At 63.9% G+C, this 113,455-nt stretch carries 101 protein-coding genes, 1 pseudogene and 1 riboswitch (1 of these 103 cut by a window edge); of the genes and pseudogenes, 59 read left to right on the top strand and 43 right to left on the bottom strand.

Annotated features, from left to right (window positions below; translation table 11 throughout):
- On the top strand, positions 1 to 262 hold the end of the coding sequence (locus CKO11_RS04250; RefSeq protein ID WP_223633323.1) for a hypothetical protein. 392 nt of this gene lie to the left of the window's left edge; 262 of the gene's 654 nt are visible here — the last part of the coding sequence; the start codon falls outside the window, past its left edge; it ends in the stop codon at positions 260 to 262.
- A 6-nt stretch (positions 263 to 268) separates the two neighbouring features.
- Here the strand turns inward: CKO11_RS04250 and CKO11_RS04245 are convergent, their stop codons facing one another.
- Positions 269 to 934 (bottom strand): TetR family transcriptional regulator, encoded by a 666-nt coding sequence (locus CKO11_RS04245; protein WP_223633321.1) that lies wholly within the window; start codon positions 932 to 934, stop codon positions 269 to 271.
- Positions 935 to 1,127: 193 nt separating this feature from the next.
- On the opposite strand from CKO11_RS04245, the gene CKO11_RS04240 reads away from it, so the two are divergent.
- The 8 genes from CKO11_RS04240 (at position 1,128) to CKO11_RS04205 (ending at position 14,167) form a co-directional block, all read left to right on the top strand.
- The gene (locus tag CKO11_RS04240) at positions 1,128 to 2,336 is read left to right on the top strand and encodes an efflux RND transporter periplasmic adaptor subunit (protein WP_223633319.1); all 1,209 of its coding nucleotides are present in this window, start codon (positions 1,128 to 1,130) and stop codon (positions 2,334 to 2,336) included.
- Positions 2,336 to 5,455, top strand: a complete 3,120-nt coding sequence (locus CKO11_RS04235) for an efflux RND transporter permease subunit (protein WP_223633317.1) — start codon at positions 2,336 to 2,338, stop codon at positions 5,453 to 5,455. Before CKO11_RS04240 ends, CKO11_RS04235 begins: the two co-directional genes overlap by 1 nt.
- A 161-nt stretch (positions 5,456 to 5,616) precedes the next feature.
- A complete protein-coding gene (locus CKO11_RS04230; RefSeq protein WP_223633314.1) occupies positions 5,617 to 6,843 on the top strand; it encodes a glutathionylspermidine synthase family protein in 1,227 nt (408 codons plus the stop codon).
- A gap of 27 nt (positions 6,844 to 6,870) precedes the next feature.
- Positions 6,871 to 7,461 carry a DUF1190 domain-containing protein gene (locus CKO11_RS04225; protein ID WP_223633312.1) on the top strand — a complete coding sequence of 197 codons (591 nt, stop codon included), beginning with the start codon at positions 6,871 to 6,873 and terminating at the stop codon, positions 7,459 to 7,461.
- Positions 7,462 to 7,549: 88 nt separating this feature from the next.
- Positions 7,550 to 8,659: a Hint domain-containing protein gene (locus CKO11_RS04220; protein WP_223633309.1), complete on the top strand. Its 1,110-nt coding sequence runs from the start codon at positions 7,550 to 7,552 to the stop codon at positions 8,657 to 8,659.
- A 106-nt stretch (positions 8,660 to 8,765) separates the two neighbouring features.
- Positions 8,766 to 13,019 carry a PAS domain-containing protein gene (locus CKO11_RS04215; protein ID WP_223633306.1) on the top strand — a complete coding sequence of 1,418 codons (4,254 nt, stop codon included), beginning with the start codon at positions 8,766 to 8,768 and terminating at the stop codon, positions 13,017 to 13,019.
- Between the two features lie 157 nt (positions 13,020 to 13,176).
- Positions 13,177 to 13,593, top strand: a complete 417-nt coding sequence (locus CKO11_RS04210) for a hypothetical protein (RefSeq protein WP_223633304.1) — start codon at positions 13,177 to 13,179, stop codon at positions 13,591 to 13,593.
- On the top strand, positions 13,577 to 14,167 hold the full coding sequence (locus CKO11_RS04205) for a hypothetical protein (protein WP_223633302.1): 591 nt from the start codon (positions 13,577 to 13,579) through the stop codon (positions 14,165 to 14,167). The genes CKO11_RS04210 and CKO11_RS04205 overlap by 17 nt, the downstream gene beginning before the upstream one ends.
- 10 nt (positions 14,168 to 14,177) lie before the next feature.
- Here the strand turns inward: CKO11_RS04205 and CKO11_RS04200 are convergent, their stop codons facing one another.
- From CKO11_RS04200 to CKO11_RS04165, 8 genes are all read right to left on the bottom strand, one after another.
- Entirely contained in the window at positions 14,178 to 15,686 is a 1,509-nt protein-coding gene (locus CKO11_RS04200) for an SH3 domain-containing protein (protein ID WP_223633300.1), read from the bottom strand.
- 130 nt (positions 15,687 to 15,816) lie between these two features.
- Positions 15,817 to 20,448: a PAS domain-containing protein gene (locus CKO11_RS04195; protein ID WP_223633298.1), complete on the bottom strand. Its 4,632-nt coding sequence runs from the start codon at positions 20,446 to 20,448 to the stop codon at positions 15,817 to 15,819.
- A 172-nt stretch (positions 20,449 to 20,620) separates the two neighbouring features.
- Positions 20,621 to 20,956 (bottom strand): dihydroneopterin aldolase, encoded by a 336-nt coding sequence (locus CKO11_RS04190; RefSeq protein ID WP_223633296.1) that lies wholly within the window; start codon positions 20,954 to 20,956, stop codon positions 20,621 to 20,623.
- Positions 20,949 to 21,719 carry an SDR family oxidoreductase gene (locus CKO11_RS04185; protein WP_223633294.1) on the bottom strand — a complete coding sequence of 257 codons (771 nt, stop codon included), beginning with the start codon at positions 21,717 to 21,719 and terminating at the stop codon, positions 20,949 to 20,951. The genes CKO11_RS04190 and CKO11_RS04185 overlap by 8 nt, the downstream gene beginning before the upstream one ends.
- A 91-nt stretch (positions 21,720 to 21,810) precedes the next feature.
- Positions 21,811 to 22,917 carry a TRAP transporter substrate-binding protein gene (locus tag CKO11_RS04180; protein ID WP_223633291.1) on the bottom strand — a complete coding sequence of 369 codons (1,107 nt, stop codon included), beginning with the start codon at positions 22,915 to 22,917 and terminating at the stop codon, positions 21,811 to 21,813.
- 149 nt (positions 22,918 to 23,066) lie between these two features.
- Positions 23,067 to 23,696, bottom strand: a complete 630-nt coding sequence (locus CKO11_RS04175; protein WP_223633289.1) for a DUF1638 domain-containing protein — start codon at positions 23,694 to 23,696, stop codon at positions 23,067 to 23,069.
- A 9-nt stretch (positions 23,697 to 23,705) separates the two neighbouring features.
- Positions 23,706 to 23,876: a hypothetical protein gene (locus CKO11_RS04170; protein ID WP_223633288.1), complete on the bottom strand. Its 171-nt coding sequence runs from the start codon at positions 23,874 to 23,876 to the stop codon at positions 23,706 to 23,708.
- 133 nt (positions 23,877 to 24,009) lie between these two features.
- Positions 24,010 to 24,708 carry a corrinoid protein gene (locus CKO11_RS04165; RefSeq protein ID WP_223633285.1) on the bottom strand — a complete coding sequence of 233 codons (699 nt, stop codon included), beginning with the start codon at positions 24,706 to 24,708 and terminating at the stop codon, positions 24,010 to 24,012.
- Positions 24,709 to 24,931: 223 nt separating this feature from the next.
- Here CKO11_RS04165 and CKO11_RS04160 point away from each other — a divergent pair, with 223 nt between their 5' ends.
- Positions 24,932 to 26,029, top strand: a complete 1,098-nt coding sequence (locus tag CKO11_RS04160) for a PA0069 family radical SAM protein (RefSeq protein ID WP_223633282.1) — start codon at positions 24,932 to 24,934, stop codon at positions 26,027 to 26,029.
- A gap of 116 nt (positions 26,030 to 26,145) precedes the next feature.
- Here the strand turns inward: CKO11_RS04160 and bmt are convergent, their stop codons facing one another.
- The 3 genes from bmt to CKO11_RS04145 all read right to left on the bottom strand — a co-directional run bounded on the left by bmt (position 26,146) and on the right by CKO11_RS04145 (position 29,786).
- Positions 26,146 to 27,159: a betaine--homocysteine S-methyltransferase gene (bmt, locus tag CKO11_RS04155; RefSeq protein WP_223633279.1), complete on the bottom strand. Its 1,014-nt coding sequence runs from the start codon at positions 27,157 to 27,159 to the stop codon at positions 26,146 to 26,148.
- A 70-nt stretch (positions 27,160 to 27,229) separates the two neighbouring features.
- Positions 27,230 to 29,260, bottom strand: a complete 2,031-nt coding sequence (locus tag CKO11_RS04150) for a phosphatidylglycerol lysyltransferase domain-containing protein (RefSeq protein ID WP_223633275.1) — start codon at positions 29,258 to 29,260, stop codon at positions 27,230 to 27,232.
- 211 nt (positions 29,261 to 29,471) lie between these two features.
- Positions 29,472 to 29,786 (bottom strand): DUF1476 domain-containing protein, encoded by a 315-nt coding sequence (locus CKO11_RS04145; protein ID WP_223633272.1) that lies wholly within the window; start codon positions 29,784 to 29,786, stop codon positions 29,472 to 29,474.
- 257 nt (positions 29,787 to 30,043) lie between these two features.
- Between CKO11_RS04145 and purC the strand changes: the two genes are divergently transcribed.
- From purC to CKO11_RS04115, 6 genes are all read left to right on the top strand, one after another.
- Complete coding sequence (gene purC / locus CKO11_RS04140; RefSeq protein ID WP_223633268.1) at positions 30,044 to 30,805, top strand: phosphoribosylaminoimidazolesuccinocarboxamide synthase; 762 nt, start codon at positions 30,044 to 30,046, stop codon at positions 30,803 to 30,805.
- Between the two features lie 11 nt (positions 30,806 to 30,816).
- The gene (gene purS, locus CKO11_RS04135; RefSeq protein ID WP_223633266.1) at positions 30,817 to 31,056 is read left to right on the top strand and encodes a phosphoribosylformylglycinamidine synthase subunit PurS; all 240 of its coding nucleotides are present in this window, start codon (positions 30,817 to 30,819) and stop codon (positions 31,054 to 31,056) included.
- A 76-nt stretch (positions 31,057 to 31,132) separates the two neighbouring features.
- Entirely contained in the window at positions 31,133 to 31,801 is a 669-nt protein-coding gene (gene purQ / locus CKO11_RS04130) for a phosphoribosylformylglycinamidine synthase subunit PurQ (RefSeq protein ID WP_223633264.1), read from the top strand.
- Between the two features lie 45 nt (positions 31,802 to 31,846).
- Complete coding sequence (locus CKO11_RS04125; protein ID WP_411741988.1) at positions 31,847 to 33,643, top strand: ATP-binding protein; 1,797 nt, start codon at positions 31,847 to 31,849, stop codon at positions 33,641 to 33,643.
- A 15-nt stretch (positions 33,644 to 33,658) separates the two neighbouring features.
- Entirely contained in the window at positions 33,659 to 34,978 is a 1,320-nt protein-coding gene (locus CKO11_RS04120; RefSeq protein WP_223633565.1) for a sigma-54-dependent transcriptional regulator, read from the top strand.
- A gap of 559 nt (positions 34,979 to 35,537) precedes the next feature.
- On the top strand, positions 35,538 to 38,531 hold the full coding sequence (locus CKO11_RS04115; RefSeq protein ID WP_223633262.1) for a ribonuclease E/G: 2,994 nt from the start codon (positions 35,538 to 35,540) through the stop codon (positions 38,529 to 38,531).
- Between the two features lie 94 nt (positions 38,532 to 38,625).
- Here the strand turns inward: CKO11_RS04115 and CKO11_RS04110 are convergent, their stop codons facing one another.
- The 3 genes from CKO11_RS04110 to CKO11_RS04100 form a co-directional block, all read right to left on the bottom strand.
- Positions 38,626 to 39,177 carry a shikimate kinase gene (locus CKO11_RS04110; RefSeq protein ID WP_223633259.1) on the bottom strand — a complete coding sequence of 184 codons (552 nt, stop codon included), beginning with the start codon at positions 39,175 to 39,177 and terminating at the stop codon, positions 38,626 to 38,628.
- A gap of 4 nt (positions 39,178 to 39,181) precedes the next feature.
- Complete coding sequence (gene prfB / locus CKO11_RS04105; RefSeq protein ID WP_223633256.1) at positions 39,182 to 40,309, bottom strand: peptide chain release factor 2; 1,128 nt, start codon at positions 40,307 to 40,309, stop codon at positions 39,182 to 39,184.
- 156 nt (positions 40,310 to 40,465) lie between these two features.
- On the bottom strand, positions 40,466 to 41,350 hold the full coding sequence (locus CKO11_RS04100) for a fructose bisphosphate aldolase (RefSeq protein ID WP_223633253.1): 885 nt from the start codon (positions 41,348 to 41,350) through the stop codon (positions 40,466 to 40,468).
- 300 nt (positions 41,351 to 41,650) lie between these two features.
- Here CKO11_RS04100 and CKO11_RS04095 point away from each other — a divergent pair, with 300 nt between their 5' ends.
- Positions 41,651 to 42,127, top strand: a complete 477-nt coding sequence (locus tag CKO11_RS04095; protein ID WP_223633251.1) for a hypothetical protein — start codon at positions 41,651 to 41,653, stop codon at positions 42,125 to 42,127.
- A gap of 3 nt (positions 42,128 to 42,130) precedes the next feature.
- Here the strand turns inward: CKO11_RS04095 and CKO11_RS04090 are convergent, their stop codons facing one another.
- The 4 genes from CKO11_RS04090 to cobU form a co-directional block, all read right to left on the bottom strand.
- Positions 42,131 to 44,497, bottom strand: a complete 2,367-nt coding sequence (locus CKO11_RS04090; RefSeq protein ID WP_223633248.1) for a methyl-accepting chemotaxis protein — start codon at positions 44,495 to 44,497, stop codon at positions 42,131 to 42,133.
- 174 nt (positions 44,498 to 44,671) lie between these two features.
- Positions 44,672 to 45,457, bottom strand: a complete 786-nt coding sequence (cobS, locus tag CKO11_RS04085; RefSeq protein WP_223633245.1) for an adenosylcobinamide-GDP ribazoletransferase — start codon at positions 45,455 to 45,457, stop codon at positions 44,672 to 44,674.
- Positions 45,457 to 46,464: a nicotinate-nucleotide--dimethylbenzimidazole phosphoribosyltransferase gene (gene cobT, locus CKO11_RS04080; RefSeq protein ID WP_223633242.1), complete on the bottom strand. Its 1,008-nt coding sequence runs from the start codon at positions 46,462 to 46,464 to the stop codon at positions 45,457 to 45,459. The genes cobS and cobT overlap by 1 nt, the downstream gene beginning before the upstream one ends.
- Positions 46,465 to 46,470: 6 nt before the next feature.
- A complete protein-coding gene (gene cobU / locus CKO11_RS04075) occupies positions 46,471 to 46,974 on the bottom strand; it encodes a bifunctional adenosylcobinamide kinase/adenosylcobinamide-phosphate guanylyltransferase (protein ID WP_223633239.1) in 504 nt (167 codons plus the stop codon).
- Positions 46,975 to 47,048: 74 nt separating this feature from the next.
- Between cobU and CKO11_RS04070 the strand changes: the two genes are divergently transcribed.
- Genes CKO11_RS04070 through bluB form a run of 5 tightly spaced genes read left to right on the top strand, consistent with a single transcriptional unit; the run spans position 47,049 to position 50,958 of the window.
- On the top strand, positions 47,049 to 47,624 hold the full coding sequence (locus CKO11_RS04070; protein ID WP_223633236.1) for a histidine phosphatase family protein: 576 nt from the start codon (positions 47,049 to 47,051) through the stop codon (positions 47,622 to 47,624).
- Entirely contained in the window at positions 47,621 to 48,418 is a 798-nt protein-coding gene (locus CKO11_RS04065; RefSeq protein WP_223633233.1) for a propanediol utilization protein, read from the top strand. Before CKO11_RS04070 ends, CKO11_RS04065 begins: the two co-directional genes overlap by 4 nt.
- Complete coding sequence (gene cbiB / locus CKO11_RS04060) at positions 48,415 to 49,359, top strand: adenosylcobinamide-phosphate synthase CbiB (protein ID WP_223633230.1); 945 nt, start codon at positions 48,415 to 48,417, stop codon at positions 49,357 to 49,359. The genes CKO11_RS04065 and cbiB overlap by 4 nt, the downstream gene beginning before the upstream one ends.
- A complete protein-coding gene (cobD, locus tag CKO11_RS04055) occupies positions 49,356 to 50,345 on the top strand; it encodes a threonine-phosphate decarboxylase CobD (protein ID WP_223633228.1) in 990 nt (329 codons plus the stop codon). The genes cbiB and cobD overlap by 4 nt, the downstream gene beginning before the upstream one ends.
- Positions 50,335 to 50,958 carry a 5,6-dimethylbenzimidazole synthase gene (gene bluB / locus CKO11_RS04050; protein ID WP_223633226.1) on the top strand — a complete coding sequence of 208 codons (624 nt, stop codon included), beginning with the start codon at positions 50,335 to 50,337 and terminating at the stop codon, positions 50,956 to 50,958. The genes cobD and bluB overlap by 11 nt, the downstream gene beginning before the upstream one ends.
- 50 nt (positions 50,959 to 51,008) lie before the next feature.
- Here bluB and CKO11_RS04045 read toward each other — a convergent pair whose 3' ends face one another.
- A complete protein-coding gene (locus CKO11_RS04045; protein WP_223633224.1) occupies positions 51,009 to 52,454 on the bottom strand; it encodes a cobyric acid synthase in 1,446 nt (481 codons plus the stop codon).
- Between the two features lie 13 nt (positions 52,455 to 52,467).
- Positions 52,468 to 53,109, bottom strand: a complete 642-nt coding sequence (gene cobO, locus CKO11_RS04040) for a cob(I)yrinic acid a,c-diamide adenosyltransferase (RefSeq protein WP_223633222.1) — start codon at positions 53,107 to 53,109, stop codon at positions 52,468 to 52,470.
- A gap of 39 nt (positions 53,110 to 53,148) precedes the next feature.
- Positions 53,149 to 53,370, top strand: a riboswitch (cobalamin riboswitch).
- A gap of 77 nt (positions 53,371 to 53,447) precedes the next feature.
- On the opposite strand from cobO, the gene CKO11_RS04035 reads away from it, so the two are divergent.
- The 6 genes from CKO11_RS04035 to cobJ are packed head-to-tail and all read left to right on the top strand — an operon-like array spanning position 53,448 to position 60,234.
- Positions 53,448 to 53,816, top strand: a complete 369-nt coding sequence (locus tag CKO11_RS04035; RefSeq protein ID WP_223633220.1) for a DUF1636 family protein — start codon at positions 53,448 to 53,450, stop codon at positions 53,814 to 53,816.
- A 3-nt stretch (positions 53,817 to 53,819) separates the two neighbouring features.
- Positions 53,820 to 54,866 carry a cobalamin biosynthesis protein CobW gene (cobW, locus tag CKO11_RS04030; protein ID WP_223633218.1) on the top strand — a complete coding sequence of 349 codons (1,047 nt, stop codon included), beginning with the start codon at positions 53,820 to 53,822 and terminating at the stop codon, positions 54,864 to 54,866.
- Entirely contained in the window at positions 54,866 to 58,102 is a 3,237-nt protein-coding gene (cobN, locus tag CKO11_RS04025) for a cobaltochelatase subunit CobN (protein ID WP_223633214.1), read from the top strand. Before cobW ends, cobN begins: the two co-directional genes overlap by 1 nt.
- Positions 58,103 to 58,129: 27 nt before the next feature.
- Positions 58,130 to 58,759 (top strand): precorrin-8X methylmutase, encoded by a 630-nt coding sequence (locus CKO11_RS04020; RefSeq protein WP_223633211.1) that lies wholly within the window; start codon positions 58,130 to 58,132, stop codon positions 58,757 to 58,759.
- Positions 58,760 to 58,762: 3 nt separating this feature from the next.
- Positions 58,763 to 59,500 carry a precorrin-2 C(20)-methyltransferase gene (locus CKO11_RS04015; RefSeq protein WP_223633208.1) on the top strand — a complete coding sequence of 246 codons (738 nt, stop codon included), beginning with the start codon at positions 58,763 to 58,765 and terminating at the stop codon, positions 59,498 to 59,500.
- Positions 59,497 to 60,234, top strand: a complete 738-nt coding sequence (gene cobJ / locus CKO11_RS04010; RefSeq protein WP_223633205.1) for a precorrin-3B C(17)-methyltransferase — start codon at positions 59,497 to 59,499, stop codon at positions 60,232 to 60,234. The genes CKO11_RS04015 and cobJ overlap by 4 nt, the downstream gene beginning before the upstream one ends.
- Here cobJ and CKO11_RS04005 read toward each other — a convergent pair.
- Positions 60,207 to 60,962, bottom strand: coding sequence for a cobalt-precorrin-6A reductase (locus CKO11_RS04005; protein ID WP_223633203.1), 756 nt, complete (start codon positions 60,960 to 60,962; stop codon positions 60,207 to 60,209). The genes cobJ and CKO11_RS04005 overlap by 28 nt on opposite strands.
- Between CKO11_RS04005 and cbiE the strand changes: the two genes are divergently transcribed.
- Genes cbiE through CKO11_RS03970 form a run of 7 tightly spaced genes read left to right on the top strand, consistent with a single transcriptional unit; the run spans position 60,961 to position 68,590 of the window.
- On the top strand, positions 60,961 to 62,151 hold the full coding sequence (cbiE, locus tag CKO11_RS04000) for a precorrin-6y C5,15-methyltransferase (decarboxylating) subunit CbiE (RefSeq protein ID WP_223633201.1): 1,191 nt from the start codon (positions 60,961 to 60,963) through the stop codon (positions 62,149 to 62,151). The genes CKO11_RS04005 and cbiE overlap by 2 nt on opposite strands.
- Positions 62,148 to 62,474, top strand: coding sequence for a cobalamin biosynthesis protein (locus tag CKO11_RS03995; RefSeq protein ID WP_223633199.1), 327 nt, complete (start codon positions 62,148 to 62,150; stop codon positions 62,472 to 62,474). The genes cbiE and CKO11_RS03995 overlap by 4 nt, the downstream gene beginning before the upstream one ends.
- 13 nt (positions 62,475 to 62,487) lie before the next feature.
- Entirely contained in the window at positions 62,488 to 63,273 is a 786-nt protein-coding gene (cobM, locus tag CKO11_RS03990) for a precorrin-4 C(11)-methyltransferase (protein WP_223633197.1), read from the top strand.
- Entirely contained in the window at positions 63,270 to 64,007 is a 738-nt protein-coding gene (cobA, locus tag CKO11_RS03985) for a uroporphyrinogen-III C-methyltransferase (protein WP_223633195.1), read from the top strand. The genes cobM and cobA overlap by 4 nt, the downstream gene beginning before the upstream one ends.
- A 1-nt stretch (position 64,008) precedes the next feature.
- Complete coding sequence (gene cobF / locus CKO11_RS03980; RefSeq protein ID WP_223633193.1) at positions 64,009 to 64,767, top strand: precorrin-6A synthase (deacetylating); 759 nt, start codon at positions 64,009 to 64,011, stop codon at positions 64,765 to 64,767.
- Positions 64,768 to 64,823: 56 nt separating this feature from the next.
- Positions 64,824 to 67,262 carry an FAD-dependent tricarballylate dehydrogenase TcuA gene (gene tcuA / locus CKO11_RS03975; RefSeq protein ID WP_317851793.1) on the top strand — a complete coding sequence of 813 codons (2,439 nt, stop codon included), beginning with the start codon at positions 64,824 to 64,826 and terminating at the stop codon, positions 67,260 to 67,262.
- An 8-nt stretch (positions 67,263 to 67,270) separates the two neighbouring features.
- Entirely contained in the window at positions 67,271 to 68,590 is a 1,320-nt protein-coding gene (locus tag CKO11_RS03970; protein ID WP_223633190.1) for a cobyrinate a,c-diamide synthase, read from the top strand.
- 28 nt (positions 68,591 to 68,618) lie between these two features.
- Here CKO11_RS03970 and CKO11_RS03965 read toward each other — a convergent pair whose 3' ends face one another.
- Positions 68,619 to 69,857: a urate hydroxylase PuuD gene (locus tag CKO11_RS03965; RefSeq protein WP_223633187.1), complete on the bottom strand. Its 1,239-nt coding sequence runs from the start codon at positions 69,855 to 69,857 to the stop codon at positions 68,619 to 68,621.
- Positions 69,858 to 69,974: 117 nt separating this feature from the next.
- On the opposite strand from CKO11_RS03965, the gene CKO11_RS03960 reads away from it, so the two are divergent.
- The gene (locus tag CKO11_RS03960) at positions 69,975 to 70,493 is read left to right on the top strand and encodes an ureidoglycolate lyase (protein ID WP_223633184.1); all 519 of its coding nucleotides are present in this window, start codon (positions 69,975 to 69,977) and stop codon (positions 70,491 to 70,493) included.
- Positions 70,494 to 70,556: 63 nt separating this feature from the next.
- Here the strand turns inward: CKO11_RS03960 and feoB are convergent, their stop codons facing one another.
- Together feoB and CKO11_RS03950 are read right to left on the bottom strand one after the other, a co-directional pair.
- Positions 70,557 to 72,437 (bottom strand): ferrous iron transporter B, encoded by a 1,881-nt coding sequence (feoB, locus tag CKO11_RS03955; RefSeq protein WP_223633181.1) that lies wholly within the window; start codon positions 72,435 to 72,437, stop codon positions 70,557 to 70,559.
- A gap of 6 nt (positions 72,438 to 72,443) precedes the next feature.
- The gene (locus tag CKO11_RS03950; RefSeq protein ID WP_223633179.1) at positions 72,444 to 72,743 is read right to left on the bottom strand and encodes a ferrous iron transport protein A; all 300 of its coding nucleotides are present in this window, start codon (positions 72,741 to 72,743) and stop codon (positions 72,444 to 72,446) included.
- 312 nt (positions 72,744 to 73,055) lie between these two features.
- On the opposite strand from CKO11_RS03950, the gene tgt reads away from it, so the two are divergent.
- Positions 73,056 to 74,183: a tRNA guanosine(34) transglycosylase Tgt gene (gene tgt / locus CKO11_RS03945; RefSeq protein ID WP_223633176.1), complete on the top strand. Its 1,128-nt coding sequence runs from the start codon at positions 73,056 to 73,058 to the stop codon at positions 74,181 to 74,183.
- 7 nt (positions 74,184 to 74,190) lie between these two features.
- Here the strand turns inward: tgt and trhA are convergent, their stop codons facing one another.
- From trhA to CKO11_RS03930, 3 genes are all read right to left on the bottom strand, one after another.
- Positions 74,191 to 74,835: a PAQR family membrane homeostasis protein TrhA gene (trhA, locus tag CKO11_RS03940; RefSeq protein WP_223633173.1), complete on the bottom strand. Its 645-nt coding sequence runs from the start codon at positions 74,833 to 74,835 to the stop codon at positions 74,191 to 74,193.
- A gap of 100 nt (positions 74,836 to 74,935) precedes the next feature.
- Positions 74,936 to 75,442, bottom strand: a complete 507-nt coding sequence (locus CKO11_RS03935) for a hypothetical protein (protein WP_223633171.1) — start codon at positions 75,440 to 75,442, stop codon at positions 74,936 to 74,938.
- Positions 75,442 to 76,059, bottom strand: coding sequence for a thiamine phosphate synthase (locus CKO11_RS03930; RefSeq protein WP_223633169.1), 618 nt, complete (start codon positions 76,057 to 76,059; stop codon positions 75,442 to 75,444). Before CKO11_RS03930 ends, CKO11_RS03935 begins: the two co-directional genes overlap by 1 nt.
- Positions 76,060 to 76,142: 83 nt before the next feature.
- Here CKO11_RS03930 and CKO11_RS03925 point away from each other — a divergent pair, with 83 nt between their 5' ends.
- From CKO11_RS03925 to CKO11_RS03910, 4 genes are all read left to right on the top strand, one after another.
- Positions 76,143 to 76,877 (top strand): RNA methyltransferase, encoded by a 735-nt coding sequence (locus tag CKO11_RS03925; protein WP_223633167.1) that lies wholly within the window; start codon positions 76,143 to 76,145, stop codon positions 76,875 to 76,877.
- Positions 76,878 to 76,913: 36 nt separating this feature from the next.
- On the top strand, positions 76,914 to 77,624 hold the full coding sequence (locus CKO11_RS03920) for a hypothetical protein (protein WP_223633165.1): 711 nt from the start codon (positions 76,914 to 76,916) through the stop codon (positions 77,622 to 77,624).
- A gap of 79 nt (positions 77,625 to 77,703) precedes the next feature.
- Positions 77,704 to 78,945, top strand: coding sequence for a COX15/CtaA family protein (locus CKO11_RS03915; RefSeq protein ID WP_223633163.1), 1,242 nt, complete (start codon positions 77,704 to 77,706; stop codon positions 78,943 to 78,945).
- A complete protein-coding gene (locus CKO11_RS03910) occupies positions 78,945 to 80,414 on the top strand; it encodes a carboxypeptidase M32 (RefSeq protein ID WP_223633161.1) in 1,470 nt (489 codons plus the stop codon). Before CKO11_RS03915 ends, CKO11_RS03910 begins: the two co-directional genes overlap by 1 nt.
- A gap of 94 nt (positions 80,415 to 80,508) precedes the next feature.
- Here CKO11_RS03910 and CKO11_RS03905 read toward each other — a convergent pair whose 3' ends face one another.
- The 9 genes from CKO11_RS03905 to CKO11_RS03865 form a co-directional block, all read right to left on the bottom strand.
- Positions 80,509 to 81,756 (bottom strand): hypothetical protein, encoded by a 1,248-nt coding sequence (locus CKO11_RS03905; protein ID WP_223633159.1) that lies wholly within the window; start codon positions 81,754 to 81,756, stop codon positions 80,509 to 80,511.
- Between the two features lie 65 nt (positions 81,757 to 81,821).
- Positions 81,822 to 82,517, bottom strand: a complete 696-nt coding sequence (locus CKO11_RS03900) for a M48 family metalloprotease (RefSeq protein WP_223633155.1) — start codon at positions 82,515 to 82,517, stop codon at positions 81,822 to 81,824.
- A 30-nt stretch (positions 82,518 to 82,547) separates the two neighbouring features.
- Positions 82,548 to 83,195 (bottom strand): DedA family protein, encoded by a 648-nt coding sequence (locus tag CKO11_RS03895; RefSeq protein ID WP_223633152.1) that lies wholly within the window; start codon positions 83,193 to 83,195, stop codon positions 82,548 to 82,550.
- Complete coding sequence (locus CKO11_RS03890; protein ID WP_223633149.1) at positions 83,192 to 83,569, bottom strand: hypothetical protein; 378 nt, start codon at positions 83,567 to 83,569, stop codon at positions 83,192 to 83,194. The genes CKO11_RS03895 and CKO11_RS03890 overlap by 4 nt, the downstream gene beginning before the upstream one ends.
- On the bottom strand, positions 83,566 to 84,747 hold the full coding sequence (locus tag CKO11_RS03885; protein WP_223633146.1) for a vWA domain-containing protein: 1,182 nt from the start codon (positions 84,745 to 84,747) through the stop codon (positions 83,566 to 83,568). Before CKO11_RS03885 ends, CKO11_RS03890 begins: the two co-directional genes overlap by 4 nt.
- 45 nt (positions 84,748 to 84,792) lie before the next feature.
- Positions 84,793 to 86,277: a DUF2927 domain-containing protein gene (locus CKO11_RS03880; protein WP_223633142.1), complete on the bottom strand. Its 1,485-nt coding sequence runs from the start codon at positions 86,275 to 86,277 to the stop codon at positions 84,793 to 84,795.
- A gap of 421 nt (positions 86,278 to 86,698) precedes the next feature.
- A complete protein-coding gene (locus CKO11_RS03875; protein WP_223633139.1) occupies positions 86,699 to 87,670 on the bottom strand; it encodes a methyltetrahydrofolate cobalamin methyltransferase in 972 nt (323 codons plus the stop codon).
- A gap of 2 nt (positions 87,671 to 87,672) precedes the next feature.
- Complete coding sequence (locus tag CKO11_RS03870; RefSeq protein WP_223633136.1) at positions 87,673 to 88,563, bottom strand: methylenetetrahydrofolate reductase; 891 nt, start codon at positions 88,561 to 88,563, stop codon at positions 87,673 to 87,675.
- 11 nt (positions 88,564 to 88,574) lie between these two features.
- A complete protein-coding gene (locus CKO11_RS03865) occupies positions 88,575 to 88,898 on the bottom strand; it encodes a virulence factor (protein WP_223633133.1) in 324 nt (107 codons plus the stop codon).
- Between the two features lie 460 nt (positions 88,899 to 89,358).
- Here CKO11_RS03865 and CKO11_RS03860 point away from each other — a divergent pair, with 460 nt between their 5' ends.
- The 3 genes from CKO11_RS03860 to CKO11_RS03850 all read left to right on the top strand — a co-directional run bounded on the left by CKO11_RS03860 (position 89,359) and on the right by CKO11_RS03850 (position 92,316).
- Positions 89,359 to 90,489, top strand: coding sequence for a Ppx/GppA phosphatase family protein (locus tag CKO11_RS03860; RefSeq protein ID WP_223633130.1), 1,131 nt, complete (start codon positions 89,359 to 89,361; stop codon positions 90,487 to 90,489).
- Positions 90,486 to 91,241 carry an RlmE family RNA methyltransferase gene (locus tag CKO11_RS03855; protein WP_223633127.1) on the top strand — a complete coding sequence of 252 codons (756 nt, stop codon included), beginning with the start codon at positions 90,486 to 90,488 and terminating at the stop codon, positions 91,239 to 91,241. Before CKO11_RS03860 ends, CKO11_RS03855 begins: the two co-directional genes overlap by 4 nt.
- A 97-nt stretch (positions 91,242 to 91,338) precedes the next feature.
- Positions 91,339 to 92,316 carry a GAF domain-containing protein gene (locus CKO11_RS03850; RefSeq protein WP_223633124.1) on the top strand — a complete coding sequence of 326 codons (978 nt, stop codon included), beginning with the start codon at positions 91,339 to 91,341 and terminating at the stop codon, positions 92,314 to 92,316.
- A 48-nt stretch (positions 92,317 to 92,364) separates the two neighbouring features.
- Here the strand turns inward: CKO11_RS03850 and CKO11_RS03845 are convergent, their stop codons facing one another.
- Entirely contained in the window at positions 92,365 to 92,790 is a 426-nt protein-coding gene (locus tag CKO11_RS03845) for a DUF1284 domain-containing protein (protein ID WP_223633120.1), read from the bottom strand.
- A 351-nt stretch (positions 92,791 to 93,141) separates the two neighbouring features.
- Between CKO11_RS03845 and adh the strand changes: the two genes are divergently transcribed.
- Both adh and CKO11_RS03835 read left to right on the top strand, forming a co-directional pair.
- Positions 93,142 to 94,668, top strand: coding sequence for an aldehyde dehydrogenase (gene adh / locus CKO11_RS03840; protein WP_223633117.1), 1,527 nt, complete (start codon positions 93,142 to 93,144; stop codon positions 94,666 to 94,668).
- Between the two features lie 255 nt (positions 94,669 to 94,923).
- The gene (locus tag CKO11_RS03835; RefSeq protein ID WP_223633115.1) at positions 94,924 to 97,086 is read left to right on the top strand and encodes a methyl-accepting chemotaxis protein; all 2,163 of its coding nucleotides are present in this window, start codon (positions 94,924 to 94,926) and stop codon (positions 97,084 to 97,086) included.
- 74 nt (positions 97,087 to 97,160) lie between these two features.
- Here the strand turns inward: CKO11_RS03835 and CKO11_RS03830 are convergent, their stop codons facing one another.
- The 3 genes from CKO11_RS03830 to miaA form a co-directional block, all read right to left on the bottom strand.
- A complete protein-coding gene (locus CKO11_RS03830; protein ID WP_223633113.1) occupies positions 97,161 to 97,700 on the bottom strand; it encodes a TIGR00645 family protein in 540 nt (179 codons plus the stop codon).
- 89 nt (positions 97,701 to 97,789) lie between these two features.
- Positions 97,790 to 98,734 carry an AraC family transcriptional regulator gene (locus CKO11_RS03825; protein ID WP_223633111.1) on the bottom strand — a complete coding sequence of 315 codons (945 nt, stop codon included), beginning with the start codon at positions 98,732 to 98,734 and terminating at the stop codon, positions 97,790 to 97,792.
- 90 nt (positions 98,735 to 98,824) lie between these two features.
- On the bottom strand, positions 98,825 to 99,715 hold the full coding sequence (gene miaA / locus CKO11_RS03820) for a tRNA (adenosine(37)-N6)-dimethylallyltransferase MiaA (RefSeq protein WP_223633109.1): 891 nt from the start codon (positions 99,713 to 99,715) through the stop codon (positions 98,825 to 98,827).
- 98 nt (positions 99,716 to 99,813) lie between these two features.
- Between miaA and pyrH the strand changes: the two genes are divergently transcribed.
- The 13 genes from pyrH to lpxB all read left to right on the top strand — a co-directional run bounded on the left by pyrH (position 99,814) and on the right by lpxB (position 112,195).
- The gene (pyrH, locus tag CKO11_RS03815; RefSeq protein ID WP_223633107.1) at positions 99,814 to 100,548 is read left to right on the top strand and encodes a UMP kinase; all 735 of its coding nucleotides are present in this window, start codon (positions 99,814 to 99,816) and stop codon (positions 100,546 to 100,548) included.
- 109 nt (positions 100,549 to 100,657) lie between these two features.
- Entirely contained in the window at positions 100,658 to 101,221 is a 564-nt protein-coding gene (gene frr, locus CKO11_RS03810) for a ribosome recycling factor (RefSeq protein WP_223633104.1), read from the top strand.
- A 107-nt stretch (positions 101,222 to 101,328) separates the two neighbouring features.
- Entirely contained in the window at positions 101,329 to 102,003 is a 675-nt protein-coding gene (gene uppS / locus CKO11_RS03805; RefSeq protein WP_223633562.1) for a polyprenyl diphosphate synthase, read from the top strand.
- The gene (locus CKO11_RS03800; protein ID WP_223633102.1) at positions 102,000 to 102,791 is read left to right on the top strand and encodes a phosphatidate cytidylyltransferase; all 792 of its coding nucleotides are present in this window, start codon (positions 102,000 to 102,002) and stop codon (positions 102,789 to 102,791) included. Before uppS ends, CKO11_RS03800 begins: the two co-directional genes overlap by 4 nt.
- A gap of 3 nt (positions 102,792 to 102,794) precedes the next feature.
- Complete coding sequence (dxr, locus tag CKO11_RS03795) at positions 102,795 to 103,967, top strand: 1-deoxy-D-xylulose-5-phosphate reductoisomerase (protein ID WP_223633100.1); 1,173 nt, start codon at positions 102,795 to 102,797, stop codon at positions 103,965 to 103,967.
- Positions 103,968 to 103,970: 3 nt separating this feature from the next.
- Complete coding sequence (gene rseP, locus CKO11_RS03790; protein WP_223633097.1) at positions 103,971 to 105,308, top strand: RIP metalloprotease RseP; 1,338 nt, start codon at positions 103,971 to 103,973, stop codon at positions 105,306 to 105,308.
- 136 nt (positions 105,309 to 105,444) lie between these two features.
- Positions 105,445 to 105,618 carry a hypothetical protein gene (locus CKO11_RS03785; protein WP_223633095.1) on the top strand — a complete coding sequence of 58 codons (174 nt, stop codon included), beginning with the start codon at positions 105,445 to 105,447 and terminating at the stop codon, positions 105,616 to 105,618.
- A 98-nt stretch (positions 105,619 to 105,716) separates the two neighbouring features.
- Positions 105,717 to 108,119, top strand: coding sequence for an outer membrane protein assembly factor BamA (bamA, locus tag CKO11_RS03780; protein WP_223633093.1), 2,403 nt, complete (start codon positions 105,717 to 105,719; stop codon positions 108,117 to 108,119).
- Between the two features lie 9 nt (positions 108,120 to 108,128).
- Entirely contained in the window at positions 108,129 to 108,896 is a 768-nt protein-coding gene (locus CKO11_RS03775; protein ID WP_223633091.1) for an OmpH family outer membrane protein, read from the top strand.
- A gap of 83 nt (positions 108,897 to 108,979) precedes the next feature.
- Positions 108,980 to 109,441 carry a 3-hydroxyacyl-ACP dehydratase FabZ gene (fabZ, locus tag CKO11_RS03770; protein ID WP_223633087.1) on the top strand — a complete coding sequence of 154 codons (462 nt, stop codon included), beginning with the start codon at positions 108,980 to 108,982 and terminating at the stop codon, positions 109,439 to 109,441.
- A gap of 2 nt (positions 109,442 to 109,443) precedes the next feature.
- Positions 109,444 to 110,238, top strand: coding sequence for an acyl-ACP--UDP-N-acetylglucosamine O-acyltransferase (lpxA, locus tag CKO11_RS03765; protein ID WP_223633084.1), 795 nt, complete (start codon positions 109,444 to 109,446; stop codon positions 110,236 to 110,238).
- Complete coding sequence (locus CKO11_RS03760; RefSeq protein WP_223633082.1) at positions 110,235 to 111,050, top strand: LpxI family protein; 816 nt, start codon at positions 110,235 to 110,237, stop codon at positions 111,048 to 111,050. The genes lpxA and CKO11_RS03760 overlap by 4 nt, the downstream gene beginning before the upstream one ends.
- Positions 111,047 to 112,195 (top strand): lipid-A-disaccharide synthase, encoded by a 1,149-nt coding sequence (lpxB, locus tag CKO11_RS03755; protein ID WP_223633080.1) that lies wholly within the window; start codon positions 111,047 to 111,049, stop codon positions 112,193 to 112,195. The genes CKO11_RS03760 and lpxB overlap by 4 nt, the downstream gene beginning before the upstream one ends.
- Here lpxB and CKO11_RS03750 read toward each other — a convergent pair.
- On the bottom strand, positions 112,192 to 112,929 hold the full coding sequence (locus CKO11_RS03750) for a LamB/YcsF family protein (RefSeq protein WP_223633078.1): 738 nt from the start codon (positions 112,927 to 112,929) through the stop codon (positions 112,192 to 112,194). The two genes, lpxB and CKO11_RS03750, sit on opposite strands and share 4 nt — an antisense overlap.
- A pseudogene (locus CKO11_RS03745) lies at positions 112,930 to 113,455 on the bottom strand (biotin-dependent carboxyltransferase family protein); the annotation flags it as partial.

Below are 113,455 nucleotides of genomic sequence, written 5' to 3'. Positions count from 1 at the left end.
TGGTGCGATGGCGGTGGTTCTGGCGTGGGCCGGGGCAGAGGTTGCGGCGGGGCGGTTGCGCCATGATCCTTGCGACAACATCTGTGCGCAGCACCAGACCGAACGCGGCGGCTGGCAAGAGGATTTCTTTGCCTGCGCCGGGCCGGATGCGCCGATGGGTGTGTCGGGCGGCTATTATGACAGCGCGGATACGCTGAAGCTGTCGCTGTCGCGTTTTGCGATCTTGGGAAGCTGGCGCAAGCACTGCCCCGGTGGAAGCTGAGCGCAGCTAGTCTGCCGTCTGGACGGGCGAAAAGGGGGCGGCAAGCGGCGCAGGAAGCGGGGCGCGCAGGGGCGTGCGCAACGCGGCCATGAAGCGTTGCAGCATCCGCCCCCCCATCAGCGACAGGCTGAACGAGCGGCCCGCGCGTTGCCATTCGCCGATCAGCCCGTTGATCAGCACCATTTGTGACAGGGCGGCCTCTTCGGCGCTGATGTCGGGGGCCAGCCGTCCTTCCTCTTGGGCGCGCAGCATCAGCTTGCGCAACAGCCCCTGAATTTCGCAGTTGATGGTTTCGCGCCACGGCGCGGTTTCGTCATTGGGCAGGCCCGACAGCATGATCAGATGCAATCGCCGTTGGCGTTCATTGGTTTCGATCAGAGCCAGAAATTCGACCCCGGTCGCTTCCAAAATATCCAGCGGATCTTCGCCATCGGGGGCGTTGATCGCCGCTTCCAGCCGCGCCAGTTGCGGCGGCTTATAACGATCATAGATCGCTTTAAGAACGTCGGTCTTGTCTTTGAAATGCCAGTAAATCGCGCCGCGTGTGGCACCAGCTTCGCGGGCGATTTGTTCCAGCGTGGTCTGGGCGATCCCGCGCGCACAGAACAATGCCTCTGCCGCGTCGATGATTTTCAGCCGCGTTTGTTCTGCATCTGCCTTGCTGCGTCTCACCTTGTCTCCTCTTGGGCCTTTTGCTGAGGGTGCGCCCGCTGCCAAGTTCTTGCCCCCAAAGAGGGCCATATGCCCGTTTTTTCCTCAGGCGATGGTCTGGATACCACGGTGACGGAAATTTGCATGTCACACTATTTACAAACAAACGTGTATGTATGTAAACGGAGCCAAATCGGATTGCAAAGGAAATCCCATGTCATTTCGCTTCGTTTTGGGGCTGGCGGCACTTTTGGTGCCGATGGCCGCGTTCGCGCAACAAGGGGGTCATGGCCCGGCCCCGGTCACGGTCCTGACCGCCGAGGCGCAGGATTTAACGCTGGATGCCCGTTTGCCGGGGCGGATCAAGGCCTCGACCGAGGCCGAGGTGCGCCCGCAGGTCTCGGGCATCTTGCGCGAACGGCTGTTTGACGAGGGGGCTTCGGTCACCCGTGGCCAGCCGCTTTATAAAATCGAAGATGACAGCTACCGCGCCGCCGTGGCGGCGGCCAAGGCGGCCGTGGCACAGGCCGAAGCCGCGCGCGATCTGGCGGTGCTTGAGGAAAAACGCGCGGTTGAGCTTTTCACCAATCGCGCAGGTTCGGAACAAAACCGCGATACCGCTGTCGCGAACCGTCAATCCGCCGATGCGGCACTGCAAGCGGCGCAGGCCCAATTGATGAGCGCCAATATTGAAATGGAGCGCACCACGATCCGCGCGCCGATTTCGGGCGTGATCGGCCTGACGCAAGCCACCACCGGCGCGCTGGTCGCGGCGCAGCAAGCCACGGCGCTGACCACGATCCGCGCGCTTGATCCGGTTTATGTCGATGTCACGCAATCGGCGACCGACATTTTGCGCATGACCTCCACCCCCGAAGGCCGCGCCATGCGCGCGACGGGCGAGGCGACGCTGATCCTGCCCGACGGGTCGATCTTTCCGCAAAAGGGCCGTCTTGAGGCCGCCGAGCCGCGCGTGGAACCCACCACCGGCATGGTGACGCTGCGCATGACCTTCCCGAACCCCGATCACGTTTTGCTGCCCGGCATGTATGTAGAGGTGGACCTGCCGCAAGCGCTGGCCAAGGGCGCGTTCAAGCTGCCGCAAGATGTGGTGATGCGTGACCGGTCGGGCAGCGCCTATGTCTGGACCGTGGAGGATGGCCATGTCGCCCAGCATACGGTCGAAGTGGCCGCCGCCTCGGGCCATGACTGGATCATCACCGAGGGCATCGAAGATGGCGCGCAGGTGATCAGCTCGGGCTTCCAAAAAACCGGGCCCGGCGCGCCGGTGCAAGTGGTGCCCGCAGGCGCGGCGTCAGGGGCCCCGGCGGGGGCCCCGGCGGGGGCGCCGGGTGGTGCCGCGCCGCAAGGGGCGCCCGCGGGCGCGGCTGACGGGGCCGCCCCGGAAGCGGAGGCGCAGTGATGTCGCGCTTTTTCATCGACCGGCCCATTTTCGCTTGGGTCATCGCCCTTGTCATCATGGGGATCGGCGCGCTGTCGATCCTGCGGCTGCCGGTGTCGCAATATCCTTCCATCGCCTCGCCGGCGGTGGTGATCTCGGCTACCTATCCGGGGGCCTCGGCGGAAACCGTCACCGATACCGTGGTGCAGGTGGTTGAAAAGCAGATGACCGGCCTTGATGGGCTGCGCTACATCCGCTCTGACACCACCTCGACCGGGCGCGCCACGATCACGCTGACCTTTGAGCTGGGCACCGACCCGGACATTGCGCAGGTGCAGGTGCAAAACAAGCTTGCCCAAGCCGAGGCCAGCCTGCCGCAAGCGGTGACGCGCCAAGGCGTGACGGTGGCGAAATCCACCACCGGCTTCTTGATGGTTCTGTCGCTGATTTCGCCCGACGGTTCGCGCTCGGGGGTGGAGCTGTCGGACTATATGGCCTCTTCGATGGTCGAGAGCTTTTCGCGCATCAAGGGCGTGGGCTCGGTGCGGGTCTTCGGCTCTGAACATGCGATGCGCATCTGGCTCGATCCGCGCAAGCTGAAAGCCTATGATATGGCCCCGGCGGCGGTGATTGCCGCCGTGCAGGGGCAAAACGCGCAAATTTCGGCGGGCTCTTTCGGGGCCTTGCCCGCGCCCGAAGGCCAATTGCTCAACGCCACGATCACCGCGCAATCGCTGTTGCAAACCCCGGCGGATTTCGAGCGCATCGTGTTGCGCGCCGATACCGATGGCGGGCTGGTCTTGCTGCGCGATGTGGCGCGGGTCGAACTGGGCGCGGAAACCTATGCGATTAACGCCGCCTATAACGGGGCCCCTTCGGCGGGGATGGCGATCCAGCTTGCCTCGGGTGCGAATGCGCTGGATACGGCCAAGCTGGTCAAGGCGCGGATGGCGGAGCTGGCGCCGTTTCTGCCCTCTGGCATGGATTACGTGATCCCCTATGACACCACGCCGTTTGTGACGCTTTCGATCGAAGAGGTGATCAAGACCCTGTTCGAGGCCATCGTGCTGGTCGTGCTGGTGATGCTGCTCTTTTTGCATAACCTGCGCGCCACGCTGATCCCGACGCTGGCGGTGCCGGTGGTGCTGTTGGGCACCTTTGGGGTGATGGCGGCCTTTGGCTTTTCGATCAACACACTGACCATGCTGGCGATGGTGCTGGCAATCGGGCTTTTGGTTGATGACGCCATCGTGGTGGTTGAAAACGTCGAGCGGATCATGGGCGAGGAACATATCTCCCCCAAGGAAGCGACCCGCAAATCGATGGATGAAATCTCGGGCGCGCTCGTCGGCATTGCCATGGTGCTCTCTGCCGTGTTTGTGCCGATGGCATTCTTTGGCGGATCGACCGGCGAGATTTACAAGCAATTCTCGGTCACCATCGTTTCGGCCATGACGCTGTCGGTCGTGGTTGCGTTGATCTTCACGCCTGCGCTGTGCGCCACGCTGCTCAAACCCCATTCCGAGGCCAAGGGCGGCTTTGCGAACTGGTTTGGCGATCGGTTCGAGCGCCGCTTTACCCGCGTCACCGGCGGCTATGGCGGGATCGTGAAATGGGTCGTGTCGAACCCGGTCAAAGGGTTGGTCGTCTATGCCGTGCTGGTGGCGGGGATGATCGTGCTTTATGAACGCACTCCGACCTCGTTCTTGCCGGACGAAGATCAGGGCGTGTTGATGACGCTGGTGCAAACGCCCTCGGGCACCACCGCCGCGCAAACCACCAAGGTGGTGCGTCAGGTGGAGGCCTATTATCGCAATGCCGAGGCTGAAAACGTCGAATCCGTTTTCTCGGTCGTGGGCTTCTCCTTCGCGGGGCAGGGCCAGAACATGGCGATGATGTTCATCAAGCTCAAAGACTGGTCTGAGCGTGTTGGCCCGCAAAACGGGGCCGAGGCGATTGCGGGCCGGGCCTTTGGGCCGCTGATGGGTGGCATCAAGGAAGCAATCGTGATTCCGATCGTGCCGCCGCCGGTGCTGGAGCTTGGCAACTCGAACGGGTTCACCGCCTTCTTGCAGGCCCGCACCGGGCAAACGCATGAGGAATTGCTGGCCGCGCGCAACCAGCTTTTGGGCATGGCCTCGCAAAGCGAGCTGTTGCAAGGCGTGCGCCCCAACGGGGTGGAAGATGCCGCGCAATTCCGGCTGGATATCGATTGGGCCAAGGCCGGGGCTGTGGGGTTGACCGCTGCCGATGTGGGCGATTTCCTCAACACGATCTGGTCGTCGTCCTATGTGAACGACTTCCTGAATGAAGGCCGGGTGAAACGGGTCTATGTGCAGGGCGAGCCGTGGGCGCGGTCTAGCCCCGCCGATTTCGCCTTGTGGCGCGTGCCGAATGCGAATGGCGATTTCGTTTCGCTGTCGACCTTCGCGGAACAGAAATGGGTCTTTGGCCCGCAGCAAATCGTGCGTTACGACGCGCTGCCGGCAATGGAAATCCAAGGCTCGCCTGCGGCGGGGGTGTCTTCGGGCGCCGCGCTGGAGGAAATGGAGCGGCTGGCGTCGCAGCTTCCGCCGGGCTTTTCCTTGCAATGGTCGGGCCTGTCGCTTGAGGAAAAAGAGGCAGGCAATGGCGCGATGTTGCTTTATGCGCTGTCGCTGGCGACCGTGTTCTTGTGCTTGGCCGCGCTTTACGAAAGCTGGGTGATCCCGATTGCGGTGATCGTCGCGATGCCGGTGGGGATCATCGGCGGGCTGATCGGGGCGCATCTTGGCGGGCAGGCGAATGGCGTTTACTTCCAAGTGGGGCTTCTGACCGTGGTCGGCCTGACCGGCAAGAACGGCATCATGATCGTGGAATTCGCCCGCGAGCGGATGCGCTCGCTCGGCGAAAACGGCCTCAAGGCGGCGGTTGAGGCGGCAAAGCTGCGGTTCCGCCCGATCTTGATGACCTCGCTTGCCTTCAGCTTGGGGGTGGTGCCGCTGATCCTGTCCACCGGCGCGGGTGCGGGGGCGCGTGAAGCCATCGGCTACACCACCTTCTTTGGCACCGTGACCGGGACCGGGCTTGCGATCTTCTTCGTGCCGCTGTTCTTCCGGCTGGTGGATGCGCTGTTCAGCCGCCGCACCAAGACAGCCTGACCAAGCCGACACTTGCACTGATGATCCGGGCCGGGGGAAACCTCGGCCCGATCCATAACCGGCCCCTTGGGGCCGTTTCGCGGTTCACAACCGCGCCCATGCACCCCATATAGGGCGAAGACCGCGCGGCCCCGCGCCGCGTGCCGCAGAAAGGGAAGCGCATGCAAAGGATCGATCTGCCCGAACGCCCTGATTGGCGCGCCAAGGCCGAAGAGCAAGGCTTTACCTTCGCCGATATGCATGGCGAACCCTATTGGGAGGAAAGCTCTGCCTATTGCTTCACCCTGCGCGAGATCGAAGACCAGATCGAAGACCCGGCCACCAATTTGCATGAGATGTGCCTGCAAGCGGTCGATCATGTGCTCAAAAGCGAAGAGCTGCTGGATAAGCTGGCCATCCCCGAAGCGCATCGTGATTACATTGCCGAAAGCTGGCGCGACGGCTGGCCCGCGCTTTATGGCCGGTTCGATTTCGCCTATGATGGCGAAGGTCCTGCCAAGCTTCTGGAATATAACGCCGATACGCCGACCTCGCTTTATGAGACCGCCGCGTTTCAATGGCAGTGGCTGGAAGATCAGATCGCGGCGGGCGTGCTGCAAGAGGGCGATGACCAGTTCAATGGCCTGCATGAGGCTTTGGTCGCGCGTTTTGCCGATCTGTTTGAACCGGCAACCGAGCTGCATTTCACCGCGATTTCTGGCGCGCCCGAGGATTACGCCACGGTTGAAGCCTTGGGCTGGGCCGCGCGCGAAGCGGGGATGGGCGCACATTACACCGATCTGGAAAAGATCGCGCTGAGCGACGAGGGCCAGTTTCTGGATGACCAAGACCGGGTGATCGGCACGTTGTTCAAGCTGTATCCTTGGGAAGACCTGCTGCGCGACGAATTTGCCGCGCATCTGCGTAGCGCGCAGTGTTTGATGATCGAACCGCCATGGAAAGCGATCTTGTCGAACAAAGGCATTTTACCGGTGCTCTGGGAGATGTTCGAGGGGCATCAAAACCTGCTGCCCGCCTTTTTCGAAGAGGATATCGCCCCCGCACTGGAAGGTAGTGGCCAATTGGCGCCCAAGGTCGCGGTGCGGTTTGCGCGCGCCGCCAAGGCGTTTGAGGCGGGGCATGTGACCAAGCCGATCTTTTCGCGCGAAGGCGCCTCGATCGCCATTCATCCCGCCGATGGGGCACCCGAAATCGCCCCCGATACCAGCTATGACCAGCATCCCAAGATCGTGCAGGCCTATCAGCCATTGCCGGTGATGGGCGGGTTTCGCCCGGTCTTGGGGGCGTGGATCGTGGGCGAGACCTGCACCGCGCTTGGTATCCGCGAAGACCGCAGCCGGATCACGCAGGATCTGTCTCGCTTCAAACCCCATTTCATCCGCGACTGACCCACCTGCGACTACTCGGAGAAACCCATGTCCAAACGTTCCACCTCTGTCGCCCTGTTCTTGGTTGGCGCCACGGCCTTTGCCTTGGCGGGGTGCCGCGAAGAAACCGTCGATGCGCAGGCTTTCCCCGATTTGCAAAGCTGTCTGGATGCCACCGGATCGGGCAGCCTTTTTTCCGAAGACGATTGCCGTAAGGGGTTTGAGGAAGCGCAAGCGCTCAATGCCGAGACCGCGCCGCGCTATGACAGCCTAGAGGTGTGCGAAGCGCAATATGGCGAAGGCAATTGCGGCAGCGAGCAACAGGTGACCGGCGGCGGCATGGGCAGCATCTTCATGCCGCTTTTGGCGGGCTATCTGATGGGCAATATGCTGGGCGGCGGGCGCGGCTTTGGCGCGCAGCCTTTGCACCGCACCGCCGATGGCCGGTTCACCAACCCGGCCGGCACGGCGAGCTATGCCAACAACACCGGCAAGGGCAAGGTGGGGGCAGGGGCCTTTGCCAAGGCGCCCACCACCATCGGCAAGCCGCCGCTGACCAAGGCGACGGCGGCGCAGCGCGGTGGGTTTGGATCATCTGCCACGCGCAGCACAAGTGGCGTGCGCAGCATGGGCGGGTGATGCCGCACCCGCGCAAAACGCCTTTGGTAAGGGGGTCTTAACTGAGTCAAAGGTAAAGATCGGCGTCTCTCTTTGAATGCCGGTCCGCATGCCCCTGACGATCTATGCCATCAACGAACAATTTGCCGGGGCCACCGGTAGTAATATCGGCTCGGGGCCGGGGACATCGACCTTTGACTACCCGCCAAACTCCAGCAAGGATTTGGTGATCACCTCGCAACCCGGCGACCCGACGCCCTATATTTTCTCGCCCGGCGATACCTATACGCTGACCTTCGCGGGCAATGGCGGCACCACGATCGAGGATGCGACGGTGATCCGGTCGGATTACATCGATCTGGGCGGCGACACCGGCTATGCGGTGGTGTTTGAGGGGCTCGATACCAATGGCGATATGGTGCAGATCGTCTGGACCCCTGATTTCGATCTTGAAAGCTGGTATTGGGGCAATTTCGACGCGGGCAACCCGCCGGGGTTTTATACCACGGACCAATCTGCCACCACCTATCAGGCGCCCTGTTTCGATCTGCGCAGCCGGATCGATACGCCCGAGGGGCCGCGACCCATCGCCACGCTGCGCCCGGGCGATCTGGTTGTGACGCGCGACAATGGCCCCCAGCCGCTGCGCTGGATCGGGCGGTTTGATGTGGCGGGGCGGGGCCGCTCGACCCCGATCTGGTTCGCGCCGGGCGTTCTGGGCAACACCCGCGCGCTGATGCTGAGCCGTCAGCATCGGGTGCTTTTGACCGAGCCGGGGCCGAACGGGCCCGAACGGCTGGTGCCGGCGGCGGCGCTTTTGAACGGGGCGACGGTGCGGCTCGCGCCGTGTGAACAGATCGGCTATGTGCATTTGCTGCTTGCGCGGCATGAGATCATTTCGGCCGAGGGCGCGGCCTGTGAAACCTTGCTTTTGAAGCCGAAAACCGCGCGCTATGCCGCGCAACAGCACGTGCCGGGCCTGCCGCCCGATCTGGCGGGGCTGGCGCAGGTGCCGTGCCGCCCGCTGTTGACGATGCGCGAAGGCGCACAGATGTGGGCGCGGATTTGCCAAAGCGGCGGGCGGAAGCGGGCGATGTTTGGCAAACCGGGCCGGTCGCGGGCGCGCCCCTTTGTGTTTCAGCCCTGCACCTCGGGGCCGGGGGCCAATTGCCGCGCGGTCGAAGGCATGGTGCCGGACACCCAGCCGCCGGGGCAATGACGCGCGGGAAAAGCGCGCAATTTGAAACACCTGCGAAGCCTTAAGGGCAAAATTAGCACCTGTGCCAGATCAAGGACCTGTCTCAAGATTAGGCGAGAACGGTTTGATGGACTTTGGCGCGGAACTTTATGCTCACTTGGTGCGGGGGCAAACGGCCCCGGCGTGGCTGTTTTCGCCGCAAGGGGAGATTTTGGCAGAAAGCGCGGCCGCAGCCCGTTTGACGGCGCGCGATCCCGCAGCCCGCGCACCCGGTCTGTGGGGGGATTTGTTCGCGGCCCGCGCCGTCGCGCCGAAGGGCGCGAACCCTGTGTCCCCCGATTGGGGCGATGTGGTGCAGGGGCTTGGGCAAGCCGCGCAGGCCCCGCTTGCGGTGCAGGTCTTGCCGCGCGCGCCCGGCACGGGCCAGCCGCTTGATCTGACCTTGCACCGCCCTGCCGGGGTGCAGGGGCCGATCCTCGCCTTGCCGCCGGTCAGCACGCCCGCCGCACCGCCACCACTGCCCGCACCGACCGACGCCCTCTCCACCGCAGAGATCGCCCCGGGCCTATTGCAGCTATCGGCGACCGATGCGGGGTTTGCGCAATGGTTGTTTGAGCCCGAAACCGGGGTGATGCGCGCCACCGGGGCCTATTTCGAATTGTTGGGCTTTGCCCCCGGCGAGGCGCATCTGAGCAGCGCATGGGTGCGGGACCGGCTGCACCCCGAAGACCGCCCGAAGACCATCGCGCAGATGGAAGCCTTGCTGACGGGGCAGCGTGCGCTTTTCAAGATCGACTATCGGCTGCGCTGTAAGCAAGGCGATTACAAGTGGTTTCAGGCGGTTGCGCGGCGCGCTGCGAGCGCGGACGGGCGCGTGCAGATTGCGGGCAGCCTGTCCGAAATCACCCAGCGCAAACGCAATGAAGACCGTCTTAAACACGCGCTTGCCGAGGCCAGCCAAGCCCGCCGCGACGCTGAAAAGAGCGAGCGTCTTTTGCATCTGGCGATCGATTTCGCCGGGGTCGCGCCTTGGTATGTTGATCCGGCGACGGGGGCGTTTAGCCGCTCTGACCAATTCGGCACGATCACCGGCTATACCGGCGATGAGGTCAGCAAGGATATCGGCGAGATGTTTTCGCTGATCCACCCGGATGATCAGGCGCTGGCGCAGACGGAAATGGCCGCGCTGTTCACCGGTCAAAAGCCGATGGGGCGCGCCGATATCCGGTTGCGCCATAAGCAGGGGCATTGGGTCTGGTGCACCGTTGTGGGGGTGCCGATCGGGAAAACCGCCGAAGGACGGCCCGAACTGGTTTGTGGGGCCACCTTCGACATCACCGAGCGGCGCGCGCATGAGGAAGACCTTGCCCGCGCGGTGCGCGACGCCCAAAAGGCCCGCGAAGAGGCGCAAGAAGCTGCCGATATCTTGCGGCACTCGACCCAGAACAGCAATGTTGTGCCGTGGTATGTTTACCCCGATCACAAACGCGGCAAGATCGCGGCGCATCTGTCGCGCATTCTGGGCTATAGCCCCGAGATGGTGATCGACCGGCCCACATTGCGCAGCCTGATGCACCCCGATGACCTGCCCGGTGCGGCTGCGGATTTGCGTGCGCTCGAAAGCGGGGCGATTTCGGAATACAAGCACAGCTTCCGGCTACGCCGCGCCGATGGCAGTTGGTGCTGGTTCACCGGCATGGCGCGCCGGATCGAGCGGGTCGGCACAGAGCGTCCGCTTTTGCTCTGTGGCAGCCTGACCGATATCCACCACCTTAAGGCCAATGAAGAACGCCTTGAACAGGCCGCACAGGCCCTGCACGAAGCCCATGATCGCTTTGTCACGATGGCCGAAAACGCCCCCGGTGCGATTTTCGAATGCCGCGTGACGGAAGACGCGCCGACGATGCACTATCGCTATTTCAGCGCCCAATTGCCCGAGATGACCGGCGTCAGCGCCGCCGAGATCGAGGCCGATGGCGCGGCGGTCTTTTCGCATGTGCCGCCAGAGGACCGCGAAACTTTCAAGCAGGCGCTGAAAGAGGCGATCGCGACCCGGGGCCCGCTGAGCTTTCGTCCCCGGGTGAACCATCCCACCCGCGGGCCGCGCGATCTTTTGGTGTTCGCCAAGCCGTCATGGCACGCCGATGGCTCGCTCGATTGGTATGGCAATGTCGTCGATGTAACCGAGCAAGCCAGCGCCGAGCGGCAGGCCGCCGAGGCCGCCGCCGCCTTGCGCCGGGCCAATGATCGCTTCTTGAAAATGGCCGAGCGCGCGCCGGTTGCGATTTACGAATGCCGCATGTCGGCCGAGGGGCGGATCACGTTCAATTTCCTCAGCGCGGCCTTGCTGGATTTGATGGGGGTGGAGCGTGCCTCGGTTCTGGCCGAGGGGCGCAACCTGTTCGCCCGGATCCCGCCCGAGGATTCCGAGCGCCATCTGGCCGAATTGCAACGCTGTGGCCGTGACGGCGCGCCGTTTGAATTGCGCTATCGGATCATGCATCCGAAAAAGGGTCTGCGCTGGGTCGATGCCTTGGCGGTGCCGCATGCGCAGCCCGATGGCGCGGTGGTCTGGTATGGCAGCGCCGTCGATGTGACCGAACGCATGGCAATAGAAACCCGGGCCGCCCAAGCGGTCGAGGATTTGAAACAGGCGCATGAGCGGCTCAACCTCGTGGCCGATATTTCAACCGTGGCGATCTTTGAATATCGCATGTTCCCCGATGGCCGGTCGGATTTCCCCTATTCGAGTGCGCGGTTCCACGAATTGACGGGCTATAGCCGCGCCGAGATTGACCGGTTGCGCGATGGTATCTTTCAGCGCGTTCATCCCGAGGACCTGCCGGGGCTGCAAAAGGCGCTGGCCACCTCGGCACGCACTGGGGCGCCGTTGCGCAAACGGTTCCGGCTCGATCATCCTAGCCGAGGCATGATCTGGGTCGAAACCTCGGCCAAGGCGCCACGCTCAGATGCCGGGGTATTGTTGTGGTCGGCGGCCCTGTCTGATGTGTCGGCGGATGTCACGCGCGAGATGGAATTGCGCCGCGCGCATCGGCTGGCCGAGGATATGCGCGCCGAAAACGAACATCAGGCCTTGCATGACGGGCTGACCGGCCTGCCCAACCGGCGCTATTACGACAAGACCCTTGCCGCGCGTCTGGCGCGCGCACAAGAGCGGGGTCCGACTGATTGCACGCTGATCCGGGTCGATCTTGACCACTTCAAATATGTCAATGACACGCTGGGCCATGAGGCGGGCGATATGGTGCTGGTGCGGGTGGCAGAGGTGCTGCGCGCCAATCTGCGCGGGGCGGATTTCGCTGCGCGGATCGGGGGCGATGAATTCTCGATCCTGTTGGCGCAAGGCACCACCGAGGCCGAGGCCTGCGCCTTGGTCGAACGGGTGCGCGACGGCCTTGCCGCGCCCTTGATCCATGACGGTCGTCAATGCCGGTTCGGGGCCTCTTTCGGGATTGCCTATACGCAAGACCTTGCGGGGATGGGGCCCGATATCCAGATGTTTGCCGATGCGGCGCTTTATCGGGCCAAGGAAAGCGGGCGCAACCGCATGGAGCTTTTCACCCCGCAACTGCATGCCGCGATTCAAAATGATCGCCGCTTGGCGGTGGAAATCCACGAGGGGTTGGACCAAGACCAGTTTGAACCGTTCTTCCAGCCGCAGGTTTGCGCGCGCACAGGCGAATTGATTGGCGTCGAAACGCTTTTGCGCTGGAACCACCCGCAAGAAGGGGTGCTGGCCCCCGATGCCTTTATGCATGTGGCCGAACAATTGCGGCTGGTGTCGGAAATCGACCGGATCATGATGCAAAAGGCGCGCGATGCGCTGGGCCGGTGGCGCGCACAGGGTTTCGTTCTGCCCAAGATCAGCTTCAATGTGTCTTCGGGGCGGATGCATGATCCCGATGTGGTGCTTTTGGCGCGCGAGATGGTGTCGCCCGACACGCGCGTGACCTTTGAATTGCTGGAATCGATCCTGATCGAAAAGGAAAACGACGCGTTCCGCTTCCATCTTGACCTGATCCGCGAGGCCGGGGTGGATATCGAGATCGATGATTTCGGGTCGGGGCATGCCTCGATCATCGGGCTGATGGAAATTGCGCCCTCTGCGCTCAAGATCGACAAAAGGATCGTCTTGCCGGTGGCGCGCGATGACCGGGCGCGCGCGCTGGTGGGCGCGATTGTCGAGATTGCCGAGACTTTGGGGATCGAAACCGTGGCCGAAGGGGTGGAGACCGAAGATCAAGCGACGATCTTGCGCGATATCGGTTGCAATGTCTTGCAGGGCTATCTTTTCGCCAAGCCGCTAAGCGAAAGCGCCTTGGTCGATTTCATGCGCCCGCTGGCGCGTCGCAGCGCTTGACCGCTTGGCCCAACGCCTGCCTGCGCGGCACGCAGCCCTGCGCCGGGCTTGGGCAAATTGCGGGCGTGTGGCGCGCATTGATCGTGGCGCGGCAAGGGGTGGCTTGTGTTGTGCCGCGCCGCCCGCCATCATGGCGCATCGTGAACCGGAGCTTGCCATGATGACCCGCCCCCATCCCTTTACGCCGGCCCTTGGGTGCGTGCTGACGCTGGCTGTGCTTGGCCTTGCCGCGCCCCGCCCCGTGGCCGCAGATGAAGCGCTTTATTACCTGCTTTCCGCGCAAGATATCGGCTGTTTGCAAGCCCATGCGGAGGAATACGCGCCAAAGGGCGGCCAGACCCGCTTTATCACCTTGGCCGAATGCGGCGGGGCGCAGGCGACGGGGGGCAGCTTGCTGGATCAAGTGCTCAATTCTGCGCCCGATATTACGGCAAGCGATGCCAGTGCCGAGGCGCCCGATACCGTTGTGGCGCTGACTGCGGCGGATTTTGACTGTCTGGCCCGGCTTGAACTGCCGCAAGAGGCGGCGCTGGTCGCCTTTTACCCGGAAAGCTGCGATGTCGAGCCCCGCTGACCCCGCGCCCGCGGCAGAGGAGAAAAAGCCCCGCGCCCGGATCACGCTGGATGATCTGACCAAGTTTTTGGGGGTCATCGCGCTGGTGCTGGGGGGCGGCAAGTATTTCTACGACAAGGCGGAAGCTGCCGCGCATGAAGCGCAATCGCGCTCTATCGCCTATATCGAGGCTTGGGGGGCAGAGCCGCTTTTGGGCGCGCGCGAAACGCTTTACGATTTCTGGGCGGGGCAGCCCGATCTGATCTCGGTCTTTGGCACCGAAGCGTTGTCGCGCCGCCAATATGCGATGATGCTGCAAGCGAGCCTGTTTCGCACCAATGCCGATGCGCCGATCCGCGCGCCGCTTCTGGTGCTGGATAATTTCTACAGCCAGATGAGCTTTTGTGCCCGCGCTGGGCTGTGTGACCGGGCGATCTTGGACGCTTATTTTTGCCATGTGACGCGCAAGAATGTCGTGGCCTATACGCCGTTTTACGACCGTATTCGCGCGGCCACGGGCGATCGTGGCATTGGGCGGGACATGCAGGGTTTCGCGCAAGATTGCCCGCCCGAAAGCCCGCCGCCGCAGGGTTAAGGCGCAAGCGTTAGGGCGCATTCCCGGTCAAGACATGGGTGTGGATCGGGCGGGCCGAGGTATCCGTGCCCAGCATCGAGGCAAAGCGCGCGCTGATCCAGCCGGTTTGGCCGGCATGGGTGATTTGATACCAGACCCCTTGATTGCCGGTCGTCACACGGCAATCTTGCACGGCGATCTGGCTGCCTGCGGGCAGTTCACCCAGCCTTTCTGCGTCCAGCCCCGGCGCGGCGCGCAGGCTGACCGCGCGTTTGATCGGCAGCGTATCGGGAAAGGGGCGGGGCGGCGCGCGGTCTTCGGGGTGATGGTCCGCCATCCAATCCTCCCAGCCTTGCGCCAACCTGCCGTCGGGGCAGCCCAAGGCTTCGGCCAAAAGCGCGGTTGTCACTGGGGGCAGGTCGGCCAAAGCGGGGCTATTGGCCCCGGCTTCAAACCATTGCCCCGCCACCTTGCGTGCCGGTTTGGGCATGCTGTCGTAATCGGGGGCATTGACCTGAAGCGCCTGCATCCGCACTGCGCCATCCGCGCCAATGCCCGCAAAGCAATGGCTGCCATTGCCCAATTGGGCCATCAAGACGGCACCGGGGCCGGGCAAGGCCTCGGCCAGCGTCATCGCGTTGAACCTGTCTTGGCCCATGTAACCGGGATGGGACCAGAAATCATAGCTGATCTCATCCACCAGCCCGGGTTGGGCCCATTCGGCGCTGTTGCACAGGCTGCCCAGCGTATCGAGATCCAGCGCGGCGGCTTGCACCGGGGCGGCGAGCGCACCGCGCCCCACCGGCACAAAGCCCAGATCGAGCGCGCGCGGCTCTGCGCCCAGCAAAAAGAACGACCCCGCAGTCCGGTGTTGCAGCGCCTCGTAAAGAAGCGTCAGCGGGTTGCGCCCGTCGCGTAACAACCCAAGGTAGGATTGCATGATATCATAGGTCAGCCCCATGATCTGGCCGACCTCGGCCTGACTACGCTGGGTTTTCTCGGGCAAGATGCCCATGTGAAACCCGACCAGACCGCCGCTGGCAATCATCCGGGGTTCCCCGTCGCTGCGCGCACCTGCCAGCGCAAAGGCCAGCGCGCAGGCCGATAGGCAGCGCTCGCCCTCCAGCACGACCACCGCCTTAAGCCGCAGCGCATCTTCATAGGCGTTGTTGCCCAGGGCCGCGCCCAATTCGATCCCGGCCAGAAAATTGCCGCCCGGGCTGTTCATCACCAGCACATAGGGGTAACGCCCGGTGTCTTCGAACAACTGCGCATAAAGCGCGTCGAACCGCGCCGCATCGCCCGCTTCGATCGGGCCCTCCATGCGGATCACATTATGCGCCGAGAAAAAGGGCTCGTCAGGGTTTTCAATCGCCAAAGGATGGGCGCGCGGGTCCCCGTCATAAAGCCTGACCAATTCGGCCAGTTGCGGCTGCACCTCATTGGCCAAGGTGAAGGTCGCGGCCTGCGCGGGCGGGTCCTGCGTGGCCACAAGAAGCGGCAGGGCAAACAGGGCAGGGGCGGCGGCGCGCAAGATCATCAAGCGGGTCTTTCAAGAGGCGCGCCGAAGCGGCGGGCTGGCGGGGACATGGCCCAGCCTAGCCCGGTCTGACGCCGCTGCCCAGAAGCCACATGCGGCGCGGCGCGGATTTGGTGCGATTGCCCGCCGATCAGGCCCTTTTGCGCGGCTTGTGCTGCAATGCGAGAAAGTCCTCCGCGGAAAGCGGGACAGAGAACAGATAGCCTTGCAAGATGTCGCAGCCCAGATCGCGCAGGATTGTCGCCTGTGCCTCGGTCTCCACCCCTTCGGCCACGGTGCCGATGCCCAAGGTCTCGGCAATTTCGACAATGGCGCGCACAAGGTTGGCGGCGCGGCTGTCGCGCGCGACGGGGGCCACGATGCGCTGATCGATCTTGAGCGCGGCGGGCGCAATTTGCATCAGCCCGATGATCGAGGCATGGCCGGAGCCGAAATCATCGATCTCGATCTCGATGCCTGCCTCGCGGATCGCATCCAGATGGAAGCGGAAGGCATCGCTTTCTTCCTCGACAAGGATCGATTCCAACAGTTCAAAGGTGACCGCAGTTTCGCCTTGGGCCAATTGGCGGGCCGATTGCACCACATCGGGGTCATGCATGCGCCCGGCCGAGACGTTGAAGCTGATCTTCGGCATATGCAGGCCGTTTTGGCGCCAGAATTCCAGCGCATCGCTCGATTTTTCCATCATCACCCGGTCGATTTCGGGGACAAGGCGCAATTGCTCGGCCACATGCATGAACGCATCGGGCGCCAAAATACCGCGCCGCGGGTGTTGCCAGCGCAAAAGCGTTTCCACCCCGGTCAGCGTGCCGTCATGCGCATCGACCTGTGCTTGGAAGAAGGGCACGAATTCGGACCGTTCCAGCCCCTCTTGCAATTCGGCGGCGGTCTGCCGGTCCTGTTGCAGGTTGAGATGCAATTCTGGGGTAAAGAATTCCAGCCGGTTGCGCCCGCCTTCCTTGGCGCGATACAGCGCGGCATCGGCAAAAAGCTGAATCTCGGTGCCCATCTGCGCGATATCTTCGGCCATGGCGATCCCGAAAGAGGCACCAAATCGGCATTGCCGCCCCTCGTAAAGCAGGGGCTCTGCGAGGTGGGCTTGTATCCGTTCGACGATCTCTTGCGCGGTCTCGCGCGTTGAGCCCGCTGCCAGCAGGATCGAAAACTCATCGCCGCCGATCCGGGCGGCAAAATCGGCCATCCGCAGCGTATCGCGCAGCACGTCGGACACCCGCACCAAGACCAGATCGCCAGCCTCATGGCCCAGCGTATCATTGACATATTTGAAGTGGTCCAGATCGATGCGGATCAGCAGGCAATCGGGGGCGCCGCCCGCGGCCGCTTCGGCAATTCGACGCGCCAGCACTTGATCGTAATAGCGCCGGTTGGGCAATGTCGTGAGCCCGTCATGGAGCGCCTGACGTTCGTTTTCGGCGCGCATATCCTCGGCCAGACGGTGCGCGCGGCGCAATTCGCCCTCGCGGCGCACATCGGCGGTCACATCGTGAATCGCCCCGGTCCAGACCACCGAACCATCGGCAAGTTTTTTGGGCGTGGCAGAATTGGCGAGCCACAATTCGCCGCGCGTGGGATGGTTGACGCGGAAGCGCTGGCTCCAGAATTCCAGTTCCGGGTCGCGCTCATTGTCAGCGGCCAAGAAATTCGCTCGATCCTCGGGGTGAATATGGGCAAAAATCTCTTCGGCCGAGCCGCCCTCGGAAAAGACGCCATAGCCCACGCCCATCAGATCTTCAAAGAATGGGCTCGCATAGGGGACCGAGGTGGTGCCATCGGCGGCCAGCTTGAATTCATAAAGCCCCACCGGCGCGATATTGGCGATCCAGGCCAGACGCTCATGCGCCAGCCGCACCGTTTCGGCGGCGGCGGCTTCGCGTTTCTTGGCGGCGATCCGCTCGGTTACATCGGTGACATTGCCATACCATGTGATGCCCCCGCCCTCGGGCCTGACGGGGCTGGAGACGACATGCACCCAACGCTCGCCAAATTCCGGGTGATGCAGCCGGAACTGGACCTCGTAGCGCGACATTTGGTTCGCGGAGCGCTCAATTTCGGTCAGCACCATCGGCAGGTCTTCGGGGTCGACATGGTCAAAGATTTTGGTCGCGTTTTCTTCCAGCGCCTTGCGCGGCACGCCTGCAATCTCGACCAGACGGCCCGAAAAGAACATCAGCCGGTCTTCGCCCTCGGGCGGGCGGTGCCATTCGAAAAGCGCACCGGGGGTGTTCTCGGCCATGGTGATAAGGCGCTCATGGGCGCTGCGCACCGCCTCGGCGGCCTCGTGGGCGCGCTGTTCGGTTTCGATCCGCTCGGTGATGTCCAAAGTGTTGCCATACCAGGTGATCGTACCATCGAGCTGGCCGAAGGGCTGGGCCGAGACATGGATCCAACGTGTGCCTTTGGTCGGGTGCAAGACGCGGTGCTGGGTTTCAAACCGCGTCAGCGTTTCGATGGATTGGTGCACGGCCTCTTGCACCGGGGCGATATCTTCGGGCGGGAAATGGGTGAAAACGGCGCTGCCATCGGCCTCAAGCGCGGCACGGGTGACACCCATCAATTCCGGCAAGGCACCCGAGAAGAACTCGAAATGGAACGCGCCATCGGGGGTGCGTTGCCACTCGAAAATGGCGCCCGGCGCGTTTTCTGCCAGCGTCATCATCCGCTCGTGGGCGCGGCGCACGGCCTCCGCCCCTTCGGCGGCCTGCTTTTCGATTTCCACCTGATAGGTCACATCAAGCAGGGTGCCGGACCAAACCGTGGATTCGTCCATCTGTCCGAACGGCATTGAGGAAACCGCCAGCCAGCGCCGCCCCTCGGTCGGATCATCGACGGGAAAGCGTGTATCATAGGCTTTGCCCGTATCGCGCGAGTGCACGATTTCCGGCATCATCTGCGCCTGCACCTCCGGGGGCACATGGGTAAAGACACTGGCCCCATCCGCTTCAAGCTGGGCACGCGAGACCGCCATCATCTTGGGCAATTTGGCGCTGAAATAGGGCATGTCGATTTTGCCCGCGCGATCCATGCGGAATTCGAACAAGGCGCCGGGCGAGTTATCGGCGAGCGTATCAAGCCGCGCGCGCGCCGCCTCGGCCTGCGCGGCGGCATCGGCCAAGCGGGCTTCGTTGGATTTTACTGTATCGATATTGATGATCGCGCCCGCCAACAGATAGGGCAGGCCCTTGTCCGACCGGTCCACCCGGCGCGCGACGGCACGATACCAGTGATAGCTGCCATCGGCATGGCGGCGGCGGTGTTCATGCACATAAAGGTCGCTTTGCCCGGCCTTGAGCGCTTCGGCCTGTGCGACGGCCTCTTCCAGATCATCGGGATGAATCAGGCTGCGCCAGCCCGCATCGGTCGAGGCAAAGGCCCCGGGTTCATAGCCAAAGAGCGCATAGGTTTCATCGGGGGTCCAGCCCTCGTTCAGCTCGGGGCAGATCGAGAAGTGGCCGATCTCGGCGCAAAGCCCCGAGGTGCGCAAAAGCTCGGCGCGTTCTTGTGCCATTTCGCTGGCCTGCTCGGCATGGGCCAGCGCTTCGGACAATTGCCGCTCGTTTTCCTTCAGGTGATCGATGCAGGTCTGCGCGCCCGACACTTGAAACGGCAGCCCTTGATCCGACCGGTCGATCTTACGCGCGACGCAGCGATACCAGTGATAGGACCCGTCTTTGTGCCGCAGCCGCGCGGTATTGTCGAAGACTTCGGCCCGGTCAAAGATCAGATCTTCCATCAAGCCGGTGGCTTCGGCCAGATCGTCGGGGTGATAAAGGTTGCGCCATCCGGTATCGTCGGGCGAAAATTCGCCCGGTTCGTACCCCATGGCCTGATAGCCTTCGTCGTTCATCCAGGCTTCGCCGCGTTCGGCGCAAACCACCCAAACCCCGAAGCCGCCGCAGGCCATGGCGGTTTTCATCAACTCGGCCGAGGTCGCCGCTGCGTTGCGGGCCGCCTGCGCTTCGTTAAAGGCTTGCAGCACCCAAGCCTCGCTCTCCTTGCGCTCCGAAATATCGGAAAAGGAGCCGCACATCATATCCGGCAGCCCCTCGTCAGAGCGGTCGATGCGCCGCCCGCGCGAGGTGATCCAGGCCCAGCTGCCATCGGCGCGGCGCAGGCGGATGTCATGGTTGAAACTGTCGATCTCGCCGCGTTTCATCGCCGCGAATTCGGCGCTGGCAGCCTGCCGATCATCGGGGTGAATGAGATCGCGCAGCGAGTCGATATCGATCGCAAACCCGTCGGGATAGCCCAGCATGCGCGCCAGATGCGGCCCAATCCCGCCGATATTGGGACCGGGGTACAGGTGCCATGCGACGATGTTGGAGCTTTCGGCCGAAATCCGCAGCGTATCCGCCTGTTCTTGCACCGCGCGCAGCTTGGATTCGGTGGCCAGCCGCGCCTTGGAGGCCAGTTCCAAGGCGCCTTCAAGCCGCGAAATCTTGGCTTGGGCTTGTGTGTCGTTGACCGGTTCGGCCATCTGCACCACGCAGATGTCGGGCGCGGTTTCAGGGTCGAGCGCCCAAAGACTGATATCCAGCGGACGCGGCGGCCCCGTCAGCGCCTCAAGCTCGACGCGAAACCGGTTCGCCGCTGTGCCGAGATTGGCCAGTTTTGGCAACAACCGCGCACAAAGCGCCTCGGGCAAAAGCGTTTCAAGCCGCACGCCATAGGTGTCTGGGCGGGTGCCAAAGACCCGGTTGAAAATGGCATTGCCCCACAACAGCTCGCCCGTCGGGCTTGTCATACAGGCTGCCCCGGGAAATCCGGCCAAAACGGTCTCGACGGTTTTTGTTGCCCCCGGCATGCACTATCCCAATACTCATACGCCTTCGCGAAAAGAGCATCGGGGGCAAACGTTAAGGTCGCGCTTCACTATGTCGCGGGAGGGCAGATTTATTCCAATTCAGGGTTAAAACTTACCCGCGCAGCACCACGCCGACCGCTTTTGCATCGGGGTAGACATCGGGCTTTTTCGACCAGATCGCAGCATGGGCGACGCCCTCAAGGCTATGCACGAAGGTATGGATGCGGCTGACCAATTCCTCTTGTGTGTCGATCCGGGTGCCGTTGAAGGCGCGGACAAATTCCGCGACCGGGTCATAATCAAAGAACTTGCCCGCCGCCCAATCGGTGCCGGTCACGGTGATCTCGGCGGAGATCAGCACCCGTTGCGGGCGCGCGCGCTCAAAATCATGGATGCCCAAATACATAGTGATTTCAAGCTCTTCGAGGCGGATGATCATTTCAGCCATGGACATGCCCCTGTTTGACCAAAAACGCCACATCACGCGGCAATTGCCACAGCGCCTGCCCGCCATCCACCGCGATCACCTCGCCGGTGGTGCCTTTGGCGTGCCACAGATAAAGCGCACTGCGCACCAGATCTTCGGGCTGCACCTGAATCTTCAACGGGTTTATGCGGCTTGATTTTTCAAAATTCTCTTGGGTTTGCTTCCCCGAAATCAGGGTGATCGAGGGGGCAATGCCATTGACGCGCGGCTGACCGGCAAAGCGCATCGCCAGCATTTCAGTGGCCGCCTGCAGCGCGGCCTTGGACAGCGTATAGGAAAAGAAATCCGGGTTCAGCGCCAACACTTTGTTGTCGAGCATGTTGATCACCAGCCCGTCTTCGCCGCCCATATCCTGCGCGGCCAGCCGTGCCGCCAGCGCCACCGGGGCTTTCAGGTTTACCGCGAAATGCGCATCCATCGTCGCGTCTTGGAGCGTGAAGACATCGTCATTCATAAAATTCGAGGCGTTGTTTAACACGACATTGACCCGGCCCAGCCAATCCGCCGCTGCGTCAAACACCGCCTGCACATCGGCGGGGTTTTCCAGATCGCCCTGCACAAGGCGGCAAATCTCGCCCTTTGTGTTGAGCGCCTTTGCCAAAGCCTCGGCCTCGTCGGCAGAGGACCGATAATGCAGCATGATGCGAAAGCCCGCATCGGCAAAACCGCGCGCCATGGCCGCGCCGATCCGTTTGGCGCCGCCGGTGATCAAGATACCGGGCATATGTCCCCCTTTGTTTGCCCTTATCTAGGGGGCGGGGCGGGGCAGGAAAAGGCCCCCGGAACGCGGGGGCCTTGGTCTTTGGGGCATGAGCTTACAATTTGCCGTTGCGCTGTTGGATCATCATGTAAGTGTCGAAATTATATTCCGACAATTGCATCCACAAATAGGCATCCTTGCGGAAGGCCCATTGGCTGTCCTTGATCTTCTTGAAGGCCGCGTTCGAGGCATCCAGCTCGGCATAGACCTCGTTGGCGGCATTGAAGCAGCCGTCCAGAACCTCTTGGCTGAAGGGGCGCAATTGCGCGCCATTGGCCATGAGCGATTTCAGCGCGGTCGGGTTCTTCCAGTCGTAGCTTGCCATCGCATCCTGGTTCGCGGCCTCGCAGGCCGTGGCCAGGGCGATCTTGTAATGTTCGGGCAGCGCCGCATGGGCGTCAGTGTTGAACATCGCATGCAGGCAGGCACCGCCTTCCCACCAGCCGGGGTAGTAATAATAGGGCGCGACTTTGTAAAAGCCGAGCTTTTCATCATCATAGGGGCCGACCCATTCGGTCGCGTCGATCGTGCCTTTTTCGAGCGAGGGGTAAATATCGCCGCCCGCGATTTGCTGCGGCACGCCGCCCAGCCGTTCCAACACCCGGCCGCCAAAGCCGCCGATCCGCATCTTCACCCCTTTGATATCCTCTAGGGTGTTGATTTCCTTACGGAACCAGCCGCCCATCTGGGCGCCGGTATTGCCGCAAGGCAGCGCCGAGATGTTATAATCGGCATAAAACTCGTTCAGCAGATCATTGCCGCCGCCATAGTAGAACCAGGCATTTTGCATCCGCATGTTGAGCCCAAAGGGCACGGCGGTGGCCAAGGCGAAGGTCGGGTCTTTGCCCCAATAGTAATAGGAGCAAGTATGGCACGCCTCGACCGTGCCGTTTGAAACCGCATCCATCGCTTGCAGGCCCGGCACAATCTCGCCGCCCGCAAAGACCTGAATGTTGAACTTGCCGTCGGTCATGCCGCGCAGGTAATCCGTCATCGTCACGGCGGCGCCATAGATCGTGTCGAGCGATTTCGGAAAGGACGAGGTCATCCGCCAGGTGACCTTGGGATTTTCCTGCGCGATAGCAGGGGCGGCAAGCGTGGTTCCAGCGGCGGCGGCAACGGTGCCAAGCGCGCCCTTCCGCATGAAGGTGCGACGATCCATATAAGATTTCCTCCCAGTCGTCTTGATGTCGACGTTTTCCCGGGGTCCGGCGAACCGGCCTCCTCCCCCAGGCTGCAAGCAGGTTAGCCGACCAAGGCGCGCTGTAAACAAATTCTTCCGCTGCGGTGCAGCATCAGGCGGTGCCGGACCTAAAGGCGGGCCAGTTCCACCGCCAGATCCCCGTAGCCGGTCAGGCGGCGTTCATAGGCCAGCCCCAACTTTTGCGCCGCCGCGCGCGCTTTTTCGTCAAGCGCGGGATCGTCGGTCTGGGCCAGAAATACCAGCTTTTCATAATTGCCAAACATCATCGGGATCAGTTCGGGATGGCGGTCAAAGCCCATCGGACGCCAGACAAAAGCCTCGAACTGGCGCACCAGAAAATCCGTCAGATAGAAGGCGGTGGCTTCCGTGTCGGCATGGGCGGCAAAGGTGTCATTGCCCTCGAAAAACGCATAGCAATGCGGGCCGGGCACCATGTCGACGCCCAATTCGGCGCATTTGGCCTGCAACTGCCCCCCGGTGCCGCAATCGGCATAGACCACGTAAATCGTCGCATAGGCGGCGCGGTGTTTTTCGACCGCCGCCGCAACGGCTGCGGTGATCCGCTCGGGGTAAAGATGCAGATTGGCAGGCAGGCAGGTCAGGTCCAGATGATCCCAGCGATTGGCCGCCTTCAGCGCCAAAATCTCGCGCGCCAAAGCCCCGCAGGCAATCAGCAGAACACGCCCGCGTCCCTCGGGCGGCAGGCCCGCAACGGTCAGGCTCTGGTCGGAAATCATCTGATAGGCTTACTCGACCCGCTCAAAAAGGCGCATCAGCGCGGCCCCGATCAAGGCGGCCAGACCCATCAGCATCAGCGGCACCCCCGCATGCAGCGCCACGGCGATCGTGACCGCTGCGGCCAAGACAACAGCAAGCAGCATGAACAGGAAATGGGGCAGGGGCATCGGTTGCATCATTACGTCTCTCCTCTTCCCGAATATGGGGCCGGTTGGCGCAAAGGAAAAGGCCCCAAGCACAGCTTGAGGCCCTTCGGGTTCACATTTCGTTGCGCCAAACCGGAAAATGCCCGGCTTTTCCGCAAAATTCGGCTTAGGCGCCCATCTGGTTGTGCTTGCGCGCGACCATTTCCTTGGCGATTTCCACCGAAACGGCAGCATCGCGGCAGTAGGCATCGGCGCCGATGGCCTTGCCGAATTCCTCGTTCAGCGGGGCCCCGCCGACCAGCACCAGATAGTCGTCGCGGATGCCTTTTTCTTTCATCGTGTCGATCACCACCTTCATGTAGGGCATGGTGGTGGTCAGCAGCGCCGACATGCCAAGGATATCGGCCTGCTCGCGTTCAATCGCTTCGAGGTAGTTTTCAACCGGGTTGTTGATCCCGATGTCCACCACTTCGAACCCCGCGCCTTCCATCATCATCGCGACAAGGTTCTTGCCGATGTCGTGGATGTCGCCCTTGACGGTGCCGATGACCATTTTGCCCATGCGCGGCGCGCCGGTTTCCACCAGCATCGGCTTCAGGATCGCCATGCCACCCTTCATCGCATTCGCCGCCAAAAGCACTTCGGGCACGAACAGGATACCGTCGCGGAAGTCGTTGCCGACAATCGTCATACCCGCAACCAGCGCCTTGGTCAGGATGTCATAGGGCGTCCAGCCGCGTTCCACGAGAATGTTGACGGCCTCTTCGATCTCTTCCTTGAGCCCATCGTAAAGGTCGTCGTGCATTTGCTGCACAAGCTCGTCGTCGTCGAGTTCCGAAAGGATGATATCGTCTTCATCGGCCATGGGCATTCTCCTGAGCGTGGGTCATTTCGTGATGCGGTGAAAGGGACAGGGTTACTTTGTGATTTGCGACATGCGGCGTTCTGTCCCCGACGCGATTTGCGTGCTGCGGGCAAATGCCGTGCCAAGGTCGCGGCGTGAAGTCGGGGCTTTGCACGGCCCGGTTGTGAGCGCGAATCTCTTGCGAAATGTTCTCTTTTAGTTCTAGTTTTTGCGCATGACCCCGATGCCGAGCTTGCCCCTTGATTTGCCGCCCCCCGATCCGCGCCAGCGGCTGCGGGCCCGGGGCGCCGCGGCCAATCCGGTGGGCCGGTTTGAGCCCTATGCGCGGCTGGTGGAGCCCGATGGCTGGGACCAAACCGAAGAAGAAAAGCTTGTGCGCACAGAGCTTTGCGTGGAGCGGCCCAAGTCTATCATCACCCGCAACAGCTCGCCCGATGTGCCCTTTGACCGGTCTGTGAACCCCTATCGGGGCTGCGAACATGGCTGTATCTACTGCTATGCACGGCCCACACATGGCTATCTGGGTCTGTCGGCGGGGCTTGATTTCGAAACCAAGATCATTGCCCGGCCCGAGGCGCCCGCGCTTTTGGCGCGTGACTTGTCTAAACGCGGCTATGTCTGCGCGCCGATTGCCATTGGCACCGCGACCGACCCCTATCAGCCGGTCGAGGCCGAACAGGGGATCATGCGCGGGCTGTTGCAGGTGCTGAGCGATTTCAACCATCCGCTGTGCCTGACCACGCGCGGTGCCGGGGTGTTGCGCGATCTTGATCTGTTGGGCGATATGGCAAAGCGCAATCTGGTGCATCTGGGCGTGTCGCTGACCACTTTGGATGACGAGCTTGCCCGCAAGATGGAGCCGCGCGCGCCAAGCCCGCAAACCCGGTTGCGGATGATCCGGGCCGCCACGCGCGCGGGCATTCCGGTGCGGGTGATGGCCGCGCCGATCATACCGGGGCTGACCGATCACGCGCTGGAAGCCGTGCTGACCGAGGCGCGCCGGGCCGGGGCGCGCGCTGCCGAAATGATCCCCTTGCGGTTGCCCCATGAGGTGGCGCCGCTGTTTGCCGATTGGTTGGCCCGTCATTATCCGCTGCGCGCCGAAAAGGTGCTGGGGGCGATTGCCGCGTTTCGGGGGGGCAAGCTGAACGACCCACGCTTTGAAACCCGCATGGAAGGCGAGGGGACCGAGGCAGAGCTGTTGGCGCGCCGGTTTGAAGTTTCGTGCCGCAGGTTGAGCCTTGCGCCCGATTTGCCGCCGCTGGACTGTGCGCGCTTTGCCGTGCCGCCAAGACCGGGCGAGCAGTTGGAGCTGTTTTGAGCGGGCGCGCATGTGCGGCATAGAAATCCCTTGGTGGCGCAGCCGGGCAAGGCCGGAAGATGCAAGGCAATCTTCCGGGCACAAAGGCAGGCTGGCAAGTGTTTCTTTTTGCGGGCTTAGCCGCGGCGGCGGCCACGGCGTTCGCGGGTCGGACCGGCGTCATCGCCGGTGCCATCGGTGTCCGACGAGAACCCGCCAAGTTTTTCGGTCACATCTTCAAGGCTCGGGCGCGGGCCACGTTCGCGGGTCGACAGCGCCTCATGCATCGCCTTGAGGTGTTCAGGCATGGTGCCACAGCACCCGCCGATGATCGTTGCGCCCGCATCGCGCGCAAGGCAGGCGTAATCGCCCATCAGCGCGGGCGTGCCATCGTAATGGATGTGCCCATCGTGATATTTCGGGATGCCCGCATTGCCCTTGGCGATGATCGGGCGTTCGGTGCCAGAAGACACAAAGCCCATCACCGTGCGCATCAGATCGGCAGCGCCAACGCCGCAGTTCGCCCCAAAGGCCAGCGGCGGGTTGGGCAGTTTTTCGACCAAGGCGGCCAATTGCGCCGAGGTGACGCCCATCATCGTGCGGCCCGCGGTGTCAAAGCTCATGGTGCCGCACCAATCCATGCCAGCAAGCTTTGCGGCCTCGGCGGCGGCGGCAAATTCTTCGGGGGCAGAGATGGTTTCCACCCAAAGCACATCGGCACCGCCTTCTTTCAGCCCCTCGGCCTGTTCGTGGAACATTTCCACGGCCAGTTCATGGGTCAGCGTGCCCATCGGCGCGAAAATATCGCCCGTCGGCCCCATCGAGCCGCAAACGGCAACCGGGCGGCCCGCTTTATCGGCGACGTCACGGCCAATTTCGGCGGCGGTGCGGTTGAGTTCGCGCACCCGGCCTTGGGCGTTGTGCAGTTTCAGGCGGCTGGCGTTGCCGCCAAAAGAGTTGGTCAGAAACAGGTCCGAGCCCGCATCGACGGCAAGGCTATAAAGCTTGGCGATCCGGTCGGGGTGATCGACGTTCCACAACTCCGGCGGCTCGCCCGATTCCAGCCCCATGTTGAACAGGTTGGTCCCTGTCGCACCGTCGGCCAGCAGCCAGTCGCGGGTTTGCAGCAGACGGGTAAGGGTGTTGGTCATCGGGCCTCTCCTGTTCGGGTCGGCTACTCCCTGCCAGAAGCCGGTCCAAAGTGCAAATTCCTTTCGCTCATCATCTTGTTGAGGCAGGGCGCAGGTTGCGCAGCATCGCAATGACGGGGGCAACCGCCGTTTTTCGCGGCACAAGCGCGGCTTTTGGGGGCACAAGCGCGGCGGGGCGATGGATCGCGCGGGCGATATCGGCCGCCGCAAGCGCCAGAGTCGGCGAGGAAGGCGCGGCGATATAACGTTGGCTGAGTTGCGGCGCGAAGCTCATTTTGAACTGCCGCAGACCGGCGGCTCCGGCGCCCTTTTCGGCACGCCGCCAGATATGGACCGCAGGCCCGGTGATGTCTTCGGCGCGCGGCGGCAGCGCGGCAAGCGACAGCCGCGTGACCCCGGCCTCTTTAGCGGCGCTCAGCGCCCCCGCGATCAGCGCCTGCATCGTGCCATCGGGCGCGGCTGTGCCGGGGCGCATCAGATCCAGCACCCATTCTGTGCGATTGGCGTGAAAGCTGGCAAAGCCCACAAGCGTGCCTTTCACATAGGCCAGCATGACCTGTTGATGCGCGACATAGTCGGGGGTGAACCGGCCCATCGAAAAGCCCCGCTCGCCACCGCGCGCTGTGCGCCATTGATCGGCAATCGCGGTCATTTCGGCAAGCGGCAACGGACCTTCGGCGGGGGTGATGATGACCCCGGCTTTGGCGGCCTTGCGCAGCTTGCGCCGCAAACCGGCGCGCGCGGGGGTGTCGAGGCTGTAGCTTTGCGGCGCGAGCCAGACTTCGGTGGCGACCGGCGCCACGGCCCAGCCTGCGCGGCGCGCCAGTGCGGCGCTGCGCGGCGAGATTTTGTAAAGGCTGGCGCGGCGCCCTTCGGCGCGGGCGGCTTCGCGCAGCGCATGCAGCATATTGGCCGTGGGTGCGGTGCCAAACGGGGGTGCGGTGCCAAACGGGTCCAAAAGCGCCACCAGCGTTTGCCCGGCGCGGCCCGTCATCCAGCCCCCCGGCGCGCGGTCACAGCGCAAAACGCCCAGATCGCCTTGGCGCATCAGCCCCAGTTCGGCTTGCCGGTCTTGGGCGACCAGATGCGCGATCTGCGGGCAGTCCAGCGGGGCGGTGACGATTTGCGGTGCATCGCCCGCACGGGCCGGACGCAGCGCGACAACGGCCATCGCCGCCAGCGCCGGAAGCCCGAAATAGGCGATCCGCCACGCCAGAATCGCAGCCAGCAATTCGGGTTCGGGTGTCGCAGGCAAAAGCGCCACCAACGTGATTTCAAACGGGCCGACGCCGCCGGGTGTGCCCGAGACAAAGCCTGCCCCCAGCGCCAGCAAAAAGGCCGGGAACAGCGTCAACAGGCCCAATTCGGTGCCCGGCGGCAAAAGCGCCCAAAGCGCCAGCGCCGCAAAGGCGGTGTCAATCAGTGCAAGGCCAAGGATCTGCGCCATCACGGCGGGCGCGGGCAGGCGCAGCGTCAAGCGGCCCAGTTTTATGCCCGGCAGGATCAACGCGGCCAGCGCCAGCCCGCCGCCAAGTGCCAGCCCCAGCGCGGCAAAGCCCTGCACCGTGGCCAGCGACAGCCCCGGCAGGCTGACCGGCGCGATCAACAGCACATGCGCGGTCAGCACCGCCCAAGAAATCAGGAAGGTCGCGGCGACGGTGGCGGTAATCTTGGTGGCCCGCGCCAAAGAGGTGTCGGGCAGCATCCGCCAGCGCACCAGCGCGCCCGACACCAGCCCAAAACCGATGGTTTGCGACAGCGCGATTGAGGTCCAGCCCGCGCGGCGCGCAGGGCGGGCGGCCGTGCCAGTGCCCAGCAGGCGATGAATGATCGCATCATATTGGGCCAGCGCGGCAAAGCTGATGCAGGTGGCGACAAGCGCCAGCGCCCACTGGGCGGCGTCGACGCGCCCGAGCGCCGCCATCACCGCCGCGCCATCGAGCATCGCCAGCCGATCGCGCAGCGCCCACACAAAGGCGCCCACAAGGGCGATGCCCAGAACCTGCCGCCCCGCAGCCGCGCCAAACCGCAGCGGGCGGGCCGCCGTTTCTTGCACGCTTTGCTCGGCCACGGCCGCTTGGCCCTTGCGATGATCGGACATCCGAACCCCTCTTTCTTGCGCGTATCCCCGGGGGTCGGGTTTGCGCCGCGAAGGGAAAGAAAGGTTTAAAATTGAGACATCAATTTGTAACGTGGTATGTGGAAATTAACCCCGCCTGAGGTCCTCAGAACGCCGCCCTGCAAGGCGTTGAAACAAAGAAAAAACCGACGCGCTCGGGCGTCGGTTTTCAAAATTCGGCTTGCGGGCGGGATCAGCCGATTTCGGTGATCTGCTTCATCGCTTCGCGCAAAGCCTCGCCCAGTCTGGCGCGGATCTTGGCCTCATCGGCGACGCCCGCAAGGTCTCCGACCAGCTTGCGCACGACATCCTCTTGCCCGGCCTCTTCGAAATCGGCCGCGATCAGCGCGCTGACATAGGCTTCTTCGGCCTCGCCGGTCTTGCCCAAAAGCTCCGCCGCCCAATGGCCCATGATCTTCACCGAGCGCGCCTCCACCTTGAAGCGCAGGTCCGCATCATGAGCGAATTTGGCCTCGAAGGCGTGTTCGCGATCGTCGAAAGTGGTCATCTGGTCCCCCCAAATCGGTTGTTGTCCCAGATATGGTTTTTTTGGCTGCACGCTGCAAGACCTCATAAAGCCGCGCCGGGGTGATTGCGCTAGCAGGCCTAAAGGGGGGCGAAAGCGCCCGCAATCGGCCCAAGCAGGGCGGTTGCACACCGATCTTCTTGCGGCGCGGGGCGGCTTGGCCTATAGGGGCCGAAAGGGGTGCCCTCGGGGCAAGGCCCCGCATCGGGTCAACGCACCCGCCCAATATCGGAGAGCCCATGGCACCGCGTCGCAAGAAAATCTACGAAGGCAAGGCAAAGATCCTTTACGAAGGCCCCGAGCCCGGCACCTTGGTGCAGTATTTCAAAGATGATGCGACCGCGTTCAACGCGCAGAAAAAGGCGACGATTGAGGGCAAGGGCGTGCTCAACAACCGGTTGTCCGAATTCTTCATGAACGGGCTGACGAATGTGGGGATTCCGAACCACTTCATCCGCCGCTTGAACATGCGCGAACAGCTTATTCGCCAAGTGGAGATTGTTCCGCTAGAGGTGATCGTGCGCAATTTCGCAGCCGGGTCGATTGCAAAGCGCTTGGGCCTTGAAGAAGGCACGCCGCTGCCGCGCCCGATCGTCGAATACAGCTACAAAAACGATGAACTTGGCGATCCGCTCGTCCCCGAGGAATATATCATCGCCTTTGGCTGGGCGAACCAGCAAGATCTGGATGATATCGTGTCGCTTGCGCTGCGGGTGAACGATTTCTTGTCGGGCGTGTTCTTTGGCGTCGGCATCAAGCTGATCGATTTCAAGATCGAGATCGGGCGCGTTTGGGATGGCGATTTCATGCGCCTGATCATTGCCGATGAAATCAGCCCCGATAGCTGCCGCTTGTGGGATGTGAAGACGAACCAGAAGCTTGATAAGGACGTGTTCCGGCGCGACCTTGGCAACCTGACCGATGCCTATACCGAAGTCGCGCGGCGGCTGGGGGTTCTGCCCGCCAATGCCACGCCGATGAAGCCCACCTTGATCAACTGAAGAGGCGTAAGATGAAAGCGCGCGTGCATGTGATGCTGAAAGATGGGGTGCTTGACCCGCAAGGCGAAGCGGTGCGCCACGCGCTTGGCCATTTGGGCTTTTCGGGCGTCGAGGGTGTGCGTCAAGGCAAGGTGATCGAGCTGGATCTGGCCGCGACCGATGCCGCCGCCGCCGAGGCCGAGGTCAAGGCGATGTGCGAAAAGCTGCTCGCCAATACGGTGATCGAGAAATACACAGTCGAGATCGCCTGATCGGACGGTTGGCCGGGGGCCGTGCCCCCGGAGCCCGGATTGTTTGCACCAAGAAGAACGCAGGAGCCCTTTCGCTATGAAAGCCGCCGTCATCACCTTTCCGGGGTCGAACTGCGACCGTGATCTTGCCGATGCCTTTGAGAAGGCGGGGGCCGAGGTCGTGCGGATCTGGCACAAGGACACCGAGATCCCGGCGGGCACTGATGTGGTGGGCGTGCCGGGGGGCTTTTCCTTTGGCGACTATCTGCGCTGCGGCGCGATTGCCTCGCGCTCGCCGATTGGGCAGGCAGTGGTCGATTTCGCTGCCAAGGGCGGCCATGTGATCGGCATTTGCAACGGTTTTCAGGTGCTGACCGAAATGGGCTTGCTGCCGGGCGCGCTGATGCGCAATGCCTCGCTCAAATTCGTGTGCCGCCCGCAAAAGCTGGCGGTGGCGACGACCAACAGTATCTTCACCGAGGGCTACGCCGCGGGCGCCGAAGTGACCTATCCGATTGCTCACCATGATGGCAATTACGTGATCGATGCCGAGGGGCTGAAACGCCTTGAGGGCGAAGACCGTGTCGCGTTTCGGTATATCGACAACCCGAACGGCTCCACCGCCGATATTGCGGGCGTGCTCAGCGAAAACCGCCGTGTATTGGGCCTGATGCCGCACCCCGAACGGGTGGTGGAAGACCGCCAAGGCGGCACCGACGGGGCGGCGCTTTTCCGCGCGCTTTCGGGGATGCTCGCCCAAGCGTGATCGCGCCTGCTTGTTGGGGGGGGCGGCTTGGCCTAATCTGCGCCCATGCCCGAGACCCGTTTGCGCTCTGAACTTACCACCCGCGCCGAGACCCGGCGGCGTTTTCGCCGCGCGGCTTATCGTGCGATTGCGGTGCTGGCGCTGGCGGCGACGATGGCGGGGATTTGGCTGACCAATATCTGGCTGACCGAGCGCTTTACCGAAACCACGCGGATGCGCACCGAACTGCGGCTGGCACTTTATTCGGGCAATATCTTGTCGGAATTGCAACGCACCGCGGTGGTGCCGCTTTTGTTGGCGCGTGACCCGGAGCTGTCTACCTCGCTGACATCGGGAGATTTTTCCACCACTTCGGCGCTGTTGATCGCGGCGCGCGACGAGGTGGGCGTGGCTTCGATCCGGCTGCTGGATTTGCAAGGCCGCGTGGTCGCCGCGACAGACCGCAATGTGCTGGGCACCACCTTCAACGATGCGCCGTTTTTCGTCGATGCGCAGCGCTCGCGCGATACGGTTTTTACCGCTGTCAAAGGGGTTACCGGGGCGTCGGAATTCGTCTATTCGCGCGCCATCATCTCCGAAGGCAAGCTGGTGGGGGTGATCGTTGTGGGCGCGGATCTGGCCCGCTATGAACGCGCCTGGGCGGGGATTTCCGATGCCGTGGCGGTGTTGGACAGTTCGGGCCAGATCGTCTTGGCGACCGAGCCGCGCTGGCGTGGCGTGACGATGGACGAGGCGTTGGCCGCGCGCTCGGCCCCTTCGGCGATTGAGCGCGCCTTGCAGGCCACGGCGGATTGGGCGAATGAGCCGCCCGATGCTTGGGTCGCGGGGCAAGCGGTGATGCGCACCGAGGCGCGGCTGCCGTTTCGCGGTTGGCGGATGGTGGCGTTCACGCCCTATACGTCGGTGCGCGACCGGGTGAATGCGGTTATTGCGCTGGAAATCATGGGCTTTGCCGTGCTTTTGGCGCTTGGCTTTTACTTCGTGTCACGCCGCGCCAAGGTGCAATCGGCGCTTTATCGGCGCGAGTCTGCGGAACTGCGCGCGCTCAACGCGCGGCTCAAACGCGAGATTGCCGAGCGGGAGCGGGTGCAAAAAGACCTGACCTTGGCCGAACAGACACTGGAACAAAGCTCCAAACTCGCCGTGATGGGGGAAATGTCGGCGGCGGTCAGCCACGAACTTAACCAGCCGCTGGCGGCGATGAAAACCTATCTGGCGGGTGCGCGGCTTTTGTTGCAGCGCGAACGCGTGACCGAGGCCTTGTCGTCGTTCCAGCGCATCGATGATTTGATCGAGCGGATGGGCGCGATCACACGGCAGTTGAAATCCTACGCCCGCAAGGGCGGCGACGCTTTTGAGCCGGTCGATCTGCGCGCCGCGCTGTCGTCGGCGCTGACGATGATGGAACCGCAATTGAAAGCGCGCACCGTCAAGATCACCCGTTCCCTGCCGCGTGGGCAGGTGATGGTGATGGCGGACCGGATCCGGCTTGAACAGGTGATCATCAACCTGTTGCGCAATGCGCTGGATGCGACCAAGGGGCAGCGCACGCCGCGCATTGCCATTGCCTTGGAGGCCGATGAGATGGCGGTTTTGACCGTGGCCGATAATGGCCCCGGCATCACCGATCTGGACAAGCTTTTCGAGCCATTCTGGACAACCAAGAAACCGGGCGAGGGGACGGGGCTGGGCCTTGCGATTTCTTCGTCCATCGTGGGGGATTTCGGCGGTCGGCTGACCGCACGCAATGCCGAGGAGGGGGGCGCGGTGTTCGAAGTGCGGCTGCCGCGCCTGACAGCAGGGATGAGGGCGCCCGGCAAGGGGCGCAGGGCAGCGGAGTAACAAGATATGCGCATGATGAAAGTGGCGATCGTCGATGACGAGGAAGACATCCGGCAATCGATCAGCCAATGGCTGGCGCTTTCGGGCTTTGACACCGAAAGTTTCGCCTGTGCGGAAGATGCGCTTAAGGTGATCGGGGCGGATTGGCCGGGTGTGGTCATCACCGATATTCGTATGCCCGGCATGGATGGGATGGCCTTTCTCAAACGGCTGATGGGGCTTGATAGCGGGTTGCCGGTGATCATGATCACCGGCCATGGCGATGTGCCGATGGCGGTGGAGGCGATGCGCCTTGGCGCGATGGATTTCATGGAAAAGCCGTTCAACCCCGACCGGATGACCGAATTGGCCAAACGCGCCACGCAGGCGCGGCGGATGACGCTGGATGCGCGCGCCTTGCGCCGTGATCTGGGCGAAGGCACGAAGGTGATGGGCAAGCTCATCGGCACCTCGCCGCAGATGGAGCGGCTGCGCGAAGATGTGCTCGATATCGCGCAATCTGATGGCCATGTGCTGATTGACGGCGAAACCGGCACCGGCAAGACGCTGGTGGCGCATGCGCTGCATGCGGCGGGCACGCGCGCGGGCAAGAAATTCGTCACCATCTCTTGCGCGGCCTATACCGAAGAGGCGCTTGGCGAGCGGCTTTTTGGCCCGGTGGCCGAGGGCGGCGGGCTGCCGTTGGTCGAAGAGGTGCGCGGCGGCACGTTGGTGCTGGAAGATATCGAGGCGCTGAGCCCCGGTTTGCAGGCGCGGCTTTTGACCTTTCTCAATGACCAAGGCAATCCGGCGGAAACCCGGATCGTGGCGATCTGCAATGCCCATGGCGAGGGGCAGATGCTTGAAGACCTTTTGCGCCCCGATCTTTATTTCCGCTTGGCCGCGCATAAGCTGACCCTTCCGCCGCTGCGTGCGCGCGGCGAAGATGTGCTGACGCTGTTCACCCGCATGAGCGAGCAATTCGCCGATGATTACGGCTGTGAGGCGCCCGAGGTCAGCGCGCAGGAAGCCGCGCAATTGCTGCAAGCGCCGTGGCCCGGCAATGTGCGCCAGTTGATCAATGTGGCCGAACGCGCGGTGCTTCAGGCGCGGCGCGGGCAGGGCTCGATTGCCTCGCTGTTGATGGCCGAAAGCGACGATCTGGGCGCTGCGATGACGACCGAGGGCAAACCGCTGAAGGAATATGTCGAAAGCTTCGAGAAGATGCTGATCGACAATACGATGCGCCGCCACAAGGGCTCGATTGCGGCGGTGATGGAGGAATTGTGCCTGCCGCGCCGGACGCTGAATGAAAAGATGGCGAAATACGGGCTGAGCCGGGCCGACTACACCTAGGTGAGCCGGGCGCTTGCCCCGATCTGGGTGGGTCTGCCGGTGCGGCGGGCCTTCAATTGCAACCTTTGCGTGCAATCGCGGCGGTTGGGAAACGGCATGGTCGAGTCGGCGCGGCGGAACAAAAATATGGCTGTCAAATCAACGTTAACCGTTTCTTGGCGAAAAACCGATTGTATTCGTACCCACAGCATTGCTAATGTCGCAATGTCGGCAGGCGTGTGTCCTGCCCACGGAATTCGCTGATTTCCGGGCCGATGTTCTTCGCGGGTGCGAAGCGGGCCTTGGGTCATCCGATTGGTCGAAAGACCGCTTTCACACCCTCAAGGCGTTGAAAACCAAGGGGGTCTTACAATTGGCCCGCGGCTTGCCGCGCGCTAGGGACGAACCGCGATGGAGCGCGCAAACACAAAACGGGTGATGACGGGCGGGCCGATATCGGCCGCCGCCACCCGTTTGTGCCGCAACGCTTCCGCCTCAACGACAAACCGTGCATGGACCGCCTTGTCCCCCCCGATCGGGGCCGGACCCAGGCGGTGCCGCGCATGGGGAACCAGGATTAATGGCAAAGAAAATGCTCATCGATGCCACCCATACCGAGGAAACTCGGGTTGTGGTGGTGGACGGCAACAAGGTCGAAGAGTTCGACTTTGAGACCATCAACAAACGGCAGCTCGCCGGGAACATCTATCTGGCAAAAGTGACGCGGGTGGAGCCTTCGCTCCAAGCCGCTTTTGTCGATTATGGCGGCAATCGCCATGGGTTCCTTGCCTTTGCCGAGATTCATCCCGATTACTACCAGATCCCGATGGCGGATCGTCAGGCGCTGATCGAGGAAGAACGTCTGGCTGCCGAGGCCGAAGAGGCCGAGGAAAGCCGCCCGCGGTCGCGCCGGTCGCGCTCGCGGTCGCGGTCGTCTTCTTCTGCGGCCAAGGCGGAAAAAGCCAATAGCGCCGATCCGGTGGTGCGTTCTGAAGATATTCCGGGCATGGCGGTGATCGAAGCCGATGCCGAAGATGGCACCGCCGAAGAGGCCGCGCCCGCACCCGAAGCCACCGATCTGAGCGTTGAAACGCCCGAGGCGCAAACGCCTGACACGGCGGCCCCGGACGACAGCGCCGAAGCCGCGCCCGAGGGGAAAACGCAGCCCGATGCGGCGGAAAGCGAAGCGACCGCTGTGGACCCGGCGCCCGAGGCCGACGCCCAAGCCGAGGCCGAAACCGTCGAAGCGGTGGTGGCCGAAGCCGTGGCCGAAGCGCTTGCCCCCGCCGACGCGGCGGATGGCGAGGACGAGGCCGAAGAGGGCGCGGAAGAAGCCGAAGACGGCGACAGCCACGATCACGACCATCACGCCAACCCCACCGATGACGATATCGAATCCGTCGCCGATGAGGATGTGCAAGAAGAAATCCGCGCGCCGCGTCGCCCGCGTGCGCGCCGCTACAAAATTCAAGAAGTCATCAAAGTGCGCCAGATCATGCTGGTGCAGGTGGTCAAGGAAGAGCGCGGCAACAAAGGTGCGGCGCTGACCACTTACCTGTCGTTGGCGGGCCGCTATTGCGTGCTGATGCCCAACACCGCGCGTGGCGGTGGCATTTCGCGCAAAATCACCAATGCCGCCGACCGCAAGAAGCTTAAGGAAATCGCGGGCGAGATGGAGGTGCCGCATGGCGCCGGCCTGATCATCCGCACCGCCGGTAGCCAGCGCACCCGCACCGAGATTCGCCGCGATTATGAATATCTGATGCGGCTGTGGGAACAGATCCGCGAACTCACGCTCAAATCCATCGCCCCCGCGCCGATCTATGAAGAGGGGGATCTGATCAAGCGCTCGATCCGCGATCTTTATTCCAAAGATATCGACGAGGTGTTGGTCGAGGGCGAGCGTGGCTATCGCGTGGCCAAGGACTTCATGAAAATGATCATGCCGTCCCATGCCCGCAATGTGAAACATTACAACGAGCAGTTGCCGCTGTTCGCGCGGTTCCAGGTCGAAAGCTATCTGGGCGCGATGTTCAACCCGGTGGTGCAGCTTAAATCGGGCGGCTACATCGTGATTGGCGTCACCGAGGCGCTGGTGGCGATTGACGTGAACTCGGGCCGGGCCACCAAGGAAGGCTCGATCGAAGACACGGCGCTGAAAACCAACCTTGAGGCCGCCGAGGAAATCAGCCGCCAGTTGCGTCTGCGCGATTTGGCCGGCCTGATCGTCATCGACTTCATCGATATGGAGGAGCGCAAGAACAACTCCGCCGTCGAGAAGCGCCTGAAAGAGAAGCTGAAGACCGACCGCGCGCGCATTCAAGTGGGCCGGATTTCGGGCTTTGGGCTGATGGAAATGAGCCGTCAGCGGTTGCGCCCGGGGATGCTGGAAAGCACCACCCAGCCTTGCCCGCATTGCCATGGCACCGGCTTGATCCGTTCGGATGACAGCCTTGCGCTGCAAGTGCTGCGCGCCATCGAGGAAGAAGGCACCCGGAAACGGAGCCGCGAAGTTCTGGTGAAATGCCCGGTCGCGGTGGCCAACTACCTGATGAACGCCAAGCGCGAGCATATCGCCTCGATCGAGGCACGCTATGGCATGGCGGTACGGATCGAGGCCGATCCGACCCTTGTCAGCCCCGATTTCTCGATTGAGAAGTTTAAAACCGCGACCCGGATCGTGCCCGATCCGATGACGGCGGCGGTGCATGCCAGTGCCGAATTGATGGCCGAGATCGACGATGAGGACGTTGTCGAGGAAGAAGAGGACGAGGTCGAAGAGACCGAGACTGCCGAGGCCGAGGAAACCCCGAAGAAGAAAAAACGCCGTCGGCGTCGGCGCAAGAAACCGGGCAACGGCACGGATGCGCAAGACGACCCGCAAGACAATGGCGAGGGCGACGAGGACGAGGGCGACGAGGGGTCGGAGCCGGATCACGACGCGACCGAGGGCGACGCGGCCGAGGATGCTGCGCGCGCCGCAGCGGCTGCGGAATTGGCCGAGGTGACGTTGCCCGATCTGCCGGGCGAGGCAGAAGCGGCTGGCGCAGATGCGGCGGCTGTGACGGAGCCTGTGGCGGCGGAAGAAGAGGCCGCGAAACCGGCCAAAAGACCTACCCGGTCGCGCAAGAAGAAAACCGACGAGGGCGATGCGCCCGCGCCGAAGAAAACCACCACCCGGTCGCGTAAGAAAAAGGTCGAACCGGAGGCCGAAGCGCCGGTTGAAGCGCCCGAAGCCGCCGCGGCCGAACCGGCCCCCGAGGCGGCGGCAGAGCCCTTCTCCGAAGCGCCGGCAGACGAAGCGGTTGCGCAAACCGCTGCGGAGGTCGCACCGGTAACCGAGACCGTGGAACCGCCCGAGGCCGAGCAACCGGCAGAGCCGGTTGCCGAGGAGGCAAGCCCCGAGACCAGCGCAGACGCCCCGGCAGAGGCGCCCATGGCCGAAGAAGCTGCGGAAGAGTCTCCGGTCGCAGCGGAGCCCGCACCGGAACCGGCGCCCACCGTGGAACCGGCCGAGGAAGACAGCACGCCGAAGCCGAAGAAACGAGGCTGGTGGTCCATTGGCGGCAGCTAAGCGCCCGACATTGGCATGAGAAAACAGAAACGCCGGGCCAACGCCCGGCGTTTTCTTTGGGTCATAATCGTTGCGCAGACACGGGATTGGGCGCCTAGTGCGCCAGCCGGGCCAGCACCTCTTGCACCATCTCATCGACCGGGGTGGTCCCGTCCAATTCGATCACCGGCTCGTCGCGCCCCACAAGCCAGGCCAGATGGCGCGCCAAAGAACGGCCCGAGAAATAGGGATCTTCGTAGCCTGCTGCCCATTTGATGAATTGCGCATGCTGACGTTCCATATCGCCGCCGGGCTTAATGCGGTCGCCCCACCGCTCTGCCTCGCGCCGCCGGATGCGCGACAGGCGCACCGGCGCGGGGGTGGAGATATAGACGATCAGATCGGTGCCTTCGATGGCCTCGTCGCCCCAGCCATCGCAAGAACCGGCCAGCACCCAGCCCCCGTGATCGCCTTGCCCCAGTTGCGCGGCGGCAATCAGCGCCAGCCGCTCGGCCACCGGGCGCTTGGTGGTAAAGGGGGGCTCGGTCGGGGCCCAATAGAAATCATCGGTATCCAGAAAAGGCACGCCAAGCCGGTCCGCCAACGCCCGTCCGAGCGTGGAGGTGCCCGCCCCCGCGGCGCCGGTAATATAGACCCGCGCCGCCATGCGATCAGTCGTCGCCTTGGGCATCCGCGCGCGATTTGCCCGCCGCATTCATGGCCAAGGTGGCGGCCATCAACCCATCCAGATCGCCATCCAGAACGCCTTGCGTATCCGAGGTTTCAAACCCCGTGCGCAGGTCTTTGACCATCTGATAGGGCTGCAACACGTAAGAGCGGATCTGGTTGCCCCAGCCCGCCTCGCCCTTGGCTTCGTGCTGGGCGTTGATTTCGGCGTTTCGCTTGTCCAGTTCCATCTGGTAAAGCCGCGCCTTCAGCGCATTCATCGCGGCTTCGCGGTTTTGGTGCTGCGATTTCATCGAGCTGGTGACCACGATATTGGTGGGCAAGTGGGTGATCCGCACCGCCGAGTCGGTGGTGTTGACGTGCTGCCCGCCCGCGCCCGAGGACCGATAGGTGTCGATGCGGATATCCGAGGCCGGAATATCGATTTCGATATTGTCGTCGACCACCGGATAGACCCAGACCGAGCTAAACGAGGTGTGCCGCCGCGCGGCGCTGTCATAGGGCGAAATGCGCACCAAACGGTGCACGCCGCTTTCGGATTTCAGCCAGCCATAGGCATTCGGCCCGGAAATCTTGTAGGCGACCGAGCGGATGCCCGCTTCTTCGCCGGGCGTTTCCGATTGCAACTCGACCGTATAGCCTTTTTTCTCGGCCCAGCGGGTATACATTCGCGCCAAGATCGAGGCCCAGTCGCAGCTTTCCGTGCCGCCCGCGCCCGCGTTGATTTCAAGGAAGGTGTCATTGCTGTCGGCCTCGCCATCAAGCAGGGCTTCCAACTCTTTCGCGGCGGCGAATTCTTTCAACTCGCGCAGGCTCTTTTCCGCCTCGGCGACGATTTCGGGATCGTCTTCCATCTCGCCCAGTTCGATCAACTCGACATTGTCGGTCAATTCGCGGTCGATCTTGCGATAGGTGGCCAGCTTGTCGATCAGCGTTTGCCGGTCGCGCATCAGCTTTTGCGCGCGCGCCGGATCCGACCAAAGATCGCCATCCTCGATCAACGCGTCGAATTCTTCGAGCCGGTGCGGCGCGGTTTCCAAATCCATCCGCTGACCGAGCAGTTTCAACGTCTTGCTGATCGCATCGGCGATATTCTGCATCTCGGCGCGCATCGGGATTTCCTTCCTTGGGTTGGCGTTTTCTACAAGCCCGCGCGGGTTCGGGCAAGGGGTGGGCGGTGCGGCGCCGCGGCCCGATCCGACAGAAAAACGCGCCACCGAGGTGGCGCGTTCGCAGGGGCACCGCACGGGGACCCCGAAGCGGCAATGTCAGCCGGCGATCGAGGCGCGGTAGATGCTGTCGATCGCTTCGCCAATCGCGGCGTCAAATTCCGCATCCGTCATTTGCGCGCTCAGACCTTCGGTCAGCGCGCGGCTGAACGAGGCAATGATGCCGGTGTTGCGGGCAAGGACTTCATTCGCCTCGGCACGGGCATAACCGCCCGACAGCGCCACCACTTTGATGACATTGGGGTGGTCGACCAGCGGCTTGTAGAAATTGTCGACGGTGGGCAGGCTAAGTTTCAGCATCACCGGCGCAGACACGGTTTCAAGCCCCGCCAGCAGCGCATCACGCAGCATCGTCTCGGCATCGATCTTGTCGGAAATAGAGATCGTCACTTCCGGTTCGAGGATCGGCACCATGCCTGCGGCCAGAACCTTCTCGCCCAGCTCGAATTGTTGCGCCACGACCGAGGAAATGCCCATCGGATCCGCCGCAGAAATGACCGAACGTTCCTTGGTGCCGAAAATCCCCTGTTCGGCCGCGCGTTCCAGCAGCGCCTCCAGCCCCGGGATCGGCTTCATCATCTGGCAGCCGTCTTTTTCTTCCTCAAGACCTTTGTCGATTTTGAGGAACGGCACGACGCCGCGCTTTTCCCACAGATAGGTCGCTGTCGGGATCCCCTCGACATCGCGATCCATGGTTTGTTCAAACAAGATCGCACCCACGACCTTTTCACCAGTGAACGCGGGCGTGCGAATGATGCGCGCGCGCATTTCGTGGATCAGGTCGAACATCTCGGTTTCGTTCGAATAGGCGTCTTCGTTGATGCCATAGAGCTTGAGCGCTTTCGGCGTCGAGCCCCCCGACTGGTCAAGCGCGGCAATGAAGCCTTCGCCCTGCATCATTTGTTCCATCATCGTTTTCGCCATCATCGACCCCCGATTTGGCGCCCGGCTTCCCCCGGGCGGCGCGTCACGTTTGCAATTGCAGCACCGAGTTAAACGCTTGCGCGTTCAAAGGCAATTCCGGTTTCGCTAACGGCCCTGCAAAGGTGGGTTTTGGGCGTGCTGCGGTGCAGGGCGCGCTTTTGTCGCTGCACCTGCGCGCGGGGGGCTGTGGTAGCGTTAAAGGACAGGTTTTTCTTGGTGCCGAGGTCTTATGTCCGCCGCGTTTTGCCGCCTTGTTTGTGTTCGGTGCGCCCACGCCTGTCTATGTGCGAGGGCGCAGCGATGATCCGCTTTGCGATGATCCTTGCGATGCTGGCAAGCCCGGTCGCGGGTGCGCCGCCGCGCCGGGCCTGCGACTGGCTGGCCTTGGCCGATCCGGGGGCGGTTCTGGGCGCGCCGGTCTCGCTAACGCCGGGGTTTGCGCGCGGCAATGATGAGATGCGCGTGTCGCTGTGCACCGCCACGACCGATGCGGGCGATTCGCTCGCCCTTCTTTACCGCAGTACGCCGGGGCAGGGCGGGCAGAGCGGGGCCGATCTGATCGCGGCTTACCGCGCCGAACTGGCCGAGGTGATGAGCCCGCCGCCGGAGCTTGAGGAAATCGCGCTTGGCACGGCGGCGGTTTGGGAAGGCCGGATGCATCAGCTGACCGTTTGGAGCCATGGCGGCGCGGCGATGATGGTGCTGACACTGTTTGGGCCACAGGCGCGCGCGCGATGCGTGGCCGCTGCGCGCGCGATTCTTGCGGCGGGCGGTTAGCCCTTAGGCGCGCCGGCGCGACACGAACAGCGCATCGCTTGCAGGCTGGGCACTATTGGCGGCCTGCGGCACCGTGACGGGGGCCGTTTGCACGCCTTGTTGCGCGGCGGCCAGCCGGAACGCCGAGACCGCACTGGCCAGCGCGCTTGCCTCGCCTTGCAGCGACCGCACGGCGGCATTCGTCTGTTCGAAGACGGCGGCGTTTTGCTGCGTGGTGCGGTCCAGTTCCGTGGTGGCGTTCGAAATCTCGCCAATGCCCGAGGCGGTCTCGCGCGAGGCGGTGACGATCTCGGCGATCTTCAGGGTCGCATCTTCCACCCCGGCCACGATATCGCGCAAAGCCGCGCCCGAATCGCGCACCAGATCGACGCCGCGCCCAACCGATTGGCTGGAGCTTTCGATCAGCCCGGCAATATCGCGCGCCGCTTCCGACGAGCGCTGCGCCAGCGCGCGCACTTCCGAGGCGACCACAGCAAAGCCGCGCCCAGCCTCGCCCGCGCGGGCGGCCTCGACCCCGGCATTCAGCGCCAGAAGGTTGGTTTGGAAGGCGATGTCGTCGATCACCTGCAAAATTTTCGCAATCGCATCGGAGGAGGTTTTGATCTCATCCATCGCGGCTTCGGCCCGGGTCACGACCTCGCGTCCAGTGCCCGCCTTGGCCGATATCTCGTCCACCGCGCCGCGCGCGACTTCGGCCGAGGCGGCGGCCGATTTCACCGTGGCCGACATTTGTTCCAGCGCCGAGGCGGTCTGTTCCAGCGTTGCCGCGTTGCGCTCGGTGCGCCGCGCCAAATCGTCGGCGGCCCCCGAGATTTCATTGGCGGACAGATCCACCGACGAGGCCGAGATGGTGATCGTGGTCAGCGTTTCGGTCAGGCTTTCGGTCGAGCGGTTCATCGTTTCGGCGATGTCAGCAAAAATGCCTTGGAACTGCGTGGGCATGCGATGGGTCAGATCGCCCTCGGCCAAATGCTCCAGCGCCACTTGCACGGCGGCCAGCCCATCGGCGGCGGCTTCGCCGATGCGGTTCACGCCATGGCACAGATCGGCAAAGATACCCTCTTTGTCATCGGTGCGCAGGCGCTGCGAAAAATCGCCATCGGCACAGGCGGCCACGACGGCGGCGATTTCTTGCGCGGCGGCATGTTCGCGGGCTTGGCGTTCGGCGGCCTTGCGGCGTTCGGCTTCGGCGGCTTCGGCTTTTGCGCGGGCCTCGGCGGCCTCGCGATCGGCTTGGGCTTGGCGTTCGGCGGCAAGGCGTTCGGCCTCGGCGGCCTGTTCGGCCTCAAGCCGGCGGCGTTCCAGCATCGTGTCGCGGAAGGTGGTCAGGGCGGCGCCGATCGATTGCACCTCTTGCACGCGCGATTGCGGCACGGTGATATCGGTGGTGCCTGCGGCCAGTTCGCTGACGGCATCGGAGACGGCACGCAAGGGCAGGGCGGTGGCGCGATACAGCCGCACCGCGCTGAACACCAAGACCAAAAGCCCCAAGATCCCGGCCGCCGCAATCGCCGCGCCTGCCAGCATCTTGCGCTCTGCCGCCATCGCCGCCATCGTCTCGCCCCCGGTTGCAATCCCCTGGCGCAATTGCGTCAGCGCGGGCAAAACGGCGTGAAACGTGGTGTCACTCGCCTCGATCATCGCACGCAGTTGCAGCGTGATCTCGGCGAATTGATGAAAGCTGGTCTGGTAAGCTTCGATCTTTTTGACCGCGCGGGCGCGGTGCTGGGCCGAGGGGTATTTGCTTTCGGGATAATCCAGAAAGGTCGCCACTTCGGCATCCAGCTTTTCGACATATTTAGGCGCCTGACGCATGATAAAATCTTTTTCATGCCGGCGCAGCGTCAGCAGCGTGATCTGCACCGCCGGGACGCCCAAGGTGTTCACAATTTTTTCCGCATCATGAACCGAGGCGCGCAATTCGCCCTCCAGCCCCGATTCGGGGGTCAGCCCAAGCGTGCGCCGGGCCTCGGCCAAGGCGGTGAAACTGTCGCCATAGGCGGTGAGCAGGGTCTGGGATGTGCGGGCTTGGGCCGCGACATCGGTGAGCCCCATCTGGCTGGCCTGATCGGCAATCTTGGCAAGCGATGCGCCGGTATCCGCGACAAGCGCCTGTTGTTCGGCGATCAATTCTTCTGCGCGCAGGTCACGAAACCGGGCTTCTGCGTCGCGTGCGGCGGCAAAAGTGCGTTCCACCTCGGCCAGATTGTCTTTCAGACGATCCACTAAGGCGGTTTGTTTCTGCCCTTCACTGTCGACATAGACCATCGCGCCCAAGGCACCGCCGACAATGGCCGCGCATATCAGCACGGTCACGCCCATGCGGATCAGATAGGACGAAAACGTTTTACTCTTGCCCGGTTTGGCCATGCGGAAGCTCCGAAAAACACGGCGCCATCGTGCGAAAAACTCGTTAAGGCCGGGTGAAGCGCTCCGGACCTTTTGCGCACAAAAGGCCAGCTTACTTCTAAAATGCATGTTTTCGGTTCGGCGGCGTGGGCGCGGGCGCGCCCGCTCGCACCGGGTTTACTCAGATCCGCCGGGTCAAATCAGCAAGGCGCACAGCGCGCACCAGCCCGCGATTTCAGCGCATTGTTGCGCCGCGCCCAGAACATCGCCGGTTTGCCCGCCCAGCTTGCGCAAGGCCAGTTGCGCCACCACCAGCGCCGCCAGCGCCTCGGCCAACACCAAGGCGAAAAGCGGCAATTCCAAAAGCCATGGTCCCGCCATCCCGAGCGCCATTGCGCCGGTCAAAACGACGGGGGTGACCCCGGTGGCGCGGTGGCCCATGCCATTGTCGCGCGCCGCAGGCAGGGTGGCCATCAGTGCGACCGAGGTGACGCGCGAACTCATCGCCAGCGCGATCAGCGCGGCGACCGCCAGCCCCGGGGCTGCATCGGCCAGAAACGCCAGCGCTTGCCAGCGCAGCCCAAGGCTTAGCACCAAGGCCGTGACCCCATAGGTGCCGATGCGGCTGTCGCGCATGATCTCCAGCCGCCGTTCGCGGGTGAAGCCGCCCCAGAACCCATCGGCGCAATCGGCCAAGCCGTCTTCATGCAGCGCGCCGGTCATCACCACCTGCGCGCCAAGGGCCAGCCCCGCGGCGAGCGGCGCGGGCAGGCCTGCCACCAGCGCCAGTTTCAGCACCGCCGCCGTCAAAAGGCCAAGCACCAGCCCCGCCAGCGGAAACGCCCAGGCAGATTTTCCCAGCGTGGGGGGCCAGTCGGGCAGGCGTGGCATTGGCAGCCGGGTCATCAAGACCACGGCCAACAAGGCTTCCTGACCGCGCAGGCGCAGCCAGCCGATCACGCTCTGCCCGGGGTGTTGCATCAGGCTTCGCTCACACCGGCTTCGGCAAAGGTCGCCATGCCGTTGTGGCATTCCAGCGCCGCACGTACCACCGACAGCGCGAGCGCCGCACCGGTGCCTTCGCCGACACGCATGCCCATATCAAGCAGCGCGACCTTGTTCATCGCCTCCAGAATGCGGCGGTGGCCGGGTTCGGCCGAGGCATGGCCGACAATGCAGTGATCAAGCAGGCGCGGGTCCACCTTGAATAGCGTCGACAGCGCGCCGGTGCAGATGAAGCCATCGATGATGACCGGAATGCGCGCCGCGCGCGCGCCCAGAACCGCGCCACACATCGCGGCGATTTCACGGCCCCCCAGCGCGCCCAGCGTTTCAACGCCGCCCAGTCCGCGGTGCAGCGCCAGCCCCTTGTCGATCACCGCGGTCTTGCGCGCGATGCCCGCCGCATCGGCGCCCGCGCCCGGGCCGACCCAATCGGCGCCGGTGCCGCCGAACACCGCTGCCGCCAGCGCCGCTGCGACGGTCGAGTTGCCAATGCCCATTTCGCCCACAAAGACGACATCGGCATTTTCATCCACCGCCGCCGCCCCGGCATTCAGCGCGGCGATGGTTTCTTCTTCGCTCATCGCCGGGCCGGTGGTGAAGTCTTGCGTCGGGCGGTCCAGATCAAGTTTCACAACCGTCAGATCGGCCCCCGAGGCGCGGCACAATTGGTTGATCGCGGCGCCGCCGGCTTCGTAATTGGCCACCATCTGGATCGTGACTTCTTGCGGATACGGGCTCACGCCTTGCGCGCAGATGCCGTGGTTGCCCGCAAAAACGATGCCTTGGGCCTTCTTGATTTCCGGGCAAACGGTGCCGCGCCAGGCCGCCCAATGCACCGCCACATCCTCAAGCTTGCCCAGCGAGCCAAGCGGCTTGGTCAGGTTGTCCTGGCGCGCGAGCGCTTCGGCGCGGACCGCCTCATCGGCGACCGGCAGACGGTCGGCCAGCGTGGCGAAATCGGCATAGGATTCGAACTGCAGCATTGGTCTTCACTTCACTTTCATTGGCAGGCCCGCAACGGTGAAGATGACCTCATCCGCCGCCGCAGCGACCCATTGGTTAAGATATCCCGCCGCATCGCGGAAGTCTCGGGCAAGGCGGTTGTCGGGCACGATGCCCAGCCCCACCTCGTTGCTTACAAACACGACCGGAGACTTCAGATCGGGCAGCGTTGCAACGAGTGCCTTTGCCGCAGCATCCCAGTCATGGTTCCCCAGCATCAGGTTGGTCAGCCACAGCGTCAGACAATCCACCAGCCGCGGCGCGTCATCGGTGGCGCGCAGCACTTCCACAAGCGCGACAGGTTCGGCATGGGTGCGCCATTCGGGGCCACGCCGGGCCTGATGCGCGGCGATCCGCTCGGCCATTTCTTCGTCCCAGATCTGGGCGGTGGCAATGTAATGCGCGGGCTGGCCCATCGCGAGCGTACGCTGCTCTGCATAGGTGCTTTTGCCCGAGCGCGCGCCGCCGGTGACCATCAGGATGCGTGCCATGGGGGACCTTGCCTCTTGTTCCTTGCGCGGCAACAAAGCAGAAAGGGCGGCGAGTTTGAAGGAGAAATACGACCATGGGCAGCGGCGGTGCGACCGAGCTTTTGCTGATCCGGCATGCCCCGGCAGCGCATGGCGGCTGTTTGGCGGGGCGGCGCGATGTGCCCGCCGATTTGCCGGGCGATGCGGTGATCGCGGCGACCCGCGCGGCCTTGGGCGAGGTGCAGCTTGTGGCGAGCCCCGCGCTGCGCTGTCGGCAAACGGCGGCGGCGTTGTTTCCCGACCGCACCCCGGTCTTTGATCCGCGCCTGTGGGAACAAGATTTCGGTGCTTGGGAAGGCGTGCCCTTTGCCGATCTGCCCGATATTGGCAAGATGACGCGCCACGAGCTGGCGCAGCACCGCCCGCCGGGGGGCGAAAGCTTTGCCGATCAATGCGCGCGGGTGCATCCGGCGCTGACAGAATTGGTCGGGCAGGGCGGGCGCATTGCTGTTGTCGCCCATGCGGGGGTGGTGCGCGCCGGGCTTGCGCTGGCGCTGGATCATCTGAGCGCGGCGATCGTGTTCGATGTTGCGCCGCTTTCTGTCACCACGCTCAAGGCGCTGCCCAGCGGGCATTGGGTCGTGGGCAGCGTGAACCGGACCTTTGGATGAGACAGGCGCGCCACCTACCGGGCCATTTTGGCGAATGGGTGCAGGGGCGGCTGGGGCCGAACGGGCCCGTGGTCTTGGTCACGGCCTTTGCGCCGTCTTTGGGGCTCGCGGCATCCCATCGGCCCGGGCGCGGGCTGTCGGTGCACGGGGCGGGGCTGTCGCCCGCGCGCGCCAGGCGGTTTCTGGCGCTGTTGAACCTGCGCCTGCGCGGGCAGGTGGTGTTGCGACCCTGCGTTGCGCCGGGGCTGGGCACCGGGGTCTCGACCGCCTCGCTTGTGGCGCTGGCGCGGCTTGCGGGCTGGCAGGGCCCGCCCGAGCGTTTGGCGCAAGCCTGTATCGCGGCTGAAGGGGCCAGCGATCCGACCATGTTCGCCGCGCCCGACCGTTTGCTGTGGGCCTCGCGGCAGGGGCGGGTTCTGGCGCAGCTGCCCGCGCTGCCACGCCATGAGATTTTGGGCGGCTTTTGCGGCGCGCCCGCGCGCACCGAACCGCAAGACAGCGCCTTTCCCGATGTGGCGGACCTTGTCGCACGCTGGCAGGGCAGCGCGACCTTGGCGGATTTTGCCGCGCTTGCCTCTGAAAGTGCGGCGCGTTGCACTGCATTGCGGGGGCCGGGCGGGGCGGATATGCCTGCGCTGGTGGCGCGGCTGGGCGCACTTGGCTGGATGCGCGCGCACACCGGCGCCGCGCGCGGGTTGATTTTCGCGCCCGGCACCGTGCCCGAAGGGGCCGAGGCAGTGCTGCGCGCGGCTGGCTGGCGCGGGCTGAGACGATTGCAAGGAGGGGGCGCATGAATTTCGCCGCGATGATGCTGGTCGCCGTGGCGCTTGATCTGGCGCTTGGCTGGCCCGATCCGCTTTACAAGCGCATCGGCCATCCGGTGACATGGATCGGCGCGCTGATCGCCTTTTTGGACCGGCGTTGGAATTGCGGTGCGCAGCGCAAGGCCAAGGGCATGGCGGCTGCCGCGCTGGTGATTTTGCTGACTTGGGCGGTTGCGCATATCGTGCAAAGCCTTTTGCCGCAGGGTTGGATCGGCATTGTGATTGGCGGCGTTCTGGCATGGCCCTTGGTCGCGCTGCGGGCGATGCATGACCATGTGGCCGCTGTGGCCAAGCCGCTTTTGGCGGGCGATTTGGCGGGGGCGCGCGCGGCGGTGGCGTTTATCGTGGGGCGCGATCCTGCGCAGCTTGATACGGCGGGGGTGGCGCGCGCATCGCTCGAAAGTCTGGCCGAAAACAGTTCTGACGGGATCGTGGCACCGCTTTTTTGGGGCTGTGTCGCGGGCCTGCCCGGCATTGCCGCCTATAAGGCGATCAACACGCTCGATTCGATGATCGGCCATCGCACGGCGCGGCATGAAGCCTTTGGCTGGGCCGCGGCCAATATCGACGACATTGTGAACCTGATCCCGGCGCGGCTGACCGGCGTTTTGTTTGGTGTGGCGGCGGGCAAGCGCGCGGCGCAGGCGCTTGATATCATGCAACGCGATGCGCGCGCGCATCGCTCCCCCAATGCGGGCTGGCCCGAGGCGGCGATGGCTGGGGCGTTGGATATTCGGCTGTCGGGGCCGCGCATCTATGATGATCGTGTGTCCGACGAACCGTGGCTCAATGGCACCGCCCCGGATCCGGGGCCGCAAACCCTTGCGCGGGGGCTTGCACTTTACCGGCGCGCCATGTTCGGGATGGCGGCACTGATCGCCCTTGCTGCGGCCTTGTGGAGATTTGCATGACCCCGGATCACGCCCCGGAGACCGCCCGCGACCATGGCGGCAATATCGATGCCGCGCGCGCCCGTTTCGGCGGCACGGATTGGATCGATTTGTCCACCGGCATCAACCGCATGCCCTATCCGCTGGCGCGGATGACGCCCGCGGCCTGGACCGGCCTGCCCACCACCGCGCAAAAAGACGCGTTGATCGCGGCGGCGCAACTGGCGTTTGGCACCACCGCGCCCGGCGTGGCTTTGGCGGGGGCGCAGCAGGCGATCCAATTGATCCCGCGGCTGGGCCCGCCCGGGCGCGCCCATGTGCTGGCCCCGACCTATAACGAACATGCCGCCGCACTGCGCGCGGCAGGCTGGCAGGTCGAAGAGGTGACCACGCTGCGCGATCTGGCTGGCGCCGATCTGGCGGTGGTGGTGAACCCCAACAACCCCGATGGCCGAAGCTTCACGCCCGAGGCTTTGCGCGCGCTTGGCTTGCAGGTGCGCCGCCTTGTGGTGGATGAAAGCTTCGCCGATGCCACGCCCGAAACCTCGCTGGCCGCCAAGGCCGGGGCAAAGATCATCGTGCTGCGCTCGTTTGGTAAGTTTTACGGGTTGGCGGGGCTGCGGCTGGGCTTTGCCTTTGCCGATGCCGCGACCGTGGCAAAGCTGTCGGAAATGGCGGGGCCGTGGCCCGTGTCTGGCCCGGCGATTGAAACCGGCATTCGCGCGCTGGCCGATCGTGATTGGGCGGTGGCGACCGTGGCGCGGCTGCGGGAAGAGGCCGCGCAGCTTGATGCGCTGGCCGCGCGTGCGGGCTGGCAACTGGTCGGCGGCACGGCGCTGTTTCGCACCTATGCCACCCCCGATGCGGTGGCGGCGCAAGAAAGGCTGGCCCGGGCGCAGATCTGGAGCCGGGTCTTTCCGTATTCGCAACATTGGCTGCGATTGGGGCTGCCCGGTCCGGCTTCGGAATGGAACAGAATAGAGAAGGTCTTGACGGATGGAATTTGATCAGCCGCATCGCGATGCATTGCAAGAGGTTCTGCGCTGGCGCCGCGATGTGCGCCATTTCCGTCCCGATCCGATTGCCGAAGAGGTGATCGACCGGCTGCGCGCCACGATGGATATGGCGCCTTCGGTTGGCAATGCGCGGCCGTGGCGGGTGTTGCGGATCGACAGCCCCGAGATCCGCGCCAAGGTGTTGGAAAATTTCAATGCCGCGCGCGATGCGGCAGGCGATGCCTATGTCGGCGATCAGGCCGAGGCCTATGCGAAGCTGAAGCTACAAGGTATCGATCAGGCGCCGTTGCAACTGGCCGTTTTCACCCATCGGGACCCCGAAGCGGGGCACGGGCTGGGTCGCGCCTCGATGCCGGTGACGCTGCAACAATCGACCGCCATGGCGATCCATACGTTGTGGCTCGCCGCGCGGGCGGAAAACCTTGGCCTGGGGATGGTGTCGGTGCTCGATCCGAAGGCGATCGAGACGCTGCTTGAGGTGCCCGAGGATTGGGAATTCACCGCATGGCTGTGCATCGGCACGCCCGAATTCACCGATGATATACCGCTTTTGCACCGCGCGGGCTGGCAAGAAAACCTGCCCACCGATTGGGAGCGGCGCTAAAGCGCCAAGGCCGCGCCCACCCCGCCCCGGTGGCAGGCGCGGCCGGTTTTTTAGCGCGCCAAAGCCAATAGGCCCTGCACATCAAGATGCGCTTCCATGTGATCGGCCAAGGCATCAAGCGTGGCCTCGACCGCGGCCGCATGGCTTTGGCCCGAGGCGGCAATATCGAGGCCCTGCAAAAAGGCCGCGCGGAACGCATCGGCGGAAAACATCCCGTGCAGGTAGCTGCCCGTCACCCGGCCATTGGCCGAGGTCGCGCCCTCTGGCTGGCCGTCAATCAGCGCAAACGGGCGGGCGCGGTCCGCACCTTCGGTCTGGCCAATGTGAATTTCATAGCCCGTGACCTCCAGTCCCGTCGGCGCATGGGTGGCGCGGGTGCGGGTCAGGCGCTTGTCGGGCGTCATCACCGTATCGACCTCTAGCAACCCCAGCCCCGGCGTGGTGCCCGGCGTGCCTTCAATGCCATCGGGGTCCGCCACGGTGCGACCCAGCATCTGATAGCCGCCGCAAATGCCAAGCACATGGCCGCCACGCCGCACATGACCGGCCAGATCGATGTCCCAACCCTGTTCGCGCAAGAACGCCAGATCCCCGCGCGTGGATTTGGAGCCGGGCACGATCACCAGCTTCGCGTTGCCCGGGATCGGCTGGCCCGGCGTGACCATCACCAGATCCACCCCCGGTTCGGCGGCAAGCGGATCAAGGTCATCGAAATTCGCAATCCTTGACAGCGCAAGGCAGGCGATCACCGTGCCGCCGGTGCTGCGCCCCGATCCAAGGTCCAACGCATCTTCGGCGGGCAGCAAATGCGCCTGACGAAACCACGGCAACGTGCCGAAGCCGCGCCAGCCGGTGCGGGTTTCAATCAGCTTATACCCGTCATCGAAAAGCGACACGTCGCCTCGGAACTTATTGATCAAAAAGCCCGAAATCATTGCCGCGTCCTCGGGGTCCAGCACCGCTTGGGTGCCGACGATTTGCGCAATCACCCCGCCGCGGTCAATGTCGCCTGCCAGCACCACCGGCACATCGGCGGCGCGTGCAAAGCCCATATTGGCAATGTCTCCCGCGCGCAGATTGACCTCGGCCGGGCTGCCCGCGCCTTCGACAATCACCAGATCATGCGCTGCCTTGAGCCGCGCGAAACTGTCAAGCACCGCGCCCATCAGTTTCGGTTTCAGCCCGGCATAATCGCGCGCCTTGGTGGTGGTAAGCCGCTTGCCCTGCACCACGACCTGCGCGCCCACATCGGTTTCAGGCTTGAGCAAGATCGGGTTCATATCGACCATCGGCTCCAGCCCACAGGCCAAAGCCTGCAAAGCCTGCGCGCGGCCAATTTCGCCCCCATCCGCCGTGACGGCAGCATTGTTGGACATGTTTTGCGGCTTGAACGGCGCGACCGTCAGGCCCCGCCGCCGCGCCGCCCGGCACAGCCCCGCCACCAGCATCGACTTGCCGACATTGGAGCCCGCCCCTTGGATCATCAGCGAAGTCATGGCGCGCTCCGTGTCAGAATTCCACCCCGGGCTGGCCTTTGATGCCCGAGCGGAATGGGTGTTTGACCAAATTCATCTCGGTCACCAGATCGGCGGCCTCGATCAATTCGGGCGCGGCGTTGCGCCCGGTCAGCACCACATGGGTCAGCGGCGGCTTTTCATCGCGCAAAAAGGCGATCACCTCTTGGCGGTCGATGTAATCATAGCGCAGCGCAATGTTGATCTCGTCCAAAAGCACCATGCGGATGTCGGGGTTCAGGATCAGCTCTTTCGCTTTGGCCCAGCCGGCTTGGGCCGCCGCCACATCGCGTTCGCGGTCTTGGGTTTCCCAAGTGAAGCCCTCGCCCATCGCATGGAACTGGCACAGATCGCCAAAATGGGTGGTCAGCAAGCGTCGCTCGCCGGTGTCCCATGCACCCTTGATGAATTGCACCACCGCGCAGGGCATTTCATGCGCGATGCAACGCAAGATCATGCCAAAACCCGCCGAGCTTTTGCCCTTGCCGGTGCCGGTGGTGATGATCACCAGCCCTTTTTCGCCGGATTTCCCAGCCATGATCTTGTCGCGCGCGGCCTTTTTCTTGGCCATCTTGCTGGCATGGCGGGCCAGATCGTCGGGTTTCTCTTGCGGGGGGCTGTCGTTTTCAGACGTCATCGGGGCGGTCCTCGCGCTTGACAATAGCAGGCGTCTCGCCCACTCAGGGACGGCGCTGGTTTCTGTCCTATGACAGGCGAAGAGGGAATGCGACAGGGTTTGCGACCGAAGCGGTCAAAAACGCGAAACGCAGCCGCCCCCGCGACCGTGACCGGAGAGGGCGCCCCGCACCACTGGCATCAGCCGGGAAGGGGGGGCGACCGCGGGGGTTAGACCCCACATCCGCAAGCCGGGAGACCTGCCAGCGTGCGTATTTCGGGCGGACGGGGTGTGCCGCAACCGGGAGGGGCCTTGGTGCCCGTCTTCGGCCGTGCCCCCAAACCCATCAAGGAGGGGTGATGGCCACCACGCTTCACGTTTGCACGACCTGCCGCCGCGCGGGTGTTGACCCCGAAGGCGAAACCCGTCCCGGCGCGCTGTTGCATGCCGCGCTTGCCAATCTGCCCTGCCCCGAGGGGGTGACGATCCAGCCCGTAGAATGCCTGTCGGCTTGCACGCAGGGCTGTTCGGTGGCCCTGTCGGCGCCGGGCAAATGGTCCTATGTCTACGGTCGCATGGGCCCCGAAGATGCCGCGACCATTTTGCAAGGTGCTGCGCTTTATGACGCCAGCGCCGATGGCTTGGTGCCGTGGCGCACACGGCCCGAGATTTTCCGCAAGCAAAGCCTTGCCCGTATCCCCCCGCAAGTTCTGCCCGTTCAGGAGTAAGCCATGTCGGACCTCGTCAAAATCCCCGTCACCGTGATCACCGGCTTTCTGGGCGCGGGCAAAACCACGCTGATCCGCCATTTGATGGCGAACCCGCAGGGCCGCACGCTTGCGGTGTTGGTCAATGAATTTGGCACTGTGGGGGTGGATGGCGAAATTCTGCGCCAATGCGCCGATGAAAATTGCCCCGATGAAAACATTGTCGAACTGGCCAATGGCTGCATTTGCTGCACCGTCGCCGATGACTTCATCCCGACGATCGAGGCACTGATGGCGCGGCCCAATCGCCCCGATCACATCTTGATCGAGACCTCGGGCCTTGCGCTGCCCAAGCCGCTTTTGAAGGCGTTTGACTGGCCCGCGATCCGCTCGAAAATTACCGTGGATGGCGTGATTGCCGTGGCCGATGCCGAGGCCGTGGCGGCGGGCCGCTTTGCGCCCGATGAGGCGGCGGTGGAGGCGCAGCGCAAAGCCGATGACAGCATCGACCATGAAACGCCGCTTTCGGAAGTGTTTGAAGATCAGATCGCTTGCGCGGATTTGGTGCTGCTTTCCAAAGCGGACCTCGCGGGCGAATCCGGCTTGGCCGCCGCACGCGCGGTGATTGAGGCCGAGGCCCCGCGCAAGCTGCCGATCCTGCCGATGGTCGAGGGTACGATTGATCCGGCGGTCGTGCTGGGCATCGGCGCGGCGGCGGAAGATGATCTGGCCGCGCGGCCAAGCCACCATGATGGCGCCGATGATCACGAGCATGATGATTTTGAAACCGTGGTGATTGAGCTTCCCGAAATCGCCGATCCGGCGGCACTGGTGGCGGCGATTGAACGCTTGGCCAACGAGCAAAATATCTTGCGCGTCAAAGGCCATGTGGCGGTGGCGGGCAAGCCGATGCGGCTTTTGGTTCAAGCGGTGGGCGCGCGGGTGCGCCACCAATATGACCAGCCGTGGGGTGAGCGCGCCCGCCGCTCCGCGCTTGTGGTCATTGCCGAACATGATGATGTGAACGAAGCCGCGATCCGCGAGGTGCTGCTGTCTGGGGTGTCTGCCTGATGCATGTCGTCTTTCGCGAAAGCCACGGGCTTGAGGAAACCGAGGTGCCGACCGATCTTGGTCAGCGCCCGGCGGATCTTGTGGCGCTGTCCTTTTCGGACAGCGATCTTGGGGCTTTCGCGGCGGGCTGGAAACGGGCGGGCGGCAAGCTGCCCTCTTTGCGGCTGGCGAACCTTGTGGCTTTGCGCCACCCGGTCTCGGTCGATACCTATGTCGAAAATACGCTTTCGGGTGCCAAGGGCATTTTGATCCGCCTGATTGGCGGGGAGGCTTATTGGCCCTATGGGCTGGCTTCTGTCCAAGATCTGTGCCGGCGCAAGGGGATTGCGCTGGCGGTGCTGCCCGCCGATGGTCGTGATGACGAGCGCCTTGATGCGCTGTCGACCTTGCCGGTTTCGACCCTGCGGCGGCTCAAAGAGCTGTGTGATGCAGGCGGCGCGGTGGCGGCGCAAGCGGCGCTTGCGCAACTCGCGCTGGCCTCGGGCCTTTATGCGCCGCCGGTGCCCGGCGATAAGCGCCTGCCCGATTGGGGCTTTTATGACCCGGCCACGGGCGTGATCGCCGCACCAGAGGGGGAGGGGCCCTTGGCGCTGGTGTCGTTTTACCGGTCTTACCTGACCGCCGCCGATACCGCGCCCGTGGATGCGTTGATCGACGGGTTGCGTGCACGCGGCTTTGCCGCTTACGGGCTTTTTGCAGCCTCTTTGAAGGCCGAGGGTTTGGGCGATGCGGTGCAAACCCGGCTTGCGGGGCGCCAACCGGCTTTTATCGTCAATGCGACCGCCTTTTCGGCGCAGGGCAAAGACGGCACCACGCCTTTTGACCGCTATGGCGTGCCGGTGTTCCAAGTCGCCCTTTCGACCGCGCGCAAGCGCGATTGGGCCGAGGCCGAGCGCGGCCTTTCGCCCGCCGATCTGGCGATGCATGTGGTGCTGCCCGAGGTGGATGGGCGGCTTTTTGCTGGCATCGTGTCGTTCAAGGCGCCCGAACCGCGCGACCCCGACCTTGAATACGCCCGCTTTGCCCACCGCGCCGATGCGGGGCGGATCAAGGCCGCGCTGGACCGGATCACGGGGTGGTATGCGTTGGCCCAAACCCCGGTCGATCAACGCCGCTTGGCGGTGGTGCTGTCCACCTATCCGGGCCGCGATTGGCAGATGGCCCATGCGGTGGGGTTGGATGCTTTGGCCTCGACCGAAGGCTTGCTGACCCAATTGGCCGATGAAGGCTACGGGGTGGCCGAGGGCGCGCCGGTGGACAGCCTGACCACCGCACGCCACGCGTGGCCGCTTGCTGATTATCTTGCTGCGCTGGAAACCCTGCCCGAAAGCTTGCGCCAAGATCTGCAACAGGCTTGGGGCAAGCCCGAAGACGACCCCGCGTTCCATGACGGGGTCTTTCATTTTGCTGCACTGCAGCGCGGCGCGGCATGGGTGGCGCTGCAGCCCGAGCGCGGCGAGGTCACGACCCGCGAGGACGACTATCACGACCTCAGCCGCACCCCGCGCCATGGCTATGTGGCGTTTTATCTTTGGCTGCGCGCGCAAGGCGTGCAGGCGCTGTGCCATATGGGCGCGCATGGCACGCTGGAATGGTTGCCGGGCAAAGCGGTCGCGCTTTCGGAAAGCTGCTGGCCCGAAGCGCTTTGGACCCGCCCTGTCATTTACCCGTTCATCGTCAACGACCCTGGCGAGGCCGCACAGGCCAAGCGCCGTTTGGGCGCGGTGACGCTGGGCCACCTGCCGCCGCCGCTTGCCCAAGCCGCCGTGCCCGAAGGGATGACGCGGCTGGAACGGCTCTTGGATGAATATTCCACTGCCGACGGGCTCGACCCCGCGCGCCGGGACCGGCTGATTGCCGATATTCGCGATGAGGCGCGCGCTTCCGGGGTCGAGGACGACCTTGGCATTCCGCCGGATGCCTCTGCCGCCGAAGCGATCACCCGGATCGACCGCTTTGTCTGCGACATCAAGGAAAGCCAGTTTGGCGACGGGTTGCATGTGTTGGGGCAGGGCGCTTGCGGGGCGGAGGAACGCGCGGGCCTGACCGCCGCGCTTGCGGGGGCGCGTGTCGCCCCCGGCCCCTCGGGCAGCCCCGCGCGGGGCCGGTCTGATGTGCTGCCCACCGGGCGCAACCTCTTTGCCGTTGATCCGCGCGCCGTGCCCTCGCGCGCCGCCCATGCCCAAGGCGTGAAACTGGCCGAGGAACTGCTGCGCAAACATCTGCAAGACCAAGGCGATTGGCCCAAGGGGCTGGTGATTGACCTGTGGGGCAGCGCCACCATGCGCACCGCAGGTGAAGAATTCGCAATGGCGCTGCATTTGGCGGGGCTGAAGCCGCAATGGGACGAAAGCGCGGCCCGCGTCTCGGGGGTGGAGGTTATTCCGCTGGCGCTTTTGGGGCGGCCGCGCATTGATGTGACGCTGCGCGTCTCGGGCCTTTTTCGCGATATATTCCCCGGCCTCGCGCAGCTTTTTGAAACCGGGGCCGAGGCTTTGGCGGCCCGCGAAGAAAGCGCCGATGACAACCCCTATCACCGCCCCGCGCCGCGTGTCTTTGGCCCGCGTCCGGGACAATACGGGCTTGGCATGGGCGAAGCGCTCGATCAATTCACCCCCGAGGCGCGCGCCGCCGCGGGTGAGGCTTGGCTCAATGCATCATCCTATGCCATTGATAAAATGGGGGATATTCGCGCCGACCGGGCGGGGCTTGAAGCCCGCCTGAGGGGGGCGGACAGTTTCGTCCATGCCCAAGACTTGCCGGAATCCGATGTGCTTTTGGCCGCCGATTACGCGGCGCATGAGGCGGGTTTTGCCGCCGCCTTGGCGCGGCTTGGCGGGGTGGCCCCTGCGCTTTATCACCTTGACGCAACCGATCCGAACCGTCCCCGCGCCCGCACTTTGCCCGAAGAAATTGCCCGCGTGGTCCGCGCCCGCGCCACAAACCCGGCGTGGATTTCGGGCATGATGCGGCATGGTTTTCGCGGCGGGGCGGAAATTGCCGCCACGCTTGACCATATGGCCGCTTTCGCGCATCTGGCCCAAGTGGTGCCCGCGCATCTGTTTGACCTTTATCACGCGGCCACCTTGGGCGATGAGGCTGTGGTCGATTTTCTCGAAACCGCCAATCCGCAGGCACTGGCGGCGATGCGCGACCTTTTCCAACGCTTGGCCGAGGCGGGGCTGTGGGAAACCCGGCGCAATTCGATTGCCGCCAGCCTTGAAGAAAGGTTATGAGCGGTCCATTCGATCCGGAGACCTGCAATGCCCCATGAATATGAAAAGGACGGCGCGAAGATTTACGTGCAATCCTTTGCCACGATCCGTGCCGAGGCCGATCTGGCCCGCTTCACCCCGGAAGAAGAAGTTGTGGCCGTGCGGATGATCCATGCCGCCGGGATGGTGGGGCTGGAACAGCATGTGCGTTTTGCACCGGGCATGGCGATTGCCGCGCGCGCGGCGCTGGAGGCAGGGGCACCGATCCTGTGCGATGCGCGCATGGTCAGCGAAGGCATCACCCGTGCGCGCCTGCCGGCAAACAACGAAGTGATTTGCACGCTGCAAGATCCGCGCGTGCCCGATATGGCGCGCGACATGGGCAACACCCGCTCTGCCGCCGCTTTGGAATTGTGGCGGCCCAAGCTGGCTGGCGCGGTGGTGGCGATTGGCAATGCCCCGACCGCACTGTTCCATCTGCTAAATATGCTTGAAGACCCCGCGTGTCCGCGCCCGGCGGCGATCATCGGTTGCCCGGTGGGCTTTATCGGCGCGGCGGAAAGCAAGGCCGCCTTGGCTGCGGCGAACCCGGTGCCTTGGGTGATTGTCGAAGGGCGTTTGGGCGGTTCTGCCATCACCGTGGCGGCGGTGAATGCGCTGGCCTCGCGGAAGGAATAAACCATGGGGCGGATCATTTGCGCCGGGCTTGGCCCCGGTGACCCAGACCTCATTTCGGTCAAATCTGACCGCGCCATTCGCGGCGCCACCGATATTGCCTATTTCCGCAAAGCGGGGCGCGCGGGCCAAGCGCGCCGCATTGTCGAGGGCATGCTGGCCCCGCAAGTGACCGAACATGCGATGGAATATCCGGTCACGACTGAACTGCCCTTTGACAGCCCCGCCTATATCGCTGCGTTGGCCGACTTTTATGATGATTGGGCCGCGCGGCTGTTGGAGCTGTCGAAAACCCGTGACATCGTGGTTTTGTGCGAAGGCGATCCCTTCCTCTATGGCTCGTTCATGCATCTTTACACCCGCCTTCTGGGCAAGGTGGAGGTAGAGGTGATCCCCGGCATTCCGGGCATGGTGGGCTGTTGGACGGCGACGGGCACCCCGATCACTTGGGGCGATGATGTGCTGACGGTGCTGGCGGGCACCTTGCCTGAAGATGACCTGATCCGGCATATGGCGGCGGCGGATGCGCTGGTTATTATGAAAACTGGGCGCAATCTGCCCAAGATCAAACGCGCCTTGGCGGCGGTGGGCAAGCTCGAGGCCGCATGGCTTGTCGAACGCGGCACCATGCCCACGCAGCGCCTTGCCAAAATGACCGATGTGGCCGCCGAAGATTGCCCCTATTTCGCCATCGTGCTGGTGCACGGGCAGGGGCGGCGGCCCGAGAAAGGAACCCCGGAATGAGCGGTTGGGTTGTGGTGGCCGGGCTTGGCCCCGGCGATGAGATGCTGGTCACGCCCGAGGTGACGGCGGCGGTGGATCAGGCGACCGATATCGTGGGCTACATCCCTTATGTCGCCCGCATCGCCCCGCGCGAAGGGCTGACATTGCATGCCTCGGACAACCGGGTGGAACTGGACCGTGCGCGCCATGCCCTTGAAATGGCCCGCGATGGCAAGCGCGTGGTGATTGTTTCGTCTGGTGATCCGGGCGTCTTTGCGATGGCGTCTGCTTTGTTCGAGGCCTATGAGGCGCATCCCGAATTTGCTGCGACCGAGATTCGCATTCTGCCGGGGATTACGGCCATGCTGGCTGCTGCTGCGGCGGCGGGCGCGCCCTTGGGGCATGATTTCTGCGCCATAAACCTTAGCGACAATCTCAAGCCGTTTGAACTGGTGGAACACCGTCTGCGCCATGCTGCGCGCGGCGATTTTGCGATGGCGTTTTACAACCCGCGCTCCAAATCGCGCCCGCATCAATTCACCCGCGTGCTTGAGGTGCTGCGCGAGGAATGTGAGCCCGAGCGGCTGATCTTGTTTGCCCGCGCGGTCTCCACACCCGAGCAGCGGATTACCACCGTCACTTTGGCCGAGGCCACGCCGGAAATGGCGGATATGCGCACGGTGGTGCTGGTGGGCAATTCCACCACCCGCCGCGTGGGCCCGTGGGTCTATACCCCGCGCGGCGTCGCGCCGTGATCGGCAAGCCAGTGCAGCACCTCGTCCAGCGTGGCGCGGATGCTGCGCTGCGGCACCGGCGGCCGATCAATCAAAATCACCGGAATCCGCAGCGCGCGCGCGGCAATCAGCTTCGCTTCTGCCCCTGCGCCCCCGGCGTTTTTCGCGACGATATGGGTGATGTTTTCGCTGCGCAGCAAGTCGCTATCCCCTTGAACATCAAAGGGGCCCCGCGCCACCACTGCGCGAGCATTTTGCAGCGGCAGCATTTCACCCGGCGGGTCCACCAAGCGCAGCAAATAGAAATGCTGCGGTGCAGCGTTGAACGCCGCAAGGTTCTGCTTGCCGATGGCCAGAAACACCCGCGCGGGCTCATGCGGCAGTGCCGCAATTGCGCCTTCCAGATCGGGGACATGGGTCCATTGGTCCCCCGTCTGCGCGGCCCAAGGCGCGCGCTCAAAGGCGCAAAGCGGCACCCCGGTTTGGGCGCAAGCGGCCACGGCATTTGTGCTCATTTGCGCGGCGAACGGGTGCGTGGCATCAATCACATGGGTGATGTTTTCGGCTTTCAGAAAAGCGCAAAGGCCATCGACCCCGCCAAAACCGCCCACCCGCGTGGGCAGGGGTTGGGGCACGGGCCTATCGGTGCGCCCGGCATAGGAAAACACCGCGTCAAACCCTTGGTCTGCAAGGGTTTTGGCCAATCGGCTGGCTTCCGTGGTGCCGCCCAGCAAAAGGAGGCGTGTCATGTCTGATCCTTGGGTCACGATCATTGGTTTGGGCGAAGATGGCCTTGATGGGCTGCCCTTGGCAAGCCGAGAAGCGCTGGATCGGGCGCAACTGATCTTTGGCGGGCCGCGGCATTTGGCGCTGGTGGGCGCGGGGGATCGCGGGCGGCCTTGGCCGGTGCCGTTTGACATAGCGCCTGTGTTGGCCGTGCGCGGCACGCCCGTGGTGGTGCTGGCCTCGGGCGATCCGTTTTGGTGCGGCGCGGGGGCGAGTTTGGCGGCGAAGCTTTCGGCGCATGAATGGCGCGCGATCCCGGCACCCGGCGTCGTGTCGCTTCTGTGTTCGCGGCTTGGCTGGCGGGGCGAAACCGTCACGGCGATGGGCCTTCATGCCGCGCCCTTTACGCGGTTGCGCCCCGAATTGGCGCGCGGCGCGCAGATCATTGTGACAATGCGCGATGGCGCGGCGGTGGGGGAACTCGCCGCTTGGCTTACGGCCCACGGCTATGGCGCGGTGCGGATGGTGGTGGCAGAAAACTTGGGCGGCCCGCAAGAGCGGCTGCGCAGCATTGCCGCGCAAGACTATGACCTGAAAGAGGTTTCCGCTTTGGTGGCGGTTGCGCTTGATGGTGCAGACCTTGCCCCAGAGCTGGGGCTTTCGCGTGTGCCGGGGCGGCCCGAAAGCGCGTTTCAGCATGACGGCCAAATCACCAAATCGCCGTTTCGCGCACTGACGCTTGCGGCGCTTGCCCCCCGCAAGGGGGAGCTTTTGTGGGATATTGGCGGCGGATCGGGCTCTGTCTCGGTGGAATGGTGCTTGGCCGGGGGCCGGGCGCTGACGATAGAGCCGCGCGCGGATCGGATTGAAAACATCAAAGCCAATATCGCGGGCTTCGGTCTTGGCGCGCAAATGCAGGCAATCCACGGCGCAGCCCCCGATGCTTTGGACGGTTTGCCGCTGCCGGAGGCCGTTTTCATCGGCGGCGGCGGGTCAGAGGCGCTTTACACCCGGCTATGGGAGCTTTTGCCGCAAGGCACGCGGCTCGTGGCGAATGGGGTGACGCTGGAGACAGAAAGCCTGCTCGCCAGCCTGCACGCGCGCCATGGCGGCAGCTTGATGCGGGTCGATATTGCGCAAGCCGAGCCCTTGGGGCGGATGCACGGTTGGGCGGTCGCGCGCCCGCAGGTGCAATGGAGTGTGGTGCGGTGAGGGTCGCGGGCCTTGGCTTTCGCAAGGGCACGGTGGATTTCACCGCCGCGCTTTTGGCTGCCGGGCCGGTGGATGCCCTTGCAACCGCCGCGGAAAAGGCCCAAGAGCTTGCCGCCGCCCTGCCGGGGCAGCGCGTGATCGGGGTTGAGGTGCGCGGGGTGAAAACGCCCACGCAATCGCCCCGCGTTTTGGCGCTGATGGGCACAGGATCGGTGGCCGAGGCGGCGGCGCTGAAAGCCGCAGGCCGGGGCGCGCGGCTCGTAGGGCCAAGACAGGTGATCGGCGGGGTAACGCTTGCCGTTGCGGAAGGAGAGGGCGAATGACGGGGGTTGCACAATGACGGTGCATTTCATCGGTGCGGGGCCGGGCGCGGCAGATCTGATTACCCTGCGCGGGCGCGATTTGATCGCCTCTTGCCCGGTGTGCCTTTACGCGGGAAGCCTTGTGCCGCTTGCGCTGCTAAGCCACTGCCCGGACGGCGCGAAAATTGTCAACACCGCGCCGCTCAGCCTTGATGAGATTATCGCCGAAATTCAGGCCGCCCATGAAGCAGGTCACGATGTGGCGCGGCTGCATTCGGGCGATCTGTCGGTCTGGTCGGCCATGGGCGAACAGCTGCGCCGATTGCGCGCGTTGAATATCCCCTATGATGTGACGCCGGGCGTGCCCTCGTTCGCGGCGGCGGCGGCCACGTTGGGGGCGGAACTGACCCTGCCGGGCGTGGCGCAATCGGTTATTCTCACCCGCACCTCTGGCCGCGCCTCGGCCATGCCCGAGGGCGAAACGCTGGAAAACTTTGCCCGCACCGGCGCGGTTTTGGCCATTCACCTCTCGGTCCATGTGCTTGAAGATGTGGTGGAAAAGCTCACCCCATATTACGGGGCGGATTGCCCGGTGGCGGTTGTCTGGCGCGCAAGCTGGCCCGATCAGCGCGTGGTACGCGCGACGCTGGGCAGCCTGCAAACGGCGGTGGGCGCCGAGATGGAGCGCACCGCGCTGATCATGGTGGGCCGCTCGCTTGATACCGAAGAGTTCGACGAAAGCCGTCTTTACGCAGGCGATTATGACCGCCGCTACCGCCCCGTCGGCACCGAGCCGCGTTTTCCGGAGGGCACGGAATGAGCAACTCCGCCCCCGGTCATGTCTCTTTCGTTTCCTCGGGTCCGGGGGATCCGGACCTTCTGACGCTGAAGGCCGCCGATCGGCTGGCCAAGGCCGATGTGGTGCTGTTTGACGATTTGTCCTCGGGGCCGATCTTGGGGCATGCGCGCGAAGGGGCGGAACTGATTGCCGTGGGCAAACGTGCGGGCCGCCCTTCGCCCAAGCAAGACCATGTCAGCCGGTTGCTGGTCGATCATGCGCTGACCGGGCAAAAGGTCGTGCGGCTGAAATCGGGCGATTCCGGTCTGTTTGGGCGGCTGGAAGAAGAGATTATCGCCTTGCAAGGCGCTGGTATTTCTTATGAAATCATCCCCGGCGTGCCGTCGGCCTTTGCCGCCGCGGCGGCGGCGGGCATCCCGCTGACGCGCCGGTTGACCGCGCGGCGGGTGCAATTTGTGACGGGCGCCGATGTGACCGGCGATCTGCCCGAAAGCCTGAATTGGGCGGCCTTGGCTGATCCGGGCGCGACCACGGTGGTCTTCATGGGCAAGCGCACCTTCCCGAAGCTGGCCGCCGATCTGGTCGCGCATGGGCTCTCCCCCGACACGCCCGCGCTTTTGGCCGAAGCGGTGGGCCACCCGGAGCAAAGCCTGACGCGTTCCACCATCGCCAAGCTGGCCGCCGAACTGGCCGAGGTGCGCTCGCACCACCCCGCGCTGATCCTTTACGGCCCGCTTTACGACCCGGAGGGCTAAGATGATCGAGCTTACGCTGATTGGCATTGGCACCGGCAATCCGGCCCATGTCACCTTGCAAGCGATTGGCGCGATGAACGCGGCCGATCTGATCTTGATCCCGCTTAAGGGGGCGGACAAATCCGACCTTGCGGGCCTGCGCCGCGCGATCTGTGCCACCCATATCACCAACCCGGCCACCAAGGTTGTGGAATTTGATCTGCCCGTGCGGGATGCGGCGAACCCGTCTTACCGCAAGGGGGTGGATGATTGGCACGATGCGATTGCCGAGGCGTGGCTGGCCCAAATCACCGCGCAATGTCCGGACCTAAAGGGAAAAGTCACGCTTTTGGTCTGGGGCGATCCCGCGCTTTATGACAGCACATTGCGCATTGCCGCGCGGTTGGAGCAGCGCATCGCGCTGACCACCAAGGTCATTCCCGGCATCACGGCGATTCAGGCGCTGTGCGCGGCCCATGCGATCCCGCTCAATGACATTGGGGCGCCCTTTGTCATCACCACCGGGCGGCAAATCCGCGACCACGGTTGGCCCGCCGCCGCCGACACCGTGGTGGTGATACTTGATGGCGAGTGTTCGTTCCAAAGCCTTGATCCGCAGGGCATTTCGATCTGGTGGGGCGGCTGTGTCGCGATGCCCGAAGAGGTGTTGGTGGCCGGGCCTTTGGCCGAGGTGGGCGATCAGATCCTGTCCACCCGCGCGGCCTTGCGCGCCACCCATGGCTGGGTGATGGATATCTATCTGATGCGCCGCAGCCGCTAACGGGGCGATGCGCGGGCGCTTGCTGTCCGCGCCATCTGCGCTACTGTGGCGCCACCATGACCGCGATGCCTGTTCCCCCCGATTTGCCGAATGATGTGTCTGTGCTGGTGATTGGCGCGGGGCTGGCGGGTCTGTGCGCGGCGATTGCGGCGCGCGCGGCGGGGGCCTCGGTCGTGCTGATCGATGCCGCCCCGGTCGAACGTTTGGGCGGCAATGCACGCCATGGCCGCAATATTCGCGTGGCGAATGCGCATGAAACGCCCTTCCAGCGCGATGCTTATCCGGCGGCGGAATATGCGGCGGATCTTGCCCGGATTGGCTGCCCCGATCCTGCCTTGGCGCAGGCGTTGGCCGAAGGTTCTGCCGATCTGGCCGACTGGCTGCAAGCGCAAGGCGTGCGATTGGAACCTTGGGCCGCAGGGAACCTGCCCTATTCGCGTCGCACCGTGTTTTTGCGCGGCGGCGGGCAGGCCTTGGTCAATGTGCTTTTGCGCCGCGCGGCGGGGCTGGGGGTGGTGATCCGGCCCCGGTCCACGGTCACGGCCCTTGATCCCGCGCTTTTGGACCCGGGGGCGCCGGGGCCCTTTGCCATTGCTTTGCACACGCCCACAGGCGCGCAAACGATCCGCGCGCAAACGGTCATTCTGGCCTGTGGCGGCACGGGGGCCGATCTGACGGCGCCGATGGCCAACCGCGGCACGCCAGAGCAATTGGGCGCACCGCTTTTGTGGGCGCTGGCGCAGGGCGCGCAAGCGGCGGGCAGGCCGGGCGATGGCCATGTCGTCGCCGTCGATGCCCGCGCCGCGCGCCATGATGCGGGGATCGTCAGCCGCGTCGATGGTATGCATCTGGGCGTCGTCGTAGGGCCCGATGGGCGGCGCTTTTATGACGAGGCACGCGTGACCAGCCCAGGGCGCCATTCCGTCTTGGCGCGCGAGATGACCGCGCGCCCCGATCCGCGCGCCTGGATCATTCTGGGGGCTGCGGCGGTCGATGCCTTGCCGCCGCTTCTGCTGCCGCCGATCCCTGCGGCAACGCCGCAAGCGCTGGCCCAAGCGTGCGGCATCGATCCGGCCGGTCTGGCCGAAAGCTTGCATGCCGCGCTTGACCCGCCGCGCGGGGCGCCGGTCGATCTGACGCCGCCCTTGCACGCGATCCCGGTGGTGCCGGGGATCGGCTTCACCCGCCACGGGCTGGCAATCGATCCGCAGGGGCGGGTGATTTGTGCCGATGGCAGGCCCGCGCCGCGCTTTTTTGCCGTGGGCACGGTGTCTTGCGGCGCGGTGTTAGGAAGCGGCTATTTGTCGGGGGCGGGGCTGTCGATTGCCGCCGTGTTCGGACGCGCCGCCGGGCGTGCGGCAGCCGCTTTGGCCCCCAAGACCAAGGTGCCACCCCAACCGCTGCCCAACCGCGCGCCACCCGCCGCGCAGCCTGCCCGCGTGGCGCGGGCAGAGGCGACACGCGCGCTCAATATCTGTAACACCTGCGGCTTTTGCACCGCCTTGTGCGCGGTCTTTCCCGCTGCGCAACGCCGCCCCGCACTGCGCCCCGGCGATTTGCGCCATCTGGCGCATCTGTGCCACGATTGCCGCTCTTGCGCCTATGATTGCCAATATGCGCCGCCGCATGATCTGGCGGTAAACCTGCCCGCGACCTTGGCCGCCGCGCGGCGGCGCGAGTATAAGGGCGAGGGGCGCGGGGCCGCGCCTTTGTTCTGGGCGCTGACCCTTGGCCTGCCGGTATTGGCGCTGATCTTGCTGCCCTGGGCCGCGCTTTTCGGCACGCATCAGGGGCCGGGGGCGTTTTACGCGGTGGTGCCGCATGCGCTGATGTCAGGCGGGGCGGGGGCTGTGTTCGCTTGGGCGACGCTTGCGCTGCTGATACGCTTTGCGCTTTATTGGCGCGCAATCCGGGGGCCCGCCGCGCCGGTCACTTGGGCGGCCTTTAAGACCGGGCTTCTTGAGGCAGTGACCTTACGCAATCTGGGCGATTGCGAAGATCGTGCGGGCCCGGTGGGGCAGGGGCGGCGCATCGCGCATCACCTGCTGGCGGGGGGCTTTGTGCTGACGTTTTTCGCCACGGTGGCGGGCTATCTGTTGCACCTGTCTGGCCAGCCTGCGCCCTATCCGTGGTTCAGCGCACCGGTGGTCTTGGGCGCCAGCGGCGGCGTGGCGATGCTGGCGGGGCTTGGCCATTTGCACGCCGCGCGCCGCAGGTTGGACCCCACGCCCACCGACCCGGCGATGGCGCGGGCCGATCGTTTTGCGCGCGCGCAATTGGCCACGCTTGCGGGCTCCGGCCTTTTATTACTGGTTTTGCGCGACACGCCTTTGATGGGGCTGCTTTTGGCGCTGCATCTGGGGGCGGTGGCGGGGTTTGCGCTGCTGTTGCCCTTTGGCAAGCTGGCGCATGGCGGCTTTCGGCTGCTGTCGCTGATCCGCCATGCAGCGGAAGAGGCAGGCAAGCTTGACAAAAGCCGCCGCCCCACGCCATGACCTCCGGCATGGTGCATGAAAATTCCCTTTGGCCCAAGGGCCTTGCCATTGCGGCCCCCGCCTCCGGTTCGGGCAAGACAACGCTGACCTTGGGGCTTTTGGGCGCCTTGCGCGCCCGTGGCCATGTGGTGCAGCCCTTCAAAAACGGCCCCGATTATATTGATCCCGCCTTTCATGCCGTGGCGGCGGGCCGGGTCAGCTACAACCTTGATGGCTGGGCGATGGGCGCGGGGCTTTTGCGCAGCATTGCGGCACAGGCGATGGGCGCCGATATCGTGGTGTTTGAAGGTGCGATGGGCCTTTACGATGGCACGCCCGATCCGGGGCGGGACGGGCGCGGCACAACGGCGGAACTGGCCAAGCGCTTTGGCTGGCCGGTGGTGTTGGTGCTTGATGCCAAGGGGCAAGGGCAATCGGCCGCTGCCACCGCGCTCGGTTTCGCGCGCCACCCCGAGGCGCCGCCCTTCGCCGGGGCGATCATGAACAATGTCGCGAGCCCCCGGCATGAAGCGATGATCCGCTCCGAGATGGACCGGCTTGGCCTGCCGATGCTGGGGGCCTTGCCGCGCAATCCCGAGATTGTGCTGCCCGAACGCCATCTGGGGCTTGTGCAGGCGGGCGAGCAGGCAGACCTGCCGCAGGTTTTGGCAAAGCTTGCGGATTTCGTTGCCGACCATGTCGATCTTGCGGCGCTTGAAGCCGCCGCCGGGGCCGCGCCCGCCCCCACACCCGGGCCGTGGCCCAAACCGCCCGCGCAGCGCATCGCATTGGCCCGTGATGTCGCCTTTGCCTTTGCCTATCCGCATATGCTGGAAGGCTGGCGGCGGGCCGGGGCCGAAATCTTGCCGTTTTCACCGCTGGCCGATGAGGCCCCCGATCCAAGCGCCGATCTGGTGTGGCTGCCCGGCGGTTACCCGGAATTGCACGCGGGCCAGCTTGCGGCGGCGTCGCGCTTTTTGACCGGGCTGCGCGCCTTTGCCCAAACCAAGCCCGTGCATGGCGAATGCGGCGGTTACATGGTTTTGGGCGCGGCCTTGATCGACAAGGCGGGCACGCGCCATGCGATGGCCGGGCTGTTGGGGCTGGTCACCAGCTATGAAAAGCGCCGCCTGCATCTGGGCTACCGCAAAGCCACGTTGCAGGCGCCGATGCCGGGGCAGGCGGCAGGGGCCACGCTTTGGGGCCATGAGTTCCATTATTCGACCATTCTGGAGCAGCCCGACGCCCCCTTGGCCGAGGTGCGCGGCGCCGCCGGTCAAATGGTGCCCGAAACCGGTTCGGTGCGCGGCCAGGTCAGCGGCAGCTTCTTCCATCTGATCGCGGAGTGAGCGCCCGCCGGACCCGTTCGCAGGTCTGTCAGTTCTGCGCAAGCCGCCCCGCTTGGGCTGCGCGGAACCAGTCGCGGATCGCGGCGCGGTCTTCGGGTTCCATGAAATTGGCGCTGCCGGGCGGCATCGCATCGGTCAGCCCGGCGAAGATATAGACCTGTTCGGCTTGGTTCGCGATCGCTGCGGGCGTATCAAGCACCAGCCCGCGCGGTGCGCTGGCAAACCCTGCCCATGCGGGTTCGGGCATATGGCACATCGCGCAATGCGCGCTGACCAGATCGGCCACATCTTCAAACCCCTCTGCCGCGGCGAAATGCTGGCCCATCGGGGTGAGCGCGGTTTCCTCTTCGACGGGCGTTTCGCGCAGGGTGGAAAGCCAGACGCAAGCGGCAAACAGCAACAGCGTCACCGGGATCGTCCAATAGGGGCTGCCCTTGCCCGCATGGCGGGTGTTGAACCAATGCCGGATCGTGATCCCCATCAGGAAGACCAAGGTTGCAATCACCCAGTTCCACGGCCCCGCGAAAGACAGCGGGTAGTGGTTCGACAGCATGAAAAAAATGACCGGCAAGGTCAGGTAGTTATTATGCATCGAGCGCAGCTTGGCGATGCGGCCAAATTCCGGATCGGGCGTGCGCCCTGCCTTCAGATCCGCCACCACGATCTTTTGGTTCGGGATAATCACCAAGAACACATTGGCGGTCATGATCGTGGCGGTATAGGCGCCCAAATGCAAAAACGCGGCCCGGTCAGTAAAGACTTGCGCATAGCCCCAAGCCATCGCCGCCAGCGCGGCCAGCAACACCCCCATGAAGGCGGCTGGATAGTGGCCCAGCTTCGATTTGCAGGCCGCGTCATAAATCAGCCAGCCAATCGTCAAAGACCCCGCCGAAATCGCCATCGCCTGCCACGGTGCCAGATCCAGCTTCAACGGGTCGATCAAGAACAGATCGGCGCGATACCAATAGACCAGCATCAGCATCGCCGCGCCCGAAAGCCATGTCGCGTAGCTTTCCCATTTGAACCAGATCAGATGCTCGGGCAGGCGCGCGGGCGCGACCAGATATTTCTGGATGTGATAAAAGCCCCCGCCATGCACCTGCCATTCCTCGCCCGCCGCGCCCGGCGGCAGATCGGGCGCTTTGCGCAGGCCCAGATCAAGCGCGATGAAATAAAACGATGAGCCGATCCAGGCGATGACGGTGATGATATGAAACCAGCGCATCGCAAAGGACGCCCAGTCCCACAAAAGGGCGGTGTCGAGCATTATTTGTCTCCTTTGCGGTAACGCTAGCGGCGCGGCGATGCGGCCTCCAGCATAAAATTCGGGCAGGTGCCGCGCGGGGTTGCATCTGCCCGTTTTTGCGCCTTTTCTGTGGGGCGGATGCCGCAGAATGGACCGCAGTCAAAGGGGGCGCTTTTGGAAATTGAACCGCTGACGGCCGAAGCTTTCGCCCCCTTTGGCGATCTGATCGAAGTGGCCGGGCCGCCGACGAAAATGATCAATGCAGGGATGTGCGGCCGCCATGACGATTTGGCGCGGCTTGATTTTGATCCCGATCAGGGCGGACGCGCGGGGATTTCGCTTTTTGATGCGCAGGCGCGCGCGCTGCCCTATGCGCTGGATCTGGTGGAACGGCATCCTTTGGGCTCGCAGGCGTTTTTGCCGCTGGATGGGGTGCCGTTTCTGGTTTGCGTGGCCGAGGATGATGGCGGCACACCGGTGCGGTTTCGCGCCTTTCTCACCGCACCGGGGCAGGGGGTGAACCTGTTGCGCAACACATGGCATGGGGTGCTTGCGCCGATGGGCGCGCCGGGGCGCTATGCGGTGGTGGACCGGATCGGGGGCGGCGTGAACCTAGAGGAATATCCGCTTGACCCGCCGATCATGATTTCTGGGTAGGCGCGGCGTCGCTTTGGCCCCGTGATCGGCCATGATCGGCCATGATCGGCTCGGCCTTGCGCCTTAGCCCCAGCCGATCCAGACGGCGAGGTGATAGGTCAGAAATGCCGCGACCCACGCAAGGCCAAACATATAGCCCAAGGTCACCCAGACCCATTTGCCAGACCCGGTTTCGCGCCGGATCACGGCCAGCGTCGCTAAGCATTGCGGCGCGAAGATGAACCACACCAAAAAGGCCAGCGCGGTGGCCAAGCTCCATTGGCTGGCCAGCGTGGCGCCCAGCACCGCCTCGCCGCCTTCGGCGGCGATCGAATACACCGTTGCCAAGCCTGCCACGGCAATTTCGCGGGCTGCCATTGCCGGGATCAGTGCCACCGCGATTTGCCAATTGAACCCGACCGGGGCCAGAACCGGCTCGATGAACTGGCCGATTTGGGCGGCAAAACTGTAAAGGATCGCCGGTTCCGTCGCGCCTTCGGGCGCTTGCGGGAAGGTGGCCAGAAGCCAGATCACCACCGTCATGGCAAAGATCGTCGTGCCCGCGCGCTTAAGAAAGGCGGTGGCCCGCGTCCACAGGGCAAAACCAACCGAGCGGGGCCGCGGCACTTTGTAATCGGGCAGATCCAGCATGAACGGCGGAGAGGCGGCGCGGCGCGCAAACAGGAATTTCGCCACCGCCGAAACGGCCAGCGCCGAGACGATGCCCGTGGCGTAAAGGCCAAACATAACAAGCCCTTGCAGGTTCATAATGCCCGCCACCTGCTTGGCCGGAATGAAGGCCGACACAATCAGCGTGTAAACCGGAATGCGCGCCGAACAGGTCATCAAGGGCGCGACAAGGATCGTGGTGATCCGGTCGCGCGGATTGTCGATCACTCGGGTCGCCATGATGCCCGGAATCGCACAGGCAAAAGACGACAGGAGCGGGATGAAGGCGCGTCCATGCAGCCCGGCGCCGCCCATGATCCGATCCATCAAAAAGGCCGCGCGCGCCATATAGCCAAGGTCTTCGAGCAGCAGAATGAACAAAAACAGGATCAGGATTTGCGGCAGGAAGATCAAAACCCCCCCGACGCCGCCGATTACCGCATCGGTCAAGAAGCTTTGCACCAAGCCCTCGGGGACATGGCCCGCGATATAGTCGGCCGTCGCGCCGAAGCCCGCGTCGATCATATCCATGAAGGGCGCAGCCCCGGCAAAGACCGCCTGAAACATCACGAACAAAAGCGCCAGCAGGAAGCCAAGCCCCATGACGGGGTGCAGCAAGACCCGGTCGATGCGATGGGTGACCGTGTCATGTTCGGGCGGCAGCGTCACCGCGCGGTCAATCAGCCGGTCGGCGGCGCGATGGCTTAGCCGCAGGTCCGCCGCATCGGGCGGCGCCCACATATTTGGGCCCTTTTCGGGCAAACCTTGCGCCAGTGTCGTATCGATCTGCGCCAGCAGCGCCTCCAGCCCGCCTTTGCGCACGGCGGTTGAGGTGGTGACGGGCACGCCCAATTCCTCGGCCAGCGCGGCGGTGTCGATCTCGATTTTGCGGTGCCGGGCGATGTCGATCATGTTCAGCACCACGATCATCGGCAGACCGGTTGCTACCAGCTCCATCGCAAGCCGCAGCCCGGCGCGCGGCGCAACGGCATCCACCAGCACCAGCATCAATTCCGGCGCGGGTTCATCGGGGTGATGGTTCAGCACCACATCGCGGGTCACGATCTCATCGGGCGAGCGCGCGCGCAGGCTGTAGGTGCCGGGCAGGTCGGTCAGTTCGATCCGGGTCGCGCCGGGGGTGGTAAAGCTGCCGACCTTGCGTTCGACGGTCACGCCCGCGTAATTGCCAACCTTTTGGCGTGCGCCGGTCAGCGCATTGAACAGGGCTGTCTTGCCGCAATTGGGCGGGCCAACAAGCGCAAGACGATAGGGGGCGGAACGGGCAGGGTCGGTCATAAGGGCTTACGAGACAAGGATCGCCATCGCCTCGCGGCGGCGCAAAGCGACGGTGGTGCCGTTCACCCGCACCGCGATCGGGTCGCGGCCAAACAGCCCCTCGTGCAAGATGGTGACTTTCGCGCCTTCGACAAAGCCCAGCTCGATCAGGCGGCGTTCCATCTCATCGGCGGGCAGGCAGGCGGAATGTTCGGTGGGCAGGATGTGAAACACATGGCCACTAAAGCCGCGGTGCAGCGTGCCCAAGGGCTGATGCTCGGCCAGCGGTGCATGGGCCGCTTGGGGCAGGTCTGGCGACAGCATCATGGGGCGCTCCTTCGCGGCACGAGTCGGACCTGTTCCGGCTCGGCTTGACGTCATACTGTTTTTTCCGACTGGAATGGTCAAGATATGCCTCATGCGCTTGGTCTGTATTTTGCGCGACCCGCCGCGACAAGTAAATGCTTGCGCGAAAATAGCTGCTTACGGCGGGCTTTTGCCGCAGGGGGCGTGATCGGTTGCCGTGAAATTGGGCACTGCCGCAACCGGCGCACGCCCTGCCGCGCGATCTTGGTGGATGCGCGGCGCAGCTTCCCCTTGGCGCATATCACTGCTACATGCGCCGCGAAGGAGCGCCCGATGACCCAGTTCAGCTTTTCCCTGTCCGCCACCGATGGCACAGCCCGCACCGGGGTAATTTCCACCCCGCGCGGCGAGATCCGCACCCCCGCCTTTATGCCGGTGGGCACGGCGGCGACGGTCAAGGCAATGATGCCCGAAAGCGTGCGCGCAACGGGCGCCGATATTTTGCTGGGCAACACCTATCATCTGATGCTGCGCCCCACGGCGGAACGCATCGCGCGGCTGGGTGGCTTGCACAAATTCATGAATTGGGAGCGCCCGATCCTGACCGACTCGGGCGGGTTTCAGGTGATGAGCCTTGCAAGCCTGCGCAAGCTCACCGAAGAGGGCGTGACCTTTTCAAGCCATATCGACGGGTCCAAACATCACCTGACGCCGGAACGCTCGATGGAGATCCAAAAGCTTTTGGGCTCTGACATCGTGATGGCTTTTGACGAATGTCCCGCATTGCCCGCAACTGATGCCGAGGTGGCAAAGTCGATGCGGTTGTCGATGCGGTGGGCGCAGCGGAGCCGCGACGCTTTTGGCGACCGTCCCGGCCACGCGCTTTTCGGTATCATGCAGGGCGGGGTGACCCGCGAGCTGCGCGAAGAAAGCGCCGCGGCGCTGACGCAAATCGGCTTTGATGGCTATGCGGTGGGCGGTCTTGCCGTGGGCGAGGGGCAAGAGGCGATGTTTTCCGTGCTGGATTACGCGCCCGGTTTCCTGCCCAAAGACAAGCCGCGCTATCTGATGGGCGTGGGCAAGCCCGATGACATCGTCGGCGCGGTCGAGCGTGGCATCGATATGATGGATTGTGTGCTGCCTTCGCGTTCGGGGCGCACGGGGCAGGCTTGGACCCGGCGCGGGCAGATCAATATCAAAAACGCGCGCCACCAAGATGACCCGCGCCCGTTGGACGAGGCTTGCACCTGTCCCGCCTGCCGCAACTATAGCCGTGCGTATTTGCACCATGTGTTCCGGTCGCAAGAGATGATCTCGGGCATGCTGCTGACGTGGCACAACCTGCATTACTATCAAGAGCTGATGCAGGGCCTGCGCGATGCGATTGCGGCGGGCACGCTCAGCGCCTTTGTCGCGGATTTCCACGCAAAGCGCGCCGAAGGCGATATCGACCCGCTTTGAAGCCGGTTTACTGCCCCGCGATCAGCACCACCGCTGCGTAATGGGTCGCGGCGGCGGCCAGCACATGGCCGTGCCAGATCGCGCGCGAAAACGGCAAGCTTTTGAGTTTGTAAAACACCGTGCCCAGCGTGTAGATCAGCCCGCCCGTGCCCAGCAAGATCAGCACCGCAACCGGCAGCGCCTGCAACAGCGGCCAAATCGCCAGCACCCCAAGCCAGCCCATGGCCAGATAAAGCACAAAGCCGAACCGTTCGCCCCGGTGAAAGAAGCCCAGCTTCATCACCATGCCAATCAGTGCCAGCGCCCAGATCGTTGCCGTCATCGCAATGCCCAAGCCACCGCCAAGGCCGATCAGCGCCATCGGCGTATAGGTGCCCGCGATCAAAAGATAAATCGCAGCGTGATCGAACCGGCGCAAGATCGCGCGGGCGGGGGCATAAAGCGTCAGGTTATAGCCCGCCGAAAAGCCGAAGGACGCAATGAGGCCCACCGCATAAATGACCAGTGGCCAGATTTTCGGCCCCAGACCCGCCATCGCGGCCCAGACCATCAGCGCGGAAACGGCCGCCACCGCAAAGGTGACGCCCAGAACATGCATCACGCCATCGGCGAAATGCTCGCGGAACGAATGGGCAAGTTGGTGTCGTGTCATCGGTGGCTCTGCTGTGAAGGGGCCACCCTTCTACCATGCGCCCGGCCCGCGCCAAAGGCTGACGCAGCGTCAGCGGCGGGCGGGGCAGGGGCCGGGTCGCTTAGCGCGCCAGCACCACCAGATCGGCGGCGCGCAGATCGCCCTGGGGGTCGGGGCGTGTGCCCGGTGTGACAATGCGGATCGACAGATCCAAAAGCGGATAAAGGTCGCGCAAAGGCGCGCTGGTGCGCAAAAGCTGCGGCCCCGCGACCAGCACCACCTGCACCGTTTCCGGCAGCGGCGCGGGGGCTGGTCCCTCGGCCGGGATCTGCCCCAAGTAGCGGCACAGCGCGGCCCCATCCAGCGCGCCTTCGGCATCGGTCAGGCCGTCGAGCGGCAACAGCGCCGCGCGACCGGGCTGTTTGGCGTTCAGCGCCTCGGCGATTTCGCGCGCCAGCGCGGCTTCGCCCGCTCCCGGTGCCCCGGTCACGGCCACGATCACCCGCGCTTCGCCCAATTGCCCGATATGGCCGGGCAGATCGGCGCGGTCGACGCGCAGTTCCGAGGCCATGAACGCGCCGACATCGCCCATCGGGCCATTGCTGTCACCGAGCCAGAATTCGGCCATCAGCCCATCGCCGCGATCAATTGGCCCAAGGCGCCCACCGGGTTGTCGGTGCGCCAGATTTCCTCGCCCACGGCAAAGAAATCGGTCACCGGCGCATAGGCGCGCACCAGATCGGCGGTCAGCGCGCCTTCGGCGACGACCGGCACTTCGATCATTTCAGACCACCATTCGAACAGCTCGCGTTCGGGGCGCGCGCCGGTGCCAAGGCCGGTTTCGCCCACCGGGCCAAAACAGACGTAATCGGCGCCCGCTTCGCCCGCGGTCATGCCTTCGTGCTTGGAGGCCGCGCAAAACGCGCCCACGATCGCCTCGCCGCCCAATTCCTTGCGCGCTGCCCGCACCGAGCGCGCCGCATCGGTCAGATGCACGCCATCAAGCCCCAGCCGTTCCACCAGCCCGACATGGTTTTCGATCACCAAGGCCACATCGGCGGCATGGGCCACCTCGCGCACCGCATCGGCGGCGCGCAAAACGGCATCTTCGTCGCGGCTGGCCAGAGCGAGCCGCAGGCAGGCCACATCATGCGCCCCCATCACTTGGGCCAAAAGCGGCGGGAAGGTTTCAAGGTCGAATGTCGGGGGCGTGAGCAAGTAGATCTGCGGGCGATCTTCGGCCATCGGGCTCTCCATTTGGTTTGGCGCTTGTCTAACCCAGCCGCGCGCGCCTTGCCAGAGGGCGCGCACAAGGCTATGGGGCGGGCATGAGCGAAAACACCCCCTTCTTTATCCTGATCCGGCCCCAGATGGGGGAGAATATCGGCGGCGCAGCCCGTGCGATGTTGAACTTCGCGTTGAACCGGATGCGTTTGGTCAGCCCGCGCGATGGCTGGCCAAACCCCAAGGCGGTGGCGATGGCCTCGGGCGCGGCGGGGCAGGTGCTCGATCATGCGGGCGTTTTTGCCACCACGGCCGAAGCGATTGCCGATTGCGATTTCGTCTTTGCCACCACCGCGCGCGGGCGCGAGTTGACCAAACCGATCTACACGCCCGAGGCCGCGATGGCCGAGGCGCGCGCGCGCATTGCACAAGGGCAAAAGGTCGGCGTGATGTTCGGGCCCGAGCGCACCGGGCTTGAAAACGACGATATCATCCGCGCCAATGCGATTATCACCGTGCCGGTGAACCCGGAATTTTACTCGCTCAACCTTGCGCAGGCGGTGCTGCTTTTGTCTTACGAATTCGGCCGCCAAGGCAGTGACGCCCCGGCGATTGATCCGGGGCTGGCCGGGTCCGAACCCGCCACCGCGCTTGAGGTCGAGAAACTGGGCGATCATTACGAGGAACGGCTTGACCAAGCGGGCTTTTTCTTCCCCGAGACGAAGGCGCCGATGATGAAGCGCAATCTGCGCAATATGTGGAGCCGGTTCGGCCTCACCCGCGCCGATGTGCAAACGCTGCATGGCGCATTGCGCCAGTTGATGCGCGGGCGCGACTAAGCTTGTTTGTCTGACAGCGCGCGGCCATCTTGGGCCATGAGCAAAGCGATCCGCAAAGCGATTCTGGCGCTTGCCCTTGGGGCGGGGCTGGGGGCGTTTGCGCTTTTGGCGTTCTTCCCGGTGCTGCGCGGCGCTGTTTGCCCAAGCTGCTATGGGCTGGAACAGGTGTCGCCGGTGCTGTTTGTCGAGGCCGAGATGCCGGCTCACGCCCGCCACGCGCTTTTGGCGCAACTGGATCAAGCGCACCGGAAGATTGCGCAAATATTCGGTCCGGCGCAGGCGCATCTGCGGATTTTGGCCTGCGAAACCGATGCCTGTGATCGCCGGCTGGGCGGGCGCGGGGCGGCGGCGGTGACCTATTCCTTGGGGGCTTATTCGGTGGTGCGGCTTGCCCCGCGCGGGCTTTCGCCCACCATCTTGACCCATGAACTGACCCATACCGAAACCCACGCCCGTCTTGGCGTGCTGCGCCAGGTCGGCCAGCGGATGCCCACTTGGATGGATGAGGGGATCGCGGTCATCGTCTCGGACGATCCGCGCTATTTGCGGGCCGGGCAAGGCGTGGCGCGGTGCCGCAAGCCGCCGCGCGCCGATCTGCCGGTTTCCCCCCATGATTGGGGCGGGCTGGCCGCGCAAGACCGCGACATATATGCCGAGGCCGCCTGCGCCACGCTGCGATGGATGGCAAAAAAAGGCGGCTGGTCGGCGCTTTGGGCGCGGCTGGACGCGGGTGCCCCCTTGCCCTAAGGGGGGCGCGCGGGCCTGCCCCCTTGCCCCTTGGGCGTGCGGGGCCTAGTCTCGCGCACGGTCAAAGTAGGAGCGCCCGATGGGGATGAAACCGTCGAAGAAAACCAACCGCGCCCTGTTCGAAGAGGTTGGGGCCGAGACGCCAAAGCAAATGCCCGCAGCCCCGAAAGGCGGCATGATCGACGCGCGGCCCAAAGGCGCGCGCGGGGCGGTGGCCTTTTGGATGGCAAGTTTGGTGCTTTTGGCGCTGGTGATGCTGGGGCTGGACCAAGTCGCGCTGCCCGCGCCTGTGGCCGAGGTTCAGGTCTACAGCGGCCCCGCGCTTTTGGGGGTTTGGTTTTTGGGCGCCCTTGGGCTGGGCCTTGGGCGAAAGTTTCCGCGCGGATGGGGCGTGCGCAGCCTTGGGCTTGGCGCGCTGTGTCTTGTAGCGCTTTTGTCGGATAACGCTGTTTTCTTAAAAATCGACAAGGCTTTACAGGGCGATGTTGTGCCCGAACAGGTCGCGGTTTTGCCGCAAACGGGGGATCTGCCGCCGCTGGTGATGCTGCCCGCTACGCCGCCCGAGCCGACCCCGCAACCCGCGCCCGAAGCTGTGGATGAAGCTTTGCCCGAGGCGGCCCCCTCGGCCCTTGCCCCCTATGTCGCGCAGGCCGGGCACTATACCCAGGTCGCGGCCTCTTTCACCGCCATGCAGATCGACCAAATGCGCCGCCTGCTCACGGCACCGGTGCTTGAGGCGTTGCGCGCGGGCTTGGCGCTGATGATTGCGGGCTTTGCGTTTTGGTATGCGCTTCTTTTGGGGCGCAGCGAGGCCGAACTGATTTCGGCGCGTCGGCAGGGAGAAAAGGGGCTGACGGGTCTGGCCTCGGGCGTGATGCATTTGGGCTTTGTGCAAATCTTGCTGGGCGCGCTGGTTTCTGCATTGGGGGCGGGCGCGGTCTATATGGATTGGCCCTTGATGGGCGGCGCGTTCTTCCCCGCCGATGCGTTGTCGCTGGAACCCGCTTGGCGCAATTTCATCGAAAACCAAGGGCTTGTGCAATTTCTGCACCGGATCGCGGGCTATCTGTTGGTGGTGTTGGGGATCGTGGCGTTTGTGCGCTCGCGCCGGTCGGTCCATGCGGTCACGCGCACGGCCTTCTTGATCGCCTTCATCTGGTTGATGCTGGCGGCGGTGCTGGGCGTGGTGACGCTGCTGCGCGGCGATGCGGCCGAGATGGTGCTGGCCCATCTGGGCGTGGTGGTGCTGATGTGGCTCTTTGTGATCCGCGCGCGTTTCTTGGCACGCTATCCGCGTGTGCAATCGATCCGGAGGTCGTGATGACAGCCTATCCAGAACTTTGTGCGCATCTGCGCGAAACCGAGGCGCTCAGCTATGTGGCCGAACGTTTGGGCTGGGATCAGGAAACGATGATGCCGCGCGGCGCGGCCCAGCAGCGGGCCGAGGAAATCGGCGCGCTCGAGGCTGTCTTGCATGCCCGCCGCACCGATCCCCGGATCGAGGATTGGTTGGCCCGGGCCGAAGCCACGACTGCGGTCGAGGCGCGGGTGCTGGATCTGGCCGGGCGGGCCTACAACCGCGCAAGCCGCATTCCGGCGCGGCTGGCCACCGAATTGGCCCGGTTGACCTCGCTGTCCCAAGGCATCTGGGCCGAGGCGCGCGCCGCCGAAGACCCCGCGCATTTCCTGCCCACGCTGGCGCAGGTTGTGGCGCTGAAACGCGAGGAGGCCGCCTGTCTGAGCGAGGGCGATCTTTACGACGCGCTGCTTGACGATTACGAACCCGGCGCCACGCATCGCCAGATCGGCGCCATGTTCGACCGGATGCGTCCGCGGATCGTGGCCTTGCGCGATAAGGTGCTGGGTGTGGACCGCGCGCCCAACGCCATCGATCATGTGTTCCCCGAGGCGGCGCAATTGCGCATGGCGCGGATTTGCGCCACCGCCTTTGGCTATGATTGGACGGCAGGGCGGCTTGATAATTCGGTCCATCCTTTCACCTCGGGCTCGGGGTGCGATGTGCGCATCACCACCCGCGTGGTGGAAAGCGATCCGTTCAACTGCCTGTATTCGACGATCCACGAGGTGGGCCACGGCTGTTACGAACAGGGGATCGACCCGGCCTATGCTTTCACGCCTTTGGGGCGCGGCGTATCAATGGGTGTGCATGAAAGCCAAAGCCGGATTTATGAAAATCAGCTTGGCCGTTCTGCCGCCTTTACCGGCTGGCTTTACAAGCGCATGGTCGAAGGCTTTGGCGATTTTGGCGTGCCGGATGCGGCGGCTTTCCATGCCTGTGTGAACCGCGTCACCCCGGGCTTTATCCGCACCGAGGCGGATGAGCTGCATTACAACCTGCATATCATGCTGCGCTTTGATCTGGAGCGCGCGCTGATCGCGGGCAAGCTGGAGGTCGCCGATCTCGAAGAGGCGTGGAACACGCGGTTCGAGGCTGATTTCGGCGTCAAAGTTGATCGCGCCTCGCATGGGTTCTTGCAAGATGTGCATTGGTCGGTCGGCCTCTTTGGCTATTTCCCGACCTATAGTTTGGGCAATGTTTATGCGGGCTGTCTGAACAAGGCGATGCGCGCCGAAGTGGACGGGATCGATGCCGCGCTGGCCGAAGGCACGGCGAAACCCGCGACCGATTGGCTGCGCGACAAGCTGCAACGCCATGGGGCGCTGCGCCCGCCGCGCGAGACCATCTTTCATGCTTGCGGCTTTGAGCCCTCCGAAGCGCCGCTTCTCGATTATCTTGAGCAGAAATTCGGCGCGATCTACGGGGTGTAACCGGGGCAGGGGGCGCTGCCCCCCGTCTTTTCAGGACGTCCCCCGGGATATTTGCCCAAGGGCAAAGAGGGGGCAGCGACCCCTTTTCGATTTTCTATGCGACCGAGGTGAATTTGTTCGCCGGTGTGGTGATCCGGCTTTTGGCATGTTTGACCCCGGCAAAGCGGCCCGCCAATGTTTGCGGCCCGGCGGTGACGCGGAAATAGTCGTATGCCTTGGGCCGGTCAAAGGCGCACAGATATTGGAAATGCAAACGAAAGAAACGCCAGCGCAAGGCCTTCCAGCGCGCGGGGCTGAGCGTTTGCGTGAAGGCGGCCGAGAGCACCAGTGGATGGCGCTGCCCCTGAGGCCCGACGCCCGAGACGCGCACCGGATCACACAAAGCAAAGGCACAGCCATCGCCCGGCGCGGTGACATCGACCCATGTCAGCTCTGCACGGGTGCTTAGATAGGCCAGATCGCCGCGCAGGCGGCGCGCTTTGGGCAGGTAGCTGACCATTGGCACCACATGGCCGAGCGAGAGAAACCCAAGCGCGGGTCCATTTTCGGGTACGCGGCCCGCGCGGATCAGATCGGCCAAGATCGAGACGGCCAGATGCGCCCCCGAGGAATGGCCTACCACCAAAACCTCGTCCCAGTCTTCTTTCAGGGCTTGCGCGATCGTCTCGCCAAATTGCGCCAGTCGCGCCTCGAGCTCGGGCGGGTTTGCACCGCCCCAGCGCGCGGTAAAGGCGTAATCATGCATCAGGTAATAGGCGTAAAAGGTGCCGTCTTTTTTGCGAAACCAGCGCAAGATCCCCCAGACAACGCCCAGCCCCGCGAGGGCCGAGACCCCGGTGGTAAGGAACGGCAGCAGACCGGGCATGGAAAAGAGCGAGACGGCCCATCCCAGAAAGCCCGACAGGGCGGCATAGGTGAAAAAGCCCAAGCCAAGCGCCAGCAGCAACTGCAAAATCAGCGCAAAAATCGGGTATAATGCGGCAATCACCGGCCCCTTGCGCAGCCGCATCAGCCGAAACAGCGCGCCCGAGCCGATATAGGCCCAAGCGGTGCGCAGCAATTGCCCGTAAGTCGCCGGGATCGAATTGGCCATGCTGTCGCGCACGATATCGGCCCAGATCAGCACCTCGATATCGGCCTCGACTGCCGCGCCGTCTTGGGTCGAACGCACATGCCAGCCATAGGGGCCGCCGCTGCGTTTGGGCGCAAGGGTGAGGTCATAGCCCGAAATCTGCGCCTGCGCGCGGCCCTCCTTGCGGTAAAGCTCGCGGTAGCGGCGCGGATGGATCGGATCATAACCGGGGATGTAGAACACCCGCCGCTTGGCAACGTCTTGGGTCATTTGGGGCCTATCTTGCGGGCTTTGTCGTCGCCACGCTAGCAAAAAAGCCAAGTCAGTGCTGTGACTTATGCCCCATTCCAGCGCGTGACATTGGCGCGGATCGCGCGCATGCGCGCCTCGGTCGCGGGATGCGATAAAAGCCAAGCGGGGGCCGCGCCCGCGCGCGCGCCGGTCAGCGCATCAAGCTTTTCAAACAGGCTCAATTGCGGTTCGGTGCCGATCCCGGCCTTGAGCAGCAGCGCCGAGGCGAATTCATCGGCTTCGAATTCATCGCGCTGGCTTAGCCGCGCGGCAATTGCGGCGGTGATCAGATTGGCGATCCATGGCCCGATGAAGGGGATGAACCGGCCCAGAAGCCCCGCCAGCAGCACCCTCAACAGGTTCTGGCCAGAAAAATCCAGCATCCGGCGTTTCGCATGGCCGCGTGCGACATGGCCCAGCTCATGCGCGATGACCGAGGTCAGTTCCTCGGGCGTGACCTTGCCCTCGCGGTAAAGGGCCATGAATCCCTCGGTCAAAAAGACCCGGCCATCGGGGGCGGCCAGCCCGTTCACCGGCGCGATCTGGTAGACGAAAACCGGCAGCGTTTCGACCCCAAGCGCCTTGCGCAACCGCTCCAGATAGGGGGCCAGCCGGGTGTCGTTCAAAGGCCGCGATTCGGCGGTGAGCTTGCGCATCGTGGCGCGGGCGGAGAAATGCCACATCAGCAAGCCGCCACCGATCAGCAGCAAGAAGGGCAAAAGGCGAAGAAGCAAGACCATCGTGCAAAGATGGGGATCGGTTGGCCGGGGTCAATCCCCGATCAGCCGCGCGGGCCGTTTTGCGCTGCGGCGCGTGCGCTCGGGCGCGGAGGGGCGGCGCAAGGCCCGGATCAACCAAGCGCCCAGCCCGATCGCCACCGCGCCCGTGGCCATCAGGCCCAACACGTTGCCCGCCAGATCGGCGGCCGCATCCAGATTGGCGCCAAACACCAGCCCAAGGCCGATATAGGCCGCGACCCAGACCGCTTCGCCCGCAATATCGGCCAGCGTGAACCGCGTGTGCCCATAGCCCGAGGCCCCGCCGGCAAGATTGACCCAAGGCCCCAACGCCGAAAATAGCCAGCGCGACAAAAACACCGCCAAGGCCCCGTTCTGCGCCAGCTTTTCCAGCGCCACGCTGACCAGCGCGCCGCGTTTCGAGCCGGGCGCGGGTAATAAATGCCCCGCGCGGCGGCCAAAGAAATAGCCGATCTGATCACCCAGCAGCGCCCCGGCAAAAGCCGCCGCTGCCACGGCGGGCAAGGACAGATCGCCCGTGGCGACAAAGGCCCCCGCCGCGATCATCAAAAGCGACGAGGGAACCGGCAGCGCAAGGCAACTGAGCAGCGTTGTCACCCCCACAAGCCAAGGTCCGTAAAGCGGCAGCGCGGCCAGAAACCATTCGGTCAGCGCATTCATGGGGTGCGGTCCGGGCGCGGCGCGGTGCCCGCCACATTGGGCAACACCGCTTCCAGCCGCCCGATCAGATCGGGCAGCGGCACATCCAGCGCGCGGGCGATCCGCTCCAGCGTGGGCGGCCCATGCCCCACCAGCGCGGGCCCGTTTTCGATGCCAAGGATCGCATCGACCTCATCGATTTTCAGATGCCAGCTGCGGGCGATATAGCCTGGCGTCATCCAGCCTTCAGGCGCTTGGCGGTGGTGGCCGGGATCGGCCCAATAGATCGTGCGCACCACGATCCGCCCGCCAAAAAAGGCCGCCAGAACCGCCGCCAGCACAAAGCCGATGAGCGCAAGCCGTTGTTCGCGCCACAGCCGGCGCAGCGCGTTCATCCCAGCACCTTCATCGCACGGGTGATCCCTTCCAGCGTCAGCGGGAACATGCGGCCCGCGAAAATCTGATCGATCATGCCAATCGACATCGTATAGGACCAATGCCGTTCGGGCACCGGGTTGAGCCAGATGTGATCGGGCCATTGTTCCATTGCGCGTTCCAGCCACAGCGCGCCGGGTTCGGGGTTCCAATGTTCATTCGCGCCGCCGACATGGCTGATCTCATAGGGCGACATCGACGCATCGCCCACGAAAATGCATTTGTAATCGGGGCTATAGCGGTTGAGCACCTCCCATGTCGGGGTTTGCTCTTGCCAGCGGCGGCGATTGTCGCGCCAAACCCCCTCATACAGGCAATTGTGGAAGTAATAATGTTCAAGGTGTTTGAATTCGGCTCGCGCGGCGGAAAAGAGTTCATCGACCAGCGCGATATGGTCATCCATCGAGCCGCCCACATCCAAGAACAAGACCACCTTCACCGCATTATGCCGTTCGGGGCGGGTTTTGACATCGATATAGCCCGCCTCGGCCGAGGCGCGGATCGTGCCGGGCAGGTCCAACTCTTCTTGCGCGCCATGGCGTGCCCATTGGCGCAACCGTTTCAGCGCCACCTTGATGTTGCGGGTGCCCAGCTCGACCCGGTCATCGAAGTCGCGAAACTCGCGCTTGTCCCAGACCTTGACGGCGCGGCGGTGGCGGCTTTCGTCTTGGCCGATGCGCACGCCTTCGGGGTTGTAGCCATAGGCGCCAAAGGGGGAGGTGCCCGCCGTGCCGATCCATTTGTTGCCGCCTTGGTGGCGGCCTTGCTGTTCCTTGAGCCGTTCGCGCAGCGTCTCCATCAGCTTGTCAAAGCCGCCCAAAGCCTCGATCTGGGCCTTTTCTTCCTCTGACAGGTGTTTTTCGGCCAGCTTGCGCAGCCAATCTTCTGGCAGGTCCAGCGCTTCCAGCACGGCTTCGGGCGTCAGCGCCTCAAGACCTTGGAAGCTTTCGGCAAAGGCGCGGTCGAAGCGGTCTAGATAGCGTTCGTCTTTGACCATGGCGGCACGGGCGAAGTAGTAAAACCCGTCCAGATCATAGGTACACAGCCCCGCCGCCAGCCCCTCTAGAAAGCTGAGGTATTCGCGCGGGCTGGCGGGCACCCCCGCCGCGCGCAAGTTTTGATAAAACGGCAAAAACATGCAGCCCCCCGCGCCAGTTCCCGGACGCGGGGTGGCCGCGCCCGATCAGCCGCGCCCGGCGTGGGCGAGCGCCGCAACCTCGGTCGCCCGTTCCTGCGCCGCAGCAGCGGAACCAAAACCGTAGCGCGCCCATTGCGCGGAGTCGAGCCGGGCCCGGCGTGCCTGTGCGGTGTTGCCAAGCGCGTCATAGGCTTCAGCGCGGATCATATAAAGTGTGGCGGTCAGGGTGGCATTTTCGCCCTTCAGCGCCGGGGCCAGCGCGCGATCGGATAGGGCAAGCGCATCCTGCGCGCGGCCCGAAGACAGGGCGAAAGCGGCCAATTGCATATCCACATGCGCCGTTTGGATGCCCGCGCCGGGTGTGGCGCGATAGAGCGCGCCCGCGCGCTCAAAGGCGTGCAGGGCGGTCATCGGATCGTCACGCACCGAAAGCCGCCCCAGCGCAAACCAGCCAAAGGCGGCGCGGGTGTCGTGCCAGCCTTGTGCGGCGGCAAGCTGGATTGCGGTCATTGCCGCGGCACGGCGCGCGGCGGTGCTGCCCGGCCCGATGGCGCGGTTGACCGCGCTGACATAGCTGCGCGGGGTTGGGTCATCGCGCAGCCCGCGCACCGGCCCGCCTTGCGGATTGAGGCGGGCAAAGACCGTGGGCAGCTTGGCTTGCACCTCTGGCGCGCTCATGCCCGATTTCAGGTCCGCCGCATAGGTCGCGCGCAATTGCATCATGTCATAGCGGGTCAGCACGGTGTGGAAGTTGTCATCGTTCCAGACCGAATCCGGCAAGCGATAAAGGTCATTGAGCGGCCCCAGCGCTTGGCTCGTTTCCTCATGCAGGCAGTCGCGCACCTCTTGCGGGGTGGCTTCGGCGGGGATGAAGACGGTGGCAAGACGGCGCTGCTTCACCTGCGCCCAATCGCCTGCGGGCGTGCGGCGGGTGGCGCGATACTCGGCCCAGTTGCGGGCGTTGGGCACCACGAAGCACGCTGCATTGGGCACTTCACGAGTCATTCGGCTGCGCGGTACGAATTCGATCTGAATGTGGTTCTGTGCCGAATTGCCCTGTGCAATCGCGATCCCCGCCTCGTTGCGCAGCCGCTGCACCAGCCGCGCCAATTCCTTGGCGGCCGTGGGGGGCGCGCCCGCGCCGAGCGATATGGTGATCGGCCCTTCAAAGCGGGAAAACTGCGGGATCGGGCGGCCCGATTCCAGCGCGAAACTTAATTCCATGAAGTCGCGCGCCAGTACCGAATTGCTGGGCAGGGCGGCGGGGCGTTGCGCGGGCACCGATGTGGCGATGCTCGCCGATGGATCGGCCAGCGGCAGATCGATCGATGCGGTCGAGGCCCGTGTCGAGGGCACATCGACCAGCGCCGGCGCAGAGGCACAGCCCGCCAGCACGGCGGCAGCGGTGAGAGGCCCAGATAAACGGGCAACAGACAGCATGGCCCGCAGCGCGGCATGGCGCTGGGGCCGGGCGGTTTCCACGGTGGCAGCCGCAGAAACCGCCCGGGGCGGCAGACACTTCGAACGCATGGCAGTGCGTATCCCAGGTTTTGGAGGCCTTGAGCGATGCAAGGCTCAACTTCGACTGGTAATACTTTGAGTTCCAATGAGATTTTAATATGGCATCGCCGGGGTCAGTGCCATTAACCTTTCAAACACCTGCCGTGTTGTTGCCGTATTTGGCGCCGGGCGCGGGGTTTGATGCGGTTGCGGAAACGCAGCGTTCAAAAAACGGCCTAAGACCGGCCCATTGATGCCCATTTGCGATCATGTTGTTTCCGGTGCGGAAACACGCATAGGGTGTAAGTTTTCGTAAATATTCGCCTTTTTTCGCGTTTCGCGTGGTTTGTCGCGAAAAGCGCTCCGCGCGGTGCAGCGGCCACAAAGCAAAACGCCCCAGCCGAAGCCAGGGCGTTTTGAGGAAAGATCGAATCCTGCGCGGCTTTGTGCCTTAGCGCGCGCGGCGACGCCCCCGGCCGCCCCCGGCGGCTGCGGCCGCCGACGCTTCGGCAAAGGTCGCGCCCTCTTTCATCGCGTCCAGCACTTTCGACAGTTTGATCCACTCCATCGAGTTCGGGTCGTGATCCATCAACAGGTTGGCGGCGCGGATCGCCTCCATCTCTTGGCTGCGCACCGGGTTCATGATCGCCGAGGTCATGCCCGCGCCAATCGCCATCGGCAAGAAGGCCCCGTTGACGCCATGCCGGTTCGGCAGACCGAAGCTGATGTTGGAGGCGCCACAGGTGGTGTTCACGCCCAGCTCTTCGCGCAGGCGGTTCACCAGCGTGAAGACCTGACGCCCCGCCGAGGCCATGGCGCCCACCGGCATCACCAGCGGGTCCACCACGATGTCATGCGCGGGAATGCCGAAATCGGCGGCCCGTTCGACGATCTTTTTCGCCACGGCAAAGCGCACATCGGGGTCTTCGGAAATCCCGGTGTCGTCGTTCGAGATTGCCACCACCGGCACGTTGTACTTCTTGACCAAGGGCAGCACCATTTCGAGCCGCTCTTCTTCCCCGGTGACCGAGTTCAGAAGCGGGCGGCCCTCGCAGGCCTCAAGCCCGGCCTCCAGCGCAGCAGGCACCGAGCTGTCGATGCACAAGGGCACATCGGTGATCGCCTGCACGCGGGTGATCAGATCGCGCATCAGCGGCGGTTCGACAAAGTTGTTGTCGGCATAGCGCGGGTCTTCGGCCATCTTGTTCGAAAACACCGCGCCCGAGTTGATGTCGAGCACCGTCGCCCCACACACAACCTGTTCCAGCGCATCTTTCTCGACGGTGGTGAAATCGCCCAGCTCCAGCTCGGCGGCCAGTTTTTTGCGGCCCGTCGGGTTGATGCGCTCGCCGATCACGCAGAAGGGCTCGTCGAAGCCGATGGTGACGGTCTTCGTCTTGCTCTCGAGAATGGTGCGGGTCATTGTCAGCCTTTCACTTGTTCCGCGATCCAAGTCGCGTTTGTTTTGATACCGCCCAGCGGGAAGAAATGCACGGCCTCGATCCCGAAGGCGGGATTGGCGGCCTTGTGCCGGGCCAATTCTTTCAACAATTCCGTCGGTTCCAGCGGCGCCAGAAGCTTGGTCACATCCTTGGCGCGTTTTTGCAGCACTTTGAGCGAGGGGCCAACCCCGCAAGCAATGGCATATTTGATCAGCGTTTGCAGTTTGGCCGGGCCCGCGATGCCGATATGCACCGGCATGGTGATGCCTTCTTCGGCCAGGCGGTTCACCCAAGCGATCATTGGACCGGCTTCAAAGGCGAATTGGGTGACGATGGCGCAATCGGCATCGGTGGTATCGGCAAAGCGCTGTTTCATATGCAGCGCCTGCATCACCATCTTATCGCCGCCTTTGGGGTCGATGTCGCGGCTGCCTTCGGGGTGGCCCGCGAAATGGAGCCGCTCAAAGCCCGCGAACGCGCCGGTTTCGACCAGTTGCATCGCATTATCAAGGTTGCCCAGCGGCGTGGTCGGCCCGCCGCCCAAAAGCAGCGCCTGTTTCACGCCCGCTTCGCCCTTGTAGCGCGCGACCCAGTCACGCAATTGCAGCGCGTCGCGCATGATGCGGGCCGGGAAATGCGGCATCGGCTCAAAGCCCTCGTCGCGCAGCCGCTTCACAGTGGCGACCATTTCTTCGATCGGCGTGCCTTCGATATGGGCCACATAGACGCGCGTGCCCGCGGGCAGAAGCTCGCGGAAATCGGGGATCTTGGCAGCGGTGCGCGGCATCACCTCCATCGAGAACCCGTCGAGAAAGGCGGGCAGGGGGCGATCGGTCGGCGCAACAGTCTCGCGGCGGAAGTTCAGAAGGGCCATGTCTTTCTCCGTCAGTTTGGCGCGCTGGGTGGGGGGGCGTTGTCCCAGCCGTCGTTGGCAATCAACCGCGCCAAAGCCGCGGCATCGTAATCGGAGAGAACCCGCGCCAGTTCGGCTTCGGCTGCTTCTGCATCCGAGCCGTCGCGGGTGCCGATCATCACCTTGCGCCATTCCGCAAGATAGGCATCGCTGTCTTTCGCGCCCACCTTCATCGCGCAGCGATCAATCGCCTGTTCGAACCGTTCGGGGAGCGGTTTTTTCACGCCCCTACGGCCAGAGCCGGCAATGATCTGCGCGGGTATGTCGCGCCAGAAGACGATGGTGATGTCAGCCATGAGTGATTCCCTCTTGATCCACCATTACGTGTCAAAGCGACGCCGCCGAAGACGGATTTCGACACCTTTCGCAAGGTTGGCGACACTGGCCCGTTTCCTTCGCCCGCTGTGGCACGAATGCGCAAGCTCGAATCCTGCATGAAGATGATGAGCCGCGCTCACTTGCCCTTTGCGTCAAGCATTTTTCGGCCTTTTTGGGGGGGCGGGCACGCCCCGCTTGGCCGTTCTTTTGCTGGGGTCTGGGGCCCAGGGCCCGCGCCGCGCTTGGCGCGGGACGTGGCCACATGTCCCGTCGCGGCGCGCGGCGGGGCGATGTGGCGTCGGATCGGTTCGCTTTTGCGGGGCGAGTGCTGTGCCGAACCGGACCTGTGATCGTCGTCACCAATTCGTCACCTGCGCGCTTGATCCCTGTCTCCCCGCGCGCTACCTAGGGGGTAACTTGAAATCGGAGGGCGTGACGATGGCGCCCAGGCGTCCTCGGGCTGCGGGCGCGATCCCGAAAACGGTAGAACGCGCTGCACCCACCCCCGCCGAGCCGGGCGAGCTTTATGCTGCGCTTGACCTCGGCACCAACAGTTGCCGGATGCTGATTGCCCGCCCGAAGGGCGATCAGTTTCAGGTGGTCGACAGCTTTTCGAAAGCTGTCCAGCTCGGCCAAGGGTTAGAAGCCTCTGGGCGCCTTTCGCGTTCGTCGATGGCGCGCACCGTGCAAGCACTGCAAATCTGCCGCCGCAAAATCGAAAGCCATGGCGTCAAACGGATGCGTTTGGTGGCTACCGAAGCCTGCCGTCGCGCGGGCAATGCGCGCGATTTCATCCGCTATGTGCGGCGCGAAACCAACCTGCCCCTGGAAATCATCCCGCCCGAGGAAGAGGCACGGCTGGCGGTGATTTCCTGCGCCTCTCTTGTCAATGCGGCGACCGAACAGCTTTTGGTGGTCGATATTGGCGGCGGCTCCACCGAACTTGTCTGGATCGATATTTCCCGCGTGCCATGGCGCGACCGTCCGCGCTCGATCATGCGGCTCTCGGGCGGTTTTTCGCAGCCCGAATGCGATATCCCCTCGGCGCGGGTGGTGGATTGGATTTCGGTGCCGCTTGGGGTGGCCACGCTTAAGGATCAATTCGGCGATGTCGAAGACGATGCGGCGCGCTTTGCGCTGATGTCTTGGTTCTTCGAAGAAAAGCTGGCCGATTTCGCGCCCTATGCCTCGGGCACGCCGCAAGCGGGGTTTCAGGTCATCGGCACGTCGGGCACCGTGACCACGGTCGCGGCTTGCCATCTGGGGCTGAAGCGTTATGACCGCAACCGGGTGGACGGGCTCACCATGACCTCGGGCGAGATTGACGCGGTGATCCGGTCCTTTCTCAACCTCGGGCCCGACGGGCGGCGCGCCGATCCGCGCATCGGGCGTGACCGGCATACGCTGATCATGTCGGGGGCGGCGATCTTGCAGGCCTTGATGCGGGTGTGGCCGACGGATCGGATGTCGGTGGCCGATCGGGGGCTGCGCGAAGGGCTGTTGTATGCGCAAATGGCCGAAGATGGCGTGCTTGAAGAAATGAAGCCGATCGCAGGGGAAATGAAATGACGAAAACTCCGACCGGCAAGAACACCTCGGGGCGTGGGCAACGCGATCTGCGGGTGCGGGTGAAAACCGCCAAAGGGCGCAAACTGTCCTCGACGCTTTGGTTGGAACGCCAGTTGAACGACCCCTATGTGCAGCGCGCCAAGAAAGAGGGCTATCGCGGCCGCGCGGCGTTCAAGATTTTGGAGCTTGATGACAAATACCGCTTCTTGGTGCCCGGGGCGCGGGTGGTGGATCTTGGCTGTGCGCCGGGGGGCTGGTGTCAGGTCGCGGTAAAACGCGTCAATGCCTTGGGTGAGAAATCGGGCAAGAAGCGCGGCACCGTTCTGGGCGTCGATTTGCAAGAGGTCGATGCGATTGCGGGCGCCGAAATCCATCAGCTCGACTTTCTGGAAGACGATGCCGATGAAAAGGTCAAAACTTGGCTGGGGGGCCGTGCCGATGTGGTGATGTCGGATATGGCCGCCTCTGCCTCGGGCAACCAGCAGGTCGACCATTTGCGCATCATCACGCTGTGTGAACATGCCGCCTATTTCGCTTTTGACGTGCTGGAAGAGGGCGGCACCTTTGTCGCCAAAGTGCTGGCCGGCGGCGCCGAACAGGGTCTGATGACCGTTTTGAAAAAGAATTTCGAGAAGGTGGTGAATGTGAAACCGCCTGCGTCCCGAAAAGACAGTTCAGAAAAATTCGTTGTGGCGACAGGCTTTCGCGGCAAGCGCCATGAAGATGGTGCCGATCCCGAAGACGAAAGCTGACCCTGGGTCAAGGCATCGGCCTGCCGCGCCTCTTGCGCTAACATGAATTCCGCCTATCCTGTTTTTTCGTCGCACCGAAAAGAGGGGAGGCTTTCCGATGCGCAATTCCGGGCCGCAGGGCCGCAACCATGCCGAGATCGTGCAATCTGTTGTCTCTTCGCCGCGTGCGGCGGGGCAGGCGGGCTTTGCGGCGTCGTGGCGGCGCTCGATGATCCATCACAAGCTCGATCCCGCGCGGATCGAAGCAGCCGATCGGCTGAGTGCGCGCGAGGTTGCGCAGCGCCGCGAAGCTTCGGGGCTTTTGGTGCGCGTGGCCGCGCCGGTTCTGGATCGGCTGGCGCGCGCGGCCTGCGAGGCGGGCTGTGCCGTCTTTCTATCCGATGCCGAGGGGCTCGTTTTGGATGAGCGGATGCGCGAGGGCGATCGCACCGCGTTTCACGGATCGAACCTTGCGCCCGGGTCTGATTGGTCCGAGGGGCGCGAGGGCACGAATGGCATTGGCACCTGCGTGGCCGAGGGGCGCGCGGTGACGGTTTGGCGCGACCAGCATTTTCGCGCCAACAATACCGGGCTGACCTGTATGGGCGCGCCGGTCTTTGGCGCCGAGGGGGAATTGGCGGGCGTGATCGATGTATCCTCGGCGCGCGATGACATGACCGAGGGCTATGCCCGCCTTGTCGGGCTGACGGTGCAAGATGCGGCCAGCCGGATCGAGGCGGATCTGTTTCGCGCCTCGTTCGAGGGCGCGCGGATCTTGTCGGCGGGCGGCGCAGAAGACGGACCTCAGGGTGTGATGCTTTTGGCGCTCGACCGCGATGATCTGGTGATCGGCGCGACGCGCGCGGCGCGCAAGCAATTGGGGCTGGAGGCGGCGCAGATCGGGCGTTTGCCCGCCAATGATCTGTTTGGCACCCGGCCCGAGCCCGGCCAGGGCGCGCTGGCCGAGGCACAACGGGCAGAGATGGCGCGCGCTTTGGCGCGCTCGGGCGGCAATGTCTCGGCCGCGGCGCGCGATCTGGGTATTGGCCGCGCCACCTTTTACCGCAAGGCAAAGGCGCTCGGGCTCGGCGTTTAAGGCCCCTTGGGCAGGGCCGCGCGTTCCCTCCGCGAGCGGCCAAAGGGCTCACGCGGGGTGCAACGGCGTATTGGCAAAGCCTGCGGCTGCCACATCGCGGCATAGCCGGTCCCATTGGCAATTGCGGCAGGCGGCGCGGATCGTGTCGGCGGCAAAGGCGGCGCGCAGCGCGGCGATACGTGCGGCCGTCAAATGCAGTTTCGCCCCCGGTGCAATCTCAAGTCCCAAAAGCGCGCCAACGTCACGCGCCGCCGCGGCATCGCGCGCGGTGACGCTGTCCCCATGGCAATGCGGCGTGCGTTCGCACAGCAGCGGCGCGCAGATGTCATCGGGGCCGGTCACGATCTCGATCTCTTCGCCCGCCCCAAGGCGCGGCACGATCGCTGACATATTGACCGTGAAGGCGGGCGTATAGCCGGTGCCCGCGTAGCTCAGCATGCACAAAAGGTGATGCGGTCTAAGACGGATCGTCATGGCGCGGGCCGCGCGGTCATCGGACGGGTGGCGATCGCAAGGGCGGCTGTGGCAAGGGGTGGGGGACAGGATCGGGGCATGCGTTTCCTTTGTGCCTTTGGCATATGTGATTCCCCGTGCGCCCACAGGAGCGCAGATGCCCGGCCCATGCAACCAGATCGCGCGCTGTGCTGCCTGCGACACCCTGCCACATTTACCGAAAAGCGGATGCTGCACCTGCACCTGTCTCGCCCCTGAAACAGATGAGGCAGAACCGCACGGCAAACCGGCTATGCAATGGGTGCAAGTTGTCGCAGTCTTGGATCATCGACCGGCTCTGGGAGGAGCCTCAGACCATCAGGGAGGAAAACGATGGCCAACGACATGCCGCATGAATTCAACGGGGTGATGGTGTCGCCTTTCAAGGCGCGCTACGAAAACTTCATCGGCGGCCAATGGATGCCACCGGTGGGCGGGCAATATTTCGACAACATCACGCCGATCACCGGCGAGAAAGTCTGTGAAGTGGCGCGTTCGGGCGCGGCGGATGTGGAGCTGGCGCTGGATGCAGCCCATGCGGCGCGCGAAGCGTGGGGCACGACCTCGGCGGCGCATCGCTCGAACGTGCTGTTGCAAATTGCCGACCGACTTGAAGAAAACCTCGATCTGCTTGCCGCTGCCGAAACCTGGGACAATGGCAAGCCGATCCGCGAAACCACGGCGGCGGATATTCCGCTTTCGGTCGACCATTTCCGCTATTTCGCGGGCGTGCTGCGCGGTCAAGAAGGCTCGATGTCGGAAATCGACAACGACACGGTCGCCTATCACTATCACGAGCCGCTGGGTGTCGTGGGCCAGATCATCCCGTGGAACTTCTCGATCCTTATGGCGGCATGGAAACTCGCTCCGGCGCTGGCGGCGGGCAACTGCATCGTGCTCAAACCGGCCGAGCAAACGCCCGCTGCGATCATGGTGCTGATCGATGTGATCAAAGACCTGCTGCCGCCGGGCGTTTTGAACATTGTCAACGGCATGGGCCCCGATGTCGGCGCGCCGCTGGCCCGCTCGACCCGGATTGCGAAAATCGCCTTTACCGGCTCCACCGAGACCGGCCGCAAGATCATGCAATACGCGACCGAGAACCTGATCCCGGTGACGTTGGAGCTGGGCGGCAAATCGCCCAATATCTTCTTCTCTGACGTGATGGCGAAGGACGACGCCTTCTTGGATAAAGCGGTCGAGGGCTTCGTGCTTTTTGCCTTCAACCAAGGCGAAGTCTGCACCTGCCCGAGCCGCGCGCTTGTGCAAGAAGACATCTATGAAGAGTTCATCGCCCGCTGCATCGAACGCGTGAAGGCGATCAAACAGGGCGATCCGCGTTTGATGGAAACCATGGTCGGCGCGCAAGCCAGCCGTGAGCAGCAAGACAAGATCATGTCTTACCTCAAGATTGGCCGCGAAGAAGGGGCCGAAGTGCTGACCGGCGGCGATGCGGCACGCCTTGATGGCGATCTGTCGAATGGCTTCTACATCCAGCCGACGATCCTCAAGGGCCACAATAAGATGCGGGTCTTCCAAGAGGAAATCTTTGGCCCGGTCGTGTCGGTGACCACCTTCAAAGACGAAGACGAAGCGCTGCATATCGCCAATGACACGATGTATGGCCTTGGCGCTGGTGTCTGGTCGCGCGATATCAACACCTGCTATCGCTTTGGTCGCCATATTCAGGCCGGGCGCGTCTGGGTGAACAACTACCACGCCTATCCGGCGCATGCGGCTTTTGGCGGTTACAAACAATCGGGCATCGGGCGCGAAACGCACAAGATGATGCTCGACCATTACCAGCAAACCAAGAACATGCTGGTCAGCTACAACCCGAACAAGCTGGGCTTCTTCTGATCCCTCCCCATGGCCCAGCCGGGCCGCCCTGCGGGGCGGCCCCAGAACGCAGCGACCGTCCCCGTTTGGGGGCGGTCGCGCCGTATTTTGCTCGAATGCTGCACATTTTCGCCTTGTCATTTGGAAAAGACGAAAGGCCTTTTTAGGCTTGTTTGCCTAGCGTCCCGAGGGTCCGAGTTCGGGAGTTTTGGTATGTCCCTCCGCAAACAAATCCTACTTTTACCTGTCGTTGCTGCCTTGATCGGGGTGTTGTTGATGTCCGCCGGAATGGTTGTGGTGGGCAAGCAAACCCTTGATGCGGCCTATGAAAACGAGCGCGCGGTGAACGCGGAGACGCTGCGCCTTGCGCTGATTGACAAGGAAACCGAGGCGCTGTCGATGGCGCGCGTCTTGGCCAGTATTCCCGCGTTGCAAGAAGCCGCCGCCAAGCGCGATGACATGGCGATCGAGGCGATCTTGGCGCAGGCTTATGACGATCTGAAAGCCCAGACCGGGCTCAAGCAGATGCAATTTCACATTCCGCCCGCGACGTCGCTGATCCGGCTGCACAAGCTGTCGAAACGTGGCGATGACCTTAGCCCGTTCCGCCAGACCGTGGTGGATGCCAACCGCGATCAAACCTCGGTCGCGGGCTTGGAACGTGGCGTGGCGGGTGTGGGCGCGCGCGGCATCGCCGCAGTGCGCTGGCAGGGGGAACATGTCGGCACCGTCGAGGTGGGCTTCGACATGGATCAGAAATTCTTGGGGGAGATGGCCGAAAACACCGGCAAGAAATACGAATATTACGTGGTGCCCAGTGCCGAGGTGGCCGCCTCCACCGGGGAAGCACTTGATGGGGTCAAGCGCACGGCAGAAACCACGGGCGCCCCGCCGATGCTGGATGCGGCGCAAATCGCGCAGGTGATCGAAACCGGCTCGGTCGATTTTACGCAAGATTTCGCGGGCGAGGCGCATATCGGGCGCGCCATCGCGGTGACCGATTTCTCGGGCGAGATCGCGGGCATTTATGCGATTGCCGCACCGAACCACATGGCCGCGGATATGATTGCGGGCGATCTGAAGATGCTGGGCCTGTCGGTTGTTTTTGCACTTCTTTTCGCGCTGGCTTTCGCGTGGGGCTATGGCAGCCGCATCGTCAATTGCATCTCGCGCATGTCGAAAACCACCCGTGCCATTGCCGAGGGCGATACCTCGGTCGAGGTGCAGGGGCTGCACCGGACCGACGAGATCGGCGCGATGGCGCAAGCGCTTCAGGTGTTCAAGGCGAACCTTGAAGAAAATGCCCGCATGCAAGCCACTTTGGCCGAGGAAGAAGCGGCGCTGAAAGCCGCCGAAGCTGCGCGCCTTGCCCAAGAAGAGGCCGCGCGGGCCGAGCGCGAACAGGCCGCGGCGGAAATGCAAGAACGCCGCCGTCTGCGCGAAGTGGCCGCGCAAGAAGAGGCCGAACGTCAGGCCGCCGAGGCCAAGGCGCGGCTGGCCGATCAAGAACGGGTCGTGCAGGCTTTGGGGCAGGGGCTTCAGGCGCTCGCCGATGGGCATATCTGCGCGCGGATCAGCGCGCCTTTGCCGGGCGAATACGATGTGTTGCGGCAAAACTTCAATGCCGCGCTCGAACAGCTTTGCGCGGCGATGCAGAATATCGATGACAGCGCGATCCGGGTCGATGAAGAGGCGGCGCGTCTGGCCGATGCCTCGACCAAGCTTTCGCACAACACCGAACAAAACGCCGCCGCGCTGGAAGAAACCGCTGCCGCGCTGAATGAGCTGACCAGTTCGGTTTCTTCGGCGGCCGAAGGGGCCTCCAGCGCGCGCCAGATGGCCGATACCGCGCGCGACAATGCCGAAAACGGGGCTACGGTGGTGAAAGAAGCGGTCGCGGCGATGGCCGAGATCGAAACCTCGTCCGAAGCAATTTCGCGCATCACCCATGTGATCGAGGAAATCGCCTTCCAGACCAATCTTCTTGCGTTGAACGCGGGGGTCGAGGCCGCGCGGGCCGGGGAAGCCGGACGGGGCTTTGCCGTTGTGGCCTCTGAGGTGCGGGCGCTGGCGCAGCGGGCTTCGGATGCGGCGCGCGAAATCTCGGATCTGATCACCACCTCCACCACGCAGGTGCAGGGCGGTGTGAAATTGGTGGGCCGCACCGGCGAAGCGTTGGATCATATTCTGACCTCGGTGCGCGACATCCATGCGCGCATGGGCGAGATTGCCTCTTCGGCCGAAGAACAGGCGCGTGGCATCGTCGAGATCAACGGCGCGGTGATGCAGCTTGATCAAACCACGCAGCATATTGCGAATATGACCGATCAGACCGCCGCTTCGGGACGTGCGCTGGCCGCAGAAGGCACGCAGCTTAAGCAGACGGTGGAGAAATTCGATCTGTCGCGGGGCGATGGCGCGCGCGCGACGGCCGCCTAAATTTGGCCGCCACCGGGCCAAGAAAAAGGGGCGCCTGGGGCGCCCCTTTTGCATGATCGACCAGTGGGCCGGGCTTAAGTCTCTGTGCCTTGGCTGGCATATTTGCTGCTTTTCTTCAGGCTTTTGGCGTGGTTCGAAATCCAGTCCATCGCCGCCAGCAGCACGCCCGAGATCACGAAAACAAGGTGGATCACGACCATCCAGATGATCTTTTCTTGCGGATATTTATCCAGATCCATGAAGACCTTAAGCAGGTGAATCCCCGAGATCGCGACGATCGAGGCGACCAATTTCAGCTTCAACGTGGAAAAATCCACCTCGCCTTGCCAATCGGGCCGGTCTTCGTGATCGCCGGTGTCCATGCGCGAGACGAAATTCTCATAGCCCGAGAAAATCACGATCACCAAAAGATTGGCCGCAAGGCTCAGGTCAATCAGCGACAGCGCCCCCATCACCGCGTGGTCGACATCAAGCTGCGGGATTTCCAGCGCGAAATGGTAAAGCTCGACCATGAAGGCCCACAGCAAGATGCCCAGCGTGCCGACAAGGCCCAGATACATCGGCGCCATCAGCCAGCGGCTGGCAAAAAGCACCCGTTCGATTGCGCGTTCCATCAATGTCCCCCTGAAAATCACGGGCCAAAGCCCGGTCGCAATGCGTGCGGCTTAGATAGGCAAGCGGGGCGTGCCTGCAAAGGGTCTTGTCAGTCGCCGCGCCGAAATTGCGAGGGCGTCTTGCCGATCTTGGCATGGAAGCTGCGGGTGAAATAGGCGGGGCTGGCAAAGCCCAGCGTTTCGGCGATGTCTTTCACCGGCACGCGGGTTTCGGCCAAAAGCCGCCGCGCCTCATAAAGGCGGCGTTCTTGCAGCAGTTCCGAGGCCGCGCGCCCGCAATTGGCGCGGCAGGCGCGGGTCAGATGGGTCGCGGTCACGCCCAATTGCGCGGCGTAATCGGCAATGGTGTGGCCAGAGCGGAAATCGCGTTCCAAAAGCGCGGAATACCGCGCCACCAACTTGCGCGCGGGCGGTGTGGGGCGCGCCTCGGCGGGCAGGGCGGCGGTTTGGCGTTCGATCACCACGCTCAGCAGCCCCAGATAATGGCTTGCCGCGCGCTCGGCGCCCGGTCGCCCGCTTTCCAATTCGCGGGTGACGGAATCGATCAGCCCGGTCAGTTCGGCCTGCGCGGCGGTATCGCGGATGCGCAAATGCTGCGCAGCATGGGGCAGCGCCAGATCGGTGTTACGGCCAAAAAAGACGGCCATGCCATGCGTCTGCAACCCGATTTCAAACGCATGCATGACCCCGGCGGGCAAGAAGACGGCGGTGAACGGGCCATAGCCGCGCGTCGTGCCGCCCATGGTGATGCGCCCTTGTCCCCGGGTGAACCACAAAAGGCACGGCTCAGACAGCGCGCGCATCGCCTCCACCCGCCAGCGCCCGCCCTGCACCAGCCGCGCAATCGGCACCACCCGCGGCACCGAGGGGGGCTCGGGCAGGCGCGCCGGCTTGGCTGGGGTGGCTTTGCGCGCCCCGGATTTCGCCCGGGTGGCCTTGGCGGGCTCCGCATCCTGCCGCGCCCCGTCGGGGCGGCGCAGATCAGAACCTTGCGTCGTCATTTGCGACAGCGGGGGGGTGTTGAACAATTTCACAAGCAGCATCCAGACAGCGAAGGATGCGTGAAGAATAGGGGCGAAGGAATTGTTATTGCAATGAAAATTATTTCTATGGGCGGTTTGTCGTCAGCCGCGCAGGATATTGTGCCACGCCCCCATGCGGCTACGAAACCATGTGCGCTGCCGCTTGGCATATTGGCGCGAGGCGGCTTGCGCGCGGGTGATCGCGGTGGCCAGATCGATGGCGCCGCGCAGATGCGCCACCAATTCCGGCGCGCCGATGGCGCGCGCCCATAGCGCGGTTTCATCCCAAAGCGGCAGCATCGCGCGCACCTCGTCCAATGCGCCGTGATCGATCATCTGCGCGAACCGCTGGTCGATCCGCGCGGCCAAGCTGTCGCGGTCCATCTGCACCACCAAAGCCGTGCAATCCGTCAGCGGCAACAGCGGGGGCGGGGTGTCGTCTTGCCAAGCCGCCAAACCGCGCCCGGTGGCCTGCATCACCTCCCACGCGCGCTGCACCCGCATCGGGTTGCGCGGATCGACCCGCGCGGCGGTGGCGGGGTCAAGCTCTGCCAGCATACCCGCATGGCCTTCGGACAGGCGCCGGGCATCGGCCCTTTCGCGCACCTCGGGCGGGGTTGCGGGGATTTCGGCCAGCCCCTCGGTTAGGGCGGTGAAATAAAGCCCCGTGCCGCCCGTGATGATCGGTCGCGCCCCGGTGCCCGCGCGATGGGCAGCAAGAATAGGCGCAAGCTCGCGCAGCCACGCCCCGACCGAGTAATCTTGCCCCGGCGCGACATGGCCATAAAGACAATGCGGGGCGGCGATTTCATCTTGCGCAGAAGGGCGCGCCGACAGCACACGCCAGCACGACCAAACCTGCAAGGCGTCCGCATTCACCACCACGCCACCGGATTTTTGCGCAATTTCAAGGGCCAGCGCAGATTTCCCGCAGGCGGTCGGACCGGCGATCAACACCGGACGATGGGCGGGAATGCTGTCGAAATCGATCATTCGGCCCCCTTCCGGACGCGCGTGGCGGGTTGTAACTGGCGGCCATTTGCGACATTTTGCGCCCCGATGACAACCTGCGATCAGATCGAGGGACCGCGATGACCGACTCTGCCGAGCCGAGTGTGAAATACAAGCGTGTGTTGTTGAAAATTTCCGGTGAGGCATTGATGGGGGATCAGGGCTACGGCCTGCATCCGCCGACGATGGCGCGGATCGCCCGCGAGGTGCAATCGGTCCATGATATGGGGGTCGAGATTTGCATGGTGATCGGTGGCGGCAACATCTTTCGCGGTCTGGCCGGGTCGGCGCAGGGGATGGAACGCACCACCGCCGATTACATGGGGATGCTGGCCACGGTGATGAATGCGCTTGGCATGCAAGCCCAGCTTGAAGCGCTTGGTATTCATACCCGCGTGATTTCGGCGATTCCGATGGATCAGGTCTGTGAACCCTACATCCGCCGCCGCGCGGTGCGTCATCTGGAAAAGAAGCGCATCTGCATTTTCGCGGCGGGCACCGGCAACCCCTATTTCACCACCGATACGGCGGCGACCTTGCGCGCCAATGAAATGACCTGCGAGGCGATCTTCATGGGCAAAAACGGGGTCGACGGGGTCTATGATATGGACCCGAAAAAGCACCCCGAGGCGAAGCGCTACGACACCGTCAGCTATGACGAGGTGTTGCAAAAGAACCTTGGCGTTATGGATGCTTCGGCGATTGCGCTGGCGCGCGACAACAACCTGCCGATCATCGTTTTCCCGCTTGATGAACCGGGCGGTTTCAAGGGCATTTTGGCGGGCAAGGGCACCTATACCCGCGTGCAGGGGTGATGGGCGAACCTTGACCTGATCACGGGGCTGGGTGCGCGCGCTTGGCCCCTATCCAATCGCGCGCCTCGCCGTTATAGAGAAACAGACTGACAAGACCCGGGGGGACCCCATGTCCGAAGAGATTGAAATCGATACCGATGACCTTGAACGCCGCATGGATGGCGCGATGCACGCGCTGAAACATGAATTTGGCACGCTGCGCACCGGACGCGCCTCTGCCACCATGGTCGAACCGATCATGGTCGATGCCTATGGTTCGATGACGCCGATCAACCAAGTCGGCACGATCAACGTGCCCGAGCCGCGCATGGTCACCGTCAATGTCTGGGATAAGGGCTTGATCGCCAAGGTAGAAAAGGCGATCCGCGAATCCGGTTTGGGGATCAACCCGCAAACCAACGGGCCGATCATCATGCTGCCGATCCCCGAGTTGAACGAGGAACGCCGCCGCGAGCTGACCAAGGTCGCCGCGCAATATGCCGAACATGCCCGGGTCGCGGTTCGCAACGTGCGCCGCGATGGCATGGATCAGGTGAAAAAGGCGAAAGCCGCCGGCATGTCGGAAGATGACCAGAAATTCTGGGAATCCGAGATCGAAGACCTGACCAAAAAACATATTGCGGCGGTCGACAAGGCGCTTGAAGAAAAGCAGGCGGAGATCATGCAGGTCTAAGACCCGCAGAAAGGCAGTTCATGGCCGCGACCGAGCCTACCCCCTCCTCGGGGGCCACGACCGGAAACGGCGTAACCGATTACGGCGTGCCGCATGTGGCGATCATCATGGACGGCAACGGCCGTTGGGCCAAGCAACGCGGCTGGCCCCGGTTGGTAGGGCACCGCAAAGGGGCGGAGCGGGTGAAAGAGATCACCCGTGCCTGCCCCGATTTTGGGGTGAAATACCTGACCGTCTATGCCTTTTCGACGGAAAACTGGAAACGCTCGACCGAGGAAGTGCTGGGGCTGATGGCGCTGTTTGCGCGCTATATCCAGCGCGAGGCCGATGTGCTTTCCGCCGAGGGGGTGCGAATGCGCTTTATCGGTGATCGTGGTCCGCTTGATCCCAAGCTGGTGCGGCTGATGGAGGGGATCGAGGCGCGCACGGCCAGCAATACCCGGCTCAACCTGACGGTGGCGATCAACTATGGGGGGCGCGATGAATTGCGCCGCGCCGCGATCCGGCTGGCGCAATCGGCCGTGGCGGGGCATCTGGACCCGGCCGCGATGACCGAGGCGGAATTGTCGGCCAATCTGGATACCGCCGATTTACCCGACCCGGATCTGGTGATCCGCACCTCGGGCGAAACGCGGACCTCGAACTTTTTGCCGTGGCAGGCGGCCTATTCCGAATATGAATTCACGCCGGTGCTGTGGCCCGATTTCACGCCCGCAAAGTTGGCCGAAATTCTGGGGGGCTTTGGCGGGCGTGACCGACGTTTTGGCGGGGTGAAGCCATGAGTGCGAACTGGTCCGATCTGCGCGCGCGCACGCTTTCGGGTCTGGCGATGGTGGCCGTGGGCGGCTTTGCCATCTGGTGGGGCGGCGCGGTCTTTGGGCTGTTGGCCGCGCTTGTTGTCACGCTGATGGTGTGGGAACTGGCACAGATGACCACGCCCGAGGGAGTGTCAGGCCTGCAAGCCAAGGCGCTGGCGGCGCTGGCGGGGGCGCTGACGGTGCTTGTGCTGTTCGTGCCCAATGCGCTGACCCGGATCGCGCTGTTGATCCCGGTGATCGTTGGCACCGCGATGCCGCGCCGCGACAGGCCGATTTTCGCGGCCTATGCCTTTTTCGTCATGGCCACGGGCTATGCGCTGATCATGCTGCACCATTGGATCGGCGCGCTTGGCATCTTGTGGCTGGTGGCGGTGGTCGTTGCCTCTGATGTGGCGGGCTATTTCGCGGGCCGCGCCTTTGGCGGGCCAAAATTCTGGCCGCGGTTTTCGCCCAAGAAAACATGGTCCGGCACGGTGGCGGGCTGGGTCGGCGCGGCGGGGATTGGCTGGCTTTTTTATGCCATGGGCATGGGCAGTTGGGTGCTTATCCCGCTGTCGCCCGTGATCGCCTTTGCGGGCCAGATGGGGGATATTGCGGAAAGCGCGATCAAGCGCCGCACCGGCGTGAAAGACAGCTCCAGCCTGATTCCGGGGCATGGCGGGCTGTTGGACCGTTTCGATGCGCTGATTGGCGCAGTTTCCATTTTGCTGCTGATCTATCCTCTATTGCCGCAGAACTTTTTCGGAGGATAAGACATGCGTCGCGTTTCGGTTTTCGGGGCCACCGGCTCGATCGGGGTCAATACGCTTGATCTGATCGCCCGCCGTCCGGGCGCGTTTCAGGTGGTGGCTCTGTCGGGTGGGCGCAATGTAAAATTGCTGGCCGAACAGGCGCGCCAATTCAACGCCGAGATCGCCGTCACCGCGCATGAAGACTGTCTGCCCGCATTGCGCGAGGCGCTTGCGGGCACGGGGACCGAGGTCGCGGCGGGCAAAGCGGCTTTGGTCGAGGCTGCGCTGCGTCCGGCGGATTGGGTGATGAGCGCGATTGTCGGTGCCGCGGGGCTTGCGCCGGGCTTTGCCGCGCTGTCGCAAGGCACGACGCTGGCGCTGGCCAACAAGGAATCGCTCGTCACCGCCGGGCCACTTCTGCTGGCCGAAGCGAAAAAGCATGGCGCACGCATTTTGCCCGTCGATAGCGAGCATTCCGCCGTGTTTCAGGCGCTGGTGGGCGAAGATATGGCTGCGGTTGAACGCGTCATCATCACCGCCTCGGGCGGGGCATTCCGCGATTGGCCGCTGGAAAAGCTAAAGGATGCCACGGTCGCCCAAGCCTCCACCCACCCGAATTGGGCGATGGGGCAACGCATCACCATCGACAGCGCCTCGATGTTCAATAAAGCGATGGAGCTGATTGAAACCAAAGAGTTCTTTGGCCTGCCGCCAGAAAAGATCGAAACCATCGTGCATCCGGAATCGCTTATTCATGCGCTGGTGGGGTTCAAGGATGGCGCGCTGATGGCGCATCTGGGCGCGCCCGATATGCGCCATGCCATTGGCTATGCGCTCAACTGGCCCGAACGCGAAGATCTGCCGGTTGAGCGGCTCGATCTGGCCAAGATCGGCTCGCTGACCTTGCGCGCGCCCGATGAGGTGCGGTTCCCGGCGCTGCGGCTGGCGCGCGAAACCATGGCGATGGGCGGCACGGCGGGCGCGGCCTTCAACGCCGCCAAGGAAGCCGCGCTGGATGCTTTTATCGGCGAGGAAATCGGTTTTCTGGCAATGACCACACTGGTCGAGCAGGTGCTATCGGAAATGACCGCGCATCATGACCTTGGAAAACCGCTCGCCAATCTCGATATGGTCTATGAGACCGACGCCACGGCGCGCGCCCTTGCGCGTCAGATGATCCCGAGCCTGAGGACCTGACCTTTGGAATTTCTGCCCGATTTCGGCAACCTGCTTTACACCATCGTCGCCTTCATCCTGGCCCTGTCTGTCATCGTCACGGTGCATGAATATGGCCATTACATCATTGGCCGTCTTTGCGGCATCAAGGCAGAGGCGTTTTCGATCGGCTTTGGCCCGACGCTGATCAGCCGCACCGACAAACACGGCACGGTCTGGAAGCTGTCGGCCATTCCCGCCGGGGGCTATGTGAAATTTCTGGGCGATGCCAATGCCGCTTCGGCCAATCCCGATGAGGGCAAGATGGCGAGCCTGAGCCCGGCAGAACGGCGCCAGACCATGCATGGCGCGCCGCTTTGGGCGCGGGCGGCCACGGTCGCGGCGGGGCCGGTGTTCAATTTCATTCTGTCGATCTTCGTCTTTGGCGCGGCGATCTGGTGGCAAGGCACCGCGGTCGAGCCGCCGCGCGTGGCCGAGATTGTCGCCCTTCCGCAAGGCTCGGGTGATCTGCGCCCGGGGGATGCGGTGCTGGCCATCGAAGGGGTGGATCTGCCCGATTACAGTGCGGTGATGGATATCCCCACGCCGAACACGCCGTTTTTGACCTATCGCATCAATCGCGATGGCACCGATATGGAGGTCAAAGGCCCGCAAATCGCGCCACCGCGCGCCGATATGGTGGTGCCGCAATCGGCGGGCTATGAGGCGGGTTTGCAAACGGGCGATGTGATCACCGCAATCGACGGGCAAGAAATCTGGCGGTTCGAAGATATTGTTGCGGCCGTGGACGCGGGCGAGGGCGCGCCGCTGGATCTGCAAATCTGGCGCCCCGGCGAAGACGGCGCGGGCGAGACGCTTGATATCACGCTGGCGCCGAAGATCATCGATATTCCGCAAGCCGATGGTAGCTTTGAAAGCGACTACAAGATCGGGTTGATGGCGGGCATGGGCTTTTCGCCGCAAACCGAGCGCGGCGGCGCGGGCGCGGCGCTGGTCAATGGGGCGAAACAGACTTGGATGACCGTCACCGCCTCGGTCTCGGCCATCGAAAATATGGTGCTGGGCAATATCTCAAGCTGCAACCTGCGCGGCGCAATCGGCATTGCCGAAGGGTCTGCGGCGGCGGCCAAAAGTGGCGTGGCCGATTTCATCTGGTTCATCGCGCTTTTGTCCACGGCGGTCGGTTTCATCAACCTGATGCCGATTCCCGTGCTGGACGGCGGGCATTTGATGTTCCATGTCTGGGAAGCGGTGACCGGCAAGCCGCCCTCGGATCGGGTGATGTCGATGCTGGTGTCGGTCGGTCTGGCGCTGGTGCTGAGCCTGATGGCCTTTGGTCTTTGGAACGACCTAAGCTGCTAAGCGGCACCAGCCCAAACGAGCCAGCGGCGCGGCGCACCCGCGCCGCCACACCCAAACGCCGCGATTTTGACACATTCAGCCCAAATTGCGCCGTAATAGCGCGTTAGATCACGCCTGAAGGATAGGGAGTGGTCTCATGACGATGGTTCTGGCCGAAGGATATCGCGGTTTGTCGCTGGTCTGGGACCTTGCGCTGGATCGTCTTTTGATGCCTGCGGCGATCCTTGTGGCACTGACCGGGGCGGCGGTGATCGGCGTGCAGATGCACGAGATCATGACCCCGGGGCCGGTGCCGTCTTTCCAACTTTGATCTTGCTTGGGCGGGCCGCTCAGTCGCTTTGACAAGGCCGGTCTTTCTCGCTAGTCACTTTCTGGACGTTGCGAAAAAGATCTGGCGGGGTGAAGGCAATGACAAACCGGCTGCAGGGGGCTTTGCCCAAGGCAAGCAAGCGTGTGCTGGGCCGCCGTGCGCGGACCTTGGCCGCAACAACTTTTCTGGCCTTTGCGCTGCCCGTCAGCTTTGTTGCCGCCCCGGTGCTGGCGCAAAGCTATGCGTTCCAAAAAGTCGTGATTGAGGGCAATGAGCGGGTCGAGCCGGAAACGATTCTGGGCTTTGCCGCCATCGCCAAGGGGCAGACGCTGGGCGCTGGCGCGCTTAATGATGCCTATCAGCGCCTGCAAGGGTCGGGCCTGTTTGAAACGGTCGAGCTGGTGCCGCGCGGCAATACGCTGGTGATCAAGGTCGCGGAATATCCCACCGTCAACATCGTCGATTTCGAGGGCAATAAGATACTTAAGGATGAGGTGCTGACGACGCTGGTCAAGACCCAGCCGCGGCGCGTCTTCTCGCCTGCCTTGGTCGAAGCCGATGCCGCCGCCATGGCCGAAGGCTATGCCGAGGCGGGGCGGTTGAACGTGCGCATCGATCCCAAGGTGATCAAGCGCGCGGGCAACCGCGTCGACGTTGTCTTCGAGATCAAGGAAGGCGCCGTGTCCGAGGTGAACCGGATCCGCTTCACCGGCAACCGCGCCTATTCCGACCGTCGTCTGCGCGATGTGTTGGGCACGAAACAGGCCGGTATCTTGCACCGCCTGATCCAGCGCGACACCTTTGTGGCGGATCGGATCGCGCTTGATCGGCAGATGCTGATCGATTTCTACCGCTCGCGCGGCTATCCGGATGTGGAAGTGGCGGGCGTGTCGTCCGAGATGACGCGCGACCGCGAAAGCTTCTTCATGACCTTCAACATCCGCGAAGGGCAGCAATATCATTTCGGCAAGACCGGCGTGGTGTCCGAAGTCAGCGAGCTTGAGGCCGCCGATTTCGAAAAGCTGGTCAAGATTCGCGAAGGCGCGATCTATTCGCCCGCCGCCATAGATTACGCGGTGACGCGGATCGAAGAGGTGGCGCTGCGCGAAGGGGCGAATTTCGTGCGCGTCGATCCGCGCATCACCCGCGATCCGCGCACGCAAACGCTGAATGTCGAATTCGCGCTTGTGCGCGGCCCGCGTGTCTTCGTGGAACGCATCGATATCGAGGGCAATACGACCACGCTCGACAGCGTGATCCGGCGCGAATTCAATGCGGTCGAAGGCGACCCCTTCAACCCGCGCGAAATCAAGAATTCCGCTGAACGCATTCGCGCGCTTGGCTTCTTTTCCAATGCCGATGTGGAGGCACGTCAGGGCAGCGGCAGCGATCAGGTTGTTGTCGATGTCAATGTGGAGGAACAGCCCACCGGCTCGCTGTCCTTCGGGGCAAGCTATGGCGCGTCGCAGGGCTTTGGCGTGAGTGCCGCGCTGGAAGAAAGCAACTTCCTTGGCCGCGGGCAATATCTGGGCGTTTCGATCGGCACCACCGCCGACAACCAGCAAAACTCCATCGATTTCATGGAGCCGCATCTTTTGGGGCGCGATCTGCAAGGCCGCATCCGGCTGTGGTATAACACCTCCGAAGACGACAATTCGGATTTCGATACCAAGATGATGGGCATTTCGCCCTCGATCGAATTCCCGATCACCCGCAATGCGCGGCTTGCCCTGCGCTACACCTGGGAGCGCAACGAGCTAAGCGGGGTCACAAGCCTGGCCGAGGCTTTGGCCGATTCCACGATTGATGACAATTACTACTCCTCGCCGATCTTGGTGGCCGAGCAAGGCGCGCGCGACAGTTCCTCAATCGGGTATACCTACACGTTTGACACCCGGCGCACCGGGATCGACCCGCGCTACGGCTTCACCTTCCGGCTGAGCCAAGACATTTATGGTCTGGGCGGCGATGTCGAAGCGCTGAAAACCACCGCGCTGTTGCGCGCCGAACGTAAGCTGTTCCATGAAGATGTGACGGTGCGCGCCGAGTTGGAAGGCGGGGCAATTGCCGCGCGCGGCGGCACGGCGCTGACGGTGCTGGATCGTTTCTCGGGCTCTGGCAAGGTGCGTGGCTTTGAAACCTGGGGCTACGGCCCGCGCGACTTCGACCCGACCTTCGCCGGGCGAAGCAATGAAGATGCGCTTGGCGGCAAATATTTCGCCGCGCTGCGCCTGGAAAGCGAATTCCCCGTCGGTCTTCCCGAGGAATATGGCATCCATGGCGGTGTCTTCTTCGACGTTGGGTCGCTTTGGGGCCTTGATAACACCGCTGGTTCCTTCGGGACGGTCGATGACGGCATGCATGTGCGGTCTTCGGTCGGGCTGTCGGTGTTTTGGGATTCCGCCCTTGGCCCGCTGCGGCTGAACTTCTCGAAGGCGCTCAAGAAAGAAGATTATGACCTTGAGCAATCCTTCGATTTGACGCTTTCGACGTCGTTCTGAGCCGGGCGGATGCGCCGTTTGTGCGATAAGATGGAAGGGCCGGGGGGCATCCCCGGCCTTTTGCGCGCCGGGCTGGTGGCGGTGTTGCTGCTGGTGCCGCAAGCCGCGCCGCTTATCGCCCAAGAAGGGGCGCCGCAAACCGTGCCCATTGCGCCCGCGCCGATGCGCATGCCGGTGCTGACGCTGGATGTGGAGCGGCTGTTTGAAACGACGCTTTGGGGCAAGCGGATCATGTCGGAATTGGCTCAGGAATCCGCGGCCCTGACGGCGGAAAACAACCGCATTGCCGAGGATCTGATTGCCGAGGAAAAGGCGCTGACGGATCGCCGTGCCACCTTGTCGCCCGAGGCGTTTCGGGCCGAGGCCGATGCCTTTGACGCGCGCGCCACCGGCATCCGCAATGCGCAAAAGGCCAAGGCGCAGGCGTTAAACCAAAGCTTTGAAACCCGGCGGCAAGATTTCTACGTCGGGATTGCGCCCTTGATGGATGAACTTCTGGCCGCGCGCGAAGCGGTGGTGCTTTTGGACCGCCGTGCGATTATTCGCGGATTCGAGGCCGCCGATATCACCGAAGATCTGGCCGCTTTGGTCGATGCCCGTCTGGGCGATGGTGCCGCGCGGGAGGCGGCGGTGCGTGCGCAAAGAAACGGCACGCAAGGCGCTGAAACCCCGTCGCAAAATGGTCTCGATGCCGGGCAGGGCGATCCCACACGGCCCGCCGCCGAAGGGGCGGGTGAAGGCGCGCCTGCACCGACGGATGCGACGACGGGCAACTAGGCGCGGCGACGCCCCGGCTTGAAAACCCCGCCCGGCAAGGCTAGCAAAGCGCAAAGGCTGATGCGTTTCTGGAAGGACAGAAGATGAGTGACCCCGCCCCCTACAGCTCTGCCGATCTGAGCCTGATCAAGCGGATCATTCCGCATCGCTACCCGTTTTTGATGATCGACAAGGTGCGCGATATCGTGCCGTTTGAAAGCGCGGTGGGGATCAAATGCATCACCAATAACGAGCCGCAATTCACCGGCCATTTCCCCGAAGAGCCGGTGATGCCGGGCGTGATGATCGTCGAGGCGATGGCGCAAACGGCGGCTGTGGTGGTCGGCATTTCGATGAATGTGATCGACAAGCCCTTGGGCACCTATTTCATGGCGATCGACGGCTGTCGCTTCCGCCGCAAGGTTGTGCCGGGCGATGTGCTGGAAATGAAAGTGACCGTGAAACGCGGCGGCGGCAAAGTCTGGAAGTTCGAAGGGGAATCCTTCGTCGAGGGGCAACTGGCCGCACAGGCCGAGTTCACCGCGATGATGGACCTGAAGGGCTGATCATGGCAAGCGAGGCGCAGGCGCATATCCACCCGTCAGCGGTGATCGAGCCGGGGGCCGAGATCGGGCCGGGCTGCCGCATCGGGCCGTTTTGCCATATCGGCCCCGAGGTGAAGCTGGGCGCGGATGTCGAGCTGAAATCCCACGTGGTGATTGCGGGCGATACAACGATTGGCCCCGGCACAGTGGTCTTTCCCTTCGCCTCGCTGGGGCAGATCCCGCAAGATCTGAAATATCGCGGCGAAAAGACCAAGCTGGTGATCGGGGCGCGCAACCGCATCCGCGAATATGTGACGATGAATTGCGGCACCGAGGGCGGCGGCGGCATCACACGTGTGGGCGATGACGGGCTGTTCATGTCCAGCAGCCATGTGGCGCATGATGTGACGATTGGCGACCGGGTGATTTTGGTCAATTCCGTCGCCGTAGCGGGGCATTGCGTGCTGGAAGACGATGTGATCGTGGGCGGGCTGTCGGGTGTGCACCAATGGGTGCGCATCGGCCATGGTGCGATCATCGGTGCGCTGAGCAAGGTGGTTGCCGATGTGATCCCGCATGCTTTGGTCGCCGGGCCGCGCGGCGAGATCGAGGGGCTGAACCTTGTCGGGCTGAAACGGCGCGGGGTGGACCGCAAAGAGATTGCCGCCTTGCGCGCGCTTTACAGTGAATTGGGGGCGGGGAATTTCCGCGAACAAGCGCGGCGCGCCGCCGAAGAGGGCACCGAAAGCCCGCTGGCGCGCGAGGTGCTGGAGTTCATCCTTGGTCCCTCCGACCGCAGCTTCTTGACGCCCAAATGAGTGCGGTGGGCTCTGAAACCGCGCTGATCGCGGGGCAGGGCGCGCTGCCCGCGCATCTGGCTTCCGTGGCGCCCGATATGCTGGTTTGTGCACTGGAGGGTGCGCCCGCGCCGTTGCCGGGGCGCGATGTTTTGCAGTTCCGTGTGGAACGTCTGGTGCCGCTGTTTGACGCGCTGGCCGAACGTGGGGTGACGCGCGTGTGCATGGCGGGCGCGATGCAGCGCCCCCGGCTTGATCCCGAAATGTTCGACCCGCGCACCGCCGCGCTGGTGCCGCGCCTTGTGGGCGCGATGCAGGCGGGCGACGATGCCACTTTGCGCGCGGTGATTGGCCTGTTTGAAGAATTCGGCTTCGAGGTGATCGGCGCCGATACGATTTGCCCCGATCTGGTGCCGGGCGCGGGGGTGTTGTGCGGCGCCCCAAGCCCCGAAGACGAGGCCGATGCGGCCCGTGCCGCAAAGATTGTCGCCGCGCTTGGCACGGTGGACGTGGGCCAAGGCGCAGTGGTCGCGCGCGGGCTGTGTTTGGCGGTCGAGGCGCTGCCGGGCACCGATGCGATGCTTGATTTCGTGGCCGCCCATCGCGCCTTGGTGCCGGCGCCCAAGGCGGGCGTGTTTTACAAGGCGCCGAAGCCGGGGCAGGATCGGCGCATCGATCTGCCCGCGCTTGGGCCGCAAACGGTGCAAAAGGTCGCCGCTGCCGGTTTGGCCGGGATTGTGTTCGAAGCAGGCGGCGTGCTGCTGATCGACCGCGCGGCGACGCTTGCCGCGGCCGAAAGCGCCGGAATTTTCCTGTGGGGCCGCGCTTCATGAAGCTGTTTGTTGTCGCCGGTGAAGCCTCGGGCGACAAGCTCGGCGCGGCGCTGATGGCGGCGATGAAAGAAATGGCTCCGGGTGTGGAGTTTGTGGGCATCGGCGGGCCCGCGATGCAGGCCGAAGGGCTCGACAGCCTGTTCGCGATGGAAGAACTTTCGGTGATGGGGCTGGCCGAGGTGCTGCCGCGTTATCGCGCGCTCAAACGTCGGATCGCGCAGACCGCGCAGGCGGTGATCGACACCGCACCAGACGCGCTGATCACCGTCGACAGCCCCGATTTCTGCCTGCGCGTCGCGCGGATCGTGAAAGCGGCGCGGCCCGCGCAAAAGACGGTGCATTACGTTGCCCCCTCGGTCTGGGCGTGGCGGCCCGGGCGCGCGGTGAAAATGGCCGAAGTGATCGATCATGTGCTGGCGCTTTTGCCCTTTGAACCGCCCTATATGACGGCGGCGGGGATGAGCTGCGATTTTGTCGGCCATCCGGTGGTGGCCGAGCCGCGCGCGACCGAGGCCGAGGCGATAGCCTTTCGTGAAACCTATATGATCGGCCCCGATCAACCCTTGGCCTTGTGCCTGCCCGGCTCGCGCATGAGCGAGGTGAAACGGCTTGGCGCGCGCTTTGACGAGGCGTTGATGCAATTGCGCGACCGTGATCCGGGGCTGCGTGTTGTTGTGCCAACCGTGCGCGGCGTGGCGAAATTGGTGCGCGATATGGCGGCGCGCTGGCCCGTCGCGCCGATTGTGGTGGAAGAGGCGGGGGATAAACGCGCGGCCTTTGCTGCCGCCGATCTGGCGCTTGCGGCAAGCGGCACGGTCAGTCTGGAACTGGCCGCCAATCGCACGCCGATGGTGATTGGCTATGACGCCAGTTTTCTAAGCTGGCATATCCTGTCGCGGATGCTGCGCATCGATACGGTGACACTGGTCAATCTGGTTTCAGAGACCCGCGCGGTGCCCGAATTCCTTGGCCCCGCCTGCCGGTCGGGGCCGATGGCGGCGGCGCTTCTGGATCTTTTGGAAGATCCCGAAAAACGTGCCGCACAAATGGCGGCGATGGAGCTGACGATGCAGCGTTTGGGGGCGGGCGGCGCGCCACCGGGGCAGCGGGCGGCGCAATCGGTTTTGACGTTTCTGAACCGTTAGAATTTCGCCAGCGTCACGCCCGCCGCCGCCAAACGGTTGCGCAGGGCTTGCGCCAGCGCCAGTGCCTCGGGCGTGTCCCCATGCAGACAGATCGTGTCGATCCGGGCCGGAATTCGATGGCCGTTTTCAGACAAGATTGCGCCCGCGCGCAGCATCGCCAAAATGCGGCTTGCCGCTGTTTCGGCGTCATGCAGCACCGCGCCGGGCAGGGACCGGTCGCGCAAGGTGGCATCGTCGTTATAGGCGCGATCGGCGAAAATCTCGCCCGCCCAAGCGGCATTCAGCGCCTTGGCCGCCTGTTCTTGCGCGGTGGCGGCCAGCACCATGATCCGCAGATCGGGCACCACCGCGCGCGCTGCCGCGTAGCAGGCCTGTGCCAAATCAGCATCCTCTGACGCCATATTGGCCAGCGCCCCATGCAGCTTGAAATGGCGCAATTTCAGACCGTTGGCCTGTGCCACGGCTTGCGCCGCGCCGGTTTGAAAGGCGATCAGATCGGTGATTTCAGGCAGGCGCAGCGGCATCCTTGTGCGGCCAAAATTGGCCCGGTCGTCAAAGCCCGGATGCGCGCCAAGGCCCACGCCCTTGGCCGCCGCCAGCCGCATCACCCGCGCCATTTCCAGCGGCCCGCCCGCATGCAGCCCGCAACAAATATTGGCCGAGGTCACCACATCGCACAGTGCGGCATCCGCGCCCGCGCCTTCGCCCATATCGGCATTCAGATCGACCTGCATTCACGCCTCCTCATCGCCGCGCACCACGCCCGAAATCAACTGGTAGCCCAGCAGATCGGGAATGTCATGCGGGCGCCGGATCAGCGGGCGCAGCGCCTTGCGCAGCCCGGCCAAAAGCATGGGCTCGGGCGGCGTGACCTGCGCGGCTTCGTCAAGTGTGATCGGCACAAACCACAGCGCGGTGCCGGGGCGCGCCTGCGCGACCACCGGCAGATCGGCGGGGATCACCGTGCCAAGGCGGGGATAGCCGCCGATGGTTTGACAATCGGCCAGAAGGATCGTCGGCGTGCCCGCGCCGGTCGTTTGAATATCGCCGGGCGTGATGAAATCGGACAAAAGCCCTGCGGTTTGACTGGCAAAGGGGGCGCCATCGTGGACAAGCGCCACCCCTTGCCGGTTCGCCGCGCCTGCGGTGAACCGCGTGGCAAAGGCGCGCTTGCGGGTCTGGGCGTCAAAGAGCGCGCTTTGCGGCCCATCCATCACCCGAAGCCGCCCGCCTGCAAAGCGGGTCGGGGCGGGCAAGATC

This window comes from Rhodobacter sp. TJ_12, assembly GCF_020023995.1.
In the GTDB taxonomy this organism is placed as follows: Bacteria; Pseudomonadota; Alphaproteobacteria; order Rhodobacterales; family Rhodobacteraceae; genus Rhodobacter.
The sequence above is the reverse complement of the archived record's forward strand: the minus strand, read 5'-3'. Positions and strand labels throughout refer to the sequence as shown.

Bases quoted from the DNA above. Each gene is read 5' to 3' on its own strand.
- miaA (WP_223633109.1), bottom strand. From the start codon at position 99,715: ATGATCGATTTCGACAGCATTCCCGCCCATCGTCCGGTGTTGATCGCC.
- CKO11_RS03785 (WP_223633095.1), top strand. From the start codon at position 105,445: ATGACGATGGTTCTGGCCGAAGGATATCGCGGTTTGTCGCTGGTCTGG.
- CKO11_RS04115 (WP_223633262.1), top strand. From the start codon at position 35,538: ATGGCAAAGAAAATGCTCATCGATGCCACCCATACCGAGGAAACTCGG.
- cbiE (WP_223633201.1), top strand. From the start codon at position 60,961: ATGTCTGATCCTTGGGTCACGATCATTGGTTTGGGCGAAGATGGCCTT.
- adh (WP_223633117.1), top strand. From the start codon at position 93,142: ATGGCCAACGACATGCCGCATGAATTCAACGGGGTGATGGTGTCGCCT.
- prfB (WP_223633256.1), bottom strand. From the start codon at position 40,309: ATGCGCGCCGAGATGCAGAATATCGCCGATGCGATCAGCAAGACGTTG.
- CKO11_RS03885 (WP_223633146.1), bottom strand. From the start codon at position 84,747: ATGTTTTTGCCGTTTTATCAAAACTTGCGCGCGGCGGGGGTGCCCGCC.
- CKO11_RS04145 (WP_223633272.1), bottom strand. From the start codon at position 29,786: ATGACCACTTTCGACGATCGCGAACACGCCTTCGAGGCCAAATTCGCT.
- cobS (WP_223633245.1), bottom strand. From the start codon at position 45,457: ATGCAACACCCCGGGCAGAGCGTGATCGGCTGGCTGCGCCTGCGCGGT.
- cobA (WP_223633195.1), top strand. From the start codon at position 63,270: ATGAGCAACTCCGCCCCCGGTCATGTCTCTTTCGTTTCCTCGGGTCCG.
- CKO11_RS03930 (WP_223633169.1), bottom strand. From the start codon at position 76,059: ATGGCCGAAGATCGCCCGCAGATCTACTTGCTCACGCCCCCGACATTC.
- CKO11_RS03865 (WP_223633133.1), bottom strand. From the start codon at position 88,898: ATGGCTGACATCACCATCGTCTTCTGGCGCGACATACCCGCGCAGATC.
- CKO11_RS04220 (WP_223633309.1), top strand. From the start codon at position 7,550: ATGCCCCTGACGATCTATGCCATCAACGAACAATTTGCCGGGGCCACC.
- tcuA (WP_317851793.1), top strand. From the start codon at position 64,824: ATGACCGCGATGCCTGTTCCCCCCGATTTGCCGAATGATGTGTCTGTG.
- CKO11_RS04175 (WP_223633289.1), bottom strand. From the start codon at position 23,696: ATGATTTCCGACCAGAGCCTGACCGTTGCGGGCCTGCCGCCCGAGGGA.
- CKO11_RS04120 (WP_223633565.1), top strand. From the start codon at position 33,659: ATGAAAGTGGCGATCGTCGATGACGAGGAAGACATCCGGCAATCGATC.
- CKO11_RS03850 (WP_223633124.1), top strand. From the start codon at position 91,339: ATGCGCAATTCCGGGCCGCAGGGCCGCAACCATGCCGAGATCGTGCAA.
- uppS (WP_223633562.1), top strand. From the start codon at position 101,329: ATGGACGGCAACGGCCGTTGGGCCAAGCAACGCGGCTGGCCCCGGTTG.
- CKO11_RS03835 (WP_223633115.1), top strand. From the start codon at position 94,924: ATGTCCGCCGGAATGGTTGTGGTGGGCAAGCAAACCCTTGATGCGGCC.
- purQ (WP_223633264.1), top strand. From the start codon at position 31,133: ATGAAAGCCGCCGTCATCACCTTTCCGGGGTCGAACTGCGACCGTGAT.
- CKO11_RS03830 (WP_223633113.1), bottom strand. From the start codon at position 97,700: ATGGAACGCGCAATCGAACGGGTGCTTTTTGCCAGCCGCTGGCTGATG.
- bamA (WP_223633093.1), top strand. From the start codon at position 105,717: ATGACAAACCGGCTGCAGGGGGCTTTGCCCAAGGCAAGCAAGCGTGTG.
- CKO11_RS03760 (WP_223633082.1), top strand. From the start codon at position 110,235: ATGAGTGCGGTGGGCTCTGAAACCGCGCTGATCGCGGGGCAGGGCGCG.
- cobM (WP_223633197.1), top strand. From the start codon at position 62,488: ATGACGGTGCATTTCATCGGTGCGGGGCCGGGCGCGGCAGATCTGATT.
- dxr (WP_223633100.1), top strand. From the start codon at position 102,795: ATGCGTCGCGTTTCGGTTTTCGGGGCCACCGGCTCGATCGGGGTCAAT.
- fabZ (WP_223633087.1), top strand. From the start codon at position 108,980: ATGAGTGACCCCGCCCCCTACAGCTCTGCCGATCTGAGCCTGATCAAG.
- CKO11_RS03920 (WP_223633165.1), top strand. From the start codon at position 76,914: ATGAGCAAAGCGATCCGCAAAGCGATTCTGGCGCTTGCCCTTGGGGCG.
- CKO11_RS03775 (WP_223633091.1), top strand. From the start codon at position 108,129: ATGCGCCGTTTGTGCGATAAGATGGAAGGGCCGGGGGGCATCCCCGGC.
- CKO11_RS04230 (WP_223633314.1), top strand. From the start codon at position 5,617: ATGCAAAGGATCGATCTGCCCGAACGCCCTGATTGGCGCGCCAAGGCC.
- pyrH (WP_223633107.1), top strand. From the start codon at position 99,814: ATGACCGACTCTGCCGAGCCGAGTGTGAAATACAAGCGTGTGTTGTTG.
- trhA (WP_223633173.1), bottom strand. From the start codon at position 74,835: ATGACACGACACCAACTTGCCCATTCGTTCCGCGAGCATTTCGCCGAT.
- tgt (WP_223633176.1), top strand. From the start codon at position 73,056: ATGACCCAGTTCAGCTTTTCCCTGTCCGCCACCGATGGCACAGCCCGC.
- CKO11_RS04235 (WP_223633317.1), top strand. From the start codon at position 2,336: ATGTCGCGCTTTTTCATCGACCGGCCCATTTTCGCTTGGGTCATCGCC.
- CKO11_RS04240 (WP_223633319.1), top strand. From the start codon at position 1,128: ATGTCATTTCGCTTCGTTTTGGGGCTGGCGGCACTTTTGGTGCCGATG.
- cobJ (WP_223633205.1), top strand. From the start codon at position 59,497: ATGAGCGGTTGGGTTGTGGTGGCCGGGCTTGGCCCCGGCGATGAGATG.
- cbiB (WP_223633230.1), top strand. From the start codon at position 48,415: ATGAATTTCGCCGCGATGATGCTGGTCGCCGTGGCGCTTGATCTGGCG.
- cobO (WP_223633222.1), bottom strand. From the start codon at position 53,109: ATGACGTCTGAAAACGACAGCCCCCCGCAAGAGAAACCCGACGATCTG.
- CKO11_RS04035 (WP_223633220.1), top strand. From the start codon at position 53,448: ATGGCCACCACGCTTCACGTTTGCACGACCTGCCGCCGCGCGGGTGTT.
- CKO11_RS04205 (WP_223633302.1), top strand. From the start codon at position 13,577: ATGTCGAGCCCCGCTGACCCCGCGCCCGCGGCAGAGGAGAAAAAGCCC.
- CKO11_RS03915 (WP_223633163.1), top strand. From the start codon at position 77,704: ATGGGGATGAAACCGTCGAAGAAAACCAACCGCGCCCTGTTCGAAGAG.
- CKO11_RS03900 (WP_223633155.1), bottom strand. From the start codon at position 82,517: ATGGTCTTGCTTCTTCGCCTTTTGCCCTTCTTGCTGCTGATCGGTGGC.
- CKO11_RS04150 (WP_223633275.1), bottom strand. From the start codon at position 29,260: ATGTCCGATCATCGCAAGGGCCAAGCGGCCGTGGCCGAGCAAAGCGTG.
- CKO11_RS03860 (WP_223633130.1), top strand. From the start codon at position 89,359: ATGGCGCCCAGGCGTCCTCGGGCTGCGGGCGCGATCCCGAAAACGGTA.
- CKO11_RS04100 (WP_223633253.1), bottom strand. From the start codon at position 41,350: ATGGCGAAAACGATGATGGAACAAATGATGCAGGGCGAAGGCTTCATT.
- CKO11_RS04210 (WP_223633304.1), top strand. From the start codon at position 13,177: ATGATGACCCGCCCCCATCCCTTTACGCCGGCCCTTGGGTGCGTGCTG.
- CKO11_RS03800 (WP_223633102.1), top strand. From the start codon at position 102,000: ATGAGTGCGAACTGGTCCGATCTGCGCGCGCGCACGCTTTCGGGTCTG.
- CKO11_RS04045 (WP_223633224.1), bottom strand. From the start codon at position 52,454: ATGACTTCGCTGATGATCCAAGGGGCGGGCTCCAATGTCGGCAAGTCG.
- CKO11_RS03925 (WP_223633167.1), top strand. From the start codon at position 76,143: ATGAGCGAAAACACCCCCTTCTTTATCCTGATCCGGCCCCAGATGGGG.
- CKO11_RS04215 (WP_223633306.1), top strand. From the start codon at position 8,766: ATGGACTTTGGCGCGGAACTTTATGCTCACTTGGTGCGGGGGCAAACG.
- CKO11_RS04090 (WP_223633248.1), bottom strand. From the start codon at position 44,497: ATGGCCAAACCGGGCAAGAGTAAAACGTTTTCGTCCTATCTGATCCGC.
- purC (WP_223633268.1), top strand. From the start codon at position 30,044: ATGGCACCGCGTCGCAAGAAAATCTACGAAGGCAAGGCAAAGATCCTT.
- cobN (WP_223633214.1), top strand. From the start codon at position 54,866: ATGCATGTCGTCTTTCGCGAAAGCCACGGGCTTGAGGAAACCGAGGTG.
- purS (WP_223633266.1), top strand. From the start codon at position 30,817: ATGAAAGCGCGCGTGCATGTGATGCTGAAAGATGGGGTGCTTGACCCG.
- CKO11_RS03895 (WP_223633152.1), bottom strand. From the start codon at position 83,195: ATGAATGCGCTGACCGAATGGTTTCTGGCCGCGCTGCCGCTTTACGGA.
- CKO11_RS03950 (WP_223633179.1), bottom strand. From the start codon at position 72,743: ATGATGCTGTCGCCAGACCTGCCCCAAGCGGCCCATGCACCGCTGGCC.
- cobF (WP_223633193.1), top strand. From the start codon at position 64,009: ATGATCGAGCTTACGCTGATTGGCATTGGCACCGGCAATCCGGCCCAT.
- CKO11_RS03880 (WP_223633142.1), bottom strand. From the start codon at position 86,277: ATGCGTTCGAAGTGTCTGCCGCCCCGGGCGGTTTCTGCGGCTGCCACC.
- CKO11_RS03905 (WP_223633159.1), bottom strand. From the start codon at position 81,756: ATGACCCAAGACGTTGCCAAGCGGCGGGTGTTCTACATCCCCGGTTAT.
- CKO11_RS04195 (WP_223633298.1), bottom strand. From the start codon at position 20,448: ATGACAAGCCCGACGGGCGAGCTGTTGTGGGGCAATGCCATTTTCAAC.
- CKO11_RS04200 (WP_223633300.1), bottom strand. From the start codon at position 15,686: ATGATCTTGCGCGCCGCCGCCCCTGCCCTGTTTGCCCTGCCGCTTCTT.
- CKO11_RS04180 (WP_223633291.1), bottom strand. From the start codon at position 22,917: ATGGATCGTCGCACCTTCATGCGGAAGGGCGCGCTTGGCACCGTTGCC.
- CKO11_RS03870 (WP_223633136.1), bottom strand. From the start codon at position 88,563: ATGGCCCTTCTGAACTTCCGCCGCGAGACTGTTGCGCCGACCGATCGC.
- lpxA (WP_223633084.1), top strand. From the start codon at position 109,444: ATGGCAAGCGAGGCGCAGGCGCATATCCACCCGTCAGCGGTGATCGAG.
- cobW (WP_223633218.1), top strand. From the start codon at position 53,820: ATGTCGGACCTCGTCAAAATCCCCGTCACCGTGATCACCGGCTTTCTG.
- CKO11_RS04185 (WP_223633294.1), bottom strand. From the start codon at position 21,719: ATGCCCGGTATCTTGATCACCGGCGGCGCCAAACGGATCGGCGCGGCC.
- CKO11_RS04005 (WP_223633203.1), bottom strand. From the start codon at position 60,962: ATGACACGCCTCCTTTTGCTGGGCGGCACCACGGAAGCCAGCCGATTG.
- lpxB (WP_223633080.1), top strand. From the start codon at position 111,047: ATGAAGCTGTTTGTTGTCGCCGGTGAAGCCTCGGGCGACAAGCTCGGC.
- bluB (WP_223633226.1), top strand. From the start codon at position 50,335: ATGGAATTTGATCAGCCGCATCGCGATGCATTGCAAGAGGTTCTGCGC.
- CKO11_RS03935 (WP_223633171.1), bottom strand. From the start codon at position 75,442: ATGGCCGAATTCTGGCTCGGTGACAGCAATGGCCCGATGGGCGATGTC.
- CKO11_RS04160 (WP_223633282.1), top strand. From the start codon at position 24,932: ATGCCGAGCTTGCCCCTTGATTTGCCGCCCCCCGATCCGCGCCAGCGG.
- CKO11_RS03750 (WP_223633078.1), bottom strand. From the start codon at position 112,929: ATGCAGGTCGATCTGAATGCCGATATGGGCGAAGGCGCGGGCGCGGAT.
- CKO11_RS04165 (WP_223633285.1), bottom strand. From the start codon at position 24,708: ATGGCCGATGAAGACGATATCATCCTTTCGGAACTCGACGACGACGAG.
- CKO11_RS04190 (WP_223633296.1), bottom strand. From the start codon at position 20,956: ATGGCTGAAATGATCATCCGCCTCGAAGAGCTTGAAATCACTATGTAT.
- frr (WP_223633104.1), top strand. From the start codon at position 100,658: ATGTCCGAAGAGATTGAAATCGATACCGATGACCTTGAACGCCGCATG.
- CKO11_RS03960 (WP_223633184.1), top strand. From the start codon at position 69,975: ATGCCGCAGAATGGACCGCAGTCAAAGGGGGCGCTTTTGGAAATTGAA.
- CKO11_RS04065 (WP_223633233.1), top strand. From the start codon at position 47,621: ATGAGACAGGCGCGCCACCTACCGGGCCATTTTGGCGAATGGGTGCAG.
- CKO11_RS04020 (WP_223633211.1), top strand. From the start codon at position 58,130: ATGCCCCATGAATATGAAAAGGACGGCGCGAAGATTTACGTGCAATCC.
- CKO11_RS04110 (WP_223633259.1), bottom strand. From the start codon at position 39,177: ATGGCGGCGCGGGTCTATATTACCGGCGCCGCGGGGGCGGGCACCTCC.
- CKO11_RS03965 (WP_223633187.1), bottom strand. From the start codon at position 69,857: ATGCTCGACACCGCCCTTTTGTGGGACTGGGCGTCCTTTGCGATGCGC.
- CKO11_RS04015 (WP_223633208.1), top strand. From the start codon at position 58,763: ATGGGGCGGATCATTTGCGCCGGGCTTGGCCCCGGTGACCCAGACCTC.
- feoB (WP_223633181.1), bottom strand. From the start codon at position 72,437: ATGACCGACCCTGCCCGTTCCGCCCCCTATCGTCTTGCGCTTGTTGGC.
- CKO11_RS03845 (WP_223633120.1), bottom strand. From the start codon at position 92,790: ATGACGATCCGTCTTAGACCGCATCACCTTTTGTGCATGCTGAGCTAC.
- CKO11_RS04125 (WP_411741988.1), top strand. From the start codon at position 31,847: ATGCCCGAGACCCGTTTGCGCTCTGAACTTACCACCCGCGCCGAGACC.
- CKO11_RS03890 (WP_223633149.1), bottom strand. From the start codon at position 83,569: ATGAACGCGCTGCGCCGGCTGTGGCGCGAACAACGGCTTGCGCTCATC.
- bmt (WP_223633279.1), bottom strand. From the start codon at position 27,159: ATGACCAACACCCTTACCCGTCTGCTGCAAACCCGCGACTGGCTGCTG.
- CKO11_RS03875 (WP_223633139.1), bottom strand. From the start codon at position 87,670: ATGACCCGCACCATTCTCGAGAGCAAGACGAAGACCGTCACCATCGGC.
- cobU (WP_223633239.1), bottom strand. From the start codon at position 46,974: ATGGCACGCATCCTGATGGTCACCGGCGGCGCGCGCTCGGGCAAAAGC.
- CKO11_RS04095 (WP_223633251.1), top strand. From the start codon at position 41,651: ATGATCCGCTTTGCGATGATCCTTGCGATGCTGGCAAGCCCGGTCGCG.
- CKO11_RS03910 (WP_223633161.1), top strand. From the start codon at position 78,945: ATGACAGCCTATCCAGAACTTTGTGCGCATCTGCGCGAAACCGAGGCG.
- CKO11_RS03855 (WP_223633127.1), top strand. From the start codon at position 90,486: ATGACGAAAACTCCGACCGGCAAGAACACCTCGGGGCGTGGGCAACGC.
- CKO11_RS04170 (WP_223633288.1), bottom strand. From the start codon at position 23,876: ATGATGCAACCGATGCCCCTGCCCCATTTCCTGTTCATGCTGCTTGCT.
- CKO11_RS04225 (WP_223633312.1), top strand. From the start codon at position 6,871: ATGTCCAAACGTTCCACCTCTGTCGCCCTGTTCTTGGTTGGCGCCACG.
- cobD (WP_223633228.1), top strand. From the start codon at position 49,356: ATGACCCCGGATCACGCCCCGGAGACCGCCCGCGACCATGGCGGCAAT.
- CKO11_RS04070 (WP_223633236.1), top strand. From the start codon at position 47,049: ATGGGCAGCGGCGGTGCGACCGAGCTTTTGCTGATCCGGCATGCCCCG.
- cobT (WP_223633242.1), bottom strand. From the start codon at position 46,464: ATGCTGCAGTTCGAATCCTATGCCGATTTCGCCACGCTGGCCGACCGT.
- CKO11_RS03970 (WP_223633190.1), top strand. From the start codon at position 67,271: ATGGTGCATGAAAATTCCCTTTGGCCCAAGGGCCTTGCCATTGCGGCC.